Source organism: Pseudomonas sp. P7759, from assembly GCF_013386445.1.
GTDB lineage: Bacteria > Pseudomonadota > Gammaproteobacteria > Pseudomonadales > Pseudomonadaceae > Aquipseudomonas > Aquipseudomonas azotoformans_A.
Genome location: NZ_JACART010000017.1, coordinates 57291 through 172633, shown reverse-complemented (window position 1 = coordinate 172633; position 115343 = coordinate 57291). Strand labels below are relative to the sequence as shown.

Genomic DNA, 115343 nt, shown 5'->3' with positions numbered 1-115343 from the left:
AGCTGTCGAGCATGAAGCGGCAGCCCCTACTTGCATCAATTTCAAGTGACAACTCACATATTTCACGGCACAGATCCAAGTGCTCGAAAAAGAAATCCGCGATGGAGTCCCGTGCCTCTTCAAGTAACTCAAATGCTTCCTCCGGGTTCGCCAGACGATAGCGTTTCGCGACCTCAACCAAGGCCAGCGCGCGTGCGTCAGATGTCAATTTTTCTCGAGCGAGCGCCAACCAACTGGGCAGTTGAGTAAACGAAGCCCCCTGAATTCTGTCTGGCAGCAACGCACGAAGCTCGCCTTCAACACGGTAGCCAATGCCGACTGGGCGAAGCAATTTGTCAAGCCAGGCATCAAGATCGAAAGCCTCCTTAAATCGCGCGAAACTCAGTTGTGGTACTCCAACGAATAGCGAAAACCCGTCAACAGTCTCACGAACGACTTCTTCGGCAGCCTCGCGCAAATGTGCATCGTCCCTTCCATATAGACCAAGAATCTGCTGCTCGAATGATTCGAGGAATACCTCAAATTCCTGATCAAGGTCGGGGGGAACTGATTTCAGCGAAGACGTGGCGAGCAGCGCTCGGCGCCAATCATCACGCTCCTGAGACAACCTGGTCGCTGTCCTCTCCCTCAGCTCTTGATGAGCAAATTCCTCCAGTTTCACTCGGAATGCTGCGGTGTCGCCCGGGTCAAGTCTCTCCAATGTTGCTTTAACTTGCGTTCTGAAATCGTCGGAATAGTTTGTTTCTGACTGCTCCTCCGACGGTTCCTCAGGCTCCCAATACATCACCTCGTCACGCTGCGCATCCTCGTTGGCAGGTTCAATAGCGTTTCGCATCACGGCCCATTCGCTTAACAGCCGAGGCCGATTTTTCTCGACCAAAAACATTTGACGTGCGAACTCATAGGTCTCATCTGCTACGTCATAACTGCGTTGTTTGAGTAATGCCGCAAAGAAACCCCGCATTGCGGGCAGCGTCTCATCATCGAAGTGCCCATAGTTCTGCCAGCGAGACATCGTTTTCAGGACTGCCAGCAATATCCGTTTATCGAATGACGACACGGCGTTAAGTTCCGACAACACACCACCTAGTGCACGCTCACGAAATATTTGTCGCTCCTCGGCTACCACCCCCCGAAAGACTTCAGCTGGCCACCATTGCGCAACAAGGCCCAACAGACCTTCGATAGCAATCGCCACCTGTTTCCCGGCCCCCGTGTCCTCTAAATGGTGGGCAAGTTCGAGCTGTTCCGCTAGACGATGTCGACTGCCTTCAGGGTCTTTATCGTGAGCAAGCTTCAGGGGGATGAGTATTTCACTGAACTGATAGTCCTTGCGGTTGTGAACACCGCATGCAACGGTTGCGACATCGTTCCAAAGACGGACGGCTTCCTCCCTGAATCCGCAGGCACCCCAAGTACGCGCAACGTCAAGAAGAGCTGGCACGAGCGTCATCGTCTCCTCTTCTGCACGTGCTGCTGCTTCAACACTATCCAAGAGCCTGCGCTGAATCTGGGCAGCGACTGCTGCACGGTTACCAATCAGGGACTCGGCCAATTTGCGGGTAGCGGATGGAAAACGCCTGCATCGTTCACCACCATTAACCTCAAGCCAGTAAGAGCCCAGAGCAGTTTGGTCTTCTTTGTCTAAGAACTCGGCGGCACAATCCCATACATGCTGATACAGCTCGTGGGCAGAACCAGCATATAAGTGACCATGGTAGTGGGTGTCTGAATCACTCTGGAAAGTTTCCGGATGAATCGCAAGCCGATCGCAAATTGCCTTAAGTGATACAAGGCCATCACCCACTGCTTTCCCTGAGGCTGATTTCACCCAAAACTCAGCCAATGAAATCAGCGAAGTAACGATGTCACCAATAGGCGCCCTCAAGTGGACGCAACTCGCACGAAGTGCGGCTGCACCATCGACTCGATTGAGCATGAAGCTTCGGAACGCTTCGAACATCCCAATCAGATCTGGATTAAAATGGTGATTCTTAGCCAGTGTGTTCGGCACTGTGGGGATGGAAATGCTTTCTACACCGACAAAAGGAATAAGGTAACGCGCAAACTGAACTTGCACCCACGTTAGAAACTCATGGGGTAGGCACTCTAGTTTTATGCCCTCCGCAACAACGATGGCGTCGGGGATAGAGCCAGACTTTGAATATGCCACCGCCAATGCTGCTTGGCATGCAGCGCCTAGGATACAATCTGGCAGCTTCTGGCTAGAGATAGCAATTAGCTTGTCGATTGAGACGCGATCAACAAGGCTCTGCAGTACCTTTAATTGCAACTCAAGATTGAGTTTGCCATTCTCTATAGCCTCCGCAGCCGCAATCGCGTGACTTCCTTGGCGCTTTGACTGCCAACGCAATTGAGCGATCTCTCCTAACAGCGCCGCAGGTTCCATAACTAAACTAGCCACACGATATATAGCAGCGGTTCCTGGGTAACCAGAATTGCCGCGGGTGGCAAGTGACTCGCGAACGATAGCTGTAGGGAGCGTACGGCCGATCCGGCATGCATAATGCTCAGCAAATAGCGCAAAATCAGCGGGGGAGACCATGCAAAACTCGCCGTCCCAAACCGCACTCAACGCGCCATCCGACAGCCCGATGTCCATAAGAGTCATCGCCATTTCGACAGGCTTGAGTTCCACATTCTGCTCAATCAACCCTGCCTGTTGCCTTAAGAAACCGATGCGTATGAAGGAAACGAGATCGTTAGATTGAATACTTGCTCGCCAAATCAGATCCAGATTCCGCTGGATTTCACTCATTGGTCTGTAACAACTCCAAGCCCGATTCACCCAATCGTCATCGCAGGCATTAAGCGCCTCTTCGTGAAGCCCCTCATCTAATAAATGCCGAAATCTATGACGCCAAGATTCATCAGTTGTAGGCTCCGCTTCATACCAATCCAGAATTGCACGTGTGATCTCAGATCTATAATCGGCAGTACGCTCGCTTACGAACTCGGCAAGGCTAGCGTGATTGATCGCAAACCCTTTTGCTTCTGACACCTTCAATACGTAGCTGATTGCCTGTAACTTCTGTTTTACCACCGCGAGAGAAAGTGGATGATTAACGCTTCCGAGCAATTTTCTTAGCGTTTCTGGTGTGGTGTATTCTTGCCGAACGACCAATATGGCAATCAAATAAACCGTGTCTAAGTCCGCAGACCATTCTTGCCACATGTGATCATGAAAGTGATCAATCCTGTCGTTCCGCAGCGTGGGCGCTTGTCGCAGATACTTTCGGCGCTCCGCGATATTCATATCGAATAGTATTTTTGCCAAATATTCCAAGTAGATTGGCACGCCAGCCGAAACAACAAAGATTTGCTCTAGCAACTCACTGTCATGCGAGACGCCTCTATGCAGCATAAATTCAGACACTTGCAGACGATCAAACCGCTTGACAACTATTCGTCTAACGGACTCCCGCCTAAGGTGACTAACAATGGCAGAAGGTAGCGCCTGCTCGTATCTTGTTGTAACTATGATCAATACGTTATCTGGAAGATGCCCATCCAAAACACTTGTTAAGGGCTTGGATAGTAGGGACTCGCGAGTTTTTCGATCGACATGGTCAACCCCATCAATCAGAAACACAACTCGCTCGTTGCTTTTAGAAAGCTCCTGCAACCAATCGTTCAACAGTTCGACCGATGCTGGCGCATAGGCTTTGGGGAACTTAAAGTCAGGATATGCATCCTTCAGACCAGAGCATACAGAACGAACAAAGGCATCTTCCTGCAATCGTTCATTTCCCACGGCCCGCTCGTCCGGGATAAAACAATAGTATCCAAACCTTATGCTCGAATTTGCACGGAGAAATTTCGTCAACGCCGTTGACTTTCCAGCCCCTGGTTCACCAACCACGACAATGAAACCAGAGGAGAGACTTTCTAGCGCCCTGTCCAGAGCCATGAAAAGTTCTGGGGTTGGCACCCATAATTCCTCATCGACAGGGAACCGATGGCTCAAGCGCTCTGCAAAGCGATCCGACAGACCCAACTTCTCCAAAACAAGGTCTGCCGTTATCCTCGCGCTTCCAATAGACCATTTGACACATTCATCTAGCAAAACGCCGAACTGTTGTTGCTCGATACCGAGCTGACTCAAACGAGTCCTAACACGAGCCGAAACTGTATCGCGGTCATCTTGCGAGAGTTTGAATCGCAAAGACCTCAAGAACGCTGCGAATATTTCAGCGTCGGAGATGCCTGACGCTAGTTTGAGCTTTTCAATAGTCTGTTCGTAATATTGATATGCTGGAACAGACTCTATCGACATGCCCGGAGCACTCGATATATAGGGCTCATGAAACTCAGTAATGAACTGTTGCAGGCTTTGAACAAAGCCCTGCGCAGGCTGTTTGTTAATACCAGCCCTTCGCGTAGATAAGAGCTCTACGACTTTCTCCCCTTGCTCAGAGTGAATCTGCTGATATCCGCGTGCCAGCTTTTCCCAAAGTGAGCCGCCCTCATCCTCCGCGACCAAGCTAGCCAAGGTGAATGAGGTACTTTGATCTTCTGACCACTTAACCTGAACGAATCGGGCCCCCGAATCTGTGTCGATGATGAGGTCATCGATGTGTTTCGCGCGAGCGGGGTTTTCTAAGGTGACACTGCGTACCCTGGAGCCAATGTCGATCAACTCAAGCAGCTGCAGTGCTGCGACCAAATTCTGGTAATAAAAGCCGGCCTGCGCCTCAGCTCCTGCCATGGTTACTCTCCGATCCACTTAAGCGCATCAGCGCCTTGTAACTTAGTATCCCTTCATCAAGGAGCGCACGATGCGGAATGACGATATGCTTGATTCAGACAATCAAACCTGACTACGAAGCACCGTAATCGCCTCATCAACACTCGCTACGACCTTACAAGCGTATCGAGCATCAAGAGCAATGTGCTTGGCTGTGACCATCGACTTCAGGCCTCGCTCAGTGAGGAACACATCGCAGTATCCAAGGGCCGCAGCCGCATGATGAAAATCGTAGAAGTCATTTGCTTCCAGTTGCTGCGTTTTATTCCATCGCACGGCCGCGTGAAGGCAAGTGTTGATGTGGATCGTCCTAAGGGCGTCTTTGACTTCATCCTTCTTGAAGGCTGCGATCAGCAGTGCGTACCACTGTCGAACAAGACCATCCCACTCAGATCCCTCTCTCGGCATTGATTGGCTCATGGCCCGTTCAGCAATTTTTCGAGCTATGTCAGCGGCTACTGGCGCGAACAAGTCAAGGGCTCCTCGCAGCTCAATCTGGTAAGTTTGTTGAAAACTACGAAGGTCCCGGGCATGGTGTGCACTAGCTGCATTTAAGGTGTCAGCGAGATCTCGGTATTCAGGTCCAAGTGGCATGCCATCACCAAGAACTTCCACCATTTGGGATAATGGAATATCCCACATATGATCGAAGAATGCCTTTTGAACCGCCAGCTCAGTATTTGCATCGAAACCGGTGTTTGCTGGATGAACAATTCCCAGCACATAGCTCAGCTTGGACCATACCATCCCTCCCAAGGGCGGAGAGTTCCCTGTCATGCTTGTCGATGAGATAAAGCGCTCAAGCTCCATAGATGAACGCGTGTCAAACGGGATCAGCGCAACGCCTAGACTCAGCTCGTCAATCAACTCTGCCGTAGCCCCCCTTGTGCGATGATCGCTTTGCTTGAGTAGCTCGGCAAACGTGCTCTCGCTGATGGGACAGAACGCCAAACCGCTAGCGACCCGCTCCTTCAGAATCGTCAACAGCTCGCGCTGCCGCTCTGTGCTGCCCTGCTCTGCTACGACGTTCCTAAGTAAAATCCAAAACTTAATATCTAGGTAAATAGCTTGGCGTGACTCTAAAGCGAGTGCGAGTTCGGCTCGACGACTATCCACGTGCTGATCGAGTGAGACCTCTGGAGCGTCCAAATGCTGCTGTATAGTGCTGCCCATTCGCTCTTCCCTGTAAGGCTCTGGCCATATCGTATTCTGAAACGCGCGATGGAGCCACGATCCCGACTCAACCACCATCGCCAGCAGCACGAGACGTGTGATGACGCCAGTAGATCAAAACCTTGCACCAGACGGCCATGGTAAAATGTTAACGTCCCGACACCGAGCGCTGGATGACTGTGGATGGCCGACAAAATGGCGATAACTCCCTAATAGCGATTTCCCATCCATCACCTGCGACAGGGGGCATATTTGGGGGCAAATTTATGATTCTACTGCCCTTAAACCCCAGGTAGAGCCCTATTGAAATGTTCTTCGGAGAGAACGACCTTGACTGTATTTACAGGCTTTGGGCTTACCACGCTTTGCGGCGCGACTTAGCATCAACCGCAACCGCTTTACAATCGGCACCCCTTTAACAAGCGTCTTCGCACCTTCTGGCTCTTGCACTGATACGAGCTGCCCGGGGATACGAGAGTCGAACGCCTCTCAAGTGGCATATCTACCGAGATCCAAGATATCCGTGGGAGTAAATGTGGGAGTATTTTTTAGACATGAAAAAGCCCAACCTTTTCAGATTGGGCTAACTCATTGAAAAATATGGTCGGGACGGAGTGATTCGAACACTCGACCCCTAGCACCCCATGCAAGAACCATAGACTTTTGGCATTGCTCTCATGAGGTGCCTGATTAAAGATGAAGGCAGGGCATTCCTTATCTGCTTTGTCGATCAGCTTAGCCACCAGATCAGCGTTGCGGCGCTGTTGCACTGACAGCTTTGCACTCGCTTCTTCCAGGTGATCAATGCTGCACTTCTCCATAAAGCTGAAATGTTTGCCCAGTAGCCCGCAGAGAATGTCCGAGATCTGTATGGCAGGTTCATTGTGTGAAATTGCGAACCGGTAGCTTACGGGCTGGCCACCCCACGAAATTTCTTTGCGCTCAAGGCTTTCCCGGACCCGCGGTTCTTCGTCAAATACGTGAACCGATCTCACGAATGTGGCAAGTCTATGGATGAAGGCTGTATCAAAACCACTCACCAGCTCATCCTTCTCGTTGCCGCAAAGATACAACAGCGTAGTGACCCTGGAAGCCTCTTGGAGAAGGTCTGAGAGCGCAATTCTTGCCATGTTTCTGAACGTGAAGCCGCCACTGAAGAGAAACTGGCGTACAGCTTTTAGGAATTCGGGTATTCGCGCTGACGGTACGTTCGGGTAGTCGAAGGTCTTTAGTAGCCGGAAATACCCAAGTGGCTCTAGCCTCACTATGGCGTGCAGATCGTTTTTCAGATCGTCCCGAATGGATGTGTAGGTCTCGAATTGATCATGATCTAGCAGCGAGTCAATCAGGTCGACTATCGACCAGTTCAAGATGCTGAAGTTAGAGAAGTGAATGTAAGCTTGCGACTCCAGAAGCCATGTGAGGAACTGCTCCAGCTTGTTGGAGCTGAGGCAGGTGATGTAATCCCCCTGGGCCAGGTGCTTTAGCTTCAACTCTTTGACTGATGGCTGAATTCTCAATTGTGCCCTCAGGGCATAATATCAGGCAGGCTGGCCCCTGGCCCCAGCGCTACACCCCCGAGTACAAAGCAATCCAGAACCTCATGATTGAATCCGGTTCCAGTCAAGGGTAGGCTTCGGATATTGTTCGTTTCGTCGTAATACAGCGTGTAGGCCTTATTGATGTTCTTCATCAAGTCCTGCCCGGGAAATCTAAACAGGCCGGCATCGATCACTATTTTTTCGGAGCTGTCATCAATCATGGGTCTACCTGAGGTCGGTTCCGGCTGGAGGCGAAATGACACCCTAAGCCGTTTCGCGATACTGCGCACGATTTCCGTTCTATCAGTGATTGTCAGTAGAAGACCTTTTTAAACGGCCAGGAATGACCTGATCATCTGACGTTCATTGAACGACAGCGCAGCGCGCAACCTCATCAGCACCAAAGAACTGGTCGCGGCAAGTTGTTAGGATCAGCTTCTAGCTTCGACGCGAGATCGCGATCAGACACACGGCGCAACGTCTCGGCAGCCACAAACTGAGCGCGCATCGCAAGTACCATCAGCTCGATCCGGGTCATGCCGTGCGATGCATATCGGGTACCGACATAGTCAGGGAAATGCGCGATAGCGCCGCGAAGGCGATCGTCGTGCGCAGTCGAAACCTCGCCGATCAGCGCGTCGGCTAGCTTGACAAGGTGGTGCGACAATTTCCGGTATTGCGCCTCGGTCCAGCCGCGCGCGGCAAGTGCCCCTTTGAGCGCCAGTTCGGCGGTCAAGCAGATCGTCTGTACGGCAGCGTCGATATCGATGTCACCGGCGAGGATACGAGCGGTCGCCGCGAGGGACGAGCGCGCGTTAGCGAGTAGCTGAGGCGCATCCCCAGTCCCATGCTCCAGATCACTAACCCCATAGGCGAAATCCCACAGGTCGGCGACGCCATAAAAGGCACGCCAACCCTGTTCTGGGTATTGTTGGAAAATAAACTCCAGCTCATCGTGCGGTATCTCGATGCAGTCGAGGAGGTCAACTGAAACGGACCCATATCCGATGGCGATTAGAACCGGGTACATCTGGTCACGCAGCGCCACGCTGCCCTTGAGCATCGCTGGCATCGAGAAATCACCTGCGGGATAGAGCGTATGGTAGATCGCCATAAGCGGGTCCCACATCGCCTTGTCGAACACATCGCCGGAAATGCTATTGGCTTTCATCCAGGCCACCACCACGTGAAACGGCCGCTGGTGCAGTTTCAAGCCCTGCGTGATCAGTTCGTCGTCGCGTTGCCGCACAAACTCCTTGTCTATGGTCTTCGTCATAAAACTACTCCTCTCTGGGCTTAACACGGGGAGATGCGTTCAAAATGAACGCAACGATTCTGGACGCTTGAATCGTGCCTATCTCTACGGCCCCGGTTCGCGGCCGGGGCTTGGGGCGTACCTGGTCGTTTTCCTCTACGACGGACGTAGCTCACGCTGCTTGCGCATGATTGCCTTGGTGAGCGTCATTTTCAGTGCTTGTTCCTGCTCATTGTCCAGTGCGCCGGCCAGACGCAGACCAACACAAATACCATCGGCCCTCCCTTCCTCAAATGGGATTTGGCCGACAGTTCCTACCCGACTGATTTCCCTCAGCTGATAGACAACCGCATCATTGATGTGACCAGGTAGGGCCAGTTTGGCCAAGTCAATTTTCTCAAGCTCGTCCATATCGTCCATGCTAATTAGCCTTCATTGTTTAGACGCCAAGATTGGTGTCCTTCTATGTCCTCGGCCCCAGTTTGTTAGGCCCGAGCTTGGGGGGCAGTTGAGCATTTTCCAAGAATTGTTTGATCATAGTCGAATGGCTTCATCCGCATCCATACTCGGTAGCGAGCGCGATCATTACCATCCCAGTATCTGAGTCAGACCAATCTTTGGGATTGTTTTTGATTCAGGCAACAACTGCACGAACACCATCTTTGGTGGTGTACGCTTTTGGGAAACAGAGCCGCGCCTCAGGCAGAGCTTCACCCAACACCGCGATTGTATTACCAACGCCCTCTACCATCCCGAGGCATTGACCTATCAGAATAAACTCAGCGTTTGTAGTCTTTGCAACAGGCCGGGGCTCACTTACGAGTGAGCACTTTTTCAGTAACGATTCCCCATCAGCAAATGCCGTTAAGCTCGTAAGCGATAGCAATGCGGCAACCAAAATTCGTTTCATGTTTCCCTACTCGGCCCAGGGGAGCGAAAAGCGTCCCTCTCCTACGGCTTCGGCCCAGCACATGGCTGGGCTTGGGCGTACCTGGGCGTTTTCCGAGTTAATTGGACGTCTGAGCCAGCGCCTCGGCGTGGATCAGCTGGGCGTGCGCAGTGATGAGGTCAATCATTTCTTTGAATGCCTCTGTGGGCACCAGAATGTAACCATCGCGCTCGTTCAGGTGGAACGGCGAGAGCAAGAAGCCCGCGACCGTATCCGGGATCTGCAAAGCGCGAATTTCCTTGTGGGAAAGATCGCAAAATTCGTTATTGTTAACGCTCATGGCCCTTCTTTCCTTAACGTTTCTTCTGAGCGCGATGCCCCGGTGCCGTCTCCCAATAGCTCACAAAACGGATGTCCTCCACCTCGCTGCCGCTCAACCCCAGACCGCCATACCATCGGGCCTCAATAGCCCGGCGTCGACAAGATAGCGTTTGAGTATGAGCAACGACGGCGTGCACTCGGGCTGTGCGAGAAACTCATTGCCCAGCGCGGACGTGTACAGGCGCAGCCAATTGCGGGCGGGCACCCTTGGTAAGAACGCGGCCAAACCAGCGAAATTATCGCTGGAAAACACCAGACGCAGCGTACGCAGGATCGGCTGGTAATCCGGCGCAGAAAGCAGCGCAGCGAGGGTGTCATCGAGCAGGTGGGTAATCACGACTTTATTTAGCCGCTCCTCGACCTTGGCGTCCCCGAGCGCCACCCGTGGGTCAATTGCCACCGGGTAAATCGACTGAAACGACTTCGCGCCACTGAGCATGGACTCGTAGAGCACCTTGTCCGCCGTCGAACCGGTTACCAATACATCGTCGCCAAAGATCACATGCACCCCACTCCAGCGGTAGAAGTTCTCTGCGGGGATGACATGGTCCTGGACCAGGTTGACGCGTTCACGTTCTTCGGTGCTCAAGCTGGCGTAGTTCTCACAAGGCGGCGCGATCCGTGGAAGCTTGACGTTGATGATCGTGGGCAAATGCATATGAGCCAGTTTGACATTGATCTCGCTGACCACGATCTCATAGAGCACGTTCGCCGTGGACGGCACGTTGCGCCAGCCGGTGGTCATCAACACCACGTTGTCACCACTGGCCTTGGCGTTGAGAAACAGCCGGGCCCAATGGGAGTAGGGGTCGTCCAATTGCGTGCACCAGTAGTCAATGACCAACCAGGCCAGGTGGCGAATATCCTCAATGCTTCCATACTTGGCGCGGCTGTAGATCGCCACCAGCGCCGAGGCATCCGCCCCGGTCGTCATGTCGCGGAACGAGCCCGCGCCATCCTGCGTCAGGCAGTGCAAAGCATGACCGCCAAGTACCGAGACATAGCGGGGCATGCTGATCAGCCCGCGGGCCAGCAGGTCGGCAGCGAAAGCGCGAAAACCCCGTTTCGCATCCTCGAAGCGGGTCGATGCCAGCGCCTGTTCAAACTGACCCAACTGGGTTTCTACGGGAGCGCTGGCGATCTCACGCCAGCAGGTCGGGAGCGGTGCTTCGGTCATCATGTTCACGGTTGAATCAATCCATCGGAAATAGCCACGGTCGCAGTCAAGGTTCCCAGGGGGACATCGACTCGGCGGCGGCTCTCGTAGTAGCAAATGCTCTGTAAGCCAAGCGGTTGCAGGCTCTGGAGTAGTTCACGGATGCCAGCACCGGCATCTCGCGGGTCATGGGTATCAGAGCCGACGGTGAACGCCGCCTGGTGCTCGATCAGGTGAGGCAACAGGGCGCGCGACGGATAGGACCAGCGCCCATGCACCTCACGCCCCGATGCGTTGTCCAGGCTCGATTTGCGAATGCCCGAAGCGTTTAGCTCATACGCCACGCCGTTGCGCGCAAACAGCGGCAGTAAAGGCTCGAAATGGCGCAGTACGACCTCTTCGTCGACACCGCGCAACAGGGTGTCCGCATGCCCCACGGCATCAAACAGGCCGCTCCTCAGCAGTGCTTCCAGGTCCGCGAAATAACGATCCAGGAAGTTTTGGGCAGCCAGGCGCGGCAGCTCCCACACCTTTACCATTGGTTCGCCGGGCACTTCGACGTAGTGAATGGAGCCAATCACAAAGTCCAGTTCGTGGCGCGCCAGCAAGGCCCGGTTATAGATATCGGAGCCCGGCATATAGTCGAACTCAAGGCCACGCAAGATCTTGATTTCACCCCGGTACGCCGCCTGCGCCCGCTGGATATCGGCAAAGTAACTGTCGAGTTCGGACTCCAGCAGACGGTTATCGGAGTCCACCGGAAAAGGTGCGTGGTCGGTGATGGTCAATACCCTCACACCGGCTTTGATTGAAGCCCGGACAAGTTCGTCGACCGTGCCAATGGCATGTTTGGAATAGAAGGTATGGCTGTGGGAGTCGATCATGGGCACACCATCTGTTCAAGCAGGCCATCATGGTTCGCCAACTCCTTGACCAGCCAGTAAGGGTTGTTCGCTTTCGCCATAATCGCCTGCACCAACTCGCGGTCATCAAACCGTGCCAGCAGGTCGGTCAGCGGCTGGGTATACAGCGCCCGGGCCAAAGGGGTTTCACTGATATGGCTGGCGAGGTGCTCCCAGCGTACGTGATCAAAATGGATGTTGCCCAGACGCTGATTCTCGATACCGTAGAGATATAAATCACCGTTGGGCTTGACCGTCAGGTCCATGCCATTGGCAAGCGGCGGTTTGTTCAGGCTGCCAAAGGTAAAGCGCTTTTTGACCTTGATCTCGATGGCCTGGATGTAGTCGAGCAGATCCAGATAGCCTTCGGGTGTGCCTGGCGCGGGATGGACGAGGTTTTTGTAGTCGATGCCGAATGATTCGCCGTCCACCTTCAACACATCCTCCAGCGCATTGCAGGGTTCAATGGTTGCGTGAATACCCCAGCGCGCCAATTCGGCGACCAGAAAGTCACGGGTGAATACCCGGTCCGTGTCGATGGAGCGAAACGAAAAGCTCAAGCCCCCCGGACGCCGCGTGCGCAGGTAATCCAGACTCAGCCCATGGGCGCGCCATTTGACTTTCTCGATGTGGTGACTGTCGGCGCTCAAGCGGATGTTGCAGGTGTCGCCGTGGCTCAACACGATCTGGACGGTGGTGTCATAAAAATCGAGCATTTTGTCATGGGGAAAGAACCCGCTGGTGATGAACTCGAACGCCTTCCCACCATTAGAAAGGTGCAGGATTTCGTGGAATACCTTGATGTTATTGAGCGGCTCGCCTTCCCCGCTGATAGAGATGCGCTTGACCTGCGGGGCATTGATTAGGGCCGCTAGGTTCTCCCGGGCGAGCGTCGAAAGCTCCATGCCGATGCCGGTCTTGTGCTTGTCGGCATACATGCAGAATGCACAGCCGATTCCGCATATCTGGGTGATGTCGATGTAAAGGAGATGACCTTGCAGATCCATGCCTGAATTGCCTTATACGTACGAAGAGCAAAATGAAGTCAAGGGCGCCGTGGCCCCTGGATGTGTGTCGCCCGGCGCCCGACCTTGCGGAAATCTATCTCTGCGTTGAGTTTCTGCTCATACACCCACTGGCTTGCCTGGTGGCGCAGGTAGCGCTCGGTTGCACAGTCGCCACAGTTGGCCTTGAAGCCGGCCGGCTGCTGGAATACCAGCCGCACGGACGACCCGCAGACCGGGCAGGCCTGCAGCGCCACGAGTTCCTGCTGACGCAGCCCCAGGGCCTCGGCCTGCTGACCGGCGTTCGCAGCGGTCAGTGCCTGTTGCAACTGGGCCAGGTGTTTTTCCGACAAGACCTCGCGAAGCACCATCTGGGCCGATCCCATCTCCAGGCTGATGGCGCTCATCGCTCCCCCCGCCCCGCGCATCACGGTGCCCGGCACCTTGGTAATCGGCGTGCCATAGGCCTGCAGCAGCGGCTGCCAGAGAATCGCATCAACCAGATGGCCAAAGCGCTCCACGCCGTAGAGATCAAAGGGCGAAAGCGCTATCCAACCCGCCTCCAGCGCCGCCTCGTTGTTCACCTGCCCCAATGCGGGCCAGGCAATGACCCTCTGGGGCAGGCCAGGAGTATGGTCCGGGCGGTCGGTAAAGCTGAACCAGGGCACCACCGTCAGCAACACCTTGGCGTCCGTACCCAGGATGGAACTCACCAGTTCCCACTCCAGGCCTGAACTGCGAAGGCTCAGGGTTCGTCCCGCCCATTGCGCCTCATCCTTGCCATCCAGGTAAGGGGCCAGGGCGTGGCGCAACATTAGCCCCGCATAGCGTGAGTAAGCACTCGCCAACTGGCGATTTTGCTGAAGGCGCTCCTGGGGGGGCTTGCCTGCACGCCCCTGTACCTTGCGTAGTTCCTCCCACAAGACCGCCACATGACGATAGTGCGCGTCGTGACTGAGGATATTGGTCAAGTGCAGGCCACCGCTGGCTTGCGCCGACCGAGGCACCAGCGGATACAACCCAGTCTGTTTCAATCCGGCTATCGCCTTGGAGGCCGCCTTCAATTGCCGCAGGGTTTCACCCAGTAAATGTGAAGCTTCGCTGGTCATTTCCTGGTTACTGAAGGTTTGCCCCCAGAGTGCGCAAATGGCAATGGCCAGGCGATGATCAAGGCCATCGGCCCCATAGAATTCCAGCGCCTTGCTCAGGGTGCCCTGGATCTGCTCCAAGGTCGCGATGCGTCGCCACAGATGCCGCTCGATACGGTCCAGCAGGCGCGCATACACACGGTTTTCGTAAGTGTTGTAGTCGTCCTCGCTGAAACGCGCCAACACTTTCCTTGGGATGACACCGCTCAAGGTTTGCCGCTGCCAGCACTCCGAGTGAGACGCCAGGTGCACCAGCGCGCCTTTGGCCATGCGCTTGGCTCGGGCTACATCCGTGACCTCATTTTCGTAGTGAAGATCCAGGCGCGGGCGCAGTGATACCTGGTGCAAGTGGCCCTTGCTGATCACGTCCAGCAGCGACACCTCGAACGGCAACAGATGGCTTTGCTCATTGATCACCTCGGCCGGCATCAACGGCGACCTCAAGGTTGCCTGCCGCGAAAACTCTGGATCTAGGGACTCAAGCGCACTGGCAAACAGCTCGGCCTGAGGAGACAGCAGGGCGTTCGACGGCACGAACCCATGCAGCGCTTCGTCCAGCAGGCAGCGGTCGCTGCCATCGGGCACCAGGATGTCTTGCCGCAGTAGGGTGTGGCCGTTGATCGTCACGCCGGATTTGCCGGCCCAGCAGAAGCGCCCGGGCTCGACCAGACCGGGCAGCGTGGCCACGGGCTCGCCCAGCAGTCGGTCAAACCAGTTCAACGATGCCCTTCCCGGCGTTTGATGTCCGCCGTCAGCAGGTCCAGGGATTTGACCGGGTCGCCCTTGAGGTTCGCCTTGATCCAGAAGCTTTCAAGCGCGCTCATCAACTCCGTTACATCTGTGGTGCCAACGTCATAGCGCCCAGTCACCTTGCCCTTGCGCATCACACGGGTGGACAGCAGATGGTCGAGGGCCTGCCCCTCACTCGCTCCGGTCTCCAGCATGACCGGAATAAACCGCAGTGCCTGTTTCTCAAAGCGGTTGCCCCAACCTAGGTCAAAATGGCTGGCCAGTTGCTGGGTAAATTCATCGCGGGTCAGCCTACCGAGCAGGTCCTTTACAGGCATCTCATGGAGCAAGCACGCCCGATTGAAGGCTTTTTGCAACGAAAAGAATGAGTACCGCTTCTTCTCGTAAGGCTGGATGACAAACCCCGCATCCTGCTTGGGCAGGGTCATCACGTGGGCACGGTCGTAGGTCTTGTCGGCCAACTCGCTGGTGGATTCATCATGGTTGGCGGTACCGATAAACCAGACGTTATTCGGCACCAGTATTTTCCGGCCGTTCTTGAGGTTGAGCGGCGCACCCGACAGCGCGACTTCCGACAGACTGATCAGGCGCTCCCTTGGATCATTCTTCTCCAGCGCCGAAAGGAACTCGGAGAAATACTGCTCGGGCCTGGACAGGTTCATCTCGTCCAACAGCACCACGTTGCAGGCGTCGTCCCAGCGAGGGGTCTGCGCCTTGTACAAGGCTTGCAGACAATCCTTCTCATAGAAACGCCGCTCAAAGGCGTTGTAATGGCCCAGCAGGTCATCCCGGTCACGCCAACCCGCTTGTACGGCGATATCCGTGCAGAAGCCGCCCATGGCCTTGGCGAACGCCTTGGCCAAGCTAGTTTTGCCTGTGCCGCTAATGCCCTGGAACACATGAAGCTGGCTCATGGCCAAGCCGCCCAACAACACCCGGATGTCTTCAATGGGATAGAACAGTTTGACCGAGGCTTCTGCAGTGGCGATGCGATGCTGCAATTCAACCGCGAACGGCCCGAGGTCCTGCACCTCCTCCAACTCAGCGCCAGCACGGTAGTCCTTGTGGGTGTCCATCAAGGACATGGCAGGGAATGGCGTCTGGGTTTTCTGTGCGTTGGTCAGTTGCTCAACGGTGGTGGCCAGGTCATTTATCCTGGCGTCCAGGACGGTTGCATGAGTCTCCAGCACGCGTCTTTTTCGCTCGCTCCATTCAAGGTCAGTGGCCGCGACACGCGTCATGCCAACTTCGCGATTGGCCTTCTCGTATTTGGGCATGATGTCGGCAATCTGCATGCCCAGGTCCGCCACATGCTGGCGAAGTTTATCGTTTTCGCCCTGCAGCTCTGCGGCATCGGATTGTTCCAGCCGGGTAAGCAGCGCCCTGTTGTCTTCACGCAGTGCACTCAGTTCGTCAAGCAGGACCGTCGCCGACTGATCCCCCAACTGAGCTTTCAACAACTGCAACTCGGACAGCTCGTTTGCACTCTTATCCACCATTGCCCAGGCCTTGCGCTCGCGCGTTTCCACGCGTTCCACCTCGCGTGCGAAGCCGTTGCGCTCCTGCTCCATCTCGCGCGCAACCTGATCCTGCTGGGTCGCCTTGGCCTCCTTGACGGCGGCCCACTCCCGGTCCAGGCGGCGCGTGCGGTCCTCCACCTGCTGCTCGCGTTGTGCAAGCGCATCTTCACGGGTATCCAACACATCGGCACGGGCAGCCTCGGCTTCAGTGCAACGGAATTTCACATCGGCGAGCTGCCTGGCGAGCTGGCGCAATTCCTGGTTCAGGGCCTGTTTTTCTTCCTGAAGCAGCCCAATTTCGCTGTCATGCTGTTCGCCCAACATGCGCTGGCGCTCTTCGAGGACCACCAGCGCCAGGCGGTTCTGCTCGGCAAACCCGGCCTCGGCGTTGACCTCACGCAGCTTGACCTCACGCTCGCGCTGCGCCAATTCGCCATCGGCTTGCGCCTGTCGCTGCCGCACGCGTTCAAACTCGGCCTGGCGAAGAGCCTGGGCCTCATGCTGTACCTCAAGGACGGCCTGACGTTCATCCAGCTGTTGCATCCGCGCATCACATTCCCGGCCGGCCTGGTTGGTCAGTTCCCAGCGCTCCTCATACTCTTCGAGCAGTGTATCTGCGCGCTTGCCCAGGTCCTTACAGAACTGGGCGAAGCGCTCGATCCAGGTCGAAAACGCCTTGCTGTCGTCATCGCTGATGTGGGCGACCAGCTTGCTCAAGAAGGCTTCATCCACCGAAAAATCAGGGGCCAGGGACACACCGGAATACAGCTTGGAGGCATTCCCGAAGGAGGCGCTCCACATTGGCACCTGCTTCTCCAATTGCACGCGATTGGCAGTCTTGGCTGGTGCGGATGCGCCGCCTATCGGGGCGCTGTAAGGGGCGTTACGATTATTTTTGGCCATTACATCCATTCCTTGAAACGTTCGGTAAAGCCCAGGGCGTATTGAATATGTTGTTGCGCCATCGGCACGGTCACGGGGGTGACTTTCTTGCCGGTAAATTTGCTGTGGGCGTGGCTGCCCTGGTTACGCAGGGTGGCCAGCGCCAGGAGCTGTTCGAGTTGCAGCTGCTCTTCGGTCAGCGTCTTGAAGGGATGCCCGGCATGGCTGCTGGCGCCCCAACCGGCGGCAAAGAGCAGTGCCTTTAGGGAGCTGCTGGGGCTGGAGCACGCCGAGATGACCTGATCCAATTTTTGCCGGGCCAATTGCCCAACGACCTCGGCGTTGAACGCGGGCAACCGAAACGACGTCAGGATTTGGCGAGTGACGCGATAGTCAGCACGCTGCTCTCCCCTGGGCATCAGGGCAGGATCGACCGGGAACGTGCCGATCAGCCATTGCATCACCACCTCCAACAGCTTCTGGCACTCGGTCATGGCCGCTTCAAGCTCATTCTCGGCGGTATCGCCCTGGGCCAGTTTTTCCTGGCGGGACAGCAGCGCTGCCAGGTAACGCTTGATATCCGTCTGGCGCTCGACCCAGGGAAACTCGGTTAACACCCGAAGATCCGCCTGCTTTTGCAGATCGGCCAGCCACTGTTCGACGCTCTGCTCGTCGCCGCGAGGTGCCTCCACCAGGCTGGACAGGTACTTGAGCAGCCCCTGGTTTGCCTTCACCAACGGTAACAAGCGGCTGTCCATCCACCAGGCCTGGTCACGCAGGTCGAACGGGTCCCTGATTGCCCACAACTGCCCACCATCCGGGTCTGGCGTAATCCACACCAGTACATGAGCGAGTCGGGCCTGGGCGTCCTGGCGCTCCACCCCTTGCAGCTTTATCTGCTCGGGCAGGTCGGCCTTGCCATACAGCTGCAGCGTTGCCCGGTAGTCCTCGCGATAATCCCGATAGGCTTTCATCAACGCTGGCGTGCTGCAGGCCGGCTGCACACGCTGGTTGGGCAGAAGCAGAAAAGGTGCAGTCGTTTGACCGGTTTTCCTGTTCAGGGCAAAGACCGGGAACTGTCCACGTGTTTCGGTCGGGACGATGTCCTTGAGCTGTGCCTCGAAGCGCGGCCACAGTTCACCGCCGAGCGCGTCCTGGAAGAGGTACCCGGATTTGAGATTGGCACTGGCCTCCTCCTCGTCCAGCAGCATGCGCAAGCCCTTAGGGGTAACGGCATCCGCACGGGTCACCAGCCAGCCATTGCTGACGGCTTGGGCGAGGATCAGCTTGACCAGGTCTTCATGCAGGTTGGTCAGCTCGGCAATCGCCTCTGCCCGCACCACTTGGGCCCTGATCAGGCCCAATACGGCACGTTGGAACAGGTTCAACCGTGCACGCGTGACTTCGGGGTACAGCACCCGATGCACCCATACCGGCCACAACACGGCACGAGCGCTGCCGTGGGGCCTTTCGCCGAACTTGAGGTAGGTTCCGGATTCACCGAAGGCTGCCATGCGCACCTCCACAGAGTTGGTGCAGCGCCACCAGGGCAGGCACGGCTTCCTCTGCATCGACATGGGTCGCCAGTGCCGCATCACCGACGCAGATCAGCATCTGGCGCTGGCGACTCATGGCCACGTTCATCCGGTTGGGTAACCGCAGGAAGCCGTATTGCTCATTGAGCAGGGTCTCCCGGGACTTCTCCGGGCTATCTTCGGCACGCCCGGCCGGCCCGCGCCGACCTTGCGGGCCGGTGCGTACACAGGACAACAGCACCACATCAAACTCCTTGCCCTGGAAGGCATCCACCGAACCAACCCGCAGCCGCTCTTCTGAGTACTCAGACCCATCACTGCGGACTTTTTTCGCCCACTTGAATTGCTCATGGGGCTCGATGCCGGTGCTCTTGCGTTCCATCAAGGGCACACCATCGATCTGCACCTGGGTCAGTTTTTCCATGATCAGGTCACGCTGTGCGGCATAAAACGTGATCACCCCCACGGAGAGGGCTTCACCGCCCGCGATCATCAAACGCTTAACCTCTTCCACGACCCGCTCGGCTTCGGTCTCGCGCATGGGGCTAGTCCCTCCCAGACGTTGCGCAAGGCCCGCGCTGGCCGGCACATCGATCCACTGGCAGACCTTGTTTTCGTAATGCCCACCGTCGTTGCCCAAGGCCCGGATAAAGTCCGGCGCAAACGCAAAATCATCATCCTTGCGCGTGGTCTTGACCGCCTCTAACCCGACTTTTTCATAAAACTGTGCACTGACAAAATCCCCCAGCACGCGGTGCATGCGAAACTGTGTGTCGAGCATCACCACGCGGCGAATGCCGTCTTTTTTCTCCAGGTCCTGCAACATCAGGCGCATCCTCTGGAAAAGACTCGAGCGCAAGGCCTCCAGCTGCAACGCTGTGAGTGCATGCTCCTCCTGCAACTGGCTCTCGACTTCTGGCTCCAGCATGTGCGGCAACTGGCGGTCATCGCCGACCAGCACGATGCGCCGCTTGGCCATGGCCATGGGCACGAACAGGTCCAGCGGGTTGGCACGCGCGGCCTCATCAACGATGACGGTGTCGAACTCGATGTCCATGCTGTCCAGGTCTGACACGGCCTTGAGGCTGGCCATCTGGCGTCCGGCCGCCTGCTGGCAGGTGGCGCCCACCACCATGGAGTATTCCTGGGCCGCCGCCACGGCGGCGGCACGGTCCATTTCCAAACTGCCAGCCAGTTGCTCCAGTACCCAGGCCACCCCCAGCTTGCGCTGGGAAATCTTGTCTTGCAGATGCTGTTCCAATTGGTCGATCAAGCTGACGCCCAGGGCATCGAGTTGGTGCTTGAGTTGCGCAGGTCGGTAATCCGGCAGGAAGCGATCCAACAAGCGGTTCTTGCCCTCGGCCAGGCGCTGCAATAAATCCTGCGAGGCCTGCCGGCAATCGGCGGCTTGCTCCAGCAGCTCGCGCATTCCCTCACCGAGCGCTACATCGTGGCGCTTCAACCAACTGAGCAAGTCCCACGCACGGTCGGCACCGTCATCACTGAAGGCGCCAGGCTTAACCCGCAGGGCGCGAATGCGGCGCAGGGTTGCGCTGTCGACTGCGTCGGCGCCGCGTCCGCGAGGCAGAGGGTTGATCTGATCGATATAGTCCTGCAACGCCTGTTCCAAGCGCGCCGGCAGGAGCAGGCCGTGTTGCACCAGTGAACGGGCCGTCGCCAACATGTCCTTGAATGCATCGGCCCGTTCTGCTGGTGAAAGGTTTGAGACACGGGTCATCAACAAGGCCTGTGACAGGCGGCTGACGGGCTCCAATTCCGGATAGCGTTCGTACTCCTGGGCAATTTTGCCCTGGACATGCTCGACTTGGCGTTCAAGCCAGGGATCGATGCGATTGTCTTCTTCAACATCTCGACGCTTGCCGCCGATGCGTGTGGCCGGCAACTTGAACACGTCGCTGCGCTCCAGGGCGTTATCCACGGCATCATGCTGAAAGCTGCTGATCAGAACCTGCCCGGCAATGTTCTGCTCGCGCGTTTCTTCCGCCAGCCTGCGCTGCAAGGCTGCGATCACCTGGGTCTTGCCGGTACCGGGAGGGCCGATGATGATCGCCAGTTCCGGCGTATTGAGTGCCTTGTCCAACGCATCGATCTGTTTGTCTGTGGGTTGGCCACCTTTAAACGACTCGTTGGCGTAGGCTGTCAGGCCCTTGAGCGTGCGGCGCCGCTCCGCCGGTATGGCCAAACCTTCGAGCAACCACCTGAGTGACGGCAAGCGCCTGCCGGAATCAATGGACTGCTTGGCGATAAGGCGTCGCTTGCCAACGGTGCGGTTACCGGCAACGGACAGGTACAGCCAGCCCTCGGGGCTCTTGGGTTTAACGTCGTTATGGGTCGACACCGGCGTGAACACCAGACACTGTGCTTCAAAGCGGATCCGCCCACGGGGTGTCGGGGCAAACGAGGCGGACGGCGCTTCATTGCTCAATTCTTCCGACCAGTCCGGCGGCGCGTCCCCCAGGTCGAACTGGGTATCGCGGGACAAGTCCAGGCCCTTGTGACGCTCGCAGAATAGTTGGTAAGCCTCTGGGGACTTGGGCCACAAGCGCCAGGCGTTTTCTCGCCCGTTCTGAAAACTTTCATAGCGCACAAACCGCAACGCCTTGAGGGTCTGGGCCTGTTGCAGCGCGCGTTGCCACTCCTTGTCGTTGTACAGGTTCCACAATTCCAGGTAGCCCGCATTGTCGCGCAGCATAGCGTTGAGCAACACTTGCTGGGCAGGGCTATTGAGCTGCGCCGCGACCGACGCGTCCCGAAAGGCAAAGTCACCCACCAGTAACGAAAACGAATCGCTGCGCCGCACATGGCGAGCCACGCGTTTTACCAGCAGCGCACCGTCGGCGGTGCGCTCGATATCGGCGCGCCACCCCATGCCCAACACCTGGAAGCTGCCCTTGGCTGCGGTGTTGTTGAAGCGCGAAAGGGCCAGCCAATCACCTTCGAGCGCACCTTTGACCACAAACTGCTCCTGCATCCACTGGCAGGCCTGTTCGACATCGTTCTGGCCGATTTCCTGATGGGTATACAGGCTGTCGGCAATCAGCCCGTCGACCCTGAACTCTAGGTTCATGGCCGATACATCGGCAGGTGCGCAGTACTGCACCTGCAATCGGTTTTTTTTGCACGCTGCCAGCATCCAGCGCACCTGGTCCCGTGACGCCAAAGGGCCGAACAGGGTGCTTTGCGACGGATTGCAGGTCACCACGATACGTTCGTCGCCCTGCACCACCAGCCAATCATCCTGGTAGCGCTGAACGGTGATCGCTTCGTTCACGCGCAAGGACTGGGTTTCCTCAGTCGTCGAGAGGCTCAACACATCCGCGCAAAACAATGGGAATTCTTGAAGGTTCATCGTTCATCACCACCGGAATTGCCAGACGACATGGGTTTCCCCGGGAGGGCCGATATGCAACTGGTACGGCTGGTCATACTGGCCACGACGTGCCGCCTTGAGCCCCTGGAATTCCCCGAGTTGCTTGGGATCGCCCTCGCCTTGCAGGTACAGCTCGCCGTCTGGCAACTGGTGGATCCCCAGGCCCTTGCCGGTGTATTCGAGGCGTACATGGTCGGTGGGCCAACGGTCATAACTGAACGAGGGTAACAACCGCTTGAGCTCTTGGTTTGCCCCCGGTTGCAGGTACACACGGCGACCGGTGGCGATGCGGTGGTCAGGCAGTTCGGCGTCCCTTTCTTCCGGCGCCAGGCAGATGAACTCCTCGAACACCACCAGGTTGGCGTCGACCGGTGCATCGCAAAAAAAGCAGGCCATGTGCGCAGGGTCAACGCCAGTGCCCGGCATCAACGAGGTGGAGGTGCATTCGGCGCACTCAACCATGCGTTCGTCGATCTCCACCAGGGCTTCCAACCATTCGGCGATACCCGGGCGGGCGATTGCATCTTGCTTGCCCTGCTCGAAGCAGCGACTGAACAGCGCGGGCAAGCGGCTGTGTTCGGCCAATTGCAACGGCAGGTTGGCAAAGCAGGCATTGTCGGGGTCATCCGAATCATTGATCCATGGATGCTCTCCTCGCAGTGCCGCGTCCTCTTCCTCCGGCTCACCCAGTTCGACCAGTTCGCCCTTAAAGGGATGGTTGTGGGTCAACACGCGATAGGCGATGACGGCAAAGCTCCAGCAGTCCGTCAGGCTCGACAGCATGGCCTCGCCGCGCACCACTTCCGGCGCGCCATAGTCGGGGGTGTGAAGGGTCAGGCCGCTGTGGGCCTGCAGGCTGATGTTGTCGCAGTCGATCAGCCAGGTTTCGGCAAACCCGGGATCATCCGACACAAAAATATTGGCCGGGGACAGGTCGCCGTAGAGCATGCCGCGCCCATGCAGCTGGTTCAAGGTCCTGGCCAACTGGCACAGAATACGCACCCGCCGACGCAGGCCGCCCTGGGCCAGGTAATCACTGGCGGCATCGTCCTCGGCGGCGACAAAACTGTCCAACAGGCTTTGCAATGGAACCAGCCCGTCCATCAGCTCCATGACATAGCCAAAGCGCGGCGGCTTGAGCAGTGCCAGCGGTCGCGCCAGTTTCAGGTCGCTGAGGTCCTGGCGGATCAACCATGCCATATGACGATGCCAGCGTTGCTTGGCATCGAGGTCAGTATGGATAAAGCCCTTGACCAGGACAGTGGGCAATTGTGTGCGATACACCACACCTTGCCCGCCACGGCTCATCTCGCTCAACAAGTCGTAGCGAGTGCCCTTTTCATCCAGGACATGCTTGGTACTGCGCTGGGTAGCGGTCATTGTTTGTGATCCGTTCGAAAGATACCGGCGATGCTCTTGTCATCACCGTGAAGTGGCGTGGACCAGGCGTGCATTTCTCGCTCCAGCCAGGTGCGCATGCGGCGTCTGTTGCTGCGCGCAAGGCGGCGGTAAATCACATCGAAAAAGGGTTCCAACTGCTCGGGGATCAGATCGTCACTGATGCCGTCCGTCATCAGCAGCACGCCATCGCCGGGCAGTACCAATTCGAACTCGCAAGTCTGCCACAGCCCCTCGCCTGCCTGGGCCAGGGTGTCGGTCTGGTTGCCGAACCCCTGGCGCGCCGCGCTGATCACCCGGAAGGCACCTCGGCTCTTGAGCAGCAGCAGCCCATCCCCTATCTGCCCGGCCTGCCCACGGCCGCGGGCATCGACCCGAGCCCACAGGCAGGTGGTTTCGTAATCGCGATAGCGGGTGCCGAAATGCTCAAGCCAGGACAAGCGAATGGCCTGGCCCAGTTTTTGTGCAGAAACGGCGAAGGCCTGCCTGGTATGTTGCTTGACCAGGCGTACCGCCTTGCTGGAGCCGATGTGGCTCAGGCGCCGGCTGCCCAGGCCGTCACAGACCGCGATGCACCACCCCTGACGCACGCCATAGACCCCCATGGCATCCTGGTTGACCACGCCGTCCTGCAGGTGCCCCGGCCCGATGACCTTGGCACCAGACGCTGCCAGGCGCATCAGAATTCCCAGTCTTGATCATCGGCAGACGGCAGCTCCAACGGGAGCGTTTGATTGGGGGTCGACGACTGGCTAAGGGCGCTGACGCTCATGGTCACGGCACGGAAGAAGCGATGAATATCCCGTGCCTCAGAGGCTTGAAACAGCGGCGCTTCCTGATCATTGGCGAAGTCGGCCAGCATGCTCACATCTGCATCGGCACCGATGCCCATGGCGAAGCGCGTGGCCTTGGAGGAGCGCTCACCATTTTGCAATTGCGCAAAAGGCGTCTCCCACTCGTCATTGGGGTAACCATCGGAGACCAACACAATCACCGGTTTGTAGGCGCGGGACGGCACGATGTCTTTGTCTTCGATCAGTTGGCTGGCCAGGCGCAATGCGCCGCCCAAGGGCGTGGCGCCATCCGCCGTGAGCTGGCTGAAACTTTGGATTTGATGGGCCGGGGTCAAGGGCAGGTTCAACTCTGCGCTGCTGCCGCCAAAGGTGATCACGCTCACCTGGATTTCAGCGCGCAGGCGGCTTTCATGGGCAAAGGTGGCGATCATGTCCTGGAGCGCGCTGTTCAACGCCTCGATCTTGCCGCCCTCCGACATGCTGCCACTGGTGTCCGCCAGCACAATCACAGGCAAAGGACGGGCAGCTTGGATCTGGAATTTCTTGAGCTCTGACATTTCAACGGTTCCTTGGTAATCAGTAAGTGACGTCCTGGTTATAGCGAGCTTCGTGCCAGAATAATTTATTTCTTTAAAAACAATAAGTTACGAAATGCAAGGATCAATAACACCCGAAAAAAATAATATTCATTACTTCAAAGTAATTTTTCTTACCCTCGCTTGTTATTCGACACAGTGCTTTTCGATCCACTTGCTCAGGGTCTGCTGGCTCTTGAGCCCCAGGAGCAAGGCGGCTCGGGTTTTGTTCTGGCCCGTTGAGGCCAATGCGCCACGCACGTAGTGGCTCACGACTTTGGAAATGATGTGGTTGATGTCCACCCCTTGGGACACATCCATCGTCATCAGGTCGTTGTCCTGCGCCGGCAGTTTGAACAACGCCTGGTCAATATCGCCCCGGGTAATCAGCGAGTCCTGGCACCAGAGCGCAGCGCGCAGCAAGGTGGCGTGTAACTCCCTAACGTTGCCGCGCCACGGGTGCCGTTGGATGAGTTCCCTGGCCTCCAGCGAAACCTTTTTTTCCTTCAGGCTGGGATCTTGGCTGCCGATACCGGCCAGCAGCGCATCGGTCAAGAGCCGCAGGTCACCCTCGCGCTCGCGCAGCGCCGGCAGATGCAGGACACCTACAGCGATGCGATAAAACAGGTCCTCACGGAAACTGCCATGTGCGACGTCTGCCATCAGATTGCGGTGAGTGGCGGTGATCAGGCGCACATTCACCTGCACTTCACGACTGGCACCGACCGGCGTGAATGTGCCCTCTTGCAGTACACGCAATAGCCGCACCTGCACGGCCAAGGTCAGTTCACCGAACTCATCAAGAAATAGCGTCCCGCCATGAGCCTGTTCGAACACCCCAAGCCGATCTGCAATCGCGCCGGTAAACGCACCTTTTTTGTGGCCGAAGAGCACGGAATCAACCAGTTCAGAGGGAATAGCACCGCAGTTGACAGTTACGAACGGCTGGCTAGCGCGCGTTCCTGCGTTGTGGATGGCTCGGGCAAACAACTCTTTGCCGGTACCCGTCTCTCCATAGATAAGGACCGGCACGCCTTTCTCAGCAAGAACGTGGGCCTGTGCCTTGATGGCCAGCATGCGACCACTTTCCGCGACAATGCTGTCAAACGCGGCATCCACCGGCACTTGCTGCTCAGCCAGTTTGGCCAACTGGTTGCCGCTGATTGCGCTGGCCGCTGGAACATACTCGGCAGCGATTTCGAAGGGGATATCAACCTGCTGGACACCTTGTTCCAACGAAGATTGATAGAAGACTGCGGGGTAACGGGTCTTGCCCAACAGGATCCACACCGCCTGCATCGCAGGTGTTCCGGGGCTCAGCAAGATGGAAAGATGTGCCCCTTCTCCCACCAACCGCTGCAGATGCCGATTGGCCGCGTGATAAATCTCGCCGAAATGCACAGGGGAGGATAACGGCTCGACATAGGCCGTGACGGGAATATCGACTTGCTCGCGGAGCCAGCGAAGATAACGCTCAACCTGCTCCGCAGGGTACGCACACAAGAGTTCGACGACATCGAAATCGACAGCAGCGAGGGCCGAACAGACAGGCCCCGCCCCCTCGCCGATCACCGCTTTCAAATCGTTAGCGCCGATCCAACTGACCAAAACCTTATGCTTTACCGCAACCATCCCTGAGCTCCAACAAATCCTTTTGCTAACGAAGGCCCTCATCACGATCAAGGACTATCGCTACCAGATATCAAATCAAATGCCTTTATACTTAAAAAGTGGCCATTTAACATCTATCCGTTAGTAGGCATCCACATGATCCTATTTACTTCGATTTAGCATCAGGCTGATGCGGCAGGCTACACGCACTCTCCACCACGATGGAGGCGGCTCCAATCAGTGCTTATGCAATCAGCCAGATTTTGAATCTTGAATGCCTTGGAAGCAGAGGTACGTGCAAGAGTCGATTAACGAAATGATCAATCTTCTCGTTCGAGATGCGAAACTCGGCTATCACAGGTATGACGCTCTGGAAATTTACAAGCTGCAATTCGCCACCAAGGTGGCAAGGCTTTTACTTCTTCGGGCTGGGCTGTTCACGCCGACGATGAATTGACCTACGTGCCGAGACAAGACTGCCCCACCTCCAAACCTTCAAAAGTCCAGCACAGACAAGGATTCGCGAGGAGTCAGACTAGGTCAGTGAAATCTCAGCAACTGGGGAAATTCGGCGTAGGCGCCAACAGATCATTAAACTGAAGAGCAAGCACTGAATCAAGAAATAGGCATCTCTGTAACTATTTTCTTTCACGCGTCCTAACGGAAACATGCTTGCTCGACATTAGTGTAATGCTGAAATACGCATCGATACGTCAGCCTCTTTTCCATTTCTTCAGCCACTGGGTAGCGAGGTAAGTAGATTTTTAACTTCTGCCAACGTTGGTGCATAGGCTCCGGTATGTCGACACGATAGGGAGGCGCAAGCAGTTGAAAAACGCAGACGCTCCTTCAGATCGGTGATTCCCAGCAAATCTGCAGCCAACCAACCCGCCATGCTCGCATCGCCCGCCCCCACAGTATCGGCAACGTCCCCAAGAATCGCGGGCTGTTCGTATTGACGGTCCGACGTATGAAGAATCATTCCGTCTGCACCTCGGGTGAACAGGATCTGCGCCCTAAAGTTGAGCGCACGTAACTCATCCAAGGCCTGATGTTCGGTCAATCCGGGATAGAGGTGACGAAGGTCTTCATCGGACAGCTTGATCATGTCAGCCAGGGCGGTCATCGTTGGGAAAGTGCTCTCCCGGTAATATCTGTCCATCAAATTGCGCCAGTTCGGATCAAAGCTAATTCGTTTGCCAGCGCGTTTCACCTGTTCGGCGAGGCTGACCAAACGATCTCCCAATGGCTGTCGAGCCAGACTGATGCAGCCAAAATGACAAACTTCGGTATGGTCAAGCCAACCTTGCGGTAGCAGGCCCGTATCGAAAAACAGATCGGCATCCCCGGCAAAAAAGTACCTAGGCGGGCGGCTTGACGGAACGATGGCGACCAAGGGCTCTCGGTCCACTCGTTGTATAAATCGCATATCTAGCCCTGCCACCTCTGACTGTAGGGCTATCTCGTCGCCCAACGAGTCCGTACTGACGGCCCCTGCAAAGGAGCTGCTGACACTCAGGCGACTGAGCGCTCGTGCAACGTTCCAAGGCGCACCGCCCGAAAAACCCTGCCACTGTCCGGGTACGCCCTGTACAATGTCAGTCAGGGCTTCACCAAATACGATTGCCCGAGGCAATACCATCGTCCTTTCCTTTCTGATTAAAGAGATTTCTCGGCCGACTGGCCTTACACAATGGGTTCTGGAGAACCGCAGGGAATGGTGAGAACTTTTTCCAACGTCTGTGTCACTCCCACATCCCGCAAGCTGTTGTAGCACCATTCAAACGCCGCCACGAACTCGGGAGAGTTAGGAATCTGCACACCAAAAATCTCCTCAACTGTCAGCAATCGCTGAGTGATTAATGCATCATCGGCCACCAATACCTGACAAAACGCCGCCCGCGGATCCGCAATCAAGTAGATATTGCCATTCTCCTCCACCCCTTTCAAATACATAGCCCAGGCCGCCACCACCAGCGCCGCGCGCCGGGTATCCCGGCCCTCGGCAATCAAGCGGTTGATGGTCGGCACGGTGAACTTTGGAAGCTTCGACGAGCCATCCGAACACACCCGCTCCAGCTGATCGGCAATCGCCCGATTGGAGAAGCGTGAGACCAGGGTGTTCTGGTATTCGGTCAGGTCGATTCCCGGCACCGGCGCCAACTGCGGGGTCACATCCAGCTCCATGTAAGCGCGTATGTAGCGTACGAATAGCGAGTCATTCATGGTCTCATGGACGAACCGGTAACCCTTCAGGAACCCCAGATACGTCAGGGCCAGATGGCTGCCGTTGAGCAGCTTGATCTTCATCTCTTCGTAAGGCGTGACATCGTCGGTAAATTGCACACCGACCTTTTCCCAGGCCGGGCGCCCGTTGACGAACTTGTCTTCCAGCACCCATTGCGCAAAGGGTTCACAAACCACCGGCCAGGTGTCGTCAACACCGTGCTGGTCGGCCAGTTGCAGGCGATGTTCAACGCTGGTCATCGGCGTGATGCGGTCGACCATGGCGTTGGGGAAGCTGACGTTAGCCGCGATCCAGCCCGTTAGATCGGCATCGAGCAAAGCGGCAAAGGCCAGCAAAGCCTTGCGGGTCACGGCGCCGTTGTGCGGCAGGTTATCGCAGGACATCAAGGTGAAGGCTGGCGTGCCGGCGGCACGGCGTTTGGCCAGAGCGGCGCAGAGAAAGCCGAACACCGTTTTCGGGGCCGCCGGGCTGCTCAGGTCGTGCTGAATCTGCGGCAGATCGGCCATGAATTCGCCGTTGCTGTCGTCGATGCAATAACCGCCTTCGGTAATGGTCAGCGACACGATGCGGATTTGCGGGTCGGCGAGTTTTTCGATCAGTGCCTGGGCATTGTCCTCAGCCAACAGCATGTCGCGAATCGAGCCGATTACCCGCACTTCGGTGGCGTCGTTGTCTCCCAGTTCGAACAGGGTGAACAGACAGTCCTGGCCGTGCAGGTGGTCGTGGGCACGACGGTCTTCGCCGCGCAGGCCGACGCCGCAGATTGCCCATTCGAGGCCTTCGCCCAGGTTCATCAGCGCATCGGTATAATACGCCTGGTGGGCGCGATGGAAGCCGCCGACGCCGATATGGGCGATGCCCTGACGGGTGTCGCTCAGGTTGTAGGCGGGCAGAATCACCTCTGGGGCGAAACGGTTGAGGTTTTTTTTAGTGAGTTTCATACAGGATCCCTGAAATCAGGCGGCAGCGCGCAGTGGTCGGGTAACAGCCACGCCGTTGCCATCGAACAAATGGCAGTGGTCGGCATTCAAATGCAGGCTCAATGTTTCGCCGTAGCGGCTGGCTAGGTCGCCAAGCACGCGCATGGTCAAGGCCTCGCCGGACGCCGTGCGCATGTGGCAGAACGTGTCGCTGCCCAGATGTTCACCGACGTCGGCAGTGACCTGCAAGGTGCAGTCACCAGGCATGGCCAGTTCTAAATGCTCCGGGCGAATACCTTGAGTCACCGCGCCACTGACGCTCAGGCTGGCGCAGCTCACTCGCAATGTGATGCGGGTGCCGGCATCCAGCAAAACTTCACAGCCCTGGCGCTCGACAAGGCTGACGCTGCTCTTGAGAAATCCCTTTTTCGGCGTGCCGAGAAAACCGGCGACGACCAGGTTGGCCGGCTGATGGTAACGATCCAGACGCAAGCTGACCTGCTCGATCCTGCCACCATTGAACACCACTACCTTATCGGCCATGGTCATCGCTTCGACCTGATCGTGGGTCACGTAGATCATGGTCGCTTGCAAATCCTTGTGCAGGCGTAGCAGTTCAAGGTGCATCTGCACCCGCAGCGTGGCGTCAAGACTGGACAGTGGTTCATCGAACAGGAAAATTTTCGGGTTGCGCACGATGGCCCGGCCAATCGCAACGCGTTGCCGCTCGCCACCGGACAGTTGCTTCGGCTTAAGCTCAAGCATCGGCCTGAGTTCGAGAATACGTGCCGCTTCACTGACTTTTTTTAACACTTCGGCTTTTGGCACCCCGGCTAGGTCGAGGGCAAAGGACATGTTCTTGCGCACGCTCATGTGCGGATACAGGCCGTAGGCCTGGAACACCATCGCTAGGTCGCGCTTGGCCGGGCTGACTTCGGTGATGTCGCGGCCAAGCGCGATGGTGCCGCCGCAGACTTCCTCAAGGCCGGCAATCAGCCGCAACAGGGTGGGCTTGCCGCAGCCCGCGGGGGCGACGAAGACCACAAACTCCTTGTCGGTCACTTCCAGGCCGATGCCCTTGATGATAGAAAAGCCTTCGAAACGTTTTTGCAGATTCTTGATTTTCAGTTTGGCCATGGTGGGCCTCCATTTGAACTTATTTGGTGCGCCGTGCAGGATTTTTGTGGGGGCGAGCCTGCTCGCGACTATCCTTCAGACAACGGGTTATCATTGACATCTATTGCGAGCAAGCCCATTCCCACAAGGGGATTTATGAACAGCGGGCTTATTTCACTGCGCCGAAGGACAAACCGCGCACCAGCTGTTTCTGGCTGATCCAGCCAAAATTCAGGATCGGCGCGCAAGCCAGGGACGACACGGCGGACAACTTGGCCCAGAACAAGTCTTCGGGGCTGGAGTTGGAGGCGATCAGCGCAGTTAACGGCGCAACGGCCAACGAAGTCAGGCTCAGCGACTAAAATGCCTCGTTCCAGCACAGGATCAGCGACAGCAACACGGTGGAGGCCAGGCCGCCCTTGGCAATCGGCAGCAGAACGCGGACCATCTCCTGCCAGAGTGTGCGCAATCCAGGGGGCAGCTTCGAGGATGTCCTTGAAGTAGGTGTAAACCATCCACACCACAATCGGCAGGTTGATCGGGTCGTAGGGGGTCAGCGAAAAGTACAGGGTCATGCCCAGCGGCACGATCATCCACAACAGCAACAAGGCCACCGAGGGACTGACCAGAAACCGGCCAAGTTTGGCCACGCGACTTAATATCCGGGTGAGCTTTGGCATTTGAAATATTCATGGCGTAAGAACCGAGTCGTGTAGACCAGTGAAGTTCCAATGTGGGAGCGGGACTGCGTGGTTATTTCGGGTACCCGGCGCGCTTCATCTCCCGTTCGGTGGCCTGCTGGGCAGCGGCCAGGGCCTGGTCGATCAGCGCCGAGAACAACAATTTGCCGACCTAGATGCCAATGCCCAGGAACTCCGGGATGATCACTAACTGAATGCCGATGTACTGCACCGGTTTGGCGCTCGGCTTGCTCGGGGCCGCGGCTATGAGCAACTCCAGCGTGACTCTGACAAATGGCGCGGCGTTCAAGCACGCCTCGCTGTAGGCCGAGGCTCGGCTACCGGGCGGCTCGTTGGCGACGCCATCTTTTCCGCGACCAACGCCCCGAACTCCTTGAACGTAGCCCAGGCACTGAAGGTTTTTGCCGCCTCCTTGGCCTTGTAGCTGGTAGGGATCGCCAATGCCCAGAAGTACAACCAGGCCGAGCCTTTGTCGGTAACCTCGTGGGGCGCATGTCTCAAGCCGACGTGGTCGCTGACCTTGCTTTGGTTCTTGTCGGTGACGAACGAGCCGGCGACACTGGCATCGACCCAGATTACGCATTTTTCGCTGTTGAACAGCGCAAGGTTTTCGTTGAGACCGTTGCTTGACGCCACCTGTGTACCGGATTTTTTCATGGTGTTGACGTTGTTTTCGTATCTTTCGACGGTTGGCAGAATATGCGCTAATTACAGACTTCAATTGCGGGCAAAACAAATCATCCTTCGCATTTAGATTGATATTATTTTGCACTTAATTTTACAGCGAACGACACAGGGAAGGGCTGTACAGCGATGACAGACGATCGAATTCGTATAGGTTATCGGGTTGAAATACAGCACTCGTGGGAGCGAACTCAACTTTGGTTTTGCTCGGTCAACCGCTGCACCACCAACCGCCGGTAATGCGAAGGCGTCATGCCCTTCTGCTGCTGAAAGCGCCGGTTGAAATTGGAGATATTGTTGAAGCCTGATTCGAAGCACACGTCAGTCACCGATTTAACGCCATCGGCCAGTAGCTCGCAAGACTTGCTGATTCGCAGGCGATTGACAAACTCGATGAAACAGCGCCCGGTGGCCTGCCTGAACACCCGGCTGAAGTAGGTCGGTTTCATGCCCAGGTGCTCAGCCACTTCCTCCAGCGGCAGATCCCGGGCGTAATGGGCAAAGATGTAATCCACCGCTCGATTGGTACGATCGATGTGGTGCTCGTCGGCCAATTGCAGCGTCGTCGCACCTGATAAAAGTTGATAATCTTCGCAGGCGGCGAGCAACTCCAGGAGCATGAAAAAGTGTCCGAGGCGGGTCATACCTCGGGTGCTGGCAATGCATTGCATCAGGTCCATCGCCATGCCAATCGTGTGCTTGCAACGAAACTCGATGCCGTACTGCGCACGCTTCAACAGCGGCACCAGGATCTTGAGCTCGGCAAACACCTGATGGCCTTTGTCGAACAGTTCATCGGAAAAGTTGACCAACATGTCGCGCTTGGGCACCACTTCACCTTCGACAATCTGGCTGATCCAGTTGTGAGGTAGGTTGGGGCCAGTCAGGAACAGGGTTTGCGGATAGAAATTGCCGATGTAATCGCCGATGAACACCTTGCCGGAACTCGCGACTATCAGGTGCAGTTCGTACTCCTTGTGGAAATGCCAACGCACCAGCGGGCAGGGAAATCCGTGCTGGCGATAGATGATGGACAACCCGTTGTGGTCGTCCATCAGCTCGAAGGAAGGGTCAGTAATTTTCGCTGAGCGGTTCACATTAGACTGCTTTTTGTTTTATTGCATCTTACAAGGTCTATTTTCGCGACAGTTATAGCCACACCATTCATCCAATCGCGCATATGCCACAGAGTAACAACGCTTAGCCTAACGGGCTAACAAGCATGATAAACTATAGGAGAGCCTCTAGGGATAGCCTGAAACAGCCAAGCATTTCTAGCTTTCTTCAGATACCGTCAGCTTTGAACACAACGATGGATCAAAGACGATCAGATCACCGGTTAATTTCTGGATTTTTTAGCCACCGCAAGCGCCTCGTAGACACACCTCACCAACACCCGCCAGTAAATATCTACGCTTTATCAACAGACTCGACAACATGAACGGCGGCACCAACAGTGCCGCAGCTTTGCCCATACCACGAAAAAGCTCCTCACATGACTGAATTAGCACCTAATTGCCCAGAACGGAGCTCAACCTTCGCTCTGACGGCACTAGCTTTGCTTCTTTGATTTAGCATTTGGTTTCGTACGGAATACAGCGTTTGCCCAGCTTCCCGTACACGCCACGCCGGGCGTCAATCTACCACATGGCGACCTTAACGCTCAGAGCGCGCTCTACTCCGGTTCCAGCAACCGACGGAAGTTGAAAATAATAATTTCATACGCGCCTCCTTCAACGCCAGAACGCTGTAGCCGACCAGTTTTGCATCAAATGAATACGCAGCATCGTCATCAGGGGATAGGTCGGACGCTAACCACTCCCCTTCGGATGATGCGGCTCGATCAGGGCAAATAAATCCTTACACAGGACGATCCTATCCATCTCGGCGGGAATAATACTTTGCGGCCTGCTTGCGCACTCCAAAGTACTCGGCAGGGGCAAAGGCAATTTGCTTCATCGGAGTGGTAGCGGGTGAAGCTCCGCCATTTTGCCAAGCTCAAGAAATCTTCATCAGAGTTCCCCTAGGAACCTGCCGTCCAATACTTGGGCACGTCATCGCATTTTTCAACCGACGATCAACGGGACTTACTATTTCCTCGCGGCGTCTAATCTTATTTGCAAAAAACTCTGATTGCGCGCATTAGCTCCAGCAAAAGCCGCGCTTGGGCGCGGAAATCCGCACGTTAGCTAGATGTCAGTATTCGACCAGTATAGCTCGCGACAAACGCATGCCGCAGAAGAGATCGCAGATCATCCTCCACTACATTGAACCATCGCACTATACCTTAGCCCCCGAGCAACGCCAGCAGATCAGCAACAAGCTGATCATGCGTCCGCAACCGGACGAAGACATTTCCTTGCACGGGATGACGAAGGAGCAGGGCCTGTATAAGGGCATGCAATTATGGAGCGGCTCCAATTCCACAACTACAAAATAGTATCAGTTTTCGTGCTCATACTTAGTAGCAGTTATCTTTTACACGATGAGATCCTTGCAGTATTACCTGCCGATTTCGCTACAGCCTCTTCGGCGTTGTTTAACTTACAAATACAATAAAGGAAAGCGTTATGGCCACTCGCCAAGCGTCCCGAGGGCTGCTGTTCGGCATGCCTATATGTCTTATCTGGGGTTACGTCGCCATTGCCCTATTTATGTCTGGGGATGGCATTGAACTCGCCTTCCTGTCTCGTTACATTGTCGATCTCGGCTTCTCCCCCACCCGAGCATCCTTTCTTTTTACTGTTTATGGTCTGCTCGCCGCTTTGTCCAGCTGGAGTTCCGGCGTGCTGGCCGAAACCTTCGGTCCGCGTCGAATCATGTTGATCGGCGTCGTGGCCTGGCTGATCTTCCATGCGCTATTTCTGACGCTCGGCCTGAGCGCACAGAACTACCCATTAATGGTGCTTTTTTATGGAATTCGTGGGCTTGCTTACCCCTTGTTCATCTACGCATTCCTGGTCTGGATTGCTCAAGTGACGCCCGGGGCCCGCCTTGCTTCAGCGATGGGTTGGTATTGGACCATGTATTCCATCGGTATCGGTTTTCTCGGGATGTATCTGCCGAGCCTGAGCATTTCGCGGATTGGCTTTATCGGTACACTTTGGATGGCAACATTGTGGGTCGCGCTGGCTGCGGTATTGATTGTGTTCGTAGTTGAGGATCAAGGCAAGGCACGGGAAGGCACGCCGGCAAGCTTCGCCGACCGTTTGCGCGACCTGAGCCGAGGGGTGACCATCCTCTTCGATCAACGCAGCATTTTGATTGCAGCCATTGTACGGGTCATCTGCAACCTGACCTTGTTTGGATTCCCTGTGATTATGCCGCTTTACCTCACTTCGGAAGCCGTAGGCTTCACCATGGAGCAATGGTTGTATCTGTGGGGGCTGATGTTCGTTGTCACCATTTTCACTAACGTGATGTGGGGATGGATCGGGGACCGAATCGGCTGGCTATGGCAGATGCGTTGGTTCGGCTGTGTTGGCTGCGCGCTGGCGACCCTGGCTTTCTATTACTTGCCTCTGATGTATGGCGCTCACTTCGGACTGGCCAGTACCGCCGCAATTGCACTGGGTATTTGCGTCTCAGCGTTCGTTCCCATTGGACCTGTATTTCTTGCCATTGCCCCGGAACAGCAAGGGGCGGCTATGTCCGCCCACAACCTCGCCGCTGGAATGTCGAACTTTATGGGGCCGGCCATTGCAACGCTAACGATTTCCTGGCTTGGAGTCCAAGGGGTGGTGTGGGTCTATGCTTTGCTGTATCTGGTGGGCGCGGTATTGACATGTTGTATTCGAATCGACCAGCCAAAGCTTCAGACGGACGAGGAGCCAGCCCGTCATTTTTCAACTCACGCCACTGCCAACGAAGTTATTTTAACGAGGAAATAGTGCCAAGCAGTTATAATCTTCAATAAACAGAGCTAAAAAGAAGAGAAGAGTTATATTGACCTAGCTGCAATTATGAAGACACTAGTAAATACTATATCTATGCGACGTGATGGCAAAAACTTATGCACCCAACAATCACGCCTTACGCGATTAAACCGGTTGCCATTTGTGCGGCAACAACTAATCGATCTCACACGCCAATTGAGAGGCAGGCGTGTGAGCCATAAGCATATGGATGATACTCACTCACGAAGGACTTCAATCAACTTGCCGCAAAACGTCGCAAAGTCGAAAGTTCGTCTGAATGCATCAGTATTTTCGAAAAACAGGTTTGATAGCATCTCGACGAGCGTGCTCGCTGGCTTTTCTGTTTTGAGCGCGCAGCTCGCCCGCCCCATCAGCTGTTTTCGAGCCATCCACGGTTTTGCTGGGCGTACAGTGTGGTCAACTGAGCCGTATTCTTCGTCAGGTAAGAAAGCTTCGGACAAGTTGATCAAGAACATTTGTCGTCCGTTCCACCCAACCCAACGAGCCATCGCAGCGACGCCCGGGCCGACGGTTTTATGTCGCCATCGCCAACAAATGTAGTCACTAAGGTGCGTTTCGTGTTCAGCTGGATATTCAACATTACTTCGTCAAGGATGAGCGAGCATTTCTGCCCACCTGTAGCTCCTACGGTGAGGTAAACAACCAAGGGGGCACTCTATTGACTGATCACGCACTCATAAATATCCATTGCTGATGGTGATTTACAGCAGCCTACTTCAAAAGGCCTCCGTCACCACCGCATCACGTCAAAGGTCGCGTCGCGAAGTCGAAAAAACCACTGATTTTAGGTGTCAATCTGCGGTCGGGTGTGAAGAGTAAATGCAAGGGCCGACTCGGCGGCGGGTAGTCGGGCGGCAACGCGATCAGTTCACTTTGCTGCTATGATTTGCGCATAAGCTCCACGGGTTGAAGCATTCTGCCCAATCCGGCCAGCGCACAGAAGTGGCTCGCCGCGATAAACCGGCTGCCCACCGGAACAGTAACCTTCCCTTCAGCTGCGTTAAACATCCAATGGGTACGCAGCTCAATATATGAAAACCCCGGGCACTCATGGGACTGAGGGTCCCACGGTATTTCAATCGCAGGCTTGCCTTTCGAGTAAGACGGCACGCCACACAGAATGAACCTTTAGGGCGTCGACGGCCTACGACCAGGCCGCTGTCCGAGAGCCACCCATCGGCCGCCCCCCCCTTCTTTGATCTATTGCCATGCCGACTGGACAGAACAATAACGACTGGAAGCAGGGGTTTTCACCACCTCGCCTGAACGCATGATCGCGCCCGCGTCAACATGGCGCCTACCAGCAGATTGATTTCGGAAAGCCGGAGGGGGATTGAGCGGGCCACGGCCCAAGGATCACCCTACTTTCACACGTCGTAAGCCTGAGGCAGGCTTTGTGAACGTCGACATGGCGCTTGCGGAGCCATGCTTTTTGATCATGCCACGAACGATTGGCGAGACGTCATTCAATTCAAAATTGATGTTTCAACGGCGATTTTCACAGGGAAGTACAGCGATTGGCTGGGCAGTCTGCAATGGATGAGCCATGCCATCAATGACGCGGCGCTGCATGTTTACAGGAAAGCCGAACCAGGCAACCTTCAAGAATCCGGAGAAATTCCCGTCGATCTGTTGGCGCTTCTGGACACTCCCTGAGTCAAGCCCGAGCCCTCTCCTAAAAGCAGCGCGGTCGCAAGAAAAGTCCGCGACAACACCTTGTACGCCAAGAGTGCGACGCTCTATTGCCCAGCTGAATGCTCCTTTTTATCAACCGGGATTTTTTTGAGCCACTGTAGTGGCCAATCCATCCCGGACACAGTTTTGAGTTTTTCTTCAGCTTTCGCCGGAGCCAGTCCATCGTTGAAATGATGAAGTCGGATCCAGTTTTAGTGGCTCATCAGGTATTGGCCAATGTCTCGTTGAGCTTGCTGCCCGGTCAGGTAGCCCGTGGTCGGTATCCACACTGATTTCAAGCTGCGAAATACGCGCTCCATCGGTGCATTTTCCCAGCAGTTGCCTCGGCGGCTCATGCCCTGGCGAATGCGGTAGCGCCACAGTCTCTGGCGGAACTGGCGGCTGCCATATTGCGATCCCTGATCGGAGTGGAACATTAGCCCCTGAGGCTTTCCACGTTGTTCGTAAGCGACATCCAGCGCTTTGACCACCAGGCCTCCATCCGGCTTTTCTGATAAGGCCCAGTCAACCACTCTGCGTGCATAGAGATCCAAGACAACTGCCAGATAGTGCCATTTGCCCTGTGCCCAGACGTAAGTGATGTCTCCACACCAGACCTGATTTGGCGCTTCGACATCAATCGCTCGGTTCAAGGTATTCGGAATATCTGGCCGCTCCGCTGTGGCCATTTTGTATGCATGTGATCCTGGCTGCTTGCTGATCAACGCCAGCTCACGCATCAGGCTGCGTACCTTGAACCGCCCGATTTGCTTACCCTCTTCTTGCATCATTGCCATGATGGTACGGCTGCCGGACGCACTTCGACTTCTCGTGAACAACTCATTCACTCGACTGGGCAACCGCAGTCGCTCAACGTCCGGAGTTCGCCTTAATTAACGGGCTCATGATCGCTGAGCTGGCGGATCAGCGCGTACGCTCGAGATCTTCCGACATCAAGAGCGCGGTAGCCTTTTTTAGTATCGATTTCTCGCGTTCAAGGCGCGTGATCCAGGCTTCCAACTCTTAAATTTTTTGCTGCTCTGGCGTCAACGCTTTGCTGGCCGGCGTAACGCCGCCGCGCTCCTGCTGAAGCTAATTACCCCATCGGCGCAGTGCCGACTCGACCAAACCGAGCGAACGGGCCGCCTCGGCATGGCTGTAACCTTGATCGAGCACCAAGCAGGCAGCTTCGCGCTTGAACTCAGGGGTAAAGGTACGGTGCTGCTTGGTCATCGGAAACCTCTCTGTGGCGAGCATTCTTGCCTAAATGGGTGTCCGGGGTTAGTAGACCGCTACAACCAGCCTCGTCAAAATTATCGCTCTCCTGAGCATTTAAGCCAGCATGACCTACTTGTCACATGTCGTTAGCCGAGAAGTGGCTTGTGTTCACGCGAAGCTCAACATATCGTCAAACGCTGATAGCCATCGCGAAGCGCGTCGATGGTCAGAATCCGCCGCTTTGCGAGAGCCTGGAGTCTCGCGTTTCAAAAAGGGGGCTAGCCCGAAGTTGCTGACTGATACCTTAGGAAATATAGCGGTAGTAATCTCACAAATCTTTCACATCGAAGCGAATATCGTTATCTGAGTTCCGAGCCCCCCCCCCTTTAAGACCGCTCCTCCCATCGCGGGCATTTCTTTGTCTGAAATTCGCCAAAGGCGCTTGTGGCCAGGTGATCTAAGCTTCATCAATGAATAGGTCAGGCTCCCCTGAATACTCACCGCACGGCATCCCTTTGTAATGGTCAAGCCGAACTCTAGACTGGCGGTCCTAGCTTGTTGGGTGTCACTAGATAATAATCGCTATACTTAACAATGCCTTAACATTGGATGGCTGTAATGCAATCTCCTTTGGAAGCATCCCTTTTGCCCGTTCCCGCGGGCTTTTTTTTGAGCTCTATTAGTAAATGCACGAGCAAACCGTCTTGCAGGATTAAGCCGGAAGCCACCTTTGCGGCGGCAGCGCTGCAATCTCACCTGTCCGCTGCGTAGGCGGGCGTGTCGGTACATCCTTCAGGTAGGCATCGGGATCATGCCCACTGCTCCGCACCGATTGAATCAAACTTATGATCGCATCGCCGCGTTTGCCGCTGCGTAGCGACCCTGCAAAGAGCCAGGCCTTACGCCCCGGCGCCCAAGGCAGTACCTGGTTCTTACACCAATTATTATCAATGGGCACGGCCCGGTCATCGCGGTAGCGCCATAGCGCCATCCAGCGTTTCAAGCTGTTATCCAAGGCTTTGCCATTGGTCGAACCGTTGTGAACGGTATCGCGCAGGGCAACCATCAAGGCACACAACACACCCATCACCGGAACTGCCTTTTCTTGCAGTATTCGGCGGCATATGTCCGACTCCAGACCCTTGATTTCCTCCTCGCTCTATTACAGCGGCTGCATGTAACGCAACTTGCAGCGACTCCAGTTCCGCCTCAATGGCAGCGAAATCGGTATCGATCAGATCGTCTGAGTCAACCAACCTGTTCCGGGCTCATTTGCTCCTTACGTTTGGCGAACTTGGAGTGCTTGAGCTGGGCGATCTCGTGGCTGAATTTTTCGATCACCGTTTTGTCGTGATCGCTCTTCTTGTCCATGACCTGGGAGGTCTTGCCCATCGTTTCGAACTGCTCGTCGAGCCCCGAGACGCGTTGCAGCAAATGCTCCGCAAATGCACGCAATTGTTCGGGGTTCAGTTGGTAGAGGTAGGGGATCAAAGTTATGCAGCCGATCTTGCCAGATCAGCGTAAACACAACGATAGCCTGATCAGACAATTACGCAACCGGACAGGGCATGGTTCAGCTTAGAGGATGGAAATTGCGTTTCCGAGGCCAACTCTCTGCCTTGGCAGACCCAGTATCAAAGCGTGCAGCTGTCAGGTGCTCAGCTCCATTTGTGAACCGTGAGGCATACCAGACCAAGCGAGTTTGCCCAGGTGGAGCCGCCGTGCCGCCAACCCGATGCCCAATCCGTTGCGCACCAGGTCTTTCATGCGGTTAGCGCGGCAATTGGCGAACAGATAAGCATAGTGCGGTTGCGCCGCACCGAACACTGAAATCACTCGGGCACTGACGGCGCCGGTGCCTGCATGCATGTCCATCGGCTCGGTGGTGAGCCAGGTGATACCGATGCGAATCATCGCAACAGCTCTCGAAGAAAATTCGTGCAGGTGGCAGCTTTTTCCACTGGCCAATTCATCTTTATGGGAGTGCGCGGTGCAGGATTGGAAAACTGATACCGGACGGCTGAGCACGCGTTCCAGCATCAAGCATCTGAGGATGCAGCGGGATGAACGTAGGCTGAAGAGCCAAGGCTTTTTGATTCTACAACCGAATCCATTTGTGGACGACGTTGGCATTGAGGCTGTAGCTCAAGACGATGTTTGCGGTGGAGGCCTGGATTCGGAGCACTTCCAATGACCTGGGCTTTGAAAGATTTGCTGTAGGTACGGCGTTGAGGGCGCATAAAAAATTCGCTTGATGGATCAAATATAATGTCCACTTAAGTGGACACCAAGGCTTTCGGCGGTTGTGTCAGGAAGATGTTTTGGTCGGACGGATACCTCTATTTACCGTTCTCATCCCAATAGATCGTGGGGGCTCCGCTTTGACTGCGCTAGTCATGTCCAGGCAGTGACAGCGGGCTGATAAGACAGTACTCGATTGCAGGATAAACCTTCTCCATTCATTCCCAGTAACATATCCCGCAAGCCCCATATCGTCCGCTACACCATGTCTTTGCTTTTTGCGGCTGGGTAGAGGACTTGGTCGGACGGCTACGTATTTCCTGCTGAAACAGAATCATAGTTGCGCGAGGGTTTACTCGATCTCGTGCCCCCCCATAAAATGACCGATCCGTGATATCCGCCCATTGCTGCGGGGCCGCTCATTCTGCGCGCTATCATCGCGCTCCGAGTACCAGTTGCCGACTCTGTCTCGCACCCTGGATGGACCCTCAGAGAAAGTGTCCATCGACGCCCTCCAGAGCAGCGTGAGTACGATCGACGATGGACTCGACATGGCGTATGGCAGCCAGCAAGCGCTATCGAGCCGCATCGACGCTGTGTAAAGCAGGACAACGCAGGCCCAAGAAGCTGCAACTTACGTCATTCGTTCATTCGAAACTGCTGGCGATCTCTTGGTAGTGGAAGCCAACCTTGAGTCGCTTGACGGCAAACTGCAGAAAATGAGCATACCTCAGGCTCAAGCGATCCCAACCGCCCTCAAAGCCCCTCCCTATAAATCGAAACTCGCACCGATAAAAGCCCCGCCCATCCTGCAAGACCCTCAGCCTTCAGCTGGTCGGTCTCGAACACCGAGGCGCAGGCCCCTTCCTGTCTATTACCCCCACCGGAAGCACGCGATTGATTCATATCTACCTGACTCGGCCAGGCGAGGTGATCAGTGACAGCACCTGACGCCTCAAGGTAGTAGATGAGCGAAGAGAAAACCTTCGACGCCGGCGGGACAACCAGAACCCAGTGCATCCGGCCATGAGTACAGCGTCATGAAGCTACCGATCGTTCGAACCATCATCTACATCAAGCATTTACTGCAGTGGGCATTGGGCCCACACGATACGTATCGCACCATGGGTGGCGACCGCTAGTGTTCAACAGTTCACTACCAAAAGCACGCTGTCCCCGGACAACCTTCATGATCAATCAGCGCCGGAGTGGGGCATGGCTGAGGCATCAATTTAATAGAGTGCCGATGTCCGGAATGTGGGGTCAAGTCCACTTCGATGATCCGATAGAACCCCGGCATCGCCTCCAATCGGTCAAATTCCACTGTACGAATTTCCGTAAGAATAAAACGGGCCGGCGGGGTTTATCCAGTGGCGGTTTTTTCCTAAAGTGCGCCACAGCACACGCAGAGTCGCCCACGGGAGCTCGTACCAGAGTGGCCACGAATGGACTGTAGGGCATTAGCTTAAGTGCCGGCAGGCAAAACGCAGATAGCTAATCGCGGGATTTTTTTAAGCCAAAGTGGCGCCGATTGGTCAGCGAGTTTTGTCAGAAATTTGCTATAGGTATAACCGAACAGACGCCTACTATTACCCACCTCGCCGCCTGGCGAGGCGCCATTATCCAGGAGACCCTAACCCTCTTACCTTACCTGTACACCTGAATAAACCGAACTTCGCTGCGAACTGAATTCAATTTAGCGCCTCACTGTGCGCGTCATTTGAGAAGACCGATGAATACAATTCCTAAGTTGGCTGCTGTGCTTATTTGCACATTCCCTATCTTCGCCCACGCTTCCGATGGCGCCGAAGCCTTGGAACGCTTTCACGAAAGAACCCGGGCGATGTTCGCCAGGCAACTTGAAGACACCCAGCAACAACCAGCTCAACAACAAGATGTTAGTAAACAGGAAGTCAGCAAACAGGAAGTCAGCAAACAGGAAAAGGAAAAGAAACAGGCCCCCGGCATAAATCCATTCAACGACAGACTTCCCAGCCACTAACACTATTATTCCATACACTATGAGTTAGGATGATCCTGTGCGCGTCAATTCAGCCAGCATTCCCGTAATCATCACCACCGCGCTGTTGCTCAGTGCTTGCAACCAAAAACCCAACCCGCCCACCACCAACAGTGCCCCAGTCGTCGAGGCCAAACACGTCAGCCTGCAGAAGGTCATGACCTGGGACAGCTTCAATGGTCGGGTTAGCGCCGTGGAAACCGTGGCCATCCTGCCACGGGTGGATGGTTATATAACTCAAGTGGGCTACCGCGAGGGTAGCGAGGTGAAAAAGGGCGACCTGCTATTCGTGATCGACCAGCGTCCCTACCGCTCCGCGCTGGACAGCGCCCGAGCCCAACTAGAACGGGCCCGCGCCGCGCTGGCCTTCGCCGACCAGCAGGACGGACGGGCCCAACAACTGCTCAAGAGCAATGCGGTATCCCGAGAAGAAGCTGAGCAGAAGCATACCGCCCACGAGCTAGGTCTGGCGGAGGTGCACGCCGCCGAGGCGGCGGTGGCCAATGCCACGCTGAACCTGCAGTTCACCGAGGTGCGCGCTCCCATCGATGGCCGCACCAGCCGAGCCCAGTTGACCCTTGGCAACTTGGCCGTAGCAAATCAGTCGGTACTGACATCATTGGTGTCGCAAAATCCGGTACATGTCGATTTCGACCCTGACGAACACAGTTACCTCAACTATCAGCAGGCGCTGAAAAACTCTGGAAAGGCCTCAGTGAGGATTGGCCTGGCCAACAGCGAAGACTTCCCGTACCAAGGCGAGCTGAGCTTTATCGACAACCAGGTCAATGCGAGCACTGGTACGGTACATGCCCGCGCGACAGTAAACAATGCCGATCGCCTACTAATTCCGGGCCTGTACGCCAGGGTGCAACTGTCCGTTGGTGAGCCTGCAGTGGCCATGCTAATCCCCGACCGTGCGATCCTGACCGACCAGGACAAGCATTATGTTTACGTCTTAGGCAGGGACAACACGGCGGAAAAACGTTATGTCAAAACCGGAAATCTGATCGACCGGCAACGCGTCATCACAGCTGACCTAGAACCCGACGACAGCGTAATCGTCTCCGGCCTGCAGAACATCCATGCCAGCGGCACGACCGTCATACCCCATGTCATGCCAGCAGACAAAAGCGAACTCAACATTCCCAGCTTCGCGCCAAGCGCTAAGTAACAGTCAAGGGTTCCAGCCATGGACTTTTCCAAGTTTTTCATCGACAGGCCGATCTTCGCGATAGTCCTGTCGATCATCATTTTTGCCGCGGGCTTGGTGGCAATTCCGCTGTTGCCGGTGGGTGAATACCCCGAAGTGGTGCCCGCCACCGTGGTAGTGAAGGCCACCTACCCTGGTGCCAATCCCAAGGAAATTGCCGACTCGGTCGCCGTGCCCCTCGAAGAGGCGATCACCGGCGTAGAAGACATGATCTACATGAAGTCCGTCTCCAGCTCCAACGGCACCCTGCAGGTGGTCGCCACCTTCAATGCCAAGGTCGATCCGGATACCGCCGCGGTGCGGGTGCAGAACCGCGTCAGCCAGGCACTGTCGCGCCTGCCCGAGTCAGTGCGCCAGTATGGTGTCACTACCCAAAAACAGTCGCCGACGCCACTGATGTACATCGACTTGTTCTCGAACAGCGACAAGTATGATGAATTATACCTACGCAACTACCTGCGCCTAAATGTCAGGGACGAACTGTCGCGCATCCCCGGCATCGGCGATGTGATGCTCTTTGGTGGCGGCGACTATGCAATGCGCATCTGGCTGGATCCGAACAAACTGGCCGCGCGCGACCTCACTGCGCAGGACGCAATTAACGCGGTCCGCCAGCAGAATGTGCAGGTTTCTGCCGGTCAGCTGGGCGCTGAACCATCGCCGCAGGATAACGAATTCCTGATTTCCATCAACGTCCAGGGACGCCTCAAGACCGAGAAGGAATTCGGCGACGTCATAATCAAGACCGGCAGCGACGGCCAGGTTACCCGGCTCTCGGATGTGGCACGAGTGCAGCTGGATTCGGGCGATTACACGATGCGCGTGTTCCGCGGCAAGGAACAGGAAGTAGCGGTAGGCATCTTCCTCACCCCAGGTGCCAATGCCCTCGAAGTGGCCAGTGCGGTGTACACCAAACTCGATAGCCTGTCCAAGGACTTTCCCGAAGGTGTGCAGTACAAGAGCGTCTGGGACCCCACGGTGTTTGTGCGCGAGTCGATCAACTCCGTGCAGCATACCCTGCTCGAAGCAATGATGCTGATCGTGCTGGTGGTGGTACTGTTCCTGCAGACCTGGCGGGCATCGATAATCCCACTAATTGCGGTACCGGTGTCGATCGTAGGTACATTCGCGTTCCTTTATCTGCTGGGATATTCGATCAACACGCTGACGCTGTTCGGGTTGGTGCTGGCGGTCGGCATCGTAGTTGACGATGCCATCGTGGTAGTAGAGAACGTCGAACGTAACATTGAATTGGGCTTCAAGCCACTAAAGGCGGCCCACCAGGCTATGCGCGAAGTTTCGGGACCGATCCTAGCCATCGGGCTGGTGTTGTGTGCGGTGTTCGTTCCGATGGCGTTCATGAGCGGTGTCACCGGTCAGTTTTACAAGCAGTTCGCCGTGACCATCGCAATTTCGACGGTGATCTCTACGATCAATTCGTTGACCTTGTCGCCGGCACTCGCAGCCAAGCTGCTACGTGGCCATGACGTACCACCGGACCGCCTGACGCGCTGGATGAACGTTGCCCTGGGCTGGCTGCTGCACCCGTTCAACCGTTTCTTCAACCGCAGTTCGCACCGCTATGAGGGCTGCATTGCTCGAATCCTGCCACGGCGCGGACTGGTGTTCGCGATCTATGCTGTATTGCTGCTCGCAACCGGTGCGCTGTTCAACGCAATCCCCAGCGGCTTCATCCCGAACCAGGACAAGCTTTACCTATTCGCTGGCGCCACGCTCCCTCCAGGGGCTTCGCTGGCCCGCTCTGAAGCGGTCGCCCGTGAAATGGCGGAAATAGCCTCGACCGTCGACGGGGTAGACTTTACCAAATCCAGCGTTGGCATGAATGCGATACAAAGCACCACAACGCCCAACCTAGTGTCTTCCTATATATTGCTCAAGCCGTTCTCGGAGCGTAAGCGTACTGCGGAGGACATCAATGCCGAACTCAACCGAAAGTTCGCTCAGATCAAGGACGGCAGTGCCTATGCACTGTTGCCGCCACCGATCGAGGGCCTCGGCAACGGCTCGGGCTATTCGTTGTTTCTGATAGACCGCGGCGGACTTGGTTATGCGGCCCTACAGAAAGCACTGGAGGCATTCCAAGCAGAGGTGAGCAGGACGCCGGGAATGACCTTTCCAGTTAGTTCCTATCAGTCGAACATTCCGCAACTTGAAGTAAAGCTGGACCGCACCAAGGCGCAGGCTCAGGGGGTGGAGTTGACCGCAATCTTCGAGACCCTGCAAACCTATCTGGGCTCGGTCTACGTCAACGACTTCAACATACTCGGTCGCGTGTATCGGGTAGTGGCACAAGCTGACAGCCGCTTCCGCCAGACCCCAGCCGACATCGGTAACTTGCGGGTGCGCAATGTGCACGGGGAGATGGTACCGATCAGCGCCGTTGTCGATATCGTACCAACATTTGGCCCCGATCCAGTGATGCGTTACAACGGCTTTCCCGCAGCGGACCTGATCGGTGACGCCGACCCCCACGTATTGTCCTCCGGTGAAGTCATCGAGAAGCTGCAGGAGATCGCCGCGCTTACGCTGCCCAAAGGCATTGAACTGGAGTGGACCGACCTGAGCTACCAGCAGGTGAACCAGCGCAACACAGCAGTGATCGTTTTCCCAATTGCGGTGCTGCTGGCCTTCTTGGTATTGGCTGCTCTCTATGAGAGCTGGACGTTACCGCTCGCGGTGATCCTGATCGTACCGGTCTGTATGTTCGCGGCTCTCAGCGGCGTCTGGCTGGTGGGCGGTGACAACAACGTCTTCGTACAGGTGGGTCTGTTGGTGCTAATGGGCTTAGCCTGCAAGAACGCCATCCTGATCGTCGAGTTCGCCCGCGAACTGGAGATGCAGGGTCAGAACACCGTTGCCGCAGCGCTGCAGGCCTGTAACCTGCGCCTGCGACCGATCGTAATGACCTCGGTGGCCTTCATCGCCGGCGCCGTCCCCCTGCTGGTCAGCAGCGGTGCCGGCAGCGAGGTACGCCATGTCACCGGTGTCACGGTGTTCTGCGGCATGCTCGGGGTGACACTATTCGGCCTGTTCCTGACGCCGGTATTCTACGTGGTGCTGCGCAAGCTTGGCGCCACCCTGCCCGACCATCCTTCCAACCTGACGCCATATCCCGAGGAGGAACCGAGCCATGGCTAAGAAGCATAGCGTCCTGCCGCTGCTGCTGGTCCTGCTGCAGAGCTGCACGGTGGGACCCAACTTTCACCGGCCCAAGCTTCCGGAGCTACCCAATGCCTTTGCCCACGAGGACAATTCGACTAAAGTGCAGGCACCGACCACCGCAGCCGACGATGCATTCTGGCAGCGCTTTGCCGACCCGCAGCTCTCGGGGTTGGTAAAGGCCGCACTAGCGGCCAACCCCGACCTGCGCACGGCCCTGGCCCACTACGATGCGGCCAATGCGTTGCTGCGCGAGGTCCGATTCGACGAGATTCCCACGGTCACCATGACGGCCCAGGCCGGTCATCAGCGAGTCAGCAAAGACGAGGCCAATGACGCGGCCCGCAGCCATGATCTCTATGGCAACAAAAGTTCGCTAACCTGGGAACTGGACCTGCTAGGGCGGGTACGCCGCTCGGTGGAATCACAACGCTCCGAGGTCGCGGCCCGGGCCAACGAACTGCAAGCCATGCAGGTCACTGTGGTCAGCGACGTGGCCAACAGCTATATCGACCTACGGGCCGCGCAGAAAATGCTCAGACTCTCTAGGGCCAATGCCGACAGCCAGCGGCAGACGCTGGCTATCGTGCAGGGCCGGCTGGATGCCGGGCGCAGCTCGACCTACGACCTGTCCCGGACCCAGGCACAACTGGAGACCACGCTGTCGCGCATCCCGCAGTTGCAGGCGCGGATTGCGGTGGATCGCCACCGCCTGGCGGTACTTGCCGGGCTGACACCGACAGCGCCGGATGCGCAGTTGCAGCAAGACAGCGACATGCCAGCGATCCCGGAGGATATCGAGCCCGGCACCCCTGCTGAGATCATCCGGCGCCGACCGGATGTCGCCGCCGCCGAGCACCGGTTGCACGCCGCCACCGCGCGGGTCGGCGTGGCCACCGCCGACCTTTTCCCCCGCGTCAGCCTTGGGGCGGCCCTAGGCACTTACGCGTTCCACGGTGGTGGCCTATATGCCGCTGGCAGCGAATCGAACCTAGCGTTGCTGGGCATCGACTGGTCGTTCCTCGATGTCGGCCGGGTCAGGAGCCGTATCGCCGCCGCCGATGCAGAGGCCGCCGCCCAACTGGCCAGCTACCAGAAGACCGTGCTGGGGGCGCTGGAGGATGTCGACAATGCCCAGGCGCGGTTTGCCAGAAACAAGGAGGAAAATGCCCGGCGCCTAAGCGCGGCGAACGATTGGAAAACCGCCGCGACTCTCTCCAACGCCCGCTACCAAGCCGGTGCCATCGAGTTGTTCGAGTTGCTGGATGTACAGCGTTCGATGTACGACGCCCAGCTCTCGCAAGCCGATAGCCAGGCTCGCAGCACTTCCAGCGCCGTGGACCTGTTCGTCGCCCTAGCCGGCGGCTGGCCGCAGTACCTGCCAAGCCAGCACTGACCCACCGGCTCTGCGTGCGATACCCAACTACCGAACGCAGCAGCTGCCGTTATAGCCCACTGGCCACTTTCCTCGAACCAGGATCGTGGCCTTATGAGCACCCTGCCAGCCCCCTTGGGCCCCCTTCAGCACTAAGCAAATACAGGCCGGATTCCTGTTCGCCGCGCCCCACCCATCGTGTAGGTGTCACAGGAACTGGTACTGCGGCGCGCGACATCCAAGCAGCCGCATTGCTGCTCAAGGGCCAGAACACGCCCACTAAAAGCCTCTGGCCGAGAAAACCGGATACGCTGCAAGGCTAACGCTAGACCCACCTGTCCGATCTTCAGTTGCATCGTTTTCCCGAAGCTCGCAACTCATCCTGCTCAAGGCTGATCAGACGCGTGCAGGGAACGTTGCGGGACACACCCCTGCCAGCGGTGGACCTCAGCGCCCTGGCCACGACGATCAATCACTACGGCGACGCCATACTCAAAGTGTTTAAATCAAAGCTGGTGGCGTTCTGGGACGAGCCGGTGCCCGAATCTGCCCGCAATGTCCCAGGATCGGATACCTGGCTGCCTGACTGGGACAGGCATTCGTCAGCAGTGTCAAGCCGCTGCGCGGCTCTCTCCAACCTGCAGTTCGCTGTCATGTACGGCAACTGCGGCTATCCCAACACCCAGGCCTTCAGGCCAGTTAACTATCGCCCAAGGCACTGGTCAGAGAGAATCAGGTGATGCGCAATAGCCTGCTCGGCCTGCACCTAACTCGTGCCAGAATTCAACACAAAAGCAGTCAGTCAAACCATTGAAACCGGACAATCAGTCGGGTACCCACGCCGTCGTGCACAAGTACCTTCATCCGATTGGCGCGGCGATTGGCGAACAGATAAACGCAGTGTGGCTTCGCAGCCCCGAATACGGCGACCACGCGGGCAAGGGCTGTGTCCGTACCGGCGCGCATGTCCATGGGTTCGGTGGCGAGCCAGATGGCGTCGATGCGGATCATCGGGAGAGGCTGCTGATGAAGCGGGCGCAGCCGTCCGGGTCGGAGGTCGGCCAGTTCACAGTGAATGTTCGCTGCCCGGAGGAAATATCGATGCGGGCTACATCCTGCCGAGCAGGCGTCGCCGCAGCGGTCTCAAGTTTCAACGATACAAATGCAGGCAAGGCGCAAGCCTGCTGGTCACGATAGATAGGTATCCACTTGCGAACCAGATTAGAGTTGATGCCGTGCCGCAGTGCCACGCTGGCAATGGATACATCGGGGCCCAGGCATTCCTGGACAAATTGGGCCTTGAAGGGTCTGGGATAAGGGGTGCGCTGACGCGTGGTGTTCCTTGAATTAAGGGCGATGGTGTCCACGTATTTTGAACTGACCCCACAAAGCTGGACGTTTACCCATCTATGCCTGAGCGGCCTGAGTTCTGTATTCAACAGGACTCAGGCCGTTTAGCTTCAGTCTGATACGCGAGTGATTGTAATACTGGATGTACTCGTCGATGCCAGCGTGAAGCTCATCAAGGTCGTTAAATTTATTCAGATAAAAAAATTCTGACTTCAGTGTGCCGAAAAAACTCTCCATGGCCGCATTGTCGTAGCAGTTACCCTTGCGCGACATGCTCGGCGTCACGGAGCTTTTTTTGAGAGCCCGCAGGTAAATGGGCATTCGATACTGCCAGCCCTGGTCTGAGTGCAAAACCGGTTTTTCATGCGGCTGAAGTCGCTTGAATGCACCTTTGAGCATCTTCCCGACCATATCGAACAGCGGCCTTCTGGCAACCTCATAGGAAATGATTTCGCCGTTGTACAGATCCAAAACGGGCGACAGATAAAGCTTCTGGCCTCCAACTTTGAACTCTGTAACGTCGGTTACCCACTTTTGATTGGGTGACGGAGCTTCGAACTCACGCTTCAAAAGATTTGGCGCTGCCTTGCCTACCTCACCCTTGTAGGCTCGGTATTTCTTCACGCGCACCAAGCTCTTTAGTTGAAGCTGCGCCATCAGTCGCTGAACCGTCTTGTGATTGACGAGATGACCAGCGCTTCGTACCGCAGCCGTTATCCGGCGGTAGCCATACCGGCCCTTATGCTCATCGAACGTCGAACGAATCTTGTCTTTCAGCTCAGCGTGCTTATCAGCCGCTTGCAGCGCCTTTTGCTGATAGTAAAAGGTGCTGCGTGCCAAACCGGCGAACTTCAGCAGGCTTTCGAGAGAGTGCCGCGGCCTCAGTCCAATTACGATTCGCGCTTTTTCTGCTGCGCTACTCGTTTCTTCTCCTGAACCAAGGCATCGAGCTTTTTTAGGTAGTCGTTTTCCATCCGCAACTGCTTTACCTCGGCAAGCAGATCATCGCGTGAGCGCGACTCATCATCGGGTGAGTCGGGTTGAACAGGAGGAATGGTGGTTGGCATTTTTTTCGGACGTCCGGCTCTATTAGGCTGCTTGGTAAGGGCATCAAAACCGCCCTCATCATAGCGGCGCTCCCAGAGGCCGATGATGCCGAACCTGCGGATGTCGAACAAGGCCGCCGTCTGCCGATAGGACAGCTGTTCCTTACGCATACGTTTCAAAACAGACAGTTTGAAGTCGTTGCTATAGCGCTGCAGCTTTTTCTGTTTCAGCCCGGCAGCGCCATGCACCTGATAGGCCGCAACCCACTGGCGAAGGGATGAAAAATCCACATTGTGACGGTGTGCCACATCCCTCAAACCCGCGCCACCGGAACAATAGTCCTGCACCGCTACCAGTTTTACTTGCTCTGTGTATTTACCCATGACCCCCCCAAAGGTTGTGTCCAATCTTTGGGGGTCAGTTCATTTTTTAGGTGGACACCATCGCCTTTGGCGTCGGGGCCAGGAAGGTGAGTTGGCCGGGCGCTTACGCGGCAGCGTACTAAATAGACCATTTACCTTATACAAACGTGTGGATTGAAATCAATCGCATGACTTATCTGCATTAATTAACTGCTTTGACATATGAAATTTCGGGAGTTACTGGAGCCACAGCAAACGTCTAGGCTTGAAATCCAGCAGCTCTTTAGCGCGCAAATTTGAGGCACCACGAATTGCTTCATTGTAGAATAAAGCTTCTGAGCCAACGGTGCGCAAGGCTTGTTCTGCTGTTATGGAGCCAGGTAATGGCGCTCCCACCCACTTACTGAACGCCGGTAGCCACTCACTAACTGGGAGTGGGTTATCATCGACGATATTGTATACTCCGCACTCACTGTGTAGCGCTGCCACGGTCGCTTCGATTGCATCATCCAGGTGAACAAATGACCACACACCGTTCCCTCGGCCGATGATCACCGACTCACCCTTCCTCGCTTGCTCTGCAATAGCGCCTGTCGGGTGGTACCAAGTACCAGGTCCGTAGAAGAATCCGTACCGCAGCACTACCCCGGTCAGAGCTTGGCTTGCCAAAATCTCGTCTTCATATGCCTGAAAGGTTCTTGCACTTTCTCCAACGACGCCAGGTGCATCAATGCACAACTTGGCGTCTTCAGCAGCTAACTCGCCTTCTGCCGCTTGGAGATAGAACCCGCGCGATTGCATGATGTAACGCTTAACCCCAAACTCTTCAGCTGCAGAGAGCAAATTCTTCCCACCTATTTGATGCAGCCGAGTGTCATTCGGCATGTACTTAATGAGTTCGGCAGGATCTGCAGGGAGGAGAGTCAATTGGTCAATGACTACGTCAGGCTTGGCGTCCCGGATAGCGTCACGCACTGATTCCGTGTTAAATACATCAGCGACGACGGGTTTTGCGCCGATCCCTCGAAGAATATCTACCCCAGCACCTGCTCGGGTGATGCCAGTAACTTCATGACCAGCTGCGCAAAGCAGCCGAGTCAGTGGGACACCTACAGCGCCAGTTGCTCCAGCGATCAAGATTTTCATAGTTCGTATCCTCAGTGATGGTCCAGCAAGGCTTGCGGTATGTTCCGGAAGCTAATAGCCATTCTGTTGTAGAAATTCATCAAGCTGACAGCGATTGTGAGATCCACCAGCTCACGCTCCTCAAACACTTTCCTTACTGCAACATATGCAGAGTCAGAAACCCCCGTGTCTGCGACCTTAGTGACCTGCTCAGCCCACGCTAGAGCTGCTTGCTCACGGGTGTCGAAAAGATTACCTGCCTCAGTCCACGCTTGGACTAACGCTATTTTTTCGACCTTAACGCTTTTTTTGATCAGGTCGCGGGTATGCATATCCAAGCAGTAAGCGCAGTTGTTGATTTGCGAAACGCGCAGATAGACCAGATCAACAAGTACCTCATCCAAGCCACTTTGCATGACGTAGCCGTAGACACTGCCCAGCGCTTTCACTCCTGCAGGGGCGAGTTGGTTGTAGTCGAGCCGCCTAGTCATGAGGTTACTCCTCACCCTGGTTTTTAACGGGGGTTGTGAGCGCTTTGTCATTGGAGTCAACGACGAATACCGCAAGTAGTTTGGCCGGTTCGGTCTTGCTTGCGTTCCGGCTCACAGGATGACGCGAGCCTGGATTTTCAAACCAGCTTTCGCCTGCTTTAAAGATCTGTTTAGGTCCGTCATTCACCTGCGACTCGATCGACCCCGACACTACGTAGGCGTAGATGAAAGCGGATTTCGCATGAACATGGGATGGCGAGGCAGCTCCTGGGGCGTATTCAACCTCAACTGCGACCAGCGATTTTCCTGGAATATTCGGTATGGCGTGCTCAAAGTTTGGCTTCACCACTTCACTCTGGCCATGCGCTTGAGCCGACATCGCGCTTATGAGCAAAACGCCACTGAAAAGAGCAACTGTGAGATTGAAATGCTTCATTATTGCGTCCTCATGGACTGGGTGGAAGCTCAGTATTCACACTAGCTGGTGTATGAAAAAGCCCCAAAAAAGCATTATTTTTTTGTACCACGCCGACCTCCCAGGTCTAACGGAACGGAACGCATGACTCTAAATTTTCAGCTCGACCGAACCATACGCACACCACTGACCGAGCAAATCCAGCGATCAATCACAAAAGCCATTGAGTCAGGAGTATTGTCTCCAGGTGCACGGCTTCCCTCTTGGGTTGACCTAGCAGCGCAGCTTGGGGTGTCGCGAGGCACAGTGCGCGCTGCGTATGAAATGCTAATGGATGCACAGTTGGTGGTTGCATCCAGAAGTGCTGGAACGAGGGTTTCTGATCGCCCGGCTATTCTTTTGAAGGAAACTATACAGCCGCCCGATACAGGGTTCATGGAACTCTACAAGGAGTTTACGGCAGGTCCGGCCATCTTCCAGTTAGGTGTTCCGGCTCATGAAACCGTACCTGCGAAGCTGTTCAGTCAAATTCGGTCCCATGCAATGCACTCAGAGCGTCGCGGTTCGGCCCTGTACCCGGATCCACGCGGTGAGTTCGAATTACGACGGGTGATCGCGGCATACCTTGCCATTGCTCGAGGCATCGAGTGTCTTCCATCTCAGATCATCATTACCAACGGCTTTGCCGGGGGGTTAGGTTTGGCATTACAAGCGCTGGATCTAAGAGGCCGTAGCGCCTGGATTGAGGACCCATGTTTCCCATTTTCTCGAAAAGGTTTAGAGCTTGCCGGTCTTAAGCCCATTGCCATCCCAGTAGATTCGGAAGGCCTAGATGTCGAACAGGCGAGGAAGCTCGAAAGTGATGTCGCATTGGCGCTATTGACCCCTGGCCAGCAGGCTCCTTTGGGTATGACGCTTTCCTTAGCTAGACGCCTGAGTCTGCTGAGGTGGGCAACAGAATCTGGTGGTTGGATCATTGAAGATGACTACCTAAGCGAGCTGCAGCTGGAGAGCCGAGCCGCTTCTGCGCTCGCTTCGCTGGACCGCGATGGCCGTGTCATTCACATCGGCTCCTTCAGCAAAACGTTGAGCCCAACGATTCGCTTGGGATTCGTGGTAGCGCCTCCAACTTTGGCTCCGAGATTGAGTGAAATTGCTACATGTCTTAGCCCAGCACCAGGACCCGCCGTCCAGCTCGCCACGGCGAAATTCATCCACCAAGGCCATTACCTCCGACATCTGCGTCGGGCCAAAAGGCTTTACTGCACCCAAAGAGATGAGCTGCTGAAAACAATTGCCAACAGCGACGTACGTGCTGAGATCTCCACCGCAGGCTTAGCTGTGCTACTGAAACTGCCAACAGGGTCTCCAGATCTTAAAATCGCTCGGGAGGCATCAATCTTTGGGATGTCTCCAGGAGCCCTTAGCCCTTGGTACTCATGTCCAGAGCGTGCTGAGGCAGCTTTAATGCTCGGCATTACAACCAGCTCGAACCGACACTTAAAAGTGTCTTGCGATCGACTCAGTGAACTCATTCGTCGCCACACTTGAGCTCACGTTCATTCCGATAGCGACCATAATGGGTCGTTGGCCATAAGCGTGGTCACCCAATCGGTAAACGCACGAACTCTAGCAGAGAGATGCCGGGTGTAAGGGTACACTATCGATATAGGCATGCTAGTCATATGCCAGTCAGCCAGCACTCTTACCAGGGCCCCAGTATTGAAGTGAGGGACGGCCTCAGCGGTGGGGAGAAATGCGATACCCAGTCCCGCGACGGCTGCGGCGGCTGTTGCGCTGCCATTGTTGAAATACATGGATGGTTGGTGATCTAGGGTGAAGCTTTCGTCTCCCCGCGTAAGAGTTGGGATAAAACGCTTATCTGTCGCCGGAAACTTGAAGCCCAAGTGCTTGTGATGTGGCAACTCTGCCGGACTCTGGATAGGACCAACGCCAGCTAAGTATGTTGGAGAGGCGCAAAAACAGAATCTCATCTGCCCAATCGCGCGAGATACGAGATCCTGGTCCATAATCATTCCAGCTCGGATGGCGCAGTCTACGCCTTCTTGGACCAAATCGACGACACGTTCGCTACAGCCTATATCGAGGCGAATCTCGGGAAACTCTGAAGCGAAATTCGAGAGTGCAGGGATTAAGAAGAAGATCCCAACGGGAGACGCCATCTCGACACGCACTCGGCCCCTCACGACATATCGGCTCTGTGATGTCGACGCCTCCAGTTCGTCTACATCGTCTATCACCGCTCGCGCTCTTACGTAGTAGGCAGCACCCTCTGGTGTCGAGGATACCTTTCGGGTGGTGCGGTGCAAGAGCTTGACACCAAGCAGAGTTTCCAGGGCCAGCACCTGACCCGAAATGGTCGTCTTGGCAAGGGACAAGGAGTCTGCTGCTCCACTGAAGCTTCCAACCTCTATTATGCGGCAGAACGCTCGCATCGCTGCCAGTCGATCTAGCGCCATTGTCTGTCCATCCGTACAAATAAAACGATTTTACCTAGTTTATCCGAGATCATGGTTTTACTAAACTTTCCCTATGCCATCGATGTGGCGGATAACTGGAGTATATTATGAGCAACAAACGTATCAATTACTATGAAGCTGCCCCTCAGGCAATGAAAGCCATGATGGGTCTGGAAAAGGCGGTCTCCCAATCTATACTGCCAGCGTCGTTGCGAGAATTGGTTCGGATTCGCGCTTCGCAGATCAACAGCTGCGCCTACTGCATCGATATGCACACTGCCGATGCTTCGAAAGCAGGTGAAACCACACGCCGCCTGATGGCAGTGAGTGCCTGGAAAGAGACTCCTTTCTTCGATGCCCGCGAGCGCGCTGCACTGCTGTGGACCGAAACACTCACCCTTGTCGCGGAAAAGCATGCGCCCGACGAGATTTACGATGAGGTGGCCGCTCACTTCAACGAGCAGGAGTTGTCAGAGTTGACGTTTGTGATTGCAGCTATCAACGCTTGGAACCGTTTCGGCGTCGGCTTCGCCATGCAGCCGAAGTAATACCCTCTCCAAAATTTAGGGTGTTTGGTAGTTCACGATAACTTTCCTTCCTGCCAATAGCTATCAAACACTTTCTATAACATAATTTTTTTGATTTTGCGTACTTCTGTGAGCAAAATTTTTATTGAGTTATTATGCAAATTATTGCTAAAACATTCGCTGTTGTTGTCTTGGCGCTGCCAGTGTTTGCACACGCATCAGACGGTGCAGAAGCCGCAGAGCGCTTCAAAGAGCAAAACAAAGCCACTTTCGCTCAACACGCGAAAGTTCGGGCGGATCGCGAAAAGCGTGAACTGAAAGTTTCTAAAGAATTGACCAAGAATGCTAGCAGCGCAAGCAGCCAGCGTGAAGGAAGCTCTGCTGAGTAATTTTAAATTTTTGATCACCCTATCGATGTAAAAAAGGAAAACTCCGTGCGTGCCTCCTCAGTCGCAGCTACTAGTTTAGCTGCCACTTTTCTGCTTATCAGTGGTTGTAATAAAGAAGCTGAATCAAAACTACTAGCAGCCTCTCCGGCTGTTGATGTGGTCAGCGTAACCGTCCAGCAAGTAAAACCATGGGATAAATTTAATGGCCGTGTTGGAGCTGTGGAGACGGTTTCGATCCTCCCTCACGTCAGTGGTTATATCACTAAGGTCGCGTACCAAGAAGGAAGCGAAGTAAAAAAAGGGGACCTTCTTTTCATCGTTGACCAGCGACCATATCGAGCCGCATTGGCCAGTGCCCAAGCTCGATTGGAGCAGTCCCGCGCCTCCCTCGCTTTTGCGAAGCAGCAGAATCATCGAGCTCAACAGCTCGTCAAAACTAATGCCATTTCCACGGAAGAAGCTGAGCAGAAGCTTGCAGCCTATGAGCAAGGCGTCGCAGAAGTGCATGCTGCTGAAGCCGCAGTAACAACTGCAACCTTGGATCTTGAGTTCACCGAGGTCCGTTCGCCTATTAACGGGCGCACGAGCCGAGCACAGCTGACAGTAGGGAATTTGGCGGTCGCCGACCAGTCAGTTTTAACGTCTGTAGTTTCTCAAGACCCTGTCTATGTTTATTTTGATCCAGATGAGCAGAGCTTCTTGAGTTACCAGAAGCGGCTTAAAGCGTCTCAGACAACCAGCGTGCGCATTGGTCTGACAAGCGATGAGAACTACCCGTATGAAGGCGACCTCACGTTTGTCGATAATCAAGTTGATTCCGCCACCGGTACTATCCGAGCCCGAGCGACTTTGAAAAATCCAGACAGAATGTTGACACCTGGCCTTTACGCCAAAGTCGAGCTTTCCGTTGGCGGCTCTGAAGAGATGGCGTTGGTGCCCGAGCGAGCGATCTTGAGTGATCAAGATAAGAAATACGTCTATACATTGAGCGACGACAATAAAGCCGAGAAGCGCTATGTCGAGCTTGGAAAGCTAGTTGGGCATAAGCGTGTTATCACCGCCGGTCTAGAAAAGACTGATCGAGTGGTGGTTTCCGGCCTTCAACAGATTTATGCAACCGGAACACCTGTCTCTCCCAATTTACTTGGTCCCGAAAATATCGGCATAAAAATTTCTAGTGCCAACGAAAGCTCGAAATAAACTGCAAAGGCCAGCCCCATGGATTTCTCAAAATTCTTTATTGACAGGCCAATCTTCGCGATTGTCCTGTCGATCGTTATTTTCGCAGCTGGGTTGATAGCAATCCCGCTGTTGCCGGTTGGCGAATACCCAGAAGTTGTTCCGCCGACCGTGGTGGTCAAGGCGACATATCCAGGTGCTAACCCCAAAGAGATCGCGGAATCGGTGGCGGTGCCGCTGGAGGAAGCCATCAATGGTGTGGAGGACATGGTGTACCTGAAATCGGTTGCCAGTTCCGATGGCACGCTGCAGGTTGTCGTCACCTTCAATTCAAAGGTGGACCCTGACACGGCCGCTGTGCGCGTCCAGAACAGGGTAAGCCAGGCTCTTTCACGTCTGCCCGAATCGGTGCGCCAATACGGCATAACTACGCAGAAACAATCTCCGACACCGCTAATGTACGTGGACATGTATTCCAGCAGTGAGAAATACGACGCTCTGTATCTGCGAAATTATCTCCGCCTACATGTGAAGGATGAGCTGGCTCGTATCCCGGGGATTGGCGATGTTGTGCTTTATGGCTCCGGTGATTATGCAATGCGGATCTGGCTTGATCCAAATAAGCTCGCAACACGCGGCATCACTGCTCAAGACGCGATCAATGCCATTCGCCAGCAGAACGTCCAGGTCTCAGCGGGGCAACTCGGTGCTGAACCTTCTCCACAAAATACGGATTTTCTGATTTCCATCAACGTCCAGGGCAGGCTGAAAACGGAGCAGGAGTTTTCCGATATCGTCCTGAAATCAGGACGTGATGGCCAGATTTCTCGGCTCTCCGATGTCGCACGTATTCAAGTGGATTCTGGCGATTACACGATGCGAGTATTCCGGGGGAAAAATGAAGAGGTTGCAGTCGGAATATTCTTGACGCCTGGAGCTAACGCAATTGACGTCGCCAACAAGGTCTACTCGAAACTTGACGCGTTGTCGAAAGACTTCCCAGAGGGGGTCAAATACGTGAGTGTTTGGGACCCAACTTTGTTCGTACGCGACTCGATTAGCGCGGTACAGCACACGCTGTTCGAGGCCATGATCCTGATCGTTTTGGTAGTAGTAATCTTCCTGCAAACGTGGCGAGCCTCGATCATTCCATTGATCGCTGTGCCTGTGTCGATCGTTGGCACCTTCGCCTTCTTGTACCTGTTCGGCTACTCAATTAACACACTCACACTGTTTGGCATGGTTTTGGCGATTGGCATCGTCGTCGACGACGCAATCGTGGTAGTCGAAAACGTTGAGCGAAATATCGAGCTTGGCCAGACGCCGCTACAAGCCGCGCACCAAGCTATGCGGGAGGTTTCGGGTCCGATTCTGGCGATCGGCCTAGTTCTGTGTGCAGTCTTCATACCCATGGCATTCATGAGCGGAGTGACAGGCCAGTTCTACAAGCAGTTCGCTGTCACCATCGCAATTTCAACGGTGATATCGACGGTCAACTCCCTGACCCTTTCCCCAGCACTCGCAGCCAAGCTGTTGCGCCATCACGATAGCCCGAAAGATAGGCTGACCCGATGGATGGATTTTTCTTTGGGTTGGCTGCTGCGGCCGTTCAATCGATTTTTCAATCACAGCTCGGAGCGTTATGAGAGCAGCATCGCCAGGTTGCTTCCGCGCAAAGGACCAGTTTTCGTTGTTTACGCCGCACTTTTAGGTGTGACTGGACTGCTCTTCAACACAATCCCGACTGGCTTCATTCCCAATCAGGACAAGCTTTATCTCTTTGCAGGTGCGACTCTACCTCCCGGAGCATCGCTCTCTCGCTCTGACGCTGTGGCCCGAGAGATGGCTGCAATCGCTATGACTGTTGATGGAGTGGACTATGCCAACTCGTATGTTGGCTCCAACGCGCTGCAGAATACTGCAACGCCGAACCTGGTAACGTCCTATGTCCTCCTCAAGCCTTTCAGTGAGCGCACACGAAGCGCAGAGGACATCAACGCGGAACTGAACACAAAGTTTGCAGCGATCAAAGACGGTGCCGCCTATGCGCTATTGCCCCCGCCAATCCAGGGTTTAGGTAATGGTTCGGGATATTCGCTGTTCCTGACGGACCGTGGTGGCCTAGGGTATGCCGCGCTGCAGGAGGCGCTGGATAAATTTCAAGCTGAAGTAGCTAGCACTCCGGGCATGACTTTCCCAGTCAGTTCCTACCAATCCAATATCCCTCAATTGGAGGTGAAGGTTGATCGCGTTAAAGCTCAAGCTCAGGGCTTAGAGCTGCCTGCAATTTTTGACACTCTTCAGACCTATCTGGGATCCGTTTACGTAAATGACTTCAACATGTTTGGACGGGTCTACCGCGTCGTTGCTCAGGCCGATTCCAGCTTCCGACAAACCGCTGAAGACGTCGGTAACCTTCGCGTTCGTAATGCTCAAGGGGGCATGGTGCCACTGAGCGCAGTAGTTAATATTTCCTCGACGTTTGGGCCCGACCCGGTCATGCGCTTCAACGGTTTCCCCGCAGCTGATTTGATTGGCGATGCAGATCCCAAAGTCATGTCATCCGGCGACGTTATCAAGAAGCTTGAAGAAATCGCCGTTCGCACCTTACCTCGAGGCATCGACCTAGAGTGGACGGACCTCAGCTATCAGCAAGTAACCCAGAGCAACACAGCCATCATTGTGTTCCCCATTGCAGTATTGCTTGCATTCCTGGTGCTGGCTGCACTATACGAAAGCTGGACGTTGCCATTAGCAGTCATTCTGATTGTGCCGGTCTGTATGTTCGCTGCACTTGTAGGCGTCTGGCTTGCGGGTGGAGATAACAACGTCTTCGTCCAAGTCGGCCTAGTAGTACTAATGGGGCTGGCATGCAAGAACGCGATTTTGATCGTCGAATTTGCTCGCGAGCTGGAAATGCAGGGACGTGGGACCATCGAAGCGGCGCTAGAAGCATGTCGACTGCGCTTGCGACCCATCGTCATGACATCGATCGCGTTCATTGCCGGCACCGTACCGCTCTTAATCGGGGCCGGAGCAGGTAGCGAAGTTCGTCACGCGACAGGCGTAACTGTTTTCGGTGGGATGCTGGGTGTGACCATTTTCGGCCTTTTCCTGACCCCAGTGTTCTATGTGGCGATGAGGAAGCTTGGTGCAACTATTCCTGACCACCCATCAAGCATGGCGGCACATGAGAAGGAGAGCCTCACTCATGGTTAATCTCAAAAGCTACTCACTCCCAGTGCTGTTAGTGTTGTTAGCCGGATGCACCGTGGGGCCAGATTTCTCCCGGCCCGAAACTACTGCTTTGCCACAGTCCTTTACAAATATAAGCGGTCCGAACGTGGCCTCGCGCGATGAGGCCGCAGACTACCAGTTCTGGAGGCAATTCAATGACCCCCAGTTGACTGAACTGGTGGAGCAAGCTTTGTCTCAGAACTACGACCTTCGCACGGCGTTAGCGAACTTTGATGCGGCAAATGCTCTATTACGCGCCGCCAAGTTTGACCATATACCAACCGTCACAATGTCAGCAGATGCGGGGCATCAGCGACTGAGCTCAGATGAAGCCAACGGGACCTCCCGCAGTAATGATGTTTACTCCCACAAAGCCTCACTTAGTTGGGAGCTAGATTTCTTTGGCCGAGTAAGGCGGTCATTGGAGTCGAAGCGATCGGAGGTGGAAGCCAAGGCGAGTGATCTCAAGGCAATTCAGGTCGTGGTGGTAAGCAATGTAGCCACGACTTATATAGATTTGCGTGCGGCCCAACGGATGCTCGAACTGTCGAAGGCTAACGCAGTAAGTCAGCGACAAACTTTGGATATCGTTAAGGGACGGTTGGATGCAGGGCGGGGATCATCTTACGAGCTGTCTAGAGCGCAGGCTCAGTTGGATACTACCCTTGCGCGCATTCCACAGTTCGAGGTGAAAATCGCCATCGATAAGCACAGGCTTGCAGTTCTGACTGGTATGAGTCCTGCTTCGTATGATTCGTTATTGCCAGGTGAGGCTGCTATGCCGTCAGTGCCTGAGGCAATAAAAGCAGATACCCCAGCGAACGTCATCCGCAGGCGTCCTGACGTCGCTTCGGCCGAACATACTCTACACGCCGCTACAGCACAGATCGGGGTAACCACTGCCGATCTGTTCCCAAGGGTTACCCTAGGAGCCGCTATCGGTACGTATGCTTTTAACGGAAGTTCGCTCTACTCTAACTCCGCAGAGTCCAACCTAACCTTGCTTGGTATTGACTGGTCGTTTCTCGACGCGGGGCGAGTGAAGAGTCGAATCGAGGCCGCGGACGCTGAAGCAGCCGGTCGGCTGGCGAATTACCAACAAACCGTGTTGATGGCTCTTGAGGACGTGGAAAATGCAATCGTAGGCTTCTCACGGATTAAGGATGAAGATGCCCGCTTGACTAGCGCTGCCGTTGAATTGAAACGGGCCTCGGATCTCGCTGGTGACAAATATCGGGCTGGCGCTATCGAATTATCCGAGCGATTGGATGTTCAGCGTGAGCTATACAGCGCACAAATAGAGCAGACCTCCAGTCAGGCGAGGAATGCAGCTGCTGCAGTGAATTTGTTCATCTCGATAGCTGGAGGTTGGTCTTGGAACGTCAAAAAGAGCTAGTGTCACTGATGTAAACCAGTATGCAGCCCGGGTGCGTCGACACCATTCCGGGCTGCAGTCCACGTATCCTTAGCCGCGCGTGCGCCTACACTTGATATAAGGCTTTCATTAACTTCAATTGAATCGCCTCGGTTTTTTTAGATATGCTGCAAGCTCATTGCACTGTCCCCCCGACATTATAGACATTTCTAGCCTACGCTTTGAGCATAGGAGGAAGTTTAGAGCGCTTAACGATTCATGCCGGAATTCAAAGCAGAAGCCGTCAGGCAAGTCATTGAACGCAGATATTCCGTTGCGGAAACGTAACCGTCTGGCCAACTCACCTCTCAGCACGCAGACCAGCTCAGAAAAAAACGGGTGGAAAACAAAGCCTTGCCCGCAGGTATACCCATTGAATAAGCCTGTATCTGACGTAGCTCATGCAGAGCCTGCCAGCGGGTCGCAATCGACGATGGCTTCATTGTATACTTCTACTCCGCATACCCTTTGAGCTACAGGAACATCAGCATGACTGTACTCCAAACGATCTACTGGCAGCCTACGCCGCCTTAGCGCTACGCCCCCCCTCACAACAACCTGCTTCCGCTAGCCTCGCTCGCGGTTGCGCACGGATGTACGCCTGGTTTACACCTTAAGCACACAGCAAAAAAATCCTCAAAATTTGAATTTGTATCGATTCGCTCGCCATTCCCTTGGCGTGCGCGATGCAATGCCTTGGACATTTCTATGCTGCAAAAACTTAGACAAACGTGGTTTTCCAACGTCCGTGCCGACGTGCTCGCGGGGCTGCTGGTCGCACTCTCGCCGATCCCGGAAGCCATCGCCTTTTCCATCATCGCCGGGGTAGATCCCAAAGTCGGTCTATACGCCTCCTTCTGTATCTGTGCTGTCATCGCCTTTGTCGGAGGGCGCCCCGGAATGATCTCTGGGACGACAGGCGCCATGGCACTGCTAATGGTTACGCTTGTAAAAGAACATGGACACCTATACCTGCAGGCCGCGACTCTACTATGTGGCGTACTACAAATCCTTGCCGCCGACCCGAAGCTTGGCTCGTTGATACACTTTGTTTGACGCTCGGTAGTCACCGGGGTCGTAAACGCATTGGCGATCCTGATGTTTATAGAGCAATTGCCTGAGCCGACCAATGTCACCTGGCACGTCTATGCCATGACCGTAGCGGGGCTCGGGATCATCTACCTATTCCCATAAGTACCGAAGAGCGGCAAGCTGATTCCGTCACCGTTGGTATGCATCCTGGCCCTGACTGCCATTGCGATTTATCTGGGGTTGGATATCGGCACTGCCGGTGACATGGGCCCACTGCCTGACACGCTCCCGATCTTCCTCTAGCCTGAAGTTCCGCTGAATTTGGAAACCCTGCGTATCACTTTCCCGTACTCGGCTGTTGGCAGTAGTGGGTCTACTCGAATCAATGATGACCGCGAACATCGTCGACGACCTGACCGATACCACCAGCAACAAAAACCGCGAATGCAAAGGCCAGGGTGTGGCCAACATCGCCGCAGGCATGCTCGGCGGAATGGCGGGTTGCGCGATGATCGGCCAGTCGATCATCGACGTGAAATTTGGTGGCCGCCCCCTTCTCTCGACATAGTGTGCCGGCGTTTTCCTGCTGCTGATGGTGGTATTTCTTGGCGAATGGCTCTCCAAAATCCCTATGGCGGCACTCGTTGCAGTAATGATCATGGTGTCCATCAGCTCCTTTAGCTGGGACTCTTTGCGCAATCTGAAAGAGCATCCGCTGTCGACCAACCCGCCATGGTGGCGGCCGTCGTGGTTGTCGTGCCCACTAACAACCTCGCCTACGGCGTACTGGTAGGTGCGTTGCTAGCTTCGCTGTTCTTCGCAAACAAGGTCGGGCACTACCTGGATATCAAGAGCACTCTGGAAGAGATGAAATCGCATCGGACTTACCACGTCGTAGGCCAAGTGTTCTTTAACTCTGCGGACAAGTTCACTGAAGTTTTTGACTTCAAAGAAGCGCTCAACAATGTCACCATCGATCTCACACAGGCGCATTTCTGGGATATCACCGCCGTCGCAGCGCTGGATAAGCTCGTGATCAAGTTCCGACGCAAAGGCGCTGAGGTAGAACTGCTCGGTCTTAATGAAGCCAGCGTAACAATCGTTGACCGCTTCGGCGTGCATGACGAGCCCGGTGCCATCAACAAGCTTATAAGCCGCTAAAGAGAAGAACAATGCCCCACGTAATGGCCTGCATTGATAACTCGCAATCCTCATCGGCGGTCTGCGATTACGCAGCATGGGCCTCGCAACGACTCAGCGCTCCCTGACGTTGCTTAATGTGCTGGATAAGGAGAAGTATGCTGCATCCACTGACCTTACCGGCAACATAGGTCTCGGTGGCATTTGAGGGCAACGCTGCAGGCAACAAGCCCCTACAAATGCTTGCTTCAAGCCCGCTGTGCGAAGGCCTGCCAATTCGTCTCGCCATGGTTGGAACGGATTCTGAAGACAACAGGACGCGCGGGAGAAAGCACGAACCACGCTTGCCTCTTCTGGCTCGCTAGTGTATTCGAGATTCGCCCAGGCGAAGTAGAGTCGACATTGCATCCGTATCAGGCAGAGCACGGCATTGACCTCTTGGTCATGGGGCGTACGGGTACTCACGGATCAGGCAGTTTCTGATAGGCAGCGCGACCACGACGATGCTGCGTACATCCACCGTACCCGTATCGCTGCTTCGCTGAGCCAGTTCCACTGGCCAAAGTATTTCCAGCGCTGCGGAAATACCGCGGCCACCCTGACGATGACTAACTGATTTTGTCGTAACGAGACCACATGCAACTCATAACTGAAATTGTTTACCCCCAGCTGAAATCCAAGCAGGACAGAGTATTCCGTCGACATGCATCTCGCAGCATCGTGATGCGGGGTGAACAGATCCTGTTGCTGTTCACCAAGCGCTATAACGACTTCAGCTTTCCTAGAGGCAGCCTTGATGGTGACGAGGACATGTCACAGGCCTGAAGCGCGAGCGTGAGGAAGAGTTTGGTGCTCGTGAAATACAGGTGCTCCAGCGCTACGGTTAAATCGAGGATGTGCCGTCCTACTGGAAGCCACAGTACGATCTGATGCAAATGACCTCGGATTATTATCAATGCGAAGTAGCGACGCCCCCCCCCCCCCCGCCAGAGCCCGTGAGAATGGAAAGCCACGAAATCGCTAATGGTATGCGGCCAGCATGGATCAGAGGGGCATACGAGCGAGGAATAATGGCGGTACATTCTGCCGCGGGGAAACCCTGAAAGTCATACGAGGTAAGCAACCTTAAATACCGAAACCATAATTATCCTGAAGTGGTACTATTAGTTACATCTAAAGATTGCTGATGCCTCACTAAAACTATCTACTTTAAGAATGCGGTTGAAAGCACACACTGAGATCGACCAGTCAAGCATCATTGTACGATTTTCCGTAAGGACAAAACGAATTGGGCCAGTTTATCTAAGTGCCTAGAGCTCCTAAAATGCTGCTTATAACATGAGGGAACGGTATCAGTAGCTAACATCAAGCCAATCACCGACCTGTGGTATAGTAAAAAAATCTGTGTATACCGATGCCGATTATACGGAAGTCGACACGCAGTATGAGGATTTGACCGAGCAGCTATCTGGGAGGACGGACGACACCGTAACTATTCGAAATAGGGAGTGGAGCCTGGCCCCTAAAGCGAAGCGTAGTAGTGGGTGCTTGAGACATATACGCAAACTAGGACAAAGCTCAAAAGTCGGTTTCGGGGTAAGGAGAAGGGTCAGGTCAGCCATATGAATGTGCGACTTTTCGGATTGACCTAACACGTTGATTGCGCCGTACATCCCATGAGCGGCAAGTAAGCAGCTGTTAGGCACAGGTAAGTGGCGCCGGTAAACGCGCAAATCGCGCCGAAAAGTGGGGGTGATAACCATGTACAGCCTATCGGACGCTTCAAATTGATAACGCTCTGCGTTAGCGCGCTTAGGCTGAAATCGCGGATTTTATCGGAGCTCCCCTAGTTCCAAATACGGGCCTACGAAATCAAGGTGTGCAATCTAACTGCAAAGACTGGGTATTAGCGGTGTCTAAAATTCATTGAAGACGTTTGTTTGAAAACCGATACATTATCTAAAAATCAATAACGCACAGTAAAATGTTGGTACATAACTGTTTTTTGGGGGATCCCTAATGAAACTAGGTACATTCTGCACACTAGCCATAATATGTGTACTAACCGGTTGTTCAACTCCTGTCGCACCACCAGCAATTGTGCTACCAGATACTGTTCTGGGCATTTCTATGAACCGCACTAAAGAAGACTTCATACCGACTGGCGATCAGATTTCTATAGGAGTGATACTTAGCGAAAATACCCAAACCAATCTAACGTATCTACGACAATACCATAACAGCGCGGGTACTGGCTTCGGCAAGAATCTCCTAGTAGAGTCGATTCGTGACGCGTACATATCAACGTCAGACCCTCATCTGGCGGTAGACTGGCTGAAGGCCTCTCTTCGACGGGAGTTCGGCCAAGTGAAAGAATATCCGGATGTGCTGAGCCTAAAAGCAGCGAAACCCGATATTTTGGTAGTGGTCGACTTTCGTTTTCAACTTATCACCTCTCGAAACTCCGAAATTAAGGCGAATGTAGCGGCACATTTCTACGATAGAAGCTACAATCATCTCGGAACGGCAAAAGGAAGTGATGAAAAAATACTCTCTCCGATTTGGGCGGGCAACAAACGCACTGAGGAAATTGTTTCTGACATTAATGAGCAAAAGAATGTGCAAATCAGCGCGCTACAAAAATTTGATCGTTCCCTGAAAGACTTGTTAGCGCATAAGAGTGATAAGTTCTAAACAATTAGTGCCTTTTTTCACGAGCACGGTAAATGCCTGTTACTTCAAAAATATTGCAAAGCTGCGCCTTAACGATTGAGAAGGATCGTTAAAACTACAAGCTCAAAAAATTCACTGTTAGCTCCAACGACGCTCGAAATCATTCCTCAAAAAGTGGTCAGTTAAGGCATCAACGAAAACTCTGACCTTGTTAGGGAGGTACCGCCGTGTCTGATAGGCGATATTCATAGTAAGGCGCGGCAAGTCCCAATCATTAAGTAATGTAATAAGCTCTCCATTCTCAATATGATCATAAATAGCATATTTTGGCTGTGCCAAGATACCCATTCCATGCAAAGCAGCATTAATGGCTATTTGGCCATCATTCGTACGCAACGAAGGGTTAAGATTCACGATTACTTTTTGATTACCCTTTTCAAAAGGCAACTCATTAGGATTGTTCGCATAACTGTAAATTAACATTTTATGCTTGGTTAGATCCTCTGGTATAACAGGCATACCATACGTAGAGAGATATTCTCGAGAGGCAGCAAGAACTCGTTTTGTTACAGCAAGCTTTCTGATGGTCAAATTGCTGTCTGCTTCAAATTCACGTGTACGAATTGCCAAATCCACATTATTTTCCACAACGTCTAAGTACTGATTAGCTGCGATAATATCGACACTAATATCTGGATAGGCTTTATTAAACGCAGGTAAAAGCGGCTCAATATGCAACAAGCAAAAAGAAAGGGACGCAGTGATTCTTAATGTTCCACGAGGATTACCAACCGCATCCTTTGCAACTGCTTCAGCCTCGCCTAGGTCGGACAAAACGTCCTTGCAACGACGATAAAATTCCATACCGACCTCTGTCAACGCAAGGGAGCGGGTGGTGCGATGCACCAGGCGCACTCCGAGCCGCGTCTCAAGCATGCTTAGGTGGCGGCTAGCACTGGATACCGGTAGGCCCAGGACGTCAGCAGCACGACTAATGCTTGCTGCCTCTGCCACGTGTACAAAAAGTTCAATTTCGCGAAAACGGTCCATGCCAGTATTCCACTGAGTAGAAAGGTGTTTGCCAGAACTCTGTCTGTTTCTGCGTGTTTAGAAAGAATAACATTGCGGTGCGCCTTGCAAAAGAGCTACTCGCGAGTCATTGCAAATGATGTATCTTACAAAAACTACAGGAGGCAACAATGATATGCGTTAAGCACCATGTGCTCATCGGAGGCTTTCTGAGCTATATGTTCGATGCATTAGAGATAGTTATACTGGCCATTGCGCTACCTTCAATCATAATCGATACAGGGATATCGCGGACAGACGCGGGGCTGCTAGTAACAGCTACTTTATTAGGGATAGGCCTGAGTAGCGTTACAGTCGGATGGATGTCAGATAAATTTGGAAGAAGGCGAGCCCTCCTGTCATCGTTAACCTTCTTTGGATTATGCACCTGCATTATGGCAGAGCTTCACTCCTGGGAACAAATGTTAGTGCTAAGGTTCGCCGCAGGACTCGGGCTCGGTGGTGTCTGGAGCATTGTGTCCGCTTACATCTCCGAAACCTGGCCAAAGGAGAAACAGGCTAGAGCCACGTCGTTAGTGTTGAGTTCATTCCCTCTAGGCGCCGGGTTTGCCGCAGTGCTCTCAGCGCTTATTTTACCTGATTACGGCTGGAGAGCACTGTTCTTCACCTGCGGTGTTTCTACGATCATTCCAATCATATACGTTTTCTATTTTGTACCAGAATCGCCAAAATGGATTTCCGAGCGTGACGTCACTGCGACCGTTGAAAACACTTCTGGGCCACTTGAGATTTTCAGTGGAAATTTTTTGCGCCAGACAATGTTCGCCACGTTATCAGCATCATCTTCACTCCTCGCGTACTGGGGGGTAACATCTTGGTTACCAACCTACTTGGCAGCAGAGCGAGGCTTTGATCTCAAATCAATGTCGGGATATTTATTTGTATTGAACGCATCCACATTCATAGGTTATTTGATTTTTGGTTTTTTTGCAGACCGTTATGGAAAGCGTTTATTAGTCGTGCTTTCACTGCTCGCGACCGCCATGGTTCTTCCATTCTTTGCGTATGCTGAAGATCGAGCGACCCTCATGGCGCTAGGAGTTACTTACGCTTTCTTTCTGGTGTTCCCAGGGCTTTATGGCTCCTACTTTGCGTCACTATATCCGATTCATATCAGAACGACTGGTGCAGGATTTTGTTTCAACATAGGTCGTGGCATTTCAGCGCTGGCACCGTTTGCGCTGGGTTCTCTTTCGAACCAGATCGGCTTTTCATTGGCACTTTGCCTATGTGCGGCGCTTTACTGCGCCGGAGCAATTTTCGCGTTTTTTTTGCCCAGCAAGCCAAGCTGGTAAACCGAAGAGCTCTATAAATCAATTAAATTTACGAAACCCCATAATGCAGCTTAACCCGGTCCGTTTACCGTCAATGGGAACATAAACGAATTTAACGTCCACTTATTTAGTCTGTTCAAAACGATAATTTTTTTGCAAATCATCCGCAGGCTGATCAAGAATTAACGAGCTTTCAGCTCCCCAAAACAATACTAAGGATTCAGCGATGAAAAAAAATAGTAACTCAAACTATGAAAGTACGTTATTAGAAAATTTTACATATGCAACGTTTCCACAACGTGTTCTATTCGGTGCTGGACGCTTAAGCGAACTCCGCGCAGAAATCGATGTTTTAGGGTTTACACGTCCGTTACTCATTAGCACACCTCGCCAGAGGCCACTGGCCGAAATGGTGAGTGTAATCCTCGGAGCCCAAAGGGTGGCAGGTATCTTTGACCGCGCGGCAATGCACGTTCCCCTCGAATTAGTGCGTGAGGCATGTGCGTTAGTGAAAAGAATAGGAGCTGATGGTCTAATCACCATCGGTGGCGGTTCTACCATAGGTTTGGGAAAAGCCATTGCCCGTGAGTTAGGCATTCCAACGGTAGCGATTCCCACAACGTATTCAGGGTCGGAAATGACCGCGATATACGGTATAACTGAGGCTGGGATAAAAAAAACTGGCACAGATCCAAAAGTATTACCTCGGACCGTTTTGTACGACGCTGATTTGACTTTAGAATTACCGATAGACATTAGCATCACCAGCGCCTTGAACGCTATTGCTCACGGCGCTGAGGGTCTGTATGCCAAAAATCGAAATCCAGTCACGAATATAATGGCTGAAGCGGGTATAGCCGCTCTGGCTCGCGCAATTCCCAAATTCCGCAAAAATGATGGCAACTTCTGCAGCACTGGTGAAATGAGAGTTGCACGTTCCGATGCACTCTATGGGGCTTGGTTATGCGGGGGTGTACTTGGCAGTGTGACAATGGCCCTCCACCACAAACTGTGTCATACCCTCGGTGGCAGTTTTAACTTACCACATGCTGAAGTTCATTCCGTCATTCTGCCACACGCACTCGCCTATAACGCAGAAGCCGCGCCAGAGGCGATGGAAATTATCGCACGGGCCATCGGCTCCGAAAGTGCCCCTGCCGGAATATACGATTTAGCTTCAAAAAACGGCGCGCCAACATCACTTCGGGATATTGGCATGCATGAATCAAATCTTTCACTGGCTTGCGAGCTAGTTCTGAGTAATCAATATCCAAATCCACGCCGCCTCGAAGCCGAACCAATACACCGGCTACTCCGCGACGCATTTGAAGGTAACGCACCCTCTCCTACTACATGATGACGAACATAAAACATCAAGAATAATTCGAAATACTCAGCGTAGAATTCTCACCCAAAACTAGTGCTTCAACCACCGAAAAAGGTAATACAAAATGAGCCGTATTTATTCTATCGCGATTTTAATTGGAAGCTTAAGAAGAGACTCTACTAATCGAAAGATTGCTACCGCACTTAATGAACTGACAGCCGGAAAACTGACCCTCAACATCGTGGAAATCGGAGACCTGCCACTCTACAACCAAGATTTAGATGGAGATACTCCACCACCCTCTTACACATCATTTCGAAATGCACTGTATAACGCTGATGGCTTCTTGTTTATAACGCCGGAATATAATCGATCAATACCAGGAGCGTTAAAAAACGCTATTGATGTAGGATCACGGCCTTACGGCAAAAGTGCGTGGGGTGCCGCAAAACCCGCTGCCATCATTACTACTTCGCCTGGTCAAATCGGTGGGTTCGGAGCGAATCATCATCTTCGCCAGTGCTTCGTTTTTCTTAACCTACTATGTATGCAGCAACCCGAGGCCTATCTAGGTAATGCAGGTAGTTTCTTCGATGAAAACGGAATCCTGAATGAAAACATCAAGTCCTTTTTACAAAACATAATGGACGCTTTTTTCACTCATATCGAGTCCTCTTTAAATTCATAATATGCCGCGAAAACACCCCTAACACGCGACACTTAAGGGCGATAGTACCACAAACATCTGACTGACTTACCCTCTTCAACTCATGAAATTCTGTGGACACCAAAGTCGCCCTTAATTACACGCAACGCTTAAAAGCTATACACTTAAAAGCCTAGAGCACGAAACACAACGCACGTAAAAGAGATCACGTCACAATCAGCTTTCAAATTAAAAATTGGATACTTCATATTTTTTGAGTCAACACATCAACCCTGCCCCCCTTCCCTTACCACAAACTTAAGATTTGAGGATTATCATGAACACTACTGAACAAATCGAGTCAACTATTCGCGCTTTGGAAAACAAGCGCTATGATGCAGTAATGAACAAAAATCTTGAGGAGCTCGCCAAACTTGCACATCCAAAACTTTCCTACGCTCATTCTTCTGGCGGAGTAGACACTTTAGAAGAATACCTTCAAAAAATTAACACAGGCTTCTATGTATACAAAAAAATCGAACATCCAATTGATTCTTTTACCATCCTAAACAATATAGTATTGGTTCGCGGAGAAATGAATGGAGAGATAATTGTAGGGGGTGAAAAGAAAACTCTAAAAAATAAAACACTGACTGTATGGGTATATATAGCTGAAGAGTGGAGGTTCCTTTCATACCAACCAACGCCAACTATCCGAATGCCATTCATATCATAAACAACTCCCGAGCCACATTATGATGCTTTTTTAGACTTTATGGCGATGGACACACGCTCATACCCATTGCCATATTTAATATAACCCACCTAATTGCAAATTTTAGCGGCGAGAGAGAGCCGATCTTCACTCAGCGCATCCAATAACGCTCGTAGCGTTCTTTTTGAAATCTATTTGCCAGAAACTCAATAAACAACCTCGTTTTTGCAGGCATATAACGCCGCTCTTGAAAGGCTATATTTATAGTCAACGTGGGAAGACTCCAGTCGTCCAGCACCGGAACTAAACGTCCTGCTATTAAATCGTCATGAACTATATATTTCGGCTGCACGAGGATGCCCGCACCAAAAATTGCCGCGGATCGTACAATCTGGCCATCGTTAGTTTCTAGAGTCGGATCTATCTTTATAGACTTGCTCACCCCTTCTTTCGAAAAATTCAAAATCCGAGGTTGATATGCATGGTTATATAAGAGCATATCGTGATTGTACAGATCTTCCACATCCGTAGGAGCACCTCGACTTCTTAGGTAGTCAGGGGAGGCGGCAAGTATTCGGCGAGTATGTGCTAAACGTCGAATAGTTATGTTTGAGTCTATCTCAAACTCCCTTATCCTTATAGCCAAATCAATACCACTATCGATGATATCGCAATAATGATTCTCCCCAAGAATTTTAACATTTATTTTTGGATAAGCCCTTTTAAATTCAACCAACAGTGGTGAAATATGAAGCATCGCGAAAGAAATTGATGACGTAATTGTTAAAGTACCCATTGGCTCAACTAACGAAGTAGTGAGAGACGCCTCAGCATCACGAAGTTGACCTAGCAGGCTCTTACAGTGACTGTAAAACTCATGCCCTGCCGGAGTAAGCGATAATCTTCGCGTATTCCGTTCTATTAGCCTCACACTTAAACGTTTTTCCAGTGCGGCGAGGTGACGCGTAGCTGACGCTGTAGATATATCAAGCAACTCTGCAGCTTTACTCAACGTACCCAATTCTGCAGTATGAACGAGTACTTCGAGTTCAGTTAGTCGATCCATATCTTGACTCCTTACAGACGGCTTGCTGCTTCAGATGTGAAATTGACAATTTCGATTTTACTATTTTATTTGCGTGATGGACACTATAATTTATTAGAGCTTTTTCAAACTGCTTTTCCGATAAAACATTATTTACCCACCGAAACGACGAATCAGCAATTTAACAAAAATATTAGTAGGAGTGGCCTCATGCGAAACCTAGATGAACAAACCATCACCCAAGCTGTGCTTGCGCGTAATGCAAGCACTGAAGATCACCGCCTTCATCAAGTGATGACTAGCTTAGTTCAGCATATGCATTCTTTCGCAAGAGAGGTTAATCTTACTGAGGGTGAATGGCTTAAAGGTATAGAGTTTCTCACTGCGATAGGCAAGATATGCTCCCCCACAAGGCAAGAATTTATTTTGCTTTCCGACACTCTAGGTCTCTCCACGCTAGTCGTCGCTCAGAATCATAAAAAGCCAGAAGGCTGTACTGAGGCAACGGTATTTGGCCCTTTCCATGTCACTGGCGCCCCCCGCTATGAACTCGGTGCTGATATCAGCAACGGAATGCCAGGTACTTCTTGGTGGGTCAGCGGAGTGATTCGGAATCTAGATAACGAGCCAATCCCTTATGCGGAGTTAGAGGTTTGGCAGGCAGACGATCTTGGATTCTATGATGTACAAAACGTTGAATTTACGGAATATCAAGGCCGTGCAGTATTGCGTGCTGACGCTCAAGGAGCCTACCGATTTCGGACCATAGTTCCTAACGCCTACCCGATTCCGCATGATGGTCCAGTTGGAGTAATGTTAAAAGCTCTGAATCGTCATCCTTGGAGGCCTGCCCATTTGCATTTTATGATTTCGGCTAAAGGTTATGAGCGTTTAGTGACGCATGTGTTTCGCGAATCCGGTAAATACTTAGACTCTGATGCTGTTTTCGGTGTCCGTTCATCCCTCATTGCCGAGTGGCAATACCATGGCACGGGAGTAACGCCCGATGGTCGAAACTCTGACACCCCCTATTACACTTTAGAATTTGATTTTGTACTCAATGCGACAGGCCTGGAACAGTGAATGACACAAAAACCACTCGACAAATCAAACGATGCCATCAACATTACAAAAAACTTACTGATCTATAATTGTTGAGTTGTGATCGCCAACCATTTAGGCTGGCTTTCCTGCCTATCACTGCAATGTCAACAAACGTGTCCTACTAAACTCCGAAGACCACTAAGATTGAGTTTAACGAAGTATACCACTGAGCATCCACATAAGGCATACGGACAATCCTCCACAACTCTTAGATTATAAAAAATATACAGATAAAATTGCTAACAAATACTAATAATTCCAGATTCATATACTTATTTAAAGAGGAAAATATAAAATGAATATGAATATCCCCCCTGCCATCGGAGAACTATGGAAAAGTCAAGGCGGTGTTTATGCTGGCGTGATACGTGGAGAGATAGGGAAACTGGATTATCATTTAATTATACCAACACAGTGGTCTCTAGTTAATAAAATATCTGCTTATGGTGGTTACGACATCGATGAGCCAAAAGCTGCTAGTCGTTTTGACGGACTCGCTAATACGCGTTATTTAATTAATAGCGCTCAAGGAAATCATCCAGCTGCTAGGTTATGCGCTGGCTTGGTATTGGAGAGCCATAATGATTTTTACTTGCCATCAATTAATGAGCTCGCGCTATGTATGGCTAACGTTCCGGATTTGTTTGAAAAAAAATGGCATCTAAGTAGTTCACAGCTTTCAGCGACACACGCATTGGCACTATCTTTCGACGGTGGTTCCCAGATCGGACTAGACAAATTCCTTGAATTACAGGTCCGACCAGTTCGAAAGTATACTCTTGATTATCTTTTCAGCGAAAAAATTCAGGGTGCGAAATTAGTTTAATCCAATACAACCGAAAAATCTTCCGATCACGCTTAATTTCACTTCGCTCTAGCATACGCGAATAACTATTAAGCATAATAGACCCGCTACGCACTAGAGAAGCTAGTTGACTCTAAGCTCAGCAGTTACAAATTCCACAAATTCTCGCACAATTGTAGATCTTCGCATATTAGGGTGATAAAGCATCCAAAGATCATGCCCAAAGTTTGTTGGTGGACCATCAAGCTTTACTAAAGATGCCCTAGCATTACCGACAAAACACGGTAGATAGCCAATACCAAATCCGGATTCGATGCTGTCTGCAAGCGCCAATACGGAATTAACCGAAAAAGTTATTCGTTCAGCCGACACATTTTTTTTAACAAATTTTGCTGAACGCAGTGAGGAAAGGTTATCGCAGAGCGTAACCCAGTCACATTGAAATAATTCAGTATCTCGCGGCTGGTGGGAGTTGATGTAGTCTAGCGCTCGTCCGTACAAAGCCCATTCAGTACGCCCTAAGCAGCGCCCCACTAAGTTCTCCGGTGGCGCATCAGTCGCTCGCAAAGCTAAATCGGAATCGGAAGTTGATAAATTTAAAGCGCTATTATCAATTGTTACTTTTACTTTAATTTTTGGCTTCCGTAGTTTGAATATCTCGAGCATCGGCATTAATATATGGAAAAGTAATGTATCATTTGTGGTCAAGCGAAGCTCGCCTGCAGGGTGAGCGTTTTGGTTAGACAAACTTTGCACCACACCGTCGATGTCCTCATCTATTCGATGAGCAAGCTCCACAATCGCGATACCAGCAGCAGTGAGCTCATAACCTCCTCTGTGGCGCTGGAAAAGAGGCGTTGCCAGCTGAATTTCAAGCTGTCGTAGTCGCCTGAATACTGTCGAAGAATTGACTGCAAGTCTCGTCGAAGCCCTCGCTAAACTTCCTGTTTCAGCGACGGCCATGACGAGCTTTAGATCGTTCCAACCTAACCTGTGTGAAAGACTACTCATCATGCCCCACATTCAGAATGTGAATAAACCTAGATAGTAGAGCATGTTCGACATATCTGTGTAGTATTTTATGGTCATATTTTCAGCCTTAAACGACATACGAGATATTAACATTTAGCTTATGATTCCAGTAATTCCCCCGCTGCAGCGCGAATTCGCCGGGCCGAGTTCTGAGCGTCATTGATTATTCTAGTCTCGTCGTAACCTATGAGCCGCCCACCACGCTTCACAATTTTACCGTCAACAATAACCGTATCCACATTATTGGCTGTTGCGCTTTGAACTACTGCAGTCTCGAAATTGCTGACTGGTGCTATATTTAAATCATTCGATCTAAGCATGATAATATCAGCGCGTTTACCCTCGCTAATAGAACCTACCATGTCGCCTAATCCGAGCGCAATCGCTCCATTAAGTGTAGCCATCTGAATTACTTCATGCACACTGATTTTACTAGCACCGGAATTTTCCGTTCCTACCCAAGGGACACCTAAATTCCATGTAAATCGCATCATTTCAAACATGTCCGGCGGAGCGATTGAAGTAGCATCGGATGAAAGAGATATACAAAGTCCTGCTTCCCGCATCTTCATAATCACGGCTCGCGCATCTCCCGTGCTGCTCAGCCTGAGCTCCGAATGAGTTGCTATCGTGATTGGCGTTTTGGTCCTGGCCATGGCTGCAAGATCGTCGTTACTGGCAGATATGTAGTGTGCAATCAAAAAGTCCGGCCCGAGGTATCCGCGACGCTCGTATTCAACCGCATCTGCTGTGTTAGGAGTTTCTTGCGGTGCATGGATGGCTACTGGAAGCCCTACTCGCTTCGCATACTCCATCTCCTTATAAAAAGTTGCCTTGTCGCTTTGAAGTGTACCTCTTAGATTTAACCCCAGGTGCACCATCCCTTCAAATTTGTCATTCCTGCCGAACCATTGACTTTGAACCCTATCAATATCGTTGTAAGGGTTTACTTTATCAGGCCCGAGACGATCAACATGGCCGTATGAGTATCTGGCCCTCATGTGAGAATTTTCGAGGGCCTGTAACTCTGCATCCGCATGTTCGGGCGACCTAGTATTATGGGACCAGTTATGTACCGTTGTAGTTCCCCCATTCACTAACTCTACCGATGCCAACATAACACTGTTATAAAAATCAGTTGGCGTGTAAAGTGCTGAAGTAGCAAACTTTGCGGGATAGTAAGAAAACCCTTCTTTCCTAGCCGTAAAGCTTCTCCCAATAGCGCTCCACATATGATAGTGCGAATTAACAAAGCCAGGCATTACTATCATGTTCGTTGCGTCGATAATATCGGCATCTTTTTCTGTAAGGTTTTGCCCTACACGTTCGATTATGCCATTTCTAATCAGTATATCGGCGTTGGGAAGAGTTCCGATATCTGGATCAACCGTAATAACCGCCGCATTTTTTATCAAATATAATCCGCGCTTAATTTGTTTTTTGCTGCTGATCCTGCTGGGCTTACCCAGCGCAGTTGTAGAAAAAAGGGGACCTGCGAAGCTAGCAAGTGCACCTACGCCTATGATTTTCGAAAAATTTCTTCTACTAAAATTCATGCTATATCTCTTTTTTAGATTTATTGGATATAAATGAAATCAACCAAACGATTGCATGAGGTCATAGAGCTTAAAACTCAGCTATCCTTTGATGGCGTTCCACCGTATTTATACACTAGATGTGATCTCTCAAATTTGCATTTCTGCAATTTTCGTTTTGCATTAATGTAGGACGCGACTTCGTGATCAAGGAACTGCTATACCCTCCCTATCTCTGTGGAGGAATCACAGCACCGCCCACGGAAAGGCGCAGCACGCTGATATAGACACATTTAGATTCTCGAAATCGGGTGGTACCGAACCGTGGCATGCATCTAGTATCAGGTCAGCATCCAGGCGGCTTACAACACAACAAAACTTCGACCGAGCTTTCAATCAGGTATGTCAAATGCATCATGCATCCTCCCGTCGATAAGTGACCGTTAATACTGTTTCTATCCGACCAGAGATTTTCTCCGACTCACACTTTGATTGGGGAGGTTTATGACTCGGGACGTGGCGAAAAACAACGCTTTACCTATGAAACACAACGCAATCAGCACGCTGTATTTAAACTAACGCTGATGTGGTACTCGAGCAATGGGGCATACATGAAACCAGTGAAATGGTAGAACAACGTACGACCATCTTATCCCCGTTCGGGGTCGGCCTCAGGTCAGCAGCAAAATTCTTAGTCCGCAATCTGCCTCCAATAGCTGCAGGGTGATTTTTCCAGTTTGGTCAACACACAGACTTTGGCTAGCACTTTATTCGGAGGCACAACAATGATCTGCGGCGTCAAAGCATCCGATTCAGCATGCGGCTTGAGCGAAATCTATCAAGGCCCAATTAATTGAACGCGGATCGGAAGCGGCAGATCGAGAAAATGGAGAACAGAGTAGCTTGGCAGATGTGACAACTACATTTACAGGAGATGAAACCTTCCGACCAAACACCTTTTCGGCACAGTGATTTGAAGTGACAACCCCAACCCAAACGACACGAAACCAGACTCATTGACTGAACAGTGAGCGACCACCGAGTCGTGCTTCGAGAAAGAGTTTGATCTCTACACGGTACAAGTGGGGCGCCCCTCAAAGGCATTGCGTAGCAGCACACTAAAAGCATTTATTTCAAGGCAGCGCAGATTCACATGCTCTCTCATCATGACTAGTTCCCGCGCGCGTATTAGATCTGATTCTCGCATGCCAATATCGCGTAAGGCTGTAGGGGCACAGTTACTGTATGCCAGGTCGTACATTCCCTGAGGAGCATGTGGCGCGCTGATGGCATTCGCAATCTTATCCATGGCTTCTGGCTCGATGACTTCGTTGTAGGCTAGCACGTGAGGGACAATCACTGAATTAACATCAACATAAGATAAGTTGAAGCCTCGACAAAGTGTCTGGCACAGTTGGTAATGCAGGGGCATCGTAACTTTATTGCGCACACTTCCACATAACCAGGCACCATAAAGTGCATTGGTGCGTGCCGCCAGAATATCGCCCATTTCACTGAAACCGTCACCGTACCTACGCAATTCAGGTATCGCACGAGCAATGGCTTTTATACCAGTTTGTGCCATCAACTTAGTTACTGGATCACGGCTTTTTGAATATAGACCTTCGGCCCTATGAGCCATGGCGCTAATAGCGCTAGAAATGCTAAAATCTATAGGTAAATCAGAGGTCAACTCTGGATCATACAAAACTGTGCGAGGCAAAATCTCGTTACTTGATATAGTTTTTGTAGTTTTCCCGTCACTTAAGTCGAACGCATGAATCATTTCTGATCCAGCGTACGTTGTTGGAATTGCTAGAGTGGGTAAATTTAACTCTAGGGCAATAGATTTACCGATATCAATAGCTACGTCGCACCCTATGGTAACTACTCCAATCGCTACACATTTCTTTGCCAAATAACATGCTTCGCGGACATTTTCGGTAGATATATTTGTTGTAGGCTGGTCAAAAATACCCGCCACTTGTTCGGAGCCGATTGTTACCTTTACTAATTCAGCGAGTGCTCGCAGGTTAGACGTGTAAAGAATCAGTATTCGCGTAATCCCCAATGCATCAATTTCAACTCTCAGTTTCCTTATACTGCCTGCGCCAAAGACAACACGCTGTGCATATTTTTTGTGGTCAGAATCTGCTACCGAACGCTTTTCGCTGCTGTGGTGATCTAAAATTTCCACTATGCACTCTCTGAATCCACAATTAGTGCCAGTTTGGGATCTTTGCGCGAAATGACCGACGCCCTCTCACGATGGGGCTAAATTCTTATGGCTGGTCACGTCAAATCCAGTGGATACCTTGCCTTGATTATCTGAACATTAAAAATATCGAACCAACTAACCCATCAGGTCTTCTGTCTTAGCAAATCCCTCCATTGACGAATTTCACCCATCAGAGAGGAAACGATGATTAGCGCAGCCTTATGAAACTCCCGTGTTAACGATTATATTTTTTGCCCGCTCTCCATTCAATATATTACTCACGTCGAGCCTTATCCCGAGAAACTGTGAGGACACTAGCTCGGCTTTAAACACTATTTTGGAGCCCACAGAGGATCTTTCGCGATTAAAGTAGTAGCCCAGTCGGCAAAAGTCCGAACTCTTGCCGAAAGGTCACGGGTCGCGGGATATACCAATGAGACAGGCAAGCTCGCCATTTGCCAATCAGCTAACACTTCGACCAGACTTCCTATTCTAAGATGTGAATCGGCTTGCGCCCTAGGAAGAAACGCCACACCTAGTCCCGCCACAGCGGCTGCAGCTGCAGCTGCGCCGTTGTTGAAATACACCGTTGGAGGGTGATCAAGTGTGAAACGTTCTTCTCCGCGCATAAGTGTAGGCAGATGTCGCCTGTTAGTCGCCGGGAACTTGAAGCCTAGGTGTTTATGCTCAGCAAGATGGGAGGGGGCATCAAGGTTCGGGGCGCGAACCAGATAGGAAGGAGCAGCGCAAAAACAGTAACGCATCACTCCAATTGGGCGGGAGATCAGATTTTGATCCGAAACGCGCCCGACGCGAATGGCGCAATCCACGCCCTCCTCTACAAGATCTATGACGCGCTCATTGCAACTGATCTCCAGGTGTATCTCAGGGAACCTGGCAGCGAAGTCCGGTAATGAGGGAGCTATCAACAAAATACCTACTGGGGACGGCATTTCGATCTTGATATGGCCGCGAATTGCGTTGCGATTTCGAGAAACAGAAGCTTCAAGCTCGCTGACGTCCTCCAGGACAATTCGAGCGCGGCGGTAGTAGGCCGCGCCTTCGGCAGTCGTGGAAACCTTCCGGGTCGTCCGATGCAGTAACTTTATGCCCAGTAGGTTCTCTAGAGCCTGAACCTGACCGGAAATCGTCGTCTTGGCCAGATTCAACGACTCAGCAGCGCGACTGAAACTGCCCACTTCAACGATTCGACAAAATGCTCGCATCGCTTCCAATCGATCAAATGCCATTGTACGGGTTTCCGTAAAAACAAAATGTATCGACCCAGTTTATCTGAGTATCGTTTTTTTCTAAAGTACACGTATCCACAGCTTGATCGAACACCCAGCCCATACGTAGAAACCGCTGTGCATCTTTCTAACGTTAAGACCAACGAGGACATAGGTACATAAACACTTCGATTGGATCAGGTTGCCTCACTAATAGCACTGAGATACACAGTCTAGATTAACCGTTGTACGTAGTCATCGTACGCTAATGACATACCGTGAGCACGGCTGAATTCCACGGGACCTGCTGCTCGTCATACACGCAAAAAAGAAGCCTAATAACGATTATCAGCGCGCTATTATTGACTCATAACCATGAACCTTACCAACATCACAATAGAGATAACATTACGTTAATACCGTCCGGACAAAAATCCAGAACTACGACCCCGTAAATTTTTTTATTTGAATGCATCTTCCCTCTTTAAACCTAACACTTTCCCTCAGGAGAGGTTTCCCGTACTCGCTTATTGAGTCTTAATTACACAGCTACCCCAAGTGCATATCTAACCTAAATTTTATCTGGCGCTTCATTGCGCGTCAAACCTGAGGAAACACCATGAAAAACTTTGCGAAGATTATTTCAATGCTAATTTTAACTCTCCCATTTTTCGCACATGCTTCTGACGGCGCGGAAGCACTGCAGATGTCTCATGAAAGGACTAGGGCATTTTTGCTCAACAACAGGCGGAAACTGCGAAGCACGAAGGGAAAGTGCGCGAAAAGACTGAACAAGAAAAAAAGAAGCTACTAGCACCAATCAATCGACTGACGAGAAATCCCCAAATTGAAAACTAGTCTACTCGTAAATACATATTAGCAATGTACTCTTGTGCGTGCCAACTTAATGACCATTAACGGAGTTTTCGCGACTACATTGTTAATCAGTGGTTACCGTATGGAGCCCGATCAAGCCCCCTTCCCTGTCGCGGTGACCAGAGCATCCCTTCAACGGTAAGAACCTGGGATAATTTCAATGGGCGAGTAGGTGCAATTGAAACAGTAGAGATTCTCCCTCGTGCTGATGGCGACATCACTCAGCCAGCTTACCGGGAAGGCAGTGAGGTCAAGAGCGGTGACTTGCTTTTCGTCATCGACCAACGCCCTTATTGCATCGAGATTGGGAAATTGCTCGACGGCTTTGACGAACACGGCCGCGCTCGAACGAAAGGAGAGGAAGTGGAACAGCTTCCAATTGCGGTGCAATTCGTCGAACGTTGTCTGGATGACAAGCATATCTCGAATGAGCGGCGAGCCCTCGAACGTGAAACCGCTGAGAATAGTGTCGATAGTCGCGCCTCGTATGAGCGTCGACATCATATGGGGCTTCTGGCGCAGAATCTCCGTTAGGGCATCGGAGATCGTCGGATGGGCGATCGTCCATTTTAATCCGGGAAGATTCAAGAACGAGCCTTTCAGCTCAGCGAAACAATCCTCAATCTTAGTGAGAGTGTATCCAGTCAGCTCAGCGACCGCCTGTGCGGCCGAAGCGTCATGATCGCTAGGATCGAATCAGGCCTGATGGACATACACGAGGATGAGCGCGGCCTGCAGCTGATAATCTAAAGCGCTCTGTCGGCTCCTTCATAAAGCGTACGAGTGAGCTTCGCGGGGCGCTAGGCCCTTGTTGAAGCTTGGATCGCCAAGAGGTTCGGCGATCCAAGGGAGAAAATCGCGAAGCGCAGCGAAAACGGTTAGATGCGATTTGATTCTCGAACGCCAACTCTGGCTCTGCTCACCAAAATTTACATGATTATAGAGAATCTGCGTCTTCTCTTCGAACGTCGACTCGCCAACATCCACCACGGCGCTGCGGTCTGCGAATTGGGCAAGGTTGCGCTGCCCGAGCCGGCGCCGCGCCGCTTCATGGATATGTTTTCGGGAAGTTAGAAGAAATCGATTGCCATGCTTGATCGCGGCCCGCAACTTGGAGAAGGCAGACGTCCAGTCCTGCACATAGTCGTCGCGTAGCACATTGGAGCCGAAGGCATCGTCGATCCAGAAGAAGCGCCCTGGATCATTAGGATTCCAACCGGCCTCAAAGTTGCGTGGGCTGGTTAGAGCAAGTACGGTGTTGTCTGGATTTTCCGACGCTATGGTCGACACGATGGCGCCAATCGCGGATTTACCGCTAGAGAGATTACCGAGTAGCAGTACTACTCCGTGCTCAGAGATCGCGTTGACCGCATCCCGATGAGCCTAGCTAAGAACATAGGTGCGAAGCTTTGGAATCCAGCTGTCAAGCAACGCGCGGCTCTGTTCGCTGAGCCGCTCATCTACGATCTAGGTGAGGTCGCCTAGGCCGTAGACCTGCGGAAAGAGGGCCCGGAGGCGCGCGCTGCTCCTGATAACACGTACGATATACTGGCGACCGAGAATGTGCGGCTTACGCACGTCAATCGCGCGGATTTTAGCACGCATTGCGGCTGCTACGGGCGCATCTACACTCATGTTCGTCATGAAGGCGTAGGCCTCTGCTTGACCGGCTTTGACCAGTTCCTCGACATGAGCAATTTAGGTAGTGAGATCACTGAGCTTCAATGCCTTTGTTGCATCGGACGTATGCTTGCATTGCACGGTTCCGATCAGCAGCGCGTCGTTTTCTGCAGAAATGAGAAACACCGCGTCCTGACCGCCGTCTTGATCTTCGCGGAAGATTTCCACGGGCCTGCCAAGCACGACTTCGCATACCTAGGAGCATAGATCCTGAAATGCGCGCCAGCCGATGGTGTGAAGTGCTAGGTGGACCGTTTGCTCCACGTTCGGGCAGCACAGGAGACCTGATTTACACAGCCTCTCCCGTCATGATGTGGCAACAACACATGAAATGCCAAGCGGCGCAGGAGATATCTGCCCGCCTGTGGGGACGCAATCGGCATCCAAACTAAAACGGTATTTACAGAAGCAACGCAATCCCGCCTCTCTAGCTGAAGGCAGACTAGCAGACTATTAGGAGGATCCATGAAAAGCCTAGCGCCGCATTCTAGTAGTCGAGTGATTATCTCAGGCGTCAAGCAACCCCACGGAGAAATACCTCCACTCTTGATTCGTATGCGATTTCGTCGCACCAGTTGATCGCATTGGTAGCACTCACCGTTGTTCCACACTTTGGCTTTCTCGAAGCCCTTCCTCCCTGATCGGCGATCAGCCGCAGTACGTGAATCCTTGGTCTTATCAACTCTATCCTCCCTGACCTTGATCGCATAGCCTGAATCGGACTGCTAATCAACAGCTACGCGCTTCAAGCTCATAAAATCAGTTGAAGGTCGTCCGATTTGCGACATGTACGCTTCAGGTTCAGGGAGCGGAACGCCTACCTCCAGTGCATCTAATAAGTCCGCCCAGTATTGCATCATCCTACGTCTCGGCTCGACGTATTCCGCATGATTGTATGCAGCTCGAATTTGGTTCGCATCAGCATGGGAAAGCTGCGCCTCAATCCACTCTTCTACAAAGCCAACCTCGTTGAGCGCCGTTGAGATGGTGGCCCTGATGCCATGCCCGGTGAGCCTTCCTTTGTAACCCATACGACTGATCGCGGTGTTAAGGGTATTTTCACTGATCATTTTCTGCGGTTCGTATCGGTGAACCAGCAGGTACCGCGCACCGCGCGCCCTTAACTGCATTAGCCGCTGCACAATTGCAATTGCTTGGGTAGACAGTGGAATCACATAAGATGGGATCTCATTCCCCTGGGTTCGAACACGACTCCGGAGTTGCTTCACACCCTCCGGCGGCACCAGCCAGATCCCCTTGTCGAGGTCGAATTGGTCTGGCGTCGCCGCCCGCAGCTCTCCTGTACGCACCCCTGTCAACAGCAAGAGACGAATACCAAGCCGTGTCGCTTCCGCACACCCATAATGGGTGACGGTCCTGAGCAGTCCTGGAAGTTCATTTACCTGGAGGAAGGGATTATGGCGAACTGGCCGCGGCGTCTCGGCAACGATATCAAGATCTGCTGCCGGGTTCACATCAACGACCCCTTCCGCCATGGCAAAACGAAAGATCTGGTTGAGCCAGGTGCGCACCTTTCGAGCAGAGACCAGCGCCCCTCTGCGCTCAATTCGCCTAATGAGCTCCAGCACGTCACCACGAGAAATATCTGAGATCGGAAGATCGCCTAAACACGGCAACATGTCCTTCTTCAGGTATTTGCTCGCTTGCCCTGCACTGCCCTTCTTACTTTTCGTCAGCTTTTTACTTCGAAACTCATGCCAGCGACCAGCAACTGCTTCAAACGTGTTGTTGGCGGCGTGAGAGGCTTTTTGGCGTTCGGCGCGACGATGTGAGCGGGGATCAATATTATTGGCCACCAGCGCGCGTGCAGCCTCTCTCCGCTGGCGAGCCTCCTTGAGACTGACGTCGGGATAGATACCAAGGGAAATACGCAATTGCTTGTCATGCCAATAGAAACGGAAATGCCAGCGCTTCGAACCCGTCGTGGGCACTTGCAGAGATAAGCCATCCCCATCAGTTAACGTATAAGGCTTGCTGGCGGGCTTGGCTTGCTTGATCGCTGTATCTGTCAGAGCCATCAGACACCTCCTTTTGCATCAAGGAGGGGAATACAATCAAGCAGTAGACGGACCAATGCGAAAATTGATGCGCAAGGAATCGTAAAAGGCTGTGCCAGCGGTGTACTTAAATGTGTACTTAAAAACCGTGGCTGGAGATGGATTCCGGTGGAATTCAGAAAACGAAAAAAGCGGCGCAAGGCCGCTATTTCCGTGACTTCCAGGCGTTCAGTGGGCCTTAGTGGAAGCAAATATGGCGCAGCGGACGGGACTCGAACCCGCGACCCCCGGCGTGACAGGCCGGTATTCTAACCGACTGAACTACCGCTGCGCGTAACACATAAAACGAATGGTGGGTGATGACGGGATCGAACCGCCGACATTCTGCTTGTAAGGCAGACGCTCTCCCAGCTGAGCTAATCACCCTTCGTTTCGGTGTGGCGCGCATTCTACGGAGCGACCTTAAGTCTGGCAAGCACTTTCTTAAATCTTTTTTTTGATAGCTTCCAATGGCTTAGGCAGGGTTGGCCTGGGACGTTATCAAGAGAATAATGCCCCCCTTTGTATAAAGGAGAGACTCACCCCATGTGGTTCAAGAACCTGCTTATCTATCGCCTGACCCAAGATCTGCCTGTTGATGCCGAGGCGTTGGAAGCGGCCATGGCCACCAAACTGGCGCGCCCTTGCGCGAGCCAGGAATTGACCACCTACGGTTTCGTCGCGCCTTTTGGTAAAGGTGAAGACGCTCCTCTGGTTCACGTCAGCGGTGATTTCCTGCTGATCGCTGCGCGCAAGGAAGAACGCATCCTGCCGGGCAGCGTAGTGCGTGACGCACTGAAAGAGAAAGTCGAAGAAATCGAGGCCGAGCAAATGCGCAAGGTCTATAAGAAGGAACGCGACCAGATCAAGGATGAAATCATCCAGGCCTTCCTGCCACGTGCCTTCATCCGTCGCTCGTCGACCTTCGCCGCCATCGCGCCGAAACAGGGCCTGATCCTGGTGAACTCGGCCAGCCCGAAACGCGCTGAAGACCTGCTGTCGACCCTGCGTGAAGTGATCGGCACCCTGCCGGTTCGCCCGCTCACGGTGAAAACTGCGCCAACCGCAATCATGACCGACTGGGTCACCACCCAGAAGCCGGCCGATGACTTCTTCGTCCTCGACGAATGCGAGCTGCGCGACACCCACGAAGACGGCGGCATCGTGCGCTGCAAGCGCCAGGACCTGACCGGCGAAGAGATCCAACTGCACCTGACCACTGGCAAAGTCGTGACCCAATTGTCCCTGGCCTGGCAGGACAAGCTGTCCTTCATGCTTGACGACAAAATGACCGTCAAGCGCCTGAAGTTCGAAGACCTGTTGCAAGACCAGGCGGAACAGGACGGCGGCGACGAGGCCCTGGGCCAACTGGATGCGAGCTTCACATTGATGATGCTGACGTTCGGCGATTTCATCCCGGCGCTGGTTGAAGCACTGGGCGGTGAAGAGACACCACAGGGCATTTAACGCCTTGTGAAGATCAAACTGTGGGAGCGGGTTTGCTCGCGAATGCGGTGTGCCAGTCACTGAATATGTTGACTGATCCACCGCATTCGCGAGCAAGCCCGCTCCCACATTTGGATCCGGTTTCCACTCCGACTACCTCTCTAATAAAAGGACCTCCCCATGCGCGCACTCGCCGCCTTGAGCCGCTTCGTCGGCAATACCTTCGCCTACTGGGTATTGCTCTTCGCCGTCGTCGCTTTCCTCGAACCCAACTGGTTCATCGGTCTGAAAAGCGCCATCGTCCCGTTGCTGGGCCTGGTGATGTTCGGCATGGGGCTGACCCTCAAACTCGATGACTTCGCCGAGGTCGCCCGCCATCCATGGCGCGTGGCCCTGGGCGTGGTCGCGCACTTTGTGATCATGCCGGGCGTGGCGTGGTTGCTGTGCCAGGCTTTCCACCTGCCGCCGGAGATCGCCGTCGGCGTGATCCTGGTCGGTTGCTGCCCGAGCGGCACCTCGTCCAACGTGATGACCTGGCTGGCCCGTGGCGACCTGGCGCTGTCGGTGGCCATCGCCGCCGTCACCACCCTCCTCGCCCCGCTGCTCACCCCGGCGTTGATCTGGCTGCTGGCGTCGGCCTGGCTGCCGGTGTCGTTCATGGAGTTGTTCTGGTCGATCCTGCAAGTGGTGCTGCTGCCGATCGTGCTCGGCGTACTGGCGCAACGTGTACTCGGTGATCGGGTGCGCCATGCGGTGGATGTATTGCCGCTGGTGTCGGTGGTGAGCATCGTGATCATCGTCGCCGCGGTGGTGGCGGCGAGCCAGGCGAAGATTGCCGAGTCGGGTCTGTTGATCATGGCGGTGGTGATGCTGCACAACAGCTTTGGTTACCTGCTGGGTTACTTCACCGGCCGCGTGTTCAAGCTGCCATTGGCACAGCGCAAGTCGCTGGCGCTGGAAGTGGGCATGCAGAACTCCGGGCTGGGCGCCGCCTTGGCCAGCGCGCACTTTTCGCCATTGGCGGCAGTGCCGAGTGCGTTGTTCAGCGTCTGGCACAATATTTCCGGGGCGTTGCTGTCGACCTACTTCCGCCGCATGAGCGAAAAGGAAGACCGCCGCGTGCTGGAGAACACCCCGCAAACTTGATCAGCCGAGCACTTTTCGGCACTCTACCGAGCTGCGCGGGGACGACCCCGCGACGCTTCAAGCGCCTATTCCGGGGACGACCCCACCTAACGTTAGGAGGTCATCATGTCCTGGATCATTCTGTTTTTTGCGGGTCTGTTTGAAGTTGGCTGGGCCGTCGGCCTCAAATACACCGATGGTTTCAGCAAGCCTTTGCCCACGGCTTTGACGATTGCCGCCATGGCCGTCAGCCTCGGCCTGCTGGGGCTGGCCATGAAGGAACTGCCGCTGGGCACGGCCTATGCCATCTGGACCGGCGTGGGCGCCGTGGGCACCGTGATTGCCGGGATCATCCTGTTTGGGGAGTCCATGGCGTTGTTCCGCTTGGCGAGTGTGGCGCTGATCATTTGTGGGCTTATTGGCCTGAAAATCTCCACATAACCCTGCCGGCGATGGCGGCCTGAAGATCGCCATCGCCGGCAGGCCGGGCGCCTACAGAACAGTGCCGCGTAGCTGGGTGACTTTTTCCTGTAGCTGCGCGGGAGTGGCAGCTTCTACCCCTACTGGCTCCCCCGCCACCAACACCACCCGCGACCAGATGCGATGGAAGAAGCCCTTCTTCGGATCGCGACTGAAGAAACTCCCCCATAACCCCTGCAACGCCATCGGAATCACCGGCACCGCCGTCTCTTCCAGAATCCGCGTCACGCCCCCGCGAAACTCATTCATCTCGCCATCGGCGGTCAGCTTGCCCTCAGGGAAGATGCACACCAACTCACCGTCCTTCAGGTACTGCGCAATCCGCGTGAAGGCCTTTTCATAGATCTGGATATCTTCATGACGCCCGGCAATCGGAATCGCCCCGGCGGTGCGGAAGATAAAGTTCAGCACCGGCAAACGGTAGATCTTGTAGTACGTGACAAAGCGAATCGGCCGACGCACCGCGCCGCCGATCAACAGCGCATCGACAAACGACACGTGGTTGCACACCAGCAACGCCGCGCCTTCATCCGGGATCGCCTCCAGGTTGCGGTGCTCCACGCGGTACATGGAATGGCTGAGCAGCCAGATCATGAAACGCATGGTGAACTCGGGAACGATCTTGAAGATGTAGGTGTTGACCGCGATGTTGAGCAGCGAAACCACTAGGAACAACTCGGGAATCGACAGCTTGGCCACACTCAGCAACAGGATCGACACGATGGCCGAGACAACCATGAACAGTGCATTGAGGATGTTGTTGGCCGCAATCACCCGCGCCCGCTCGTTCTCGGCAGTACGCGACTGGATCAGCGCGTACAGCGGCACGATATAAAAGCCGCCAAACACGCCCAGGCCAAGGATATCGAACAGCACCCACCAGGCCTGGCCATAGCTGAGCACGGCGAGCCAGTCGTTGGCCTGCACGTTCTGCGGGAAGCCGCCGGAGTGCCACCACAGCAGCAGGCCAAACACGGTCAGGCCGAATGAACCGAAGGGCACCAGGCCGATTTCCACCTTACGCCCGGAGAGTTTTTCGCAGAGCATCGAGCCGAGCGCGATGCCCACCGAAAACACGGTGAGGATCAGCGTCACCACGGTCTCGTCGCCGTACAACCATTCCTTGGCGTAGGCCGGGATCTGCGTCAGGTAGATCGCACCGACAAACCAGAACCATGAGTTACCAACGATGGAACGCGAAACGGCGGGCGTCTGCCCCAGCCCCAGACGTAAGGTGGCCCAGGATTCGCTGAAAATGTTCCAGTTCAGGCGCAACCCAGGGGTCGACGCCGCCGCGCGCGGAATGCTGCGGCTGGCGAGGTAACCCAGCACCGCCACACCGACGATCGCCACCGACACCACTGGCGCGTAATGGGTAGACGACATCATGATCCCGGCACCAATGGTCCCGGCCAGGATCGCCAGGAAGGTGCCCATCTCCACCAGGCCGTTGCCGCCCACCAGCTCATCTTCGTGCAAAGCCTGGGGCATGATCGAGTACTTCACCGGCCCGAACAGCGCCGAGTGAGTGCCCATGGCAAACAGCGCCAGCAGCATCAGTTCCAGATGATTGGTGAGGAAGCCCGTCGCGCCCACGGCCATGATCACGATCTCGCCGATTTTGATCGCGCGGATCAACGCGTCCTTGTTGAATTTCTCGCCAAACTGCCCGGCCAGGGCCGAAAACAGGAAGAACGGCAGGATAAACAGCAACGCGCAGAGGTTGACCCAGATCGAGCGGTCACCGTCGATGGTGAGCTTGTAGAGAATGGCGAGGATCAGCGATTGCTTGAAGATGTTGTCGTTGAACGCGCCCAGCAACTGGGTGATGAAAAACGGCAGGAAACGCCGTGTGCGCAGCAAAGTGAATTGCGAGGGGTGGCTCATCGTCCGTGTTCCTGCGTGGCCTATTTTTTTGTAAAAGCATTCAGGCCACGACTTTACCTAATCCGGCTTACTTATTCGCTAGTCCTGCAATGCATGGCGAAACAAAAAGCTCACCTTTATAAGCCCCCTGCACCGTGCGCTTGGCCACGATCAGCCACATCAGCGCCAATGCCGCCACCAACACACTGCCGAAAACACTGAAGAAACCCAGGTGCAACAGGCTCGCCAGCTTAAGCGTTGCCAGAGCGTACACACCCAGTGGAAAGGTAAAGCCCCACCAGCCGAGGTTGAACGGGATGCCGGCGCGCAGGTAACGCAGGGTGATCAAGACCGCAATCAGCATCCACCACAGACCGAAGCCCCACAGGGTAATGCCCGCCACCAGCCCCAGGCCGTTGGCCATTTCGCCGACACCTGGCAAACCATTGGCCGCGAAAATGGCCGGCGCATCGCCGCCCAGCAACAGCATGCCCAGCGCCCCGGTGCCAATGGGGCCCAACGCCAGCCAGCTCGACGCGGCCATATTGGCATGCGGCAGTTTATGCAGGGCCATGCGCAGCATCAGGATAGTCAGGATGCTGAACGCCACCGGCAGGGAAAACGCCCACAGCACGTAGCTGGTCACCAGCATCACCAGCTGCGAATGGGCATCTGCCAGGTGTGGTGCGAGCAGGCCACCGCTGGCGGCGGCGACTTCGGCAGCCACCACCGGCAACAGCCAGACGGCGGTCATCTGGTCGATGCTGTGTTCCTGGCGGGTGAACATCATGAACGGGATCAACACGCCGCAGGCCAGGGCCATGGCCACATCCAGCCACCACAGCGCTTCAGCCAGAGGGATCACGTCGCTGCCCCAACGCGGCAGGCCGAACAACAGCAGGCCATTGAGAATGGTCGCCAGCCCCATGGGAATCGTGCCGAAGAACATCGACACCGTGGAGTGCCCGAAAATTCGCCGCGCCTCATGGAAAAACATCACCCAACGGGCCGCGTACAACCCGCTGAACAGCACAAACAGGCCGATGGTGAAGAGCCACAGTGCTTCGGCAATCGCGTGCAAGCCAGGCAAATTGAACGGCAGTTGCGCCAACGCCAACGCAAGCACGCCGGTGCCCATGGTGGCGGCAAACCAGTTCGGGGTGAACTGGCGGATCACTTCCCGTGGACGGGTCAAGTGACTGAAGGGTTTGTAGCTGATGGTATTCGAGCAGGTCATGATGGCAATCCTCTTCCTCGTTTGAGGTTGAGACCATGGTAGAACCAGATCGAATATCTATATAACGGGTAATATCTCTAACTGTTATCTGTTTTACCAATATAGCGTCAAACACTGCCTGCGCTTTCGATCACCAGGATGCGCGCCGGGCCCTGAGGGTGAGCCACGTGCTCGGTGCCGACGCTGGCGTAGAAGATGTCACCGACGCCCAGTTCCGCCACCTGTTCGAAGCCATTGTCGCGATAGTGCATCTGCACCCGGCCATCCAGCACCACAAACACTTCTTCACCGTCATTGATGTGCCAGCGGTACGGCTGGTCGGTCCAGTGCAGGCGCGTGGTGATGCCGTTCATGTTGGCGATATCCAGCGCCTCCCAAGCACGGGTGCCGGTGAAGTCCTTGCTACGGATGATCTTCATGCTTGCCTCTCGGTCAGGCGAATACGAGGCAACGATTATTACCCATCAGCCGCCCATCGTCGCCCTGGCCCGTGCCGAATCCTGCATCAGCAGACCGACCAGCGCCCCCAGGGCCAACAGGATCAGCACCGCGCCGTAGCCATCCGTGGTCACGATCAGGCCATACACGTGGCTCAAGTTACCCGCCAGCAGCGCCGGCAAGCAGAACGCCAGGTAGCTCAACACGTAGAAAGCCGACATCAATCCAGCCCGTTCGTGAGGCAACGCCAGGCCCACAATGCTGCGGACACTGCCCATGAACCCGCCGCCAAAGCCGAAGCCGGCGATCACACTGGCGGCAAAGAACAGCACCAGGCTGGCGCTCTGCACGGCGACCAGCAGCAATGCCACGCCCACCGCCAACAGCACGGCCGACAGGCGCATGACCTTGTCCGCCGGGCGATCCCGCAGGCTGTAGATCATCACCGCACCGCTCAAGGTGACCACGGCCACCAACCCGCCGCCGATCAGGTGCGAGGTCGAGCCGGTCGCCGCCCGCACCAGCGAAGGTGCCAGGGAGGAAAAGAATCCGCCGAGTGCCCACACCGCCACATTCAGCGGCATCGCCAGCCACAGGGCCCGGCGCGCCTGTTCGGGCACATGCAGGGTCGGCGCCAGGGATTTCAAGGCACCCGGAATCCGGCTGACCGTTTCCGGCAAACGCCACACATACAGCGCCTGCGCCACCATCAAGGCGAGCATCGTCAGATAAATCAGCTGGGTTGGCCGGGGCGCGTATTCCACCAGCAAACCACTGCCCAGGCCGCCACTGGCCATGCCCAACAAAGGCGCCAGGCTATTGAGCATCGGGCCGCGCAGGCGATCGGTATCGAGCAGCGTCGCGCTCAGCACCGCCGTGGCCATGCCGGTCGCAAAGCCTTGCAATGCGCGGGCGGCGATGAGGTACGCGGTGCTGTCGGCGTAGATAAACAACAGCATCGCCAGAATGTTCAGCAGCAATGCCGTGAAGATTACTGGCTTGCGCCCCAGGTGATCCGACAGCGAGCCGACGGTCAGCAGCGCTACCAGCAAACTCACGGCGTATACGCCAAAGATCACCGTGAGCATTGCCGCCGAAAAGTGCAGATTGTCCTGATACACCTGATACAGCGGCGTCGGCGCGCTGGACGCGGCGAGGAAGGTCAACACCGTGATCACCAGGAAGGCCAGGTTGGCACGGTGTGAAGGAGTACTGGACATGGGCACGCTCCGCTAAAGCTAATATTTTGCTTTTGCCGAGTGTGCTACTGGAAAGCGCTTAAAGCAAATTCTTTGTGTTAAGGTTTTGTACATGGCGATCAAAGAAGGCCTTCGCCCGGGAGGCCGCAGTGCCCGGGTCCAAGAATCAGTGCATAACGCCGCGCGCGAACTGCTGGAAGCCCATGAGCGCTCAAGCGTGACCGTGCCGATGATTGCTGCACGCGCGGGCGTTACGCCCTCCACCATCTACCGACGCTGGGGCGACCTCGCGGCGCTGCTCGCCGATGTAGCGTTGGAGCGCCTGCGCCCGGACAGCGAGCCGGCCAACACCGGCAGCCTACGCGGTGATCTGCGCGCCTGGGGCGAACAATACCTGGATGAAATGAGCTCCGACCTGGGCCGCAACATGATGCGCGACGTGCAGTGCAGTCATCCCAGGGACTACTGCAGCCACATCCTGATGGGCCAGTTGCAGGTCATCCTCGACCGCTATCAGGGCAGCGTCGAGGTGTTGCCAAGCCTGGATCGCCTGCTGAACCTGATCGCGGCCCCCACGGTGTATCGCAGCCTGTTTTCCAGCGCACCGTTGCCGGTTGAAGAGCTGCATGAACTGATCGATCTGGCCCTGAAAATCTAAAACCCTGCACAAAACCGAATGTGGGAGCGGGCTTGCTCGCGAATGCGGTGGTTCAGTCAATATTTCCGGTGACTGACACCCAGCATTCGCGAGCAAGCCCGCTCCCACATTTATACAGCGTGCATCCAATGCGTTAGGTGCGCATCCCGCGCCCACTCACCAGCAGCTTCGCGCAGCCGATATACAGCACCACAGTCGCCACCAGCATGAAGGTGATTGCCACGCTGATCTTGATGTCCGACACCCCCAGAATGCCGTAGCGGAAGGCGTTGACCATGTGCAGCACCGGGTTGGCCAGCGACACGGTCTGCCAAAACGGCGGCAGCAGGGTAATGGAGTAGAACACCCCGCCCAAGTAGGTCAGCGGCGTGAGCACGAAGGTCGGAATGATCGAAATATCATCGAAGTTGCGCGCAAACACGGCGTTGATGAAGCCCAGCAGCGAGAAGATCGTCGCCGTCAGAACCACCACCAGAATGGTGACCCCGAGGTGATGCACCTGCAGGTGGGTGAAGAACAGCGAGAGCAGGGTCACGATCACGCCCACCATCAAGCCACGCAGCACACCACCCAAGGTGTAGCCGATCAGGATGGTATGCGGCGACACCGGCGACACCATCAGTTCTTCGATGGAGCGCTGGAACTTGCTGCCGAAAAAACTGGAAACCACGTTGCCATAGGAGTTGGTGATCACCGACATCATGATCAGCCCCGGCACGATGTACTCCATGTAGGTGAAGCCACCCATGTCGCCAATCTGACGGCCAATCAGGTTACCGAAGATCACGAAGTACAGGACCATGGTGATCGCCGGCGGCAGCAGGGTCTGCGGCCAGATCCGGGTAAAGCGCTTCACTTCGCGATAGACGATGGTTTGAAGCGCGACGAGGTTGGGTTGCAGTTCGGAACTCATACCGCCACCTTCGCCAGATTTTTCTCCACCAGGGACACGAACAACTCCTCAAGGCGATTGGTTTTGTTACGCAGGCTCAGCACTTCGATGTTCTGGGTCGCCAACTGCGTGAACAGCGCGGTGATGCCCATGGCCTTGTCCACCTGCACTTCCAGGGTATGGCTGTCTACCAGGCGACTCGGGTAACCGAGCAGTTGCGGCGGCGCCGACAGGTTGTTTTTCAGGTCGAGCAAGAAGGTTTCCACATGCAACTGGCCCAGCAGGTTACGCATGCTGGTGTTCTCGACAATGGTGCCGTGGTCGATGATGCCGATGTTGCGGCACAGCTGCTCAGCCTCTTCCAGGTAGTGGGTGGTGAGGATGATGGTGATGCCCTTCTCGTTCAGCTCGGTGAGAAAGGTCCACATCGAGCGACGCAGTTCGATGTCCACGCCGGCAGTGGGCTCGTCGAGGATCAGCAGGCGCGGCTCATGCACCAATGCGCGGGCGATCATCAGGCGCCGCTTCATGCCGCCGGACAGCGAACGCGAAGGCACGTCGCGCTTGTCCCACAGGCCCAACTGGGTCAGGTACTGCTCGGCGCGTTCCTTGGCGATCTTCGCCGGGATGCCGTAATAACCGGCCTGGGTCACGACGATGTCGAAGGTCTTTTCAAACTGGTTGAAGTTGAATTCCTGGGGCACCACGCCGATGGAACGCTTGAGCGCCGCCGGGGATTTGTCCAGGTCATGGCCAAAGATATTCACCGTGCCGCTGGTCTTGTTGACCAGGGTCGAGAGGATACCGATGGTGGTGGATTTGCCGGCGCCGTTGGGGCCGAGCAAGGCGAAGAAGTCACCTTCGGCAACGTCCAGATCGATACCACTCAGGGCCTGGAAACCGTTGCCGTAGGTTTTGGTTAGCTGCCGGATGGACAGAGCGGAACTCATATCGGATTACGCACCAAAGAAGGGAATAGAAAGAGTAGATGAGGGCGCAGCCCAGGTAGTTCAACGGCAGCGCATGACAAGCATGGTGCTTGCCCGCGCCGCACAAGTACAGTCACCCGTATTAATAGTGGGTATTAAGTCAACGCAGTCATGACCGCTTTGCGGTAGGCCGGACGTTGTTGCAGGCGCGCATACCAGGCCTCTAGATTGGGCATCGCAGGCCGTTCGATGGGCATTTCGAACCAGGCGTAGATAAAGCTGCCCAGGGGAATATCGCCCATGCCGATCTCGTTGCCCGACAGATACGGCTGTGTAGCCAGCGCTTCATCAACGGTTTTGAGCACATCGATACAGGCCTGGCGACCGGCGTGGATGTTGTCCCAGTTCTGTTTTTCCGCCGGGGTGCGCAGCACGCCCCAGAACACAATCTTGAACGGTTCGGCAAAAGTGGAGGTGGTCCAATCCATCCACTTTTCCGCGTTGGCCCGGGCTTTCACCTCTGTCGGATACCAGCTGGACGCATGCTTGGCACAGAGGTAACGCACGATGGTATTGGACTCCCACAGCACGAAGTCGCCGTCTTCGATCATCGGCACCCGGCCGTTGGGGTTCAATGCCCGATATTGCGGCGTGTCGACCACACCAAAAGCCCCGCCCGCATCAATTGCTTCATAGTCCAGGCCGAGTTCCTCGGCGCACCACAGTGCCTTCCTGACGTTTGATGAATTTTTACGACCCCAGATTTTCAGCATGACCGCGCCTTTCTTGTGGATGAACATGGCTGGATGAAGGCAGCAGCATACGCCGGTTCACGCGCGGCTCAAATCGCTCTGCATGTCGCCGAGTAATGGCGGCTGGTCCTCGGTGAACAGATGCGGGTAACACTGCTGGATATGAGCGAAGAAAAAGGCCTCGGGCACGTCAGGAAATTGCCCGTGGTCGACCACGTATTCCATCGAACGCAGGCCTTGACGGTTAAACGCGTGGAAGACGCTGTCGTGGAGGCCGTCGAACTCTAGCGGCGGAACATCGAATACATCGCACAGTTGCTGGTTGAACGCAGGCGTGGCCTTGACCCAGCGATCATTCAGGTAAAGCTCGGTATAGCCGTGCATGGCGAACACATCACTCTTGAGCAAGGCGATCAGGCGCGGCGTCGACAAATGATTGCGCACATCCGCCAGGCCGATGCGCGCCGGGATCCCGCAATGGCGGGCGCAGGCGGCAAGCAAGGTGGCCTTGGGCACGCAATAGCTTTCGCCGGCGGCCAGGGCGAAGCTGGCACTTAATGTGTCTGGGTCGCGGCTGAAGGTGTAGGGGTTATAGCGAATCGCCTCACGTACGGCGTAGTAGAGGCTGACTGCCTGGTCACTAAAATCCGTACGGGTTCCACGGTGTTTTTCGGCGAACTCCACCACCGCAGGGTGGTCACTATCGATGAAGCGGCTGGGACTCAGGTAGGTATCCATGAGCTTTATCTCCGAAGGAAGCCTGGAGTCTAACCACAGGCCTGCCGGGGAGATAACGACGAATCGGCCAAATCTCGTTACACCCTTATCACCCCGCTTGTTCGGATGCCGACTAAGCTCCCTGGTGGTTTCGCCCCTGGTTTCACGGAGGATTGAATATGCTGTTGTTGTGGATACTGGTGCTGGTGGTCGGCATTGCCTACCTCGCACACCGCCGCGTCGCGCCCCTGCCCGCCCTGGGCGTGGTTGCCGTCTACCTGCTGGCGATGGGCGCCTGGAGCCACGCACCGGGTTGGCTGCTGCTGATCTTCTGGGTGTTGATCGCCGTGGTGGCCGCGCCCCTGCTGCTGCCCGACCTGCGCCGCCAATACTTCACCAAGCCACTGTTCAGCTGGTTCCAGAAAGTCCTGCCGCCGATGTCCGAGACCGAGCGCGACGCCATCGACGCCGGCACCGTGTGGTGGGACGGCGAACTCTTCAGCGGTCGCCCGGACTGGGATAAGTTGCTGGCCTACCCCAAGGTGCAACTGACCGAAGAAGAACAGGCGTTTATCGACGGTCCGACTGAAGAACTGTGCGCCATGGTCAGCGACTGGGAAATCGGCCAGGCCATGGACCTGCCGCCCGCGGCCTGGGAGCACATCAAGACCCATGGCTTCTTCGCCCTGATCATCCCCAAGGAATATGGCGGCAAAGGCTTCTCTGCCTATGCGCATTCCCAGGTCGCGATGAAACTCGCCACCCGCAGCGGTGACCTGGCCTCCACCGTGATGGTGCCCAATTCCCTCGGCCCCGCCGAACTGCTGCTGCACTACGGCACCGAAGAACAACGCAACCACTACCTGCCGCGCCTGGCCCGTGGCGATGACATCCCCTGCTTCGCATTGACGGGCCCATTGGCCGGCTCCGATGCAGGCGCCATGCCCGACACCGGCGTGATCTGCAAAGGTGAATGGGAAGGCAAGGAAACCCTCGGCCTGCGCCTGAACTGGGAAAAACGCTACATCACCCTCGGCCCGGTCGCGACCCTGCTCGGCCTGGCCTTCAAGGCCCATGACCCGGACCACCTGCTGGGTGAAGAAGAAGACCTGGGCATCAGCCTGGCGCTGATCCCCACCGATACCCCCGGCGTAGAAATCGGCCGTCGCCACCTGCCTCTGGGCGCCGCGTTCATGAACGGTCCCAACTCCGGCAAGGATGTGTTCATCCCGCTTGAGTTCCTGATCGGCGGCCAGGAAATGCTCGGTAAAGGCTGGATGATGTTGATGAACTGCCTCTCCGTGGGCCGTTCGATCTCCCTGCCCGCGGTGGGCACTGGCGCGGCCAAGTTCACCAGCCTGGTGACCGGCCAATACGCCCAGGTGCGCGAACAATTCAATGTGCCGCTGTCGGCCTTCGAGGGCATTCAGGAAGCCTTGGCGCGCATCGGCGGCAACGCCTGGCTGATGGACAGCGCACGCATGCTCACCGCCAACGCCGTGGACCTGGGGGAAAAACCCTCGGTACTGTCGGCCATTCTCAAGTACCACCTCACCGAGCGTGGCCGCGAGTGCATCAGCCACGCCATGGACGTGCACGGCGGCAAGGGCATCATCATGGGCCCGAACAACTACCTGGGTCGCAATTGGCAAGGTGCGCCGATCTTCATCACGGTAGAAGGCGCGAACATCCTGTCGCGCAACCTGATGATCTTCGGCCAGGGCGCGATTCGTTGCCATCCGTTCGTACTCAAGGAAATGGCCCTGGCCGGTCGCGAAGACCATGACCAGGCGTTGAAGGAGTTTGACGGGCTGCTGATGCAACATATCGGTTTCGCCGTGAGCAACGCCGCCAGCACCCTGGTGCTGAACCTCGGCGTCGGTCATTTCGAGAAGGCCCCAGGCAACCGGTTGAGCCAGGGTTATTTCCGCGCACTCAACCGCCAGGCCGCCGCGTTCGCGCTGCTGGCTGACCTGAGCATGATGTTGCTGGGTGGCGAGTTGAAGCGTCGCGAACGCCTGTCGGCACGCCTGGGTGATGTATTGAGCCATATGTACCTGGCGTCGGCTGCCCTCAAGCGTTATCACGACCTGGATTCGCCGGACCATCTGGAACCCCTGTTCGCCTGGGCCATGGAAGAAAGCCTGGGCGAATCGGAGCGTGCGCTGGATGAACTGCTGAGCAACTTCCCGAACAAGGTACTGGGCTGCCTGCTGCGGGTGATCGTGTTCCCGTTCGGCCGTCGCCATACCGGGCCGTCGGATGCGCTGGATGCCGAAGTGGCTGCGGTGATCGGCCGTGCCAAGGGTGACCCGACCCTGGAAGAGTTGCTGGCCGGCTGCTATCGCCCGCAATCGGCGGAAGATCCGGTGGGCGCCTTGCAACATGCCTACGACCTGCTCGGCGCCAGCCATCCGTTGCAGAAAAAACTGCACACCGCGCTCAAAAGCGGCCAGGTCAAACCGACCGCCGGGGAGCATGCCATCGACGCGGCGTTGCACGCAGGCGTCTTGCAACCGGCCGAGGCGCAGACCCTGCGTGACGCCGAAGCGGCGCGGCGCAAGGTGATCGACGTGGATGATTTCAGCAAGGAAGAGCTGACCCAGGCCGAGGGTAAAGTCCGCTGAGTCGAGCGGTCATATAAAAACGGGCGCGAGAGCTATATACTCTCGCGCCCGTTTTTGCTTTAGAGGACTTATCTCGTGTCCAACGTCGTTGCCGATCATCTCGTCTTGCTCGACCACCTGCGCAGCATCCTGGTTGCCGTCGGCGAAGCCGAACAGGTGCCCGAGGAAAGCCATTCACTGTTCCTGGAGCGCTTCGACGAATTGCGCGCCCTGCTGCCGATCGACCCGATCGAAAGCCAGTACCTGGGCCAGGACCTGATGAGCCAGGTCATCCTGCGCTACCCGCAAATCGCCCACCTGGTGCCGCGCGACCTGCTGTGGTTCTTTGGCGGTGACTGCCTGCACTTCATGCCCGACGAAGAACTGGACCTGTACCAGGCCCTGGAAGAACGTCGCTTCGAAGCCGAACAGAACGACGAACCGTTCGACTGGAACCAGGAAAAGCAGCTGCTGGCCATGCCGGTTGACCAGAGCAAGCACTGATCAGCGACCAGGAATGGGCCGACGCAATGTCGGCTCCTTCGCCATGCACGCCACCAGATAATCAATAAACACCCGTAACTTCGGCGGCAGGTACCGCGTGGGCGAATGCAGCAACCACGCCTCGCCGTGGTAGGACGCAATAAAGTCCCACGCTGGCAACACCTGCACCAACCGCCCCTCCTCCAACGCATGGCGCGCCGTGAAATACGGCAAGCTGCCAATCCCCACATGCTGCAACACCGCATCCAGCCGAACCCCGGTGTGGTTCGCCGCATAACGCCCACGCACCGCCACCGTCACCGCCTTGCCGGCCTGGCGGAATTTCCAGCGCGAATCGCCCGGCGTTTCCCCCAAGTAAATGCAACTGTGCGCCAGCAGGTCATGGGGATGCGCCGGCGTCCCGTGTTCAGCCAGGTACTGCGGCGTCGCGCACAACAGATGCTCGATGGGCAATAACTGCCGCCCCACCAACCCCGGCGGAGGGCTGTCGGTGATACGGATACTCAGGTCGACGTTGTCATCAATCATGTCCACCTGGCGGTCCTCCAGGATCAACTGCACATCCACCTTGGGGTAACGCCGCAGGAATTCCGGCATATGCGGGTGCACCACAAACCGCCCCACCGCCTTGGGCACGCTGACCCGCACCAACCCTTCGGCTTCATGGGTGAACTGGCCACTGATCTCCATCACCGAGCGCGCCGCGCTGACCATCTCCTGGCAGCGCTTGAATACCTCTTCCCCGCCTTCGCTCAAGCGCAATTTGCGTGTGGTGCGTTGCAACAAGCGCGTCGCCAGTGCCTTCTCCAGGCGCGAGATACTGCGGCTCACCGAGGAAGGCGAGGCCCCCAGTTGCCGGGCGGCTTCGGAGAAGCTGCCGGTTTCCACCACTTTGACGAAAATCGCCATTTCGCTCAGCAGCGGCAAAGGAAGATTGATGCTCATGGTGCACAGGTCCATTGATAATTGAGCGGATTATCACCTATCCGCGCACTATTTATACTGCGCGCAGAACCCTGATGCGGATGTAGATGATGACCGAGCGCCTGTTTTTTACCCACGACCACCTGACTGCCGAGCTGGAGGTGTTGAGTTGCACCCCCCACGAGGAGCAGTTTGCAGTGATCCTGCAGTCGACGATTTTTCACCCCCAGGGCGGTGGGCAACCTTTCGATACCGGCTGGCTCGGTGAAGCCACTGTGCTGCGCGCCACCCAGGAAGCAGACCGCGTGGTGCACTACGTCGACCGGCCATTGGAACCGGGTCCGATCACCGCAAGGGTCGATGAACAGCGCCGTATGTTGAACACCCGACTGCATTCCGCCGGGCACTTGATCGGCAACGTGGGCGAGACCTTGGGTTGGATGCCGATCAAGGCCCATCACTGGCCCGGCGAAGGCAAGATCACCTTCATCCGTGGCGAAGCGGCGCAAGCCATGGACGCCGAGGCGATCCAGCAACAGGTCAACCAATGGATCGCTGCGGATTACCCACGGCACATGAACCTGGAAGACGGCACCCGCGAAGTCGGCTTTGGTGAATTGCCCGCGTATGCCTGCGGCGGTACCCATGTGCAGGCACTGAGTGAGTTAGGCCAGGTGACCATCCTGGCCCTGTCGGAAAAAAAGGGTGCGCTGTCCGTGCGCTACGAACTCGATTAAACCTCACTCGCCCCCGCCCGCCCCGGTTCCACCACAAACGACTTGAGGGTCGATACCGTGGCCATCGGGTCGCGGGGGTCGGTAATCACCCGCAGGTTCGTGAGCATCTTGCCCTCCTCCACCTCCACCGACACATATCCCCGCTGACGGCTATCGAAAAACTTCACATGCGGGTTGAGCGGCAACAGCTTGCTGAACGCATCAAAGGGCGGTCCGTCAGACGTCACCGACGTACCGACGAATTCCGTGGCTACCACCCGCGAATCCGGGTTGTTGGCATCGGCATGCAAATCCGTCACCCAGAACGAGTGGATATCACCGCCCCAGAACACCGGGTTGTTGACGCGATTGCGCTCTATGGACGCCAGCATCCGCGAACGGTTGGCCATGTAGCCATCCCACCCGTCGGTCCAACGTCCTGGCTTGTGATCTGTGAGGTCACGCTGGGTTAGCGGCGCTACCAGCAGGTCCTGGGCGATGATGTTCCACTGCGCCTTCGACTGGGCAAACCCCTGGTCCAGCCAGGCTTCTTGCTGCCAACCAAGCATGGTGCGGCCAGGGTCGCGCAAGTCGTGGCAGAGGTTATCGGCGATATGTCCCTGGTGGCTGGCATTCGCCGGAATGCAGGGTTGTTCGGAACGGTATTGCCGACCGTCCAGCACGTGGAAACGGGCCAGTCTGCCGTAGTCCAGGCGCCGATAAATGCGCATTTCCGGCCCCTTCGGCAAGCTGCTGGCACGCAGCGGCATATGCTCGTAGTAAGCCTGGTAGGCTGCCGCACGCTGCTGCAGGAATTGCCCGACCGGAATCTTCGGGTCCTGGGACCAGCGGTTGGCGTAGTCGTTCTGTACTTCGTGATCGTCCCAGGTCGCCACGCTCGGTGCAGCGGCGTGCAGGGCCTGTAGATCCGGGTCGGTTTTGTACAGGGCATAGCGGTTGCGATAGTCGCTCAGGCTCACCGCATTGCCGCTGCCGTGGGGGCGGATGATCTTGCCCGAATCCGCCGCGTAGGAACTGTCGTAGATGTAGTCGCCGAGAAAGAACACCAGGTCGGGCTGTTCCTCTGCCAGGTGGCGATAGGCACTGAAATAGCCGCGTTCCCAGTGGGAGCACGAGACAAACCCCAGACGTGCCGACGCCATGGCATACACCGTAGGCGCCGTGCGCGACTGCCCCACCGGGCTTTGCGCGCCCAGCCCTTCGAACTGATACCAATACGGTCGGCCCGCCTCCAACCCCGCGACTTCCACATGCACCGAATGGCCCCAGCGCTCGCTGGCCATGACTTCGCCCTGGCGCACCACGCGGGTCATCGCGGCATCGCTGGCGACCCGCCAACGCACGGGCACGGAACGGCTCAAGCCGCCACGGCCATCCACGGCATTGAACAAGGGCGCCAGGCGCGTCCAGATCACAAACCCATCGGGCAACGGGTCCCCGGAAGCCACGCCGAGGGTGAACGGATAATCCACGCCGGCACTGCGCGCAAACGGACTGAGGATCGAAAACGTGGTGGCAACCGCCAGCCCGGCAAGCACCCGGCGTCGGCCATGATCAACCTCGCCACTCACAGCCGAAACTCCCAATCCTCTCGCAGCGTGGCGAACACCAGCATGTCTTCATGCACGCCGTTCTTGAGGAACGCCCCGCGCAGGCAACCTTCGTACTGCAGGCCGATTTTCTCCATGACCCGTGCCGACTCTTTGTTGCGACTGAAGCACTGGCTGCCCACGCGATGCAGGCCGAGTTCGGCAAAGCCGTAGTCCATCAGTGCACGCGCCGCTTCTGCCGCGTAGCCCTGGTTGCGTGCGTCCGCCGCCACCCAACCGCCCAGGTGTCCGTAGAGGTGATCCGGTTTGACGCGCAGGCTGACGATGCCGATCAACTCGCCGCTGTCACGCCGATGCATGCCCAGGCTCAACAAGTGGGCCGAGCGAAATTTCTCCGGCATGCCAGCGATGAAATCCTGCGCGATTTCGAGGGTGTAGGGCGAAGGAATACTCGCTGTGTTGTCGGCAATTTTCGGGCCGTTGGCGAGGGTGCACAACGTCTCGGCCTGGTGGTTTTCCAGTGCGCGCATTAACAGTCGCGGCGTGGATATCTGTGGCAGTTCACGGCTCATTTCCAGGGGCCCTCGATGTAAAGTTTTTGAGAATGCCCCTGGCGCATGTCAATTCTGTTACGTCATAAAAATTTCTTGAGAATTGTCTGAAAGACTTGTCCTAGAGCCCTCAAAACGTCAATTAAAGTTAACCAATCGGTCATTTTTGGTTGTTAGCGTGTCGCCCCTAATTCAATAACGGGGTAGCGGAATGAGAACCTGGGACGAACCGAAAAAACGCAAGGCGCACATCGAACTGATCCCGATGATCGACGTGATGATGTTCCTCCTAGTGTTTTTCGTACTCGTGAGCCTGAACGTGATTCCGGCCCTCGGCATGAAGACGCAACTGCCCAGCGCCAGCAGTTCGCAGCAGCTCAAACCACAGAACAAATTCATCCTGACACTGGGCCTGGAAGGCCAGCTGCAACTGGATGGCAAGGACCTCACGGTCGACGCGCTGGTGCCGGCGCTGAAGGCAGCGGAAAAGCCCGACACCAAGTCGACCATCATCGTCAACAGCGACAAAGGCGTAGAGGTTTCGCGCCTGGTGGAGGTGATGGACACCCTGCGTCTGGGTGGCTTTACCTCTGTGTCCATTGCCACGCGTAAGTCCTGATCATGTACGTATTGTTTCGTGCGCGTCAGCTGCTGGGCAGTGTCCCGGCCGTGATCGCCCTGGTGCTGATTGCACTGGGTATCCAGTCCCAGACCTTGAAGGTCGAGCCGGTGTATGACGAATCGGCGGTCGAGTTGGCGTTGGTCGAGCCGGAGCCAGAAGTGATCCCCGAGCCGGTGGTGGAACAAGAGCCGCCACCGCCGGTGATCGAGGATGAAGAGGCCGAACCCGCCCCTCCACCGCCGCCGCCCAAGCCGCTGCCAAAACCCAAGCCTGAGCCCAAGCCAAAACCAGTACCCAAGCCGGTGGTCGCCAAGCCAACGCCCACCCCGACACCCCCACCGGTCGCCGCCAAACCGGCACCGGCGCCCGTGGCCCAGGCCGCGCCGACACCCGCGCCGCCAGCACCGCCAAAGGTCGACGGCCAAGCGCTGGAAGGCGGTTACCTCAAGGGTTTGCGCAACGAGCTGGATACCTACAAGCAGTACCCCACCGGACGCCAGGCCTCCCTCGAACGCCCCACCGGCGAAGTGGTGGTCTGGTTGCTGGTCGATCGCCAGGGTCGGGTTCTCGACTCCGGTTTGCAGACCCAGGCCTCGAGCATGTTGCTCAACCGGGCCGCCACCAACAGCTTGCGTCGTATCAAGCAAGTCAAGCCGTTCCCCGAGCAAGCCTTCGGGGGCCGCAATGAGCAGCGCTTCACCGCCACCTTCAACTACAGCGTGCAATAAGCACCCGACACCAGGACGACAGAGATGAGGTTCACACGGATTCATCTGGCACTCGTTGCCGCAAGCATGGGCCATGGAATGGTCATGGCCGACACCAGCAACAGCGACGTCGGGACGATTGGGGTTCAGGGCAAGGCCACGGCAGGTGGCGGCTACATGGTGCAAGAAGAAAGCATCAAGGGCCGCTCCACCGTGACCAAGGAAGCGCTGGATAAACAGACCGCCACCGGCAACGCCGTGGACAAGCTCAAGTACACGCCGGGTTTGAACATTTCCAGCGAAGACAACACCGGCCTGTCCGGCTTTCGCTTCACCATGCGCGGGCTCAACTCCGACCAGGTGGGCATGTCGGTGGACGGCATGCCGATCAACGACTCCGGCAACTACGCGCTGTACTCCAACCTGCTGGGCGACCCGGAAAACATCGAGCAGATCTTTGTCACCCAAGGCTCTTCGGAGGCGGACGGCCCGCACATCGGCTCCAGCGGCGGCAACATCGGCATCGTGACCATTCGCCCGACCAAGGAAACCGGGGCGTTCGTCAAACAGGTGATGGGCAGCAACGCCACGCGCAAGACCTTTGCTCGCCTCAACACCGGCGAGATCAATGGCCTGGGCAACTGGTTGTCGGCCTCCCACACCGAAGGCCAGATGTGGCGCGGTTCGGGCGCCGTGCGCGCGGACAAGGTCGAATGGAACAGCTTCTTCGACGCCGGCGATGGCAACACCGCCAACCTGATTCTCAAGTACCACGAGCAGGACAACAACAGCTACAGCCAGCTGACCAAGGCCCAGTACCAGCAGAACGGTCGCAAGTACGACCCCTACCCGGCCACACCGACCGTGGGCAGCAACGGCAAGTACAACAGCTACTACGCCCTGGCGCAGAACCCGTTCCAGACCTTCACCGCCGTGCTCAACACCCAGTTCAAACTGGCAGACAACCTCGCGCTGTCGGTGATCCCGTATTACTACTGGGGTAACGGCAGCGGTGTCGGTTCGTCCAGCTATGCGCTGAACCGCGGCTCCAACCAAGGCGGCGTGTTCGACCTGGGCAACCTGCCCACCGGCGCCCAATACAACGCCGACGGCACCCCGAACAACGGCGTGTACTACCGCCCTTCGCGCACCCAGACCTGGCGTCCGGGCATCACCACCAAACTGAACTGGGACCTGGGCGATCACAGCCTGCAAGTCGGCTACTGGTACGAGCGCGCACGCCAAAGCCAGACCCAGCCGTTCATTCCGCTCAAGGCCAGTGGCAAGCCCGTCGACACCTGGCCGGATTCCAACGACGCGGTGGTCGATGCCAATGGCAACACCATCCAGGGTCGCGACCGCTTCACCATCACCCCGGCGCAGAAGGTCTGGGCCCAGGACACCTGGTACATCAACTCGGACTGGACCCTGATCGCCGGCCTGGCCTACATGAACGTCAAGCGTGACGGCACCAACCACGGCAGCCTCACCGAGCAGCCGGAAAAACGTAACCAGACCTACAACAAGCTGCTGCCCAACGCCGGCCTGAAATACCAGCTGGATGAACGCGACCAGTTGTTCTACAGCCTGTCGCGCAACATGCGTATTCCGCAGAACTACGTGCTGTACGACAAGGGCGTCGGCTCCATCGACTCCAAGCCGGAAACCAGCTGGAACCATGAGTTGGGCTGGCGCTACACCGATGAAGACATGACCGTGGCCGCCACCTTGTTCTACATGCAGTTCAAGGATCGCCAAGTGTCGTCGCGGGATATCAACGGCGACTTCGCCGACATCAACGCCGGCTCCGTCAACAACAGCGGCCTGGAGCTGGAGTGGAGCGGCCTGCTGCCCAATCACTTCAACTACTACACCTCCTACACCTACACCAAGGCCGAGCAGCAAGACGACCTGACCGTGTACAACGCCGGCCAAGCCATCCTGTTGCCCACCAGCGGCAAGCAGTTCGCCAACGTGCCGAAAAACATGCTGGCCGCCAACATCGGCTACGACGACGGCCGCTTCTACGGCACCTTCGGCGGCAAGTACACCAGCAAGCTCTACGGCGACCTGACCAATGACGAGGCCATCTCCGGCCGCACCGTGTTCAACGCCGGCGCGGGTATCTACCTGCCGGTGGACAAGAAGGTGGTCAAGGACGCCACCCTGCGCCTGAACGTCGACAACCTGTTCGACAAGAAATACCTGGACGGCGTGTACACCACCAAGACCAACGCGGCCAGCTACAGCGGTTTCCGCGACGGCGACCCGGCCTACATCGTAGGCCTGGAACGTACCGTGACGGTCTCCCTGGAAGCCAACTTCTAATTGCGAGGTAAATGAACATGGACATGAACCTGCTCCACGACATCACCTTTTATGTGATGTATGCCGCGATGGCCATCGCGATCTTTATCACCATCGAGCGCGGGATTTACTTCGCCTACGTACGCCGTCAAGCGCGCGCACTGACCGAGGTGCTGGGCGCCCATGTGCACAGCGAACGCGACCTGCCGGAAAGCCTGACCCGCCGTGACAGCCTGCCGCTGAGCATGGTGTTGCCAGTGCTGGCACAGAAAGCCTCACAGGGTTCGCGCAAGGACCTGGATGACGTGATCGAAACCCAGTACCTGACCACCCGTGCACCCCTGGCCCGCAGCCTGTGGATCATCGAAACCATCACCACCGCCGCGCCGCTGTTGGGTTTGCTGGGTACCATCCTCGGCATCATCGACACCTTCAAGGCGCTGGCGACGGCGGGCGTGTCCGACCCAGGGCAGATTTCCGGTGGTATCGGTACGGCCTTGTTCGCCACCGGCCTGGGGATCGCCATCGCGCTGTTCTGCGTGGTGTTCCACAACTTCTTCCAGGACAGCCTGGAGCGCATCAACGACCAGCTGAAAATCCTGCTGATCCGCGCCGCCACCGGCGCCCGCGTGCAGAGTGAAGTACCGCACCTGGTGCCGACGCCGCTGCACAGCCGCACGGCGTAACCCCGTAGTGAGCGGGCTTGCCCCGCGCTGGGCAAGCCCGCTCACTACATCAGTTGAAGAGAGTGTCATGTCCATTTCCTTGAAATTGCGCATCGCAGGCCTGGCAGGTTTGCTCATGAGTCCGCTGGCCCAGGCGGACTTTTCGATTCCGGGGTTTGAATTGGTGCACACCGTGCCGGTGGACACCGCCCTCGGCACCGACGACTTGCGCCAGCCCGGCCCGGTGTGGAGCGAGCTGTTTGATGGCGCAAAAAACAGCATCGACATTGGCCAGTTCTACGCCGCCGATCACCCAGGCTCGGTGATGGACCGCGTGATCGAACGCCTGGAAGCCGCCGGTAAACGCGGTGTGAAGATTCGTTTCCTGCTGGAAGAAAAAGGCATCCGATTGTCGGAAGCTTCCACCCTGGAACGCCTGCGCGCGATCCCCAACCTGACCTTTCGCGTGCTGCCCTACGCGCGGGTGAGCGGTGGGATCATCCACGCCAAATACCTGGTGGTGGATGGCAAGCAGGCGTTTGTCGGCAGCCAGAATTTCGATTGGCGTTCGCTGGAACATATCCACGAAACCGGGCTGCGTATCACCGACCCGACCGTGGTGAGCCAAGTGCAGGCGATCTTCGAACAGGACTGGAAAGCCCAGCAGGCATTGGCCAACAACCAGCCGGTGCCGCTGCCTGCCTCCAGCAAAGAGCCGCCACGCACCGGCAACTACCTGGTCGCCAGCCCGCAACGCTACAACCCGCCAGGCGTCGGCGATTCACAGCTGGAACTGCCGCGTTTACTCAGCGAAGCGAAACACGAAGTGCGCGTGCAACTGCTCGACTATGCGCCACTGTCCTACGGACCGGACAAAATCCGTCCGTACTACGCAGTGATCGACAATGCCGTGCGTGCGGCAGCGGCGCGTGGGGTGTCGATCAAGCTGATGGTGTCCAACTGGAACACCGACAAGCTGGAACTGCCCTACCTCAAAAGCCTCGCCGTGCTGCCCAACGTGCACATCAAGATCATCACCCTGCCCGAGGCCAAGCAAGGCTTTATCCCGTATGCACGGGTGATCCACAGCAAGACCATGGAAATCGACGGCCAGGTTGCGTGGATCGGCACCAGCAACTGGCTGGGCGGGTACCTGGATAACTCGCGCAACCTGGAAGTGGTGATGCGCAGTGAAGCGATGGCCAAGCGGGTCGGGGAGTTGCATGAGCAGTTGTGGGATGGGCCGTATGCCAAGACGCTGGATGTGACGGCGGAGTACGCGGCGCCGCACCCGGGATCTTTGTAATAAAAAGTCGGCCTACGGGCATTTGAATTCCAAGGATTGGCAGCTAGCCTTTTCAGTCTCCGGACGCAGCTTTAGCGGTGCTGCGACCGGAGCCCACTCACAGGAGAGTACAGCCATGAAAACCGCTACCCTTCGCACCTTGTGCACACTGCTTCTGCTTATTCCCCTCAGCGGCTGCGTCAACCACCCGTCAACCGTCACTCTGGTCACCTTTGCCGATGGTACCCGGGGCCTCAAGACACCCGTGGATACGGGCACACCGGGGGCGTCCCAGGGGGACCTGTTTGTCTTCGCTCAACCCTTGATGGACCAAGGCCGCCAGGATATCGGCAGCAACAACGGCTTTTGTGTCACCACGCTGCCAGGCGTTCACAGCCAATGCCAATGGACGTTGGTTTTCGTGAATGCCGTTGGACAGACCACAGGCACCCTTGTCGTCGGCGGACAGGAGTACGAAGCCGGCCAATCCACCGTCGCTGTCCTGGGCGGTACCGGTACCTATACGGGCTTCACCGGGCAAATGACTTCCGACCCTATGCCGGACGGTACATTCAAGCAGACCTTGTACCTGGCGCCTCGCTGAACCTGCAAAAACGCCGCTCATCCAGGGGCGGCGTTTTCTTATTGAAGTAGGACATTTCACTCACCTGCATCTCCCCTCCCGCTCCATCACAGTGGTAGTGTGTGGAAATGTTTCTGACAGTTCGATCAGAAACTTCCCACTTATTACCTGCAAAGGAATGCCTTTCTCCATGCACTTTCCACTCAAGCAATTGGCGGCTGCCACCCTGTTCGCGGCGAGCCTTTCGGCCATCACCAGCCCCGCTTACGCCAACATCACCCCGGACCAGAGCACGGCGATTCTGAAGGATTTCAACGAAACGTCCGTCACTGATTTCCGTGGTTTCCTCGGTGCCCTGGCCAAGGGCGACCTGGGCAAGACCAGCGATGTAGGCCCGGCGATCAGTGCATTTCTTGATAACAAAACCTTGAGCGCGGATCAGCAGAACGAGATCAATCGCCTGCTCGGTATCTACACCCGCGTGAAGTACGGCAAGGCCGCCACCGAAACCCTGCGTGAGCTGGTGGAAATCCCGACGTTCAACGTGGACGGTCTACCGCAATACAAGAACCCGGAATTCATCAAGATTGCCGGCAAGATCGAGGCACTGGCCAAGGCCTTTAACCTGACCTTCCGCAATATCGACAACCGCGTGTACGAAATTTCCCTGGAAGGCAGCGGTGACGAAGTGGTCGGTATCCACGCCCACGCCGACGTGGTGCCCGTGACGCCGGAAAACTGGGTGTTGAAAGACGGCACCAAGCTCGACCCGTTCAAGGTCACGCTGATCGGCGACCGCATGTACGGCCGTGGCACTGAAGATGACAAAAACGGCATCGTCGTGGCCATGTATGCCATGAAGGTGATCAAGGAAGAGAAGCTGCCGCTGGCACGCAATTTCAAACTGCTGGTGGACACCACCGAAGAAACCTCCGGCGACGCGATTCCCTACTACTTCGAAAAGAACCCGACACCGCAGTACAACCTGGCGCTGGATGGCGGTTACCCGGTGGTGATTGCCGAGAAAGGCTACGGCACGGTGATGGCCACCTTCCCGCGTCGCAAGGGTGAAGGCAAAGGCGCGGAAGTCATCTCGATGACCGGCGGCATGGCGACCAACCAGATTCCGTCGGCGTCAGTGGCGACTTTTGTCAGCGACAAACCTGCCGAGTTGGCGGCCAGCCTGCAAAAGGCCGGTACTGAATACGCCAAGAACAACGGCGGCGATTTTGAAGTGGCCGCCAAGGTCGACGGCAAAAACGTCAAGCTGACCGTCACCGGCGTGTCCGCGCACTCGTCCGAGCCGGAATCCGGGGTCAACCCAGTGGCGCGCATGTTGGAGTTGATCCACAGCGTCGATGGCAAGATCGCCCTCAAGCACAACCACATCACCGATGCTGCACGTTATGCGTCTGACAACTGGGGCCTGGATTACCTGGGCGGCAAGTTGGGCGTGGGCTTCTCCGATGAGTTCATGGGCCCGCTGACCACTTCGCTGACCTTTGTCGGCCTGGATGACAAAGCCTTCAAGCTGGCCGTGAACCTGCGCGTGCCGAAGGGCAAGTCGCCGGAAAAACTCAAAGCCGAGATCGCCGACAAGCTGAGCGCCTGGGACAAGAAAACCAAGGTCAAGGTGGGCTTCACCTACTCGGTGGCCGAGCCGATGTACCGCAACCCTGAAGGTGAGTGGGTCAAGGCCCTGTTGGCGGTGGCCAGCGAAAACCTGGGCATGGAACATAAGTTCGGCACGTCGGCGGGCGCGACCTCCGTGCATGAACTGCCCAACGGCGTGCAATTCGGCCTGGCGCGTCCGGAAGTGAAGTACACCGGGCACACCGACAACGAGTTCAAGACCGTCGACCAGTTCCTGCTGGACCTGCAGATCGTCACCGAAATGATGGGCCGCATCGGCCAACTGCCCAAGCTCTGATAAACAGCAGCCCGCCGCAACGGCGGGCTGTTCAGGCTTGCAGCATCAACATATCTTCGAAAAAACCACCGACCGGTTCCGTGGGATGGCACAGCTGGATTTCCAGGACCCAGGCCATTTCACTCGGTGGGATTTCCAGGTCCGCCAGCACCTTGCTCTCAAACAACGCGTGGGGGAAATCCGCGAGGCGGTGCCCTGCGAGGTTACGCGCCAGCCTCCAGCCTTTTGCCAAGGCGCTCTGCTCGGCATAGTCATACAGTTCGCGGCCAGTGAGGCCCTGTAGCCAGGCGTCGCGGGTTTCGTCGAACACCTCATGCAGTGCGGTCCTGCACGCCAGGTGCAACGGCGCGTCACCGAACACAAAAGTGTCACCATAGTCGCCCTCGTAACCGTCCCACACCGGGCCCAGATCGACCACGACAATGTCGCAGGCGCGCAGCCTGCGCTGGCGGTCAATGCCTTCGCGGGGCGGGCGGACCGTGTCGTCGCCAAAACGGATGTAGGTCGGGTGCCAGGTGTGGGAGGCGCCCATGGCTTGCAGTTGTTCGGCGGCCATGTCGAGGGCTTCGCCGGTGGTCATGCCCACTTGTAGTCGGCTGGCAATCGCCGCCAGGGCGCGGATGGACTGATCGCGCGCCGCCAACATGCCGTCCAGTGAATAACGTGGGCCGACTTTCTCCCAGATCGGGTGCAGCGCCTTGGGCGCCATGCCGGCACTCGACCGGCCACTGGGCACAAACGCTTCCGCGACAAATCGATGGCCAGGTAAACCTGCCTCCAAGCATTCCGTACGCACCTGGCTGATCATTGCGCCATTACCGCACGCATACACCTGGGCGGCTTCCCAGTCGTGCCCATGGCTCAAGGCAACTTCTTGCACCCGCCCCTGGGACGCCAACACCGGATGCCAGTGAAAACGTGGATGGTCGATGACCGATTGTTCCAGGAACAGGCGGTCGTAAAAGTCTGCCGGTTGCCCGCCGCCCCAGTACAAGGTCACGTCGACATCACGCTTTAGGGCGGTCAGCAGGATGGGCTTGATGCCCGCGTAGCCGGTGCCCGTGGCGAACAGGACGACGGACGCCTCGTCATTATCCTGCCAGGTACAGGCGCCAAACGGTCCTTCCAGCTGCAACAGATCGCCAGCCTCAAGGTCAGCCAGCAGGATCTCGGAAAACAGCCCGCCGCTCACCTGCCGAATCTGAAAAACCAGCCGCCCATCGTCGTCGCCCGGCAGATTGGCGATCGAAAAACACCGCGAGTCGCCGTCGACCAGGCGGAACTTGAGGTACTGGCCCGCCCGCACTGCCAGCGGCCTGTCCGGCATCAGCACCAGTTCAATGATGTCGGGGCTCAGTGCGCGTTTGCTCACGACCTGCGCCTCGACCACCAGCGCGGGCGTGTCCAGCGACCAACCGGGGATTTCCAGGCGCATGTCGCCGCAGGCATGGCTCTGGCACAACAGCATTTCATTGGCGGCCAACGGATAGCACGGCGCGGGGGCTTCCGGCGCCAGACGTTTAGCCCGGTAATTCCCTGCTGCGACCACCACCTTGCAGGAGCCACAAGCACCCCGTCGGCAGGAAAACGGCACCGACAATCCGCTGGCGAGCATCGCATCCAGCAACAGTTCATCACCGGCCTCAAAGGTTTTCCCCGAGGGGAAGAGTTCGATGACATGACGTGTATTCATAACAACCTCGGGGGTGAGTGAGCCGTGATTGTTGCGCTAGACTAGGCCCATTAAAACCTCCAGTTTTGGATACTTCAGATGGTCCAGATGCGAAAATGGCGCCCGATGCTCAAGCTGGACGACAGTCCAGGCAAGGCCTCCTACCGCAAGATTACCGAAGGCCTGGTGACCGCGATCGTTGAAGGGCGATTGCTGCCAGGCACACTATTGCCGGGCACGCGGGAGATGGCGCAGTTGCTCGACGTT

General features: G+C 55.2%; 90 protein-coding genes, 2 tRNA genes and 11 pseudogenes (2 of these 103 cut by a window edge). 41 read left to right on the top strand and 62 right to left on the bottom strand.

Annotated elements, in window-relative coordinates; all coding sequences use genetic code 11:
* From HX823_RS16385 to HX823_RS32010, 27 genes and pseudogenes are all read right to left on the bottom strand, one after another.
* Positions 1-4729, bottom strand: the 5' portion of a protein-coding gene (locus HX823_RS16385; protein ID WP_177075510.1) for an ATP-binding protein. It extends 1670 nt beyond the left edge of the window; 4729 of the gene's 6399 nt are visible here — the first part of the coding sequence; the start codon lies at positions 4727-4729; the stop codon falls past the left edge of the window.
* A gap of 102 nt (positions 4730-4831) precedes the next feature.
* Positions 4832-5941, bottom strand: a complete 1110-nt coding sequence (locus HX823_RS16380; protein WP_016978905.1) for a hypothetical protein — start codon at positions 5939-5941, stop codon at positions 4832-4834.
* A gap of 548 nt (positions 5942-6489) precedes the next feature.
* On the bottom strand, positions 6490-7461 hold the full coding sequence (locus HX823_RS16375) for a DUF3800 domain-containing protein (RefSeq protein WP_025999945.1): 972 nt from the start codon (positions 7459-7461) through the stop codon (positions 6490-6492).
* A gap of 8 nt (positions 7462-7469) precedes the next feature.
* Positions 7470-7703 carry a hypothetical protein gene (locus HX823_RS16370; protein WP_038848925.1) on the bottom strand — a complete coding sequence of 78 codons (234 nt, stop codon included), beginning with the start codon at positions 7701-7703 and terminating at the stop codon, positions 7470-7472.
* Positions 7704-7876: 173 nt separating this feature from the next.
* A complete protein-coding gene (locus tag HX823_RS16365) occupies positions 7877-8758 on the bottom strand; it encodes a hypothetical protein (protein ID WP_016978906.1) in 882 nt (293 codons plus the stop codon).
* A 135-nt stretch (positions 8759-8893) separates the two neighbouring features.
* Complete coding sequence (locus HX823_RS16360; RefSeq protein ID WP_016978907.1) at positions 8894-9157, bottom strand: hypothetical protein; 264 nt, start codon at positions 9155-9157, stop codon at positions 8894-8896.
* Between the two features lie 214 nt (positions 9158-9371).
* The gene (locus HX823_RS31845; RefSeq protein WP_177058543.1) at positions 9372-9647 is read right to left on the bottom strand and encodes a hypothetical protein; all 276 of its coding nucleotides are present in this window, start codon (positions 9645-9647) and stop codon (positions 9372-9374) included.
* Between the two features lie 97 nt (positions 9648-9744).
* Positions 9745-9966, bottom strand: a complete 222-nt coding sequence (locus HX823_RS16355; RefSeq protein WP_016978908.1) for a hypothetical protein — start codon at positions 9964-9966, stop codon at positions 9745-9747.
* Positions 9967-10059: 93 nt separating this feature from the next.
* Entirely contained in the window at positions 10060-11184 is a 1125-nt protein-coding gene (locus HX823_RS16350) for a hypothetical protein (protein ID WP_085984535.1), read from the bottom strand.
* Between the two features lie 5 nt (positions 11185-11189).
* Positions 11190-12047: a histidinol-phosphatase gene (locus HX823_RS16345; RefSeq protein WP_016978910.1), complete on the bottom strand. Its 858-nt coding sequence runs from the start codon at positions 12045-12047 to the stop codon at positions 11190-11192.
* Positions 12044-13072, bottom strand: a complete 1029-nt coding sequence (locus HX823_RS16340) for a radical SAM protein (protein ID WP_016978911.1) — start codon at positions 13070-13072, stop codon at positions 12044-12046. The genes HX823_RS16345 and HX823_RS16340 overlap by 4 nt, the downstream gene beginning before the upstream one ends.
* Before the next feature lie 38 nt (positions 13073-13110).
* Positions 13111-14937 carry a hypothetical protein gene (locus HX823_RS16335; RefSeq protein ID WP_016978912.1) on the bottom strand — a complete coding sequence of 609 codons (1827 nt, stop codon included), beginning with the start codon at positions 14935-14937 and terminating at the stop codon, positions 13111-13113.
* On the bottom strand, positions 14934-17390 hold the full coding sequence (locus HX823_RS16330; RefSeq protein WP_235165486.1) for an AAA family ATPase: 2457 nt from the start codon (positions 17388-17390) through the stop codon (positions 14934-14936). Before HX823_RS16330 ends, HX823_RS16335 begins: the two co-directional genes overlap by 4 nt.
* Entirely contained in the window at positions 17390-18883 is a 1494-nt protein-coding gene (locus tag HX823_RS16325; RefSeq protein ID WP_016978914.1) for a hypothetical protein, read from the bottom strand. The genes HX823_RS16330 and HX823_RS16325 overlap by 1 nt, the downstream gene beginning before the upstream one ends.
* The gene (locus HX823_RS16320; protein WP_016978915.1) at positions 18867-22274 is read right to left on the bottom strand and encodes a DEAD/DEAH box helicase; all 3408 of its coding nucleotides are present in this window, start codon (positions 22272-22274) and stop codon (positions 18867-18869) included. Before HX823_RS16320 ends, HX823_RS16325 begins: the two co-directional genes overlap by 17 nt.
* Positions 22275-22280: 6 nt before the next feature.
* A complete protein-coding gene (locus tag HX823_RS16315) occupies positions 22281-23675 on the bottom strand; it encodes a protein kinase (RefSeq protein WP_038848920.1) in 1395 nt (464 codons plus the stop codon).
* A complete protein-coding gene (locus tag HX823_RS16310; RefSeq protein ID WP_016978917.1) occupies positions 23672-24373 on the bottom strand; it encodes a PP2C family serine/threonine-protein phosphatase in 702 nt (233 codons plus the stop codon). The genes HX823_RS16315 and HX823_RS16310 overlap by 4 nt, the downstream gene beginning before the upstream one ends.
* The gene (locus HX823_RS16305; protein WP_016978918.1) at positions 24373-25044 is read right to left on the bottom strand and encodes a VWA domain-containing protein; all 672 of its coding nucleotides are present in this window, start codon (positions 25042-25044) and stop codon (positions 24373-24375) included. The genes HX823_RS16310 and HX823_RS16305 overlap by 1 nt, the downstream gene beginning before the upstream one ends.
* 165 nt (positions 25045-25209) lie before the next feature.
* The gene (locus HX823_RS16300; RefSeq protein WP_025999948.1) at positions 25210-26694 is read right to left on the bottom strand and encodes a sigma-54-dependent Fis family transcriptional regulator; all 1485 of its coding nucleotides are present in this window, start codon (positions 26692-26694) and stop codon (positions 25210-25212) included.
* 712 nt (positions 26695-27406) lie between these two features.
* On the bottom strand, positions 27407-28315 hold the full coding sequence (locus tag HX823_RS16295) for a carbohydrate kinase (RefSeq protein WP_177075508.1): 909 nt from the start codon (positions 28313-28315) through the stop codon (positions 27407-27409).
* A gap of 44 nt (positions 28316-28359) precedes the next feature.
* Complete coding sequence (locus HX823_RS16290; RefSeq protein WP_016968898.1) at positions 28360-29862, bottom strand: mannitol dehydrogenase family protein; 1503 nt, start codon at positions 29860-29862, stop codon at positions 28360-28362.
* A 15-nt stretch (positions 29863-29877) separates the two neighbouring features.
* A complete protein-coding gene (locus HX823_RS16285; RefSeq protein WP_177075505.1) occupies positions 29878-30978 on the bottom strand; it encodes an ABC transporter ATP-binding protein in 1101 nt (366 codons plus the stop codon).
* Positions 30979-31126: 148 nt separating this feature from the next.
* A pseudogene (locus tag HX823_RS16280) lies at positions 31127-31505 on the bottom strand (carbohydrate ABC transporter permease); the annotation flags it as partial.
* A pseudogene (locus tag HX823_RS32015) lies at positions 31500-31637 on the bottom strand (hypothetical protein); the annotation flags it as partial. The pseudogenes HX823_RS32015 and HX823_RS16280, both read right to left, overlap by 6 nt.
* Before the next feature lie 73 nt (positions 31638-31710).
* Positions 31711-32324: pseudogene (locus tag HX823_RS16275) on the bottom strand (sugar ABC transporter substrate-binding protein); the annotation flags it as partial.
* Positions 32325-32533: 209 nt separating this feature from the next.
* Positions 32534-33439 (bottom strand): AraC family transcriptional regulator, encoded by a 906-nt coding sequence (locus HX823_RS16270; protein ID WP_016978922.1) that lies wholly within the window; start codon positions 33437-33439, stop codon positions 32534-32536.
* A gap of 598 nt (positions 33440-34037) precedes the next feature.
* Positions 34038-34301, bottom strand: a pseudogene (locus tag HX823_RS32010) (IS5/IS1182 family transposase); the annotation flags it as partial.
* A 205-nt stretch (positions 34302-34506) separates the two neighbouring features.
* Here HX823_RS32010 and HX823_RS16265 point away from each other — a divergent pair.
* Positions 34507-34758: pseudogene (locus HX823_RS16265) on the top strand (glucose-6-phosphate dehydrogenase); the annotation flags it as partial.
* Positions 34759-34912: 154 nt separating this feature from the next.
* A complete protein-coding gene (locus HX823_RS16260) occupies positions 34913-36232 on the top strand; it encodes an MFS transporter (RefSeq protein ID WP_016978924.1) in 1320 nt (439 codons plus the stop codon).
* A gap of 242 nt (positions 36233-36474) precedes the next feature.
* Here the strand turns inward: HX823_RS16260 and HX823_RS16255 are convergent, their stop codons facing one another.
* Positions 36475-36735, bottom strand: a complete 261-nt coding sequence (locus tag HX823_RS16255; protein WP_038847194.1) for a hypothetical protein — start codon at positions 36733-36735, stop codon at positions 36475-36477.
* Between the two features lie 970 nt (positions 36736-37705).
* Between HX823_RS16255 and HX823_RS16250 the strand changes: the two genes are divergently transcribed.
* Entirely contained in the window at positions 37706-37936 is a 231-nt protein-coding gene (locus HX823_RS16250) for a hypothetical protein (protein WP_025999951.1), read from the top strand.
* 146 nt (positions 37937-38082) lie between these two features.
* Here the strand turns inward: HX823_RS16250 and HX823_RS16245 are convergent.
* The 4 genes and pseudogenes from HX823_RS16245 to tnpB (HX823_RS16235) form a co-directional block, all read right to left on the bottom strand.
* Positions 38083-39187, bottom strand: a pseudogene (locus HX823_RS16245) (IS3 family transposase); the annotation flags it as partial.
* 697 nt (positions 39188-39884) lie between these two features.
* Positions 39885-40328 (bottom strand): annotated as a pseudogene (locus HX823_RS32005) (transposase); the annotation flags it as partial.
* Positions 40329-40420: 92 nt separating this feature from the next.
* Positions 40421-40663 (bottom strand): hypothetical protein, encoded by a 243-nt coding sequence (locus tag HX823_RS32000; RefSeq protein ID WP_016978928.1) that lies wholly within the window; start codon positions 40661-40663, stop codon positions 40421-40423.
* A 159-nt stretch (positions 40664-40822) separates the two neighbouring features.
* Positions 40823-41086, bottom strand: a complete 264-nt coding sequence (gene tnpB, locus HX823_RS16235; RefSeq protein WP_016978929.1) for an IS66 family insertion sequence element accessory protein TnpB — start codon at positions 41084-41086, stop codon at positions 40823-40825.
* Here tnpB (HX823_RS16235) and HX823_RS16230 point away from each other — a divergent pair.
* From HX823_RS16230 to HX823_RS16205, 6 genes are all read left to right on the top strand, one after another.
* The gene (locus HX823_RS16230; RefSeq protein ID WP_235165458.1) at positions 41076-41366 is read left to right on the top strand and encodes a hypothetical protein; all 291 of its coding nucleotides are present in this window, start codon (positions 41076-41078) and stop codon (positions 41364-41366) included. The genes tnpB (HX823_RS16235) and HX823_RS16230 overlap by 11 nt on opposite strands.
* A gap of 502 nt (positions 41367-41868) precedes the next feature.
* On the top strand, positions 41869-42015 hold the full coding sequence (locus HX823_RS16225) for a hypothetical protein (protein ID WP_157741979.1): 147 nt from the start codon (positions 41869-41871) through the stop codon (positions 42013-42015).
* A gap of 1130 nt (positions 42016-43145) precedes the next feature.
* Entirely contained in the window at positions 43146-43415 is a 270-nt protein-coding gene (locus HX823_RS16220) for a hypothetical protein (RefSeq protein WP_016978933.1), read from the top strand.
* A gap of 37 nt (positions 43416-43452) precedes the next feature.
* Positions 43453-44607 carry an efflux RND transporter periplasmic adaptor subunit gene (locus HX823_RS16215; protein WP_016978934.1) on the top strand — a complete coding sequence of 385 codons (1155 nt, stop codon included), beginning with the start codon at positions 43453-43455 and terminating at the stop codon, positions 44605-44607.
* A gap of 18 nt (positions 44608-44625) precedes the next feature.
* On the top strand, positions 44626-47805 hold the full coding sequence (locus HX823_RS16210; RefSeq protein WP_016978935.1) for an efflux RND transporter permease subunit: 3180 nt from the start codon (positions 44626-44628) through the stop codon (positions 47803-47805).
* Entirely contained in the window at positions 47798-49222 is a 1425-nt protein-coding gene (locus HX823_RS16205; protein ID WP_016978936.1) for an efflux transporter outer membrane subunit, read from the top strand. Before HX823_RS16210 ends, HX823_RS16205 begins: the two co-directional genes overlap by 8 nt.
* A 777-nt stretch (positions 49223-49999) precedes the next feature.
* On the opposite strand, the gene tnpB (HX823_RS16200) is transcribed toward HX823_RS16205, so the two are convergent.
* The 6 genes from tnpB (HX823_RS16200) to HX823_RS16175 all read right to left on the bottom strand — a co-directional run bounded on the left by tnpB (HX823_RS16200) (position 50000) and on the right by HX823_RS16175 (position 54012).
* Positions 50000-50212 carry an IS66 family insertion sequence element accessory protein TnpB gene (gene tnpB / locus HX823_RS16200; RefSeq protein WP_016978937.1) on the bottom strand — a complete coding sequence of 71 codons (213 nt, stop codon included), beginning with the start codon at positions 50210-50212 and terminating at the stop codon, positions 50000-50002.
* Positions 50209-50568 (bottom strand): transposase, encoded by a 360-nt coding sequence (locus HX823_RS16195; protein WP_157787154.1) that lies wholly within the window; start codon positions 50566-50568, stop codon positions 50209-50211. The genes tnpB (HX823_RS16200) and HX823_RS16195 overlap by 4 nt, the downstream gene beginning before the upstream one ends.
* A 40-nt stretch (positions 50569-50608) precedes the next feature.
* Positions 50609-51981 (bottom strand): IS3 family transposase gene (locus HX823_RS16190; protein WP_085984534.1). Its coding sequence is split into 2 segments (ribosomal slippage): positions 50609-51510 and positions 51510-51981, totalling 1374 coding nucleotides; the frame shifts between segments, so codons are not numbered across the junction.
* A 216-nt stretch (positions 51982-52197) separates the two neighbouring features.
* A complete protein-coding gene (locus tag HX823_RS16185) occupies positions 52198-53106 on the bottom strand; it encodes an NAD(P)-dependent oxidoreductase (RefSeq protein WP_016978940.1) in 909 nt (302 codons plus the stop codon).
* An 11-nt stretch (positions 53107-53117) separates the two neighbouring features.
* The gene (locus HX823_RS16180) at positions 53118-53576 is read right to left on the bottom strand and encodes a carboxymuconolactone decarboxylase family protein (RefSeq protein ID WP_177075503.1); all 459 of its coding nucleotides are present in this window, start codon (positions 53574-53576) and stop codon (positions 53118-53120) included.
* A gap of 4 nt (positions 53577-53580) precedes the next feature.
* The gene (locus tag HX823_RS16175) at positions 53581-54012 is read right to left on the bottom strand and encodes a cupin domain-containing protein (protein ID WP_016970280.1); all 432 of its coding nucleotides are present in this window, start codon (positions 54010-54012) and stop codon (positions 53581-53583) included.
* A gap of 123 nt (positions 54013-54135) precedes the next feature.
* On the opposite strand from HX823_RS16175, the gene HX823_RS16170 reads away from it, so the two are divergent.
* Positions 54136-55542, top strand: a complete 1407-nt coding sequence (locus HX823_RS16170) for a PLP-dependent aminotransferase family protein (RefSeq protein ID WP_025999953.1) — start codon at positions 54136-54138, stop codon at positions 55540-55542.
* Between the two features lie 8 nt (positions 55543-55550).
* Here the strand turns inward: HX823_RS16170 and HX823_RS16165 are convergent, their stop codons facing one another.
* Positions 55551-56447: a LysR family transcriptional regulator gene (locus tag HX823_RS16165; RefSeq protein WP_231124428.1), complete on the bottom strand. Its 897-nt coding sequence runs from the start codon at positions 56445-56447 to the stop codon at positions 55551-55553.
* Between the two features lie 131 nt (positions 56448-56578).
* On the opposite strand from HX823_RS16165, the gene HX823_RS16160 reads away from it, so the two are divergent.
* From HX823_RS16160 to HX823_RS16125, 9 genes and pseudogenes are all read left to right on the top strand, one after another.
* Positions 56579-57019: a carboxymuconolactone decarboxylase family protein gene (locus tag HX823_RS16160; protein WP_016970277.1), complete on the top strand. Its 441-nt coding sequence runs from the start codon at positions 56579-56581 to the stop codon at positions 57017-57019.
* A 134-nt stretch (positions 57020-57153) separates the two neighbouring features.
* Entirely contained in the window at positions 57154-57387 is a 234-nt protein-coding gene (locus tag HX823_RS16155; RefSeq protein ID WP_177075501.1) for a hypothetical protein, read from the top strand.
* Between the two features lie 45 nt (positions 57388-57432).
* A complete protein-coding gene (locus HX823_RS16150; RefSeq protein WP_025999954.1) occupies positions 57433-58587 on the top strand; it encodes an efflux RND transporter periplasmic adaptor subunit in 1155 nt (384 codons plus the stop codon).
* 18 nt (positions 58588-58605) lie between these two features.
* Complete coding sequence (locus HX823_RS16145; RefSeq protein WP_016978943.1) at positions 58606-61785, top strand: efflux RND transporter permease subunit; 3180 nt, start codon at positions 58606-58608, stop codon at positions 61783-61785.
* Entirely contained in the window at positions 61778-63199 is a 1422-nt protein-coding gene (locus HX823_RS16140) for an efflux transporter outer membrane subunit (RefSeq protein WP_016978944.1), read from the top strand. The genes HX823_RS16145 and HX823_RS16140 overlap by 8 nt, the downstream gene beginning before the upstream one ends.
* A 726-nt stretch (positions 63200-63925) precedes the next feature.
* Positions 63926-65410: pseudogene (locus tag HX823_RS16135) on the top strand (SulP family inorganic anion transporter).
* An 11-nt stretch (positions 65411-65421) separates the two neighbouring features.
* Positions 65422-65934, top strand: a pseudogene (locus HX823_RS31995) (universal stress protein).
* 91 nt (positions 65935-66025) lie between these two features.
* Positions 66026-66435, top strand: a pseudogene (locus HX823_RS16130) (NUDIX hydrolase); the annotation flags it as partial.
* 973 nt (positions 66436-67408) lie between these two features.
* Entirely contained in the window at positions 67409-68083 is a 675-nt protein-coding gene (locus HX823_RS16125; RefSeq protein ID WP_038843974.1) for a hypothetical protein, read from the top strand.
* Between the two features lie 117 nt (positions 68084-68200).
* On the opposite strand, the gene HX823_RS16120 is transcribed toward HX823_RS16125, so the two are convergent.
* Positions 68201-69112 carry a LysR family transcriptional regulator gene (locus HX823_RS16120; protein WP_016976640.1) on the bottom strand — a complete coding sequence of 304 codons (912 nt, stop codon included), beginning with the start codon at positions 69110-69112 and terminating at the stop codon, positions 68201-68203.
* 149 nt (positions 69113-69261) lie between these two features.
* Between HX823_RS16120 and HX823_RS16115 the strand changes: the two genes are divergently transcribed.
* From HX823_RS16115 to HX823_RS16100, 4 genes are all read left to right on the top strand, one after another.
* Entirely contained in the window at positions 69262-70446 is a 1185-nt protein-coding gene (locus HX823_RS16115; RefSeq protein WP_016976641.1) for an MFS transporter, read from the top strand.
* A 205-nt stretch (positions 70447-70651) separates the two neighbouring features.
* Positions 70652-71782: a maleylacetate reductase gene (locus HX823_RS16110; RefSeq protein ID WP_080589235.1), complete on the top strand. Its 1131-nt coding sequence runs from the start codon at positions 70652-70654 to the stop codon at positions 71780-71782.
* A 94-nt stretch (positions 71783-71876) separates the two neighbouring features.
* Positions 71877-72440, top strand: a complete 564-nt coding sequence (locus HX823_RS16105) for an NADPH-dependent FMN reductase (RefSeq protein WP_016976642.1) — start codon at positions 71877-71879, stop codon at positions 72438-72440.
* Positions 72441-72735: 295 nt separating this feature from the next.
* Positions 72736-73134, top strand: a complete 399-nt coding sequence (locus HX823_RS16100) for a nuclear transport factor 2 family protein (protein WP_080519962.1) — start codon at positions 72736-72738, stop codon at positions 73132-73134.
* A 130-nt stretch (positions 73135-73264) separates the two neighbouring features.
* Here the strand turns inward: HX823_RS16100 and HX823_RS16095 are convergent, their stop codons facing one another.
* Positions 73265-74179, bottom strand: coding sequence for a LysR family transcriptional regulator (locus HX823_RS16095; protein ID WP_025999760.1), 915 nt, complete (start codon positions 74177-74179; stop codon positions 73265-73267).
* A gap of 189 nt (positions 74180-74368) precedes the next feature.
* Here HX823_RS16095 and HX823_RS16090 point away from each other — a divergent pair, with 189 nt between their 5' ends.
* The gene (locus HX823_RS16090; protein WP_080642442.1) at positions 74369-75241 is read left to right on the top strand and encodes an intradiol ring-cleavage dioxygenase; all 873 of its coding nucleotides are present in this window, start codon (positions 74369-74371) and stop codon (positions 75239-75241) included.
* A 316-nt stretch (positions 75242-75557) separates the two neighbouring features.
* Positions 75558-76088: a DUF1566 domain-containing protein gene (locus HX823_RS16085; protein WP_177052515.1), complete on the top strand. Its 531-nt coding sequence runs from the start codon at positions 75558-75560 to the stop codon at positions 76086-76088.
* A gap of 102 nt (positions 76089-76190) precedes the next feature.
* On the opposite strand, the gene HX823_RS16080 is transcribed toward HX823_RS16085, so the two are convergent.
* The 4 genes from HX823_RS16080 to HX823_RS16065 all read right to left on the bottom strand — a co-directional run bounded on the left by HX823_RS16080 (position 76191) and on the right by HX823_RS16065 (position 82102).
* The gene (locus HX823_RS16080) at positions 76191-77078 is read right to left on the bottom strand and encodes a LysR family transcriptional regulator (protein WP_256262541.1); all 888 of its coding nucleotides are present in this window, start codon (positions 77076-77078) and stop codon (positions 76191-76193) included.
* Positions 77079-77197: 119 nt separating this feature from the next.
* Positions 77198-78655 carry an amidohydrolase family protein gene (locus HX823_RS16075; protein ID WP_016976645.1) on the bottom strand — a complete coding sequence of 486 codons (1458 nt, stop codon included), beginning with the start codon at positions 78653-78655 and terminating at the stop codon, positions 77198-77200.
* Between the two features lie 1048 nt (positions 78656-79703).
* Entirely contained in the window at positions 79704-80831 is a 1128-nt protein-coding gene (locus HX823_RS16070; protein WP_157787128.1) for an iron-containing alcohol dehydrogenase, read from the bottom strand.
* A 353-nt stretch (positions 80832-81184) separates the two neighbouring features.
* A complete protein-coding gene (locus HX823_RS16065) occupies positions 81185-82102 on the bottom strand; it encodes a LysR family transcriptional regulator (protein ID WP_016976646.1) in 918 nt (305 codons plus the stop codon).
* Positions 82103-83017: 915 nt separating this feature from the next.
* Between HX823_RS16065 and HX823_RS32345 the strand changes: the two genes are divergently transcribed.
* On the top strand, positions 83018-83491 hold the full coding sequence (locus HX823_RS32345) for a biotin/lipoyl-binding protein (RefSeq protein ID WP_100215704.1): 474 nt from the start codon (positions 83018-83020) through the stop codon (positions 83489-83491).
* Positions 83492-83725: 234 nt separating this feature from the next.
* Here HX823_RS32345 and HX823_RS16055 read toward each other — a convergent pair.
* From HX823_RS16055 to HX823_RS16035, 5 genes and pseudogenes are all read right to left on the bottom strand, one after another.
* A pseudogene (locus tag HX823_RS16055) lies at positions 83726-84328 on the bottom strand (hypothetical protein); the annotation flags it as partial.
* Between the two features lie 327 nt (positions 84329-84655).
* Positions 84656-84805 (bottom strand): hypothetical protein, encoded by a 150-nt coding sequence (locus HX823_RS16050; RefSeq protein ID WP_157787129.1) that lies wholly within the window; start codon positions 84803-84805, stop codon positions 84656-84658.
* 557 nt (positions 84806-85362) lie between these two features.
* The gene (locus HX823_RS16045; protein ID WP_016976651.1) at positions 85363-86676 is read right to left on the bottom strand and encodes an integrase arm-type DNA-binding domain-containing protein; all 1314 of its coding nucleotides are present in this window, start codon (positions 86674-86676) and stop codon (positions 85363-85365) included.
* A gap of 233 nt (positions 86677-86909) precedes the next feature.
* A tRNA-Asp gene (locus HX823_RS16040) sits at positions 86910-86986 on the bottom strand.
* A 19-nt stretch (positions 86987-87005) separates the two neighbouring features.
* A tRNA-Val gene (locus tag HX823_RS16035) sits at positions 87006-87081 on the bottom strand.
* A gap of 159 nt (positions 87082-87240) precedes the next feature.
* On the opposite strand from HX823_RS16035, the gene rdgC reads away from it, so the two are divergent.
* The 3 genes from rdgC to sugE all read left to right on the top strand — a co-directional run bounded on the left by rdgC (position 87241) and on the right by sugE (position 89706).
* Positions 87241-88161 (top strand): recombination-associated protein RdgC, encoded by a 921-nt coding sequence (gene rdgC / locus HX823_RS16030; protein WP_010211632.1) that lies wholly within the window; start codon positions 87241-87243, stop codon positions 88159-88161.
* 159 nt (positions 88162-88320) lie between these two features.
* Positions 88321-89286, top strand: coding sequence for a bile acid:sodium symporter family protein (locus HX823_RS16025; RefSeq protein ID WP_177075499.1), 966 nt, complete (start codon positions 88321-88323; stop codon positions 89284-89286).
* A 105-nt stretch (positions 89287-89391) separates the two neighbouring features.
* Positions 89392-89706 (top strand): quaternary ammonium compound efflux SMR transporter SugE, encoded by a 315-nt coding sequence (gene sugE, locus HX823_RS16020; RefSeq protein WP_010211634.1) that lies wholly within the window; start codon positions 89392-89394, stop codon positions 89704-89706.
* 51 nt (positions 89707-89757) lie between these two features.
* Here sugE and HX823_RS16015 read toward each other — a convergent pair whose 3' ends face one another.
* The 4 genes from HX823_RS16015 to HX823_RS16000 form a co-directional block, all read right to left on the bottom strand.
* The gene (locus HX823_RS16015; protein WP_177075497.1) at positions 89758-91632 is read right to left on the bottom strand and encodes an MFS transporter; all 1875 of its coding nucleotides are present in this window, start codon (positions 91630-91632) and stop codon (positions 89758-89760) included.
* A 67-nt stretch (positions 91633-91699) separates the two neighbouring features.
* Positions 91700-92848: a TDT family transporter gene (locus HX823_RS16010; RefSeq protein WP_177075495.1), complete on the bottom strand. Its 1149-nt coding sequence runs from the start codon at positions 92846-92848 to the stop codon at positions 91700-91702.
* A gap of 107 nt (positions 92849-92955) precedes the next feature.
* On the bottom strand, positions 92956-93267 hold the full coding sequence (locus HX823_RS16005; RefSeq protein ID WP_177075493.1) for a cupin domain-containing protein: 312 nt from the start codon (positions 93265-93267) through the stop codon (positions 92956-92958).
* A gap of 45 nt (positions 93268-93312) precedes the next feature.
* Entirely contained in the window at positions 93313-94506 is a 1194-nt protein-coding gene (locus HX823_RS16000) for an MFS transporter (protein WP_177075491.1), read from the bottom strand.
* A 91-nt stretch (positions 94507-94597) separates the two neighbouring features.
* On the opposite strand from HX823_RS16000, the gene HX823_RS15995 reads away from it, so the two are divergent.
* Positions 94598-95143 carry a TetR/AcrR family transcriptional regulator gene (locus HX823_RS15995; protein WP_038850243.1) on the top strand — a complete coding sequence of 182 codons (546 nt, stop codon included), beginning with the start codon at positions 94598-94600 and terminating at the stop codon, positions 95141-95143.
* A gap of 133 nt (positions 95144-95276) precedes the next feature.
* On the opposite strand, the gene HX823_RS15990 is transcribed toward HX823_RS15995, so the two are convergent.
* The 4 genes from HX823_RS15990 to HX823_RS15975 all read right to left on the bottom strand — a co-directional run bounded on the left by HX823_RS15990 (position 95277) and on the right by HX823_RS15975 (position 98454).
* Positions 95277-96056: an ABC transporter permease gene (locus tag HX823_RS15990; RefSeq protein WP_012723134.1), complete on the bottom strand. Its 780-nt coding sequence runs from the start codon at positions 96054-96056 to the stop codon at positions 95277-95279.
* The gene (locus HX823_RS15985) at positions 96053-96985 is read right to left on the bottom strand and encodes an ABC transporter ATP-binding protein (RefSeq protein ID WP_017737219.1); all 933 of its coding nucleotides are present in this window, start codon (positions 96983-96985) and stop codon (positions 96053-96055) included. Before HX823_RS15985 ends, HX823_RS15990 begins: the two co-directional genes overlap by 4 nt.
* Before the next feature lie 134 nt (positions 96986-97119).
* A complete protein-coding gene (locus HX823_RS15980; protein ID WP_177075489.1) occupies positions 97120-97737 on the bottom strand; it encodes a glutathione S-transferase family protein in 618 nt (205 codons plus the stop codon).
* A gap of 57 nt (positions 97738-97794) precedes the next feature.
* Positions 97795-98454, bottom strand: a complete 660-nt coding sequence (locus HX823_RS15975) for a transglutaminase family protein (protein WP_038845182.1) — start codon at positions 98452-98454, stop codon at positions 97795-97797.
* A 158-nt stretch (positions 98455-98612) separates the two neighbouring features.
* Between HX823_RS15975 and HX823_RS15970 the strand changes: the two genes are divergently transcribed.
* Complete coding sequence (locus tag HX823_RS15970; protein WP_177075487.1) at positions 98613-101060, top strand: acyl-CoA dehydrogenase; 2448 nt, start codon at positions 98613-98615, stop codon at positions 101058-101060.
* Between the two features lie 75 nt (positions 101061-101135).
* Positions 101136-101543: a PA2817 family protein gene (locus tag HX823_RS15965; protein ID WP_016979513.1), complete on the top strand. Its 408-nt coding sequence runs from the start codon at positions 101136-101138 to the stop codon at positions 101541-101543.
* Here the strand turns inward: HX823_RS15965 and HX823_RS15960 are convergent, their stop codons facing one another.
* Positions 101544-102488, bottom strand: coding sequence for a LysR family transcriptional regulator (locus tag HX823_RS15960; protein ID WP_177075485.1), 945 nt, complete (start codon positions 102486-102488; stop codon positions 101544-101546). It lies immediately after the preceding gene.
* An 89-nt stretch (positions 102489-102577) separates the two neighbouring features.
* Between HX823_RS15960 and HX823_RS15955 the strand changes: the two genes are divergently transcribed.
* The gene (locus HX823_RS15955; RefSeq protein WP_177075483.1) at positions 102578-103204 is read left to right on the top strand and encodes an alanyl-tRNA editing protein; all 627 of its coding nucleotides are present in this window, start codon (positions 102578-102580) and stop codon (positions 103202-103204) included.
* Here HX823_RS15955 and HX823_RS15950 read toward each other — a convergent pair.
* Both HX823_RS15950 and HX823_RS15945 read right to left on the bottom strand, forming a co-directional pair.
* Positions 103201-104775 (bottom strand): alkaline phosphatase D family protein, encoded by a 1575-nt coding sequence (locus tag HX823_RS15950; RefSeq protein WP_177075481.1) that lies wholly within the window; start codon positions 104773-104775, stop codon positions 103201-103203. The genes HX823_RS15955 and HX823_RS15950 overlap by 4 nt on opposite strands.
* Positions 104772-105326, bottom strand: coding sequence for a GNAT family N-acetyltransferase (locus HX823_RS15945; protein WP_038845188.1), 555 nt, complete (start codon positions 105324-105326; stop codon positions 104772-104774). The genes HX823_RS15950 and HX823_RS15945 overlap by 4 nt, the downstream gene beginning before the upstream one ends.
* Positions 105327-105516: 190 nt before the next feature.
* Here HX823_RS15945 and HX823_RS15940 point away from each other — a divergent pair, with 190 nt between their 5' ends.
* The 7 genes from HX823_RS15940 (at position 105517) to HX823_RS15910 (ending at position 113404) form a co-directional block, all read left to right on the top strand.
* Entirely contained in the window at positions 105517-105924 is a 408-nt protein-coding gene (locus HX823_RS15940; protein WP_005786670.1) for a biopolymer transporter ExbD, read from the top strand.
* A gap of 2 nt (positions 105925-105926) precedes the next feature.
* On the top strand, positions 105927-106655 hold the full coding sequence (locus HX823_RS15935) for an energy transducer TonB (protein WP_177075479.1): 729 nt from the start codon (positions 105927-105929) through the stop codon (positions 106653-106655).
* A gap of 24 nt (positions 106656-106679) precedes the next feature.
* On the top strand, positions 106680-108962 hold the full coding sequence (locus tag HX823_RS15930; protein ID WP_177075477.1) for a TonB-dependent receptor: 2283 nt from the start codon (positions 106680-106682) through the stop codon (positions 108960-108962).
* Positions 108963-108979: 17 nt separating this feature from the next.
* Positions 108980-109627, top strand: a complete 648-nt coding sequence (locus HX823_RS15925; protein WP_038845237.1) for a MotA/TolQ/ExbB proton channel family protein — start codon at positions 108980-108982, stop codon at positions 109625-109627.
* A gap of 67 nt (positions 109628-109694) precedes the next feature.
* The gene (locus HX823_RS15920; protein ID WP_177075475.1) at positions 109695-110912 is read left to right on the top strand and encodes a phospholipase D-like domain-containing protein; all 1218 of its coding nucleotides are present in this window, start codon (positions 109695-109697) and stop codon (positions 110910-110912) included.
* Positions 110913-111027: 115 nt separating this feature from the next.
* The gene (locus tag HX823_RS15915; protein ID WP_177075473.1) at positions 111028-111495 is read left to right on the top strand and encodes a hypothetical protein; all 468 of its coding nucleotides are present in this window, start codon (positions 111028-111030) and stop codon (positions 111493-111495) included.
* Positions 111496-111664: 169 nt separating this feature from the next.
* Positions 111665-113404: a dipeptidase gene (locus tag HX823_RS15910; RefSeq protein ID WP_177075471.1), complete on the top strand. Its 1740-nt coding sequence runs from the start codon at positions 111665-111667 to the stop codon at positions 113402-113404.
* A 31-nt stretch (positions 113405-113435) separates the two neighbouring features.
* Here the strand turns inward: HX823_RS15910 and HX823_RS15905 are convergent, their stop codons facing one another.
* Positions 113436-115097: a M24 family metallopeptidase gene (locus HX823_RS15905; RefSeq protein WP_038845200.1), complete on the bottom strand. Its 1662-nt coding sequence runs from the start codon at positions 115095-115097 to the stop codon at positions 113436-113438.
* A 78-nt stretch (positions 115098-115175) separates the two neighbouring features.
* On the opposite strand from HX823_RS15905, the gene HX823_RS15900 reads away from it, so the two are divergent.
* Positions 115176-115343 carry the start of a PLP-dependent aminotransferase family protein gene (locus tag HX823_RS15900; protein ID WP_177075469.1) on the top strand. It continues 1314 nt past the right edge of the window, so 168 of the gene's 1482 nt are visible here — the first part of the coding sequence; the start codon lies at positions 115176-115178; its stop codon lies off the right edge, out of view.

Excerpts from the sequence above, each read along its gene's own strand:
- HX823_RS15940 (WP_005786670.1), top strand. The coding sequence starts at position 105,517 with ATGAGAACCTGGGACGAACCGAAAAAACGCAAGGCGCACATCGAACTG.
- HX823_RS16115 (WP_016976641.1), top strand. The coding sequence starts at position 69,262 with ATGATATGCGTTAAGCACCATGTGCTCATCGGAGGCTTTCTGAGCTAT.
- HX823_RS16305 (WP_016978918.1), bottom strand. The coding sequence starts at position 25,044 with ATGTCAGAGCTCAAGAAATTCCAGATCCAAGCTGCCCGTCCTTTGCCT.
- HX823_RS16045 (WP_016976651.1), bottom strand. The coding sequence starts at position 86,676 with ATGGCTCTGACAGATACAGCGATCAAGCAAGCCAAGCCCGCCAGCAAG.
- HX823_RS15995 (WP_038850243.1), top strand. The coding sequence starts at position 94,598 with ATGGCGATCAAAGAAGGCCTTCGCCCGGGAGGCCGCAGTGCCCGGGTC.
- HX823_RS16365 (WP_016978906.1), bottom strand. The coding sequence starts at position 8,758 with ATGACGAAGACCATAGACAAGGAGTTTGTGCGGCAACGCGACGACGAA.
- HX823_RS31845 (WP_177058543.1), bottom strand. The coding sequence starts at position 9,647 with ATGAAACGAATTTTGGTTGCCGCATTGCTATCGCTTACGAGCTTAACG.
- HX823_RS16290 (WP_016968898.1), bottom strand. The coding sequence starts at position 29,862 with ATGAAACTCACTAAAAAAAACCTCAACCGTTTCGCCCCAGAGGTGATT.
- HX823_RS15945 (WP_038845188.1), bottom strand. The coding sequence starts at position 105,326 with ATGAGCCGTGAACTGCCACAGATATCCACGCCGCGACTGTTAATGCGC.
- HX823_RS16155 (WP_177075501.1), top strand. The coding sequence starts at position 57,154 with ATGCAAATTATTGCTAAAACATTCGCTGTTGTTGTCTTGGCGCTGCCA.
- HX823_RS16080 (WP_256262541.1), bottom strand. The coding sequence starts at position 77,078 with ATGAGTAGTCTTTCACACAGGTTAGGTTGGAACGATCTAAAGCTCGTC.
- HX823_RS16025 (WP_177075499.1), top strand. The coding sequence starts at position 88,321 with ATGCGCGCACTCGCCGCCTTGAGCCGCTTCGTCGGCAATACCTTCGCC.
- HX823_RS16140 (WP_016978944.1), top strand. The coding sequence starts at position 61,778 with ATGGTTAATCTCAAAAGCTACTCACTCCCAGTGCTGTTAGTGTTGTTA.
- HX823_RS16350 (WP_085984535.1), bottom strand. The coding sequence starts at position 11,184 with ATGACCGAAGCACCGCTCCCGACCTGCTGGCGTGAGATCGCCAGCGCT.
- HX823_RS15925 (WP_038845237.1), top strand. The coding sequence starts at position 108,980 with ATGGACATGAACCTGCTCCACGACATCACCTTTTATGTGATGTATGCC.
- HX823_RS15975 (WP_038845182.1), bottom strand. The coding sequence starts at position 98,454 with ATGGATACCTACCTGAGTCCCAGCCGCTTCATCGATAGTGACCACCCT.
- HX823_RS15905 (WP_038845200.1), bottom strand. The coding sequence starts at position 115,097 with ATGAATACACGTCATGTCATCGAACTCTTCCCCTCGGGGAAAACCTTT.
- HX823_RS16210 (WP_016978935.1), top strand. The coding sequence starts at position 44,626 with ATGGACTTTTCCAAGTTTTTCATCGACAGGCCGATCTTCGCGATAGTC.
- HX823_RS16345 (WP_016978910.1), bottom strand. The coding sequence starts at position 12,047 with ATGATCGACTCCCACAGCCATACCTTCTATTCCAAACATGCCATTGGC.
- HX823_RS15960 (WP_177075485.1), bottom strand. The coding sequence starts at position 102,488 with ATGAGCATCAATCTTCCTTTGCCGCTGCTGAGCGAAATGGCGATTTTC.
- HX823_RS16120 (WP_016976640.1), bottom strand. The coding sequence starts at position 69,112 with ATGGACCGTTTTCGCGAAATTGAACTTTTTGTACACGTGGCAGAGGCA.
- HX823_RS16105 (WP_016976642.1), top strand. The coding sequence starts at position 71,877 with ATGAGCCGTATTTATTCTATCGCGATTTTAATTGGAAGCTTAAGAAGA.
- HX823_RS16300 (WP_025999948.1), bottom strand. The coding sequence starts at position 26,694 with ATGGTTGCGGTAAAGCATAAGGTTTTGGTCAGTTGGATCGGCGCTAAC.
- HX823_RS16315 (WP_038848920.1), bottom strand. The coding sequence starts at position 23,675 with ATGACCGCTACCCAGCGCAGTACCAAGCATGTCCTGGATGAAAAGGGC.
- rdgC (WP_010211632.1), top strand. The coding sequence starts at position 87,241 with ATGTGGTTCAAGAACCTGCTTATCTATCGCCTGACCCAAGATCTGCCT.
- HX823_RS16205 (WP_016978936.1), top strand. The coding sequence starts at position 47,798 with ATGGCTAAGAAGCATAGCGTCCTGCCGCTGCTGCTGGTCCTGCTGCAG.
- sugE (WP_010211634.1), top strand. The coding sequence starts at position 89,392 with ATGTCCTGGATCATTCTGTTTTTTGCGGGTCTGTTTGAAGTTGGCTGG.
- HX823_RS15980 (WP_177075489.1), bottom strand. The coding sequence starts at position 97,737 with ATGCTGAAAATCTGGGGTCGTAAAAATTCATCAAACGTCAGGAAGGCA.
- HX823_RS16320 (WP_016978915.1), bottom strand. The coding sequence starts at position 22,274 with ATGAACCTTCAAGAATTCCCATTGTTTTGCGCGGATGTGTTGAGCCTC.
- HX823_RS15955 (WP_177075483.1), top strand. The coding sequence starts at position 102,578 with ATGACCGAGCGCCTGTTTTTTACCCACGACCACCTGACTGCCGAGCTG.
- HX823_RS16380 (WP_016978905.1), bottom strand. The coding sequence starts at position 5,941 with ATGGGCAGCACTATACAGCAGCATTTGGACGCTCCAGAGGTCTCACTC.
- HX823_RS16010 (WP_177075495.1), bottom strand. The coding sequence starts at position 92,848 with ATGACCTGCTCGAATACCATCAGCTACAAACCCTTCAGTCACTTGACC.
- HX823_RS16370 (WP_038848925.1), bottom strand. The coding sequence starts at position 7,703 with ATGATTGATGACAGCTCCGAAAAAATAGTGATCGATGCCGGCCTGTTT.
- HX823_RS16325 (WP_016978914.1), bottom strand. The coding sequence starts at position 18,883 with ATGGCAGCCTTCGGTGAATCCGGAACCTACCTCAAGTTCGGCGAAAGG.
- HX823_RS15985 (WP_017737219.1), bottom strand. The coding sequence starts at position 96,985 with ATGAGTTCCGCTCTGTCCATCCGGCAGCTAACCAAAACCTACGGCAAC.
- HX823_RS15920 (WP_177075475.1), top strand. The coding sequence starts at position 109,695 with ATGTCCATTTCCTTGAAATTGCGCATCGCAGGCCTGGCAGGTTTGCTC.
- HX823_RS15910 (WP_177075471.1), top strand. The coding sequence starts at position 111,665 with ATGCACTTTCCACTCAAGCAATTGGCGGCTGCCACCCTGTTCGCGGCG.
- HX823_RS16230 (WP_235165458.1), top strand. The coding sequence starts at position 41,076 with ATGCGAATCATCGCAACAGCTCTCGAAGAAAATTCGTGCAGGTGGCAG.
- HX823_RS16165 (WP_231124428.1), bottom strand. The coding sequence starts at position 56,447 with ATGCGAGCGTTCTGCCGCATAATAGAGGTTGGAAGCTTCAGTGGAGCA.
- HX823_RS16065 (WP_016976646.1), bottom strand. The coding sequence starts at position 82,102 with ATGGCATTTGATCGATTGGAAGCGATGCGAGCATTTTGTCGAATCGTT.
- HX823_RS16090 (WP_080642442.1), top strand. The coding sequence starts at position 74,369 with ATGCGAAACCTAGATGAACAAACCATCACCCAAGCTGTGCTTGCGCGT.
- HX823_RS16110 (WP_080589235.1), top strand. The coding sequence starts at position 70,652 with ATGAAAAAAAATAGTAACTCAAACTATGAAAGTACGTTATTAGAAAAT.
- HX823_RS16145 (WP_016978943.1), top strand. The coding sequence starts at position 58,606 with ATGGATTTCTCAAAATTCTTTATTGACAGGCCAATCTTCGCGATTGTC.
- HX823_RS16330 (WP_235165486.1), bottom strand. The coding sequence starts at position 17,390 with ATGGCCAAAAATAATCGTAACGCCCCTTACAGCGCCCCGATAGGCGGC.
- tnpB (WP_016978937.1), bottom strand. The coding sequence starts at position 50,212 with ATGATCCGCATCGACGCCATCTGGCTCGCCACCGAACCCATGGACATG.
- HX823_RS16005 (WP_177075493.1), bottom strand. The coding sequence starts at position 93,267 with ATGAAGATCATCCGTAGCAAGGACTTCACCGGCACCCGTGCTTGGGAG.
- HX823_RS16000 (WP_177075491.1), bottom strand. The coding sequence starts at position 94,506 with ATGTCCAGTACTCCTTCACACCGTGCCAACCTGGCCTTCCTGGTGATC.
- HX823_RS16310 (WP_016978917.1), bottom strand. The coding sequence starts at position 24,373 with ATGCGCCTGGCAGCGTCTGGTGCCAAGGTCATCGGGCCGGGGCACCTG.
- HX823_RS16255 (WP_038847194.1), bottom strand. The coding sequence starts at position 36,735 with ATGTTCTTGATCAACTTGTCCGAAGCTTTCTTACCTGACGAAGAATAC.
- HX823_RS16075 (WP_016976645.1), bottom strand. The coding sequence starts at position 78,655 with ATGAATTTTAGTAGAAGAAATTTTTCGAAAATCATAGGCGTAGGTGCA.
- HX823_RS16180 (WP_177075503.1), bottom strand. The coding sequence starts at position 53,576 with ATGACTAGGCGGCTCGACTACAACCAACTCGCCCCTGCAGGAGTGAAA.
- HX823_RS15990 (WP_012723134.1), bottom strand. The coding sequence starts at position 96,056 with ATGAGTTCCGAACTGCAACCCAACCTCGTCGCGCTTCAAACCATCGTC.
- HX823_RS15970 (WP_177075487.1), top strand. The coding sequence starts at position 98,613 with ATGCTGTTGTTGTGGATACTGGTGCTGGTGGTCGGCATTGCCTACCTC.
- HX823_RS16250 (WP_025999951.1), top strand. The coding sequence starts at position 37,706 with ATGCTTTTTGATCATGCCACGAACGATTGGCGAGACGTCATTCAATTC.
- HX823_RS16175 (WP_016970280.1), bottom strand. The coding sequence starts at position 54,012 with ATGAAGCATTTCAATCTCACAGTTGCTCTTTTCAGTGGCGTTTTGCTC.
- HX823_RS16100 (WP_080519962.1), top strand. The coding sequence starts at position 72,736 with ATGAACACTACTGAACAAATCGAGTCAACTATTCGCGCTTTGGAAAAC.
- HX823_RS16285 (WP_177075505.1), bottom strand. The coding sequence starts at position 30,978 with ATGGCCAAACTGAAAATCAAGAATCTGCAAAAACGTTTCGAAGGCTTT.
- HX823_RS16220 (WP_016978933.1), top strand. The coding sequence starts at position 43,146 with ATGAATACAATTCCTAAGTTGGCTGCTGTGCTTATTTGCACATTCCCT.
- HX823_RS16185 (WP_016978940.1), bottom strand. The coding sequence starts at position 53,106 with ATGAAAATCTTGATCGCTGGAGCAACTGGCGCTGTAGGTGTCCCACTG.
- HX823_RS16295 (WP_177075508.1), bottom strand. The coding sequence starts at position 28,315 with ATGGTATTGCCTCGGGCAATCGTATTTGGTGAAGCCCTGACTGACATT.
- HX823_RS16260 (WP_016978924.1), top strand. The coding sequence starts at position 34,913 with ATGGCCACTCGCCAAGCGTCCCGAGGGCTGCTGTTCGGCATGCCTATA.
- HX823_RS16095 (WP_025999760.1), bottom strand. The coding sequence starts at position 74,179 with ATGGATCGACTAACTGAACTCGAAGTACTCGTTCATACTGCAGAATTG.
- HX823_RS15915 (WP_177075473.1), top strand. The coding sequence starts at position 111,028 with ATGAAAACCGCTACCCTTCGCACCTTGTGCACACTGCTTCTGCTTATT.
- HX823_RS16160 (WP_016970277.1), top strand. The coding sequence starts at position 56,579 with ATGAGCAACAAACGTATCAATTACTATGAAGCTGCCCCTCAGGCAATG.
- HX823_RS15935 (WP_177075479.1), top strand. The coding sequence starts at position 105,927 with ATGTACGTATTGTTTCGTGCGCGTCAGCTGCTGGGCAGTGTCCCGGCC.
- HX823_RS16085 (WP_177052515.1), top strand. The coding sequence starts at position 75,558 with ATGAATATGAATATCCCCCCTGCCATCGGAGAACTATGGAAAAGTCAA.
- HX823_RS16355 (WP_016978908.1), bottom strand. The coding sequence starts at position 9,966 with ATGAGCGTTAACAATAACGAATTTTGCGATCTTTCCCACAAGGAAATT.
- tnpB (WP_016978929.1), bottom strand. The coding sequence starts at position 41,086 with ATGATTCGCATCGGTATCACCTGGCTCACCACCGAGCCGATGGACATG.
- HX823_RS16360 (WP_016978907.1), bottom strand. The coding sequence starts at position 9,157 with ATGGACGATATGGACGAGCTTGAGAAAATTGACTTGGCCAAACTGGCC.
- HX823_RS16170 (WP_025999953.1), top strand. The coding sequence starts at position 54,136 with ATGACTCTAAATTTTCAGCTCGACCGAACCATACGCACACCACTGACC.
- HX823_RS15930 (WP_177075477.1), top strand. The coding sequence starts at position 106,680 with ATGAGGTTCACACGGATTCATCTGGCACTCGTTGCCGCAAGCATGGGC.
- HX823_RS16340 (WP_016978911.1), bottom strand. The coding sequence starts at position 13,072 with ATGGATCTGCAAGGTCATCTCCTTTACATCGACATCACCCAGATATGC.
- HX823_RS16125 (WP_038843974.1), top strand. The coding sequence starts at position 67,409 with ATGAAACTAGGTACATTCTGCACACTAGCCATAATATGTGTACTAACC.
- HX823_RS16015 (WP_177075497.1), bottom strand. The coding sequence starts at position 91,632 with ATGAGCCACCCCTCGCAATTCACTTTGCTGCGCACACGGCGTTTCCTG.